Raw genomic sequence first — 115343 nt, forward strand, 5'->3', positions numbered from 1 at the left:
CTTGGGCTGCTGCTGAGTCACGTCACTTCTTGGCGGGAGCCTTGGCCGGGGCCTTGGCGGGAGCGGCGCCTTGCTGGCCGCCGGTGGGCGCACCCAGTGCCTTGGCCACGTTTTCGTCGAGCGCGCGCATCTTCGGTTCGATGGTGGCGCGCGTTTCGGTCACGAGCTTTTCGGTCAGCGCGGTCTGCATCTTGGGGTTGAGTTCCTGATACTTCTTGCTGAGCGGCGAGTTGATCCAGGCCAGCAGCTGCTTGAGTTCGTCTTCGGTGAAGTTCTGCTCCAGCAGCGGGGTCAGGGCAACGGGTGCCAGTTGCACGGCCTTGTCGCGCACGATCGGGTAGGCGTCGTCGAAGTACTTCTTGAGTTCGGCGTCGGCGGCCTTGGCAGCCGATTCGCGCTTGGCTTCGGGCACCTGCGTTTGCAGGTACTGCGAGCCGGCTTGCGCAATTGGAGAGCTCGATTGCTCGACCAGGCCGCGTGCCAACGACTCGATGCCGGGGCGCTGCACGTCGATGAACTGCTTGATGAGCGCAGCTTTGTCCTGGGCCATGGCGGCCATCGAGCTGCCAGCCAGGGCGACAGTCAGAAGTGCGAGCTTGAATTTTTTCACTGAGGGTTCTCCGTTGAAGATGTGGAAGTATCGTCTGCGCCCGGCTCGATCTCGCCGTTGGCGTCGTTCTCGACGATACGCTGTAGCCCGCTTAGTTTGGCGCCTTCGTCGAGCCCGATCAGCGTGACGCCTTGCGTTGCGCGACCTAGTTCACGAATCTCGGCAACCCGGGTGCGCACAAGCACGCCCTTGTCGGTGATGAGCATGATCTCATCGTCCGCATGCACGAGGGTGGCGGCAACGACCTTGCCGTTGCGCTCACTCTGTTGAATCGCAATCATGCCTTTGGTTCCGCGGCCATGACGCGTGTACTCGGTAATGCTTGTACGCTTTCCGTAACCATTTTCGGTGGCGGTGAGCACGCTTTGCTGCTCGTCCTCGGCCACCAGCATGGCGATGACGCCTTGCCCCGGATCGAGCGACATGCCGCGCACACCGCGCGCGTTGCGGCCCAGCGGACGCACGTCTTCTTCGTCGAAGCGCACGGCCTTGCCGCCGTCGCTGAACAGCATCACGTCGTGCTTGCCGTCGGTGAGCGCCGCGCCGATGAGGTAGTCGCCTTCATCGAGGTTCACGGCAATGATGCCGCCCTTGCGGGGGTTGTTGAATTCGTCGAGCGTGGTCTTCTTGACCGTGCCCATCGAGGTGGCCATGAACACGTACTGGTCGGCCGGGAAGTTGCGCTTCTCGCCGGTGAGCGCGAGCGCCACGTTGATCTTCTCGCCCTCTTGCAGCGGAAACATGTTGACGATGGGGCGGCCGCGCGAACCGCGGGAGCCCGCGGGCACTTCCCACACCTTGAGCCAGTACAGCCGGCCGCGGTTGGAGAAGCACAGGATGTAGTCGTGCGTATTGGCAATGAAGAGCTGGTCGATCCAGTCGTCTTCCTTGGTCACGGTGGCCTGCTTGCCGCGCCCGCCGCGCTTTTGCGCGCGGTACTCGTTCAACGGCTGGCTCTTGATGTAGCCGCTGTGCGAAAGCGTGACCACCATGTCGGTCGGAGTGATCAGGTCTTCGGTCGAGAGATCGTAGGCGCTGTGCTCGACCAGGCTGCGACGCGCGCCGAGCTTCGATTGGCCGAATTCCTGCTTGATGGTGCCAAGCTCTTCGCCAATGATGACCGAGACGCGTTCGGGCTTGGCAAGGATGTCGAGCAGGTCGTCGATCTCGGCCATGACCTCCTTGTATTCGGCAACGATCTTGTCCTGCTCGAGGCCGGTCAGGCGTTGCAGGCGCATCTGCAGGATTTCTTGCGCCTGGGTTTCCGACAGGCGATAGAGGCCGTCGGAGCCCATGCCGAATTCGCGCTCCAGGCCTTCGGGGCGGTAGTCGTCGGCATTGACCACGCCGCCGTCTGCGCGCGAACGCGTGAGCATCTCGCGCACCAGCTTGCTATCCCAGCTGCGGGTCATCAGCTCGGCCTTGGCCACCGGAGGCGTCGGCGCGTTGCGGATGATCGAGATGAATTCGTCGATGTTGGCCAGCGCCACCGCCAGGCCTTCGAGCACGTGGCCGCGTTCGCGGGCCTTGCGCAGCGTGAACACGGTGCGGCGCGTGACCACTTCGCGGCGGTGCTGCAGGAAGACCTCGATCAGGTCCTTCAGGTTGCACAGCTTGGGCTGGCCGTCGACCAGCGCCACCATGTTGATGCCGAAGGTGTCCTGCAGCTGCGTCTGCTTGTAGAGGTTGTTGAGCACCACCTCGGGCACTTCGCCGCGCTTGAGCTCGATGACAAGGCGCATGCCCGACTTGTCGGACTCGTCCTGGATGTGGCTGATGCCTTCGATCTTCTTCTCGTGCACCAGCTCGGCCATGCGCTCCTGCAGCGTCTTCTTGTTGACCTGGTAGGGGAGCTCGTCGACGATGATCGCCTGGCGTTGGCCGCGGTCGATGTCCTCGAAGTGGCACTTGGCGCGCATGACCACCTTGCCGCGGCCGGTGCGGTAGCCGTCTCTCACGCCATTGATGCCGTAGATGATGCCGGCGGTGGGGAAGTCGGGCGCCGGCACGATTTCCATCAGCTCGTCGATGGTGGCCTGCGGATTGCGCAGCATGTGCAGGCAGGCGTCCACCACCTCATTGAGATTGTGCGGCGGAATATTGGTGGCCATGCCCACCGCAATACCGCCGGAGCCATTCACCAGCAAATTAGGCAGTTTGCTCGGCAGGACCTTGGGTTCTTTTTCGGAGCCGTCGTAATTGTCTTGAAAATCGACCGTTTCCTTGTCGATATCGGCCAGCATTTCGTGCGCAATTTTGGCAAGCCGGATTTCCGTATACCGCATTGCGGCCGCGTTGTCTCCGTCGACCGAGCCGAAGTTACCTTGTCCGTCCACCAGCATATGGCGCATGGAAAAGTCCTGCGCCAGCCGCACGATGGTGTCGTAGACCGACTGGTCGCCGTGCGGGTGGTACTTACCGATCACGTCGCCCACGATGCGGGCGGACTTCTTATATGCACGGTTCCAGTCGTTGTTGAGCTCGTGCATGGCGTACAGCACGCGCCGGTGCACGGGCTTGAGGCCGTCGCGGGCGTCGGGAAGCGCTCGGCCCACGATCACGCTCATGGCGTAATCGAGATAGCTGCTGCGCATTTCCTCTTCAAGACTGATGGGCAGGGTTTCTTTGGCGAAGGAGGTCATGAGCGAGAGGCTGGCGGCAGGAAGGCGGAATTTTACGCTGTGAGGGGTGTCGTACCGCCGCAACACAAGGCCGCTATTCCGCCTCCGTCCTACGCTTCCGGGGGCGCTGCGGGCTGTTTGCCAAAGACCCTATGGCACAATCGCCTCAACGTTTTGGGTGGTGGTCACTTAAAGCGTCCTTGATTCGCAGCGCGGCTGCGGCTTTTTCCCCAAGAGGAGAACCATGAAGAAACTGAATAAAGTGGCGATGATGTTTGCAGTCGCTGCGCTCGCCACTGCCGCCGGCGCGCAGACCCGTGTCACCGCTGCGAATGGCGGTCCTACGATCGACAACTGGCAAAACGGCACCGGCGAACTGGTTTGGAAGAACGGCACGAACGAACTGTGCTGGCGTGATGCCAACTGGACGCCGGCTACCGCCGCCGCCGGTTGCGACGGTGCTCTGGTTCCGGCAGCTCCCGCTGCAGTGGCTCCCACCCCGGGCGCACCGGCTCCTACGCCTGCTCCTCAAGTCGCTGCTTCGAAGGTTACCTTCGCTGCTGACGCATTCTTCGACTTCGACAAGTCGGTTCTCAAGCCTGAAGGTCGCGCCAAGCTGACCGACCTGGTCTCGAAGATCCGTGACGTCAACCTGGAAGTGATCATTGCCGTGGGTCACACCGACTCGATCGGTTCTGACTCCTACAACCAGCGTCTGTCGGTGCGTCGCGCCGAAGCTGTCAAGGCCTTCCTGGTCTCGCGCGGCATCGAACGCAACCGCGTCTACACCGAAGGCAAGGGCGAGAAGCAGCCTGTTGCGGACAACCGCACCAAGGAAGGCCGCGCCAAGAACCGCCGCGTGGAAATCGAAGTGGTCGGCACCCGCGCCACCCGCTGATTCGATTGAATCGCTAAAAGAAAACCCCGCCTCGGCGGGGTTTTTTTATGCCTGTCGAATTCCTTCGGGCGGTCTCAACCGTCTTTCCAGTGCTCGCGGTGCAATCTCCGTTTCATAATCGGGGCATGACAGATAACGTGAATGCCGATCCGGCGGAACTTGCCAAGTTTTCCGAACTTGCTCATCGCTGGTGGGATTTGGACAGCGAATTCCGTCCGCTCCACGAAATCAATCCGCTTCGCCTGGAATGGATTGACGGTATTGCGCCGATTTCGCAGCGCAAGGTGCTCGATATTGGCTGCGGCGGAGGAATCCTCGCCGATTCGATGGCCCGAAAAGGCGCCGATGTGCTCGGCATCGACTTGGCGAGCAAGGCGCTCAAGGTTGCCAAGCTGCACGCGCTCGAGGCCGAAACCAAGGGCGTCAAATACCGCGAAGTCAGCGCCGAGGCATTGGCCGCGGAGCAACCGGGCAGTTTCGACGTCGTGACCTGCATGGAAATGCTCGAACACGTGCCGGAGCCCGCTTCGATCGTTCAGGCCTGCGCCACCTTGGTCAAACCGGGCGGTTGGGTGTTCTTTTCCACCATCAACCGCAATCTGAAGTCTTTCATGCTGGCGATCGTCGGCGCCGAATACGTCCTGGGCATGTTGCCGCGCGGCACGCACGAGTATGCAAAGCTGATCCGGCCCAGCGAGCTTGCAGCCCATTGCCGCGCCGCCGGGCTCGACTTGCGCCATACGCGGGGCATGGAGCACAACCCGTTGACGCGGCGCTACTGGCTCAGCGGCGACACCAGCGTCAACTATATGTTCGCAACGCAAAAACCGGCCTCGGCGACGGGATCCCGGGCGTGACGGGCGCAGCAGTGCAAGCCGTGCTGTTCGACCTGGACGGCACGCTGATCGACAGCGCGCCCGATCTGGGCGCTGCGGCCGACAAGATGCGTACAGACCGGGGCCTTGAGTCGTATCCGTTGGAGCGCTACCGCTACATGGCGGGCGCTGGTGCGCGGGGCATGCTCGGCGTGGCCTTCGGCATCACACCCGACGCGCCGGAATTTCCGCAGTTGAGGGAAGAGTTCTTCGTTGCCTACGAAAACCGCATGCTGCTCAACACGCATGTGTTCGACGGCGTACAGGCGCTCATCGACGCCATCCGCGCGCGCGGGCTGGCGTGGGGCGTGGTCACCAACAAATCGGCAAGATTTACCAATCCGCTGACCCGCGCGATTCCTCTTTTCGAGAGCGCGGGCGCTATCGTGAGCGGCGATACCACGCCGTTTTCCAAGCCGCACCCCGAGCCCTTGCATGAAGCGGCACGCCGGCTTGGAATCCCGTCGAATGCCTGCATCTATGTGGGAGACGACGAGCGCGACATCATCGCGGGCCGCGCCGCCGGCATGAAAACCGTGGCGGCAACCTACGGCTACATGGGGCCGCAGGCCGACGCCACGCTCTGGGAAGCGGACGCCGCAATATCTTCGCCCATGGAGCTCTTGCAGTTTCTCAACCCGGCCTAAAATACGGGTCTTGGGGCTGCACTGGTTTCGACGTGGGTTCGGAGTCGCAGCGGGGCATGTCGAGCTGAATGCGCTCGTAAAACAGATTCAAACAAACTAACTGCAAACGACGAACGTTTCGCACTCGCTGCTTAATTGCCAGTGAGCCTTGCAACAGTTGGCCGATGGGCTGGGCAAGGGGGTCTGGAGCAATCCTGACCTCCCGGCTGCAAGGATAATTACATGGGCTGGCTCCGATCCGGGTACCTTGGGTCGGGGCGAGAAAATAGGGTACTGGCGTCCGGTTTAGCGTGTGACTGCGCGACTCCGGAAGCGAGACTTAAATCAGATCACTAAACATGTAGAACTGCGCGATGAAGGCTTGCGGACGGGGGTTCAAATCCCCCAGCTCCACCATTCATCACAAAAAGCCAACCTTCGACAGGTTGGCTTTTTTTTGCCTGGGCGCAAGGCTATAGTCAGCGGGCGCTGTCACGCCGCCATCGCTGTCTGCTCCTCGCAAAGGCATCGCTGCCCGTCTCGACCCAAAAAAGGACGCCGTGCCCGATTCACTGACTTCGACTCTCACCAGCTACTACGACGAGGTGCCCTACGAGTCGCATCCGTTCCCGCAAACCGCTGTCGAGCACCTGGAAGCCCTGGCTTTCCTGTTCGGTCTCGAAGCGCCGCCGCCGGCCAAGGCGCGAGTGCTCGAACTCGGCTGCGCGGCAGGCGGCAACCTGATTCCGTTTGCGGCGCGCCATCCTGAAGCAAGTGCCCTGGGCCTCGACCTGTCGAAGGTGCAGGTGGAACAGGGCCTCACGGCCATTTCGCGCGCCGGATTGCCGAACGTGGAGCTGCGGGCATTCAATCTCGCGGAGGTCGATGCCTCGTTCGGCCAGTTCGACTACATCATCTGCCACGGTGTCTACAGCTGGGTACCCGGGCCGGTGCAGGACGCGATCCTGCGCGTGTGCTCCGAGAACCTTGCGCCCAATGGCGTGGCTTATGTCAGCTACAACGTGTACCCGGGCTGGAAGGCGAGGGAGATCGTGCGCGACGCGATGATCCTGCGCGGCGCTCCGCGCGACACGCCCGAAGAAAAGCTGTCTTATGCGCGCGGCATGCTCGAATTTCTCGAGCAGTCGGCGCGGCCGGACAGCGTTCTGAAGAAAACGCTCGAGGAGACGATGCCCATTGTGCGCGGCTCCAGCGGCTACTACCTGCTGCATGAATTTCTCGAGCCCTGCAATGCGCCGTGCTACTTCAAGGAGTTTGTGGCGCGTGCCGAGGCGAACGGCCTGAGCTACCTGGCAGACGCGGAACCTTCCACGATGTTCGTGCAGAACTACGGAGAGAAGGTACGAGAGCCGCTGCTGCGCGAATGCGGCGGCAGCCAGATTCTCATGGAGCAGTATCTCGACTTCCTGGTCAACCGCACTTTTCGCCAGACCTTGCTGGTGAAGCAGGGCCGCGCCGCCGATATCCGCTACCGGCTCGACCCGGCCCGGATTCGCAGTCTTGAATTCGCGGGCGTGTTCGCCGCCGAGGACGGCACTGCATTGACGCTCGATGCACGCGAGCAGTCTTGCAATGCGCTGCGCAACCTGAAGGTCACGCTGCGCCTTCCGGTGCACAAAGCCGCGGCCCAGGCGCTCGATTCGAACTATCCGGCCAGTCTGTCGCTCGAGGCGCTGGTTGCCTCGGTTCTCGCCGCAACGGGCGAGCCCCGTACCTCGGTCGAACCCATCGTGATGTCGATGCTCGAGGAATTGCTGATCCTCGGCGCGGTTCGGATCCGGCGTACACCGGTGCGGGCCGCAACGCAGGTGTCCGCGCTGCCGCTGGCGTTGCCGTCCGTACGCACCGCGCCGGGCCTGGCGCTGTCCGCTGGAAGCTCAGCCACGGTCTGCAACCAGTGGCATGAATCCATGGGCCTCTCCGCGCTGGAACGCTGCCTCTTGCCGCTGCTCGATGGCGCGCATTCGCACGACATGCTGGCCGACTATCTCGCGGCCGAGGTGGAGGCCGGCCGCCTGCGCTTCGTCCACAACGACAAGCCACTGACCGATCCCTCCCAGCTGAAGGAGTTCGCGCTCAAACAAGTAGAGCTCGGCTTGAGCGACCTGCGGCGCAAGGCGCTGCTCGTTGCCTGACGGCCTTGGTGCTTGCCGTTTCTCACCACAAGATTCAAGAAGGGATTTTCTCCATGCAGCAATTCCAATGGACTCCGACATTGCGCGCCGCCGTCGCGGCCGCGCTCGTGCTCACCGGCGCGGGCGCTTCGCACGCCGCATCGCAGGCGCCCGTTGCGGCCGAGCACGGCATGGTCGTGAGCGCGCAGCATCTGGCCACCAAGGTGGGTGTCGACGTGCTCAAGCGCGGCGGCAACGCCGTCGATGCGGCGGTGGCCGTGGGCTATGCGCTGGCGGTGGTGTATCCGGCGGCCGGCAACCTCGGCGGCGGCGGTTTCATGACCGTGCAACTGGCCGACGGCCGCAAGACCTTTCTCGATTTCCGCGAGAAAGCGCCCCTGGCCGCGACGCCCAACATGTACCTCGACAAGGACGGCAACGTCATCAAGGGCCTGAGCACCAACGGCCACCTGGCCGTGGGCGTGCCGGGCACCGTTTCGGGCATGGAATACGCGCGCGAGAAATACGGCACCATGAAGCGCGCCGACCTGATCGCGCCTTCGATCCAGCTGGCCGACAAGGGCTTTGCGCTGGAGCAGGGCGACATCGACATGCTGCGCACCTCCACCAACGACTTCAAGAAAGACCCGGTCTCCGGCGCCATCTTCCTGAACAAGGGCGAGCCTTTCGCGGTCGGCCAGAAGCTGGTGCAGAAAGACCTTGCCAAGACGCTGCGCGCAGTCAGCGCCAAGGGTGTCGACGGCTTCTACAAGGGCTGGGTGGGGCAGGCGATCGTCGCCTCCAGCCAGGCCGGCAAGGGCATCATCACCCAGGCCGACCTCGACCAGTACAAGACGCGCGAGCTGGCGCCGGTCGAGTGCGACTACCGCGGCTACCGTGTAGTGTCGGCGCCGCCGCCGAGCTCGGGCGGCGTGATCATCTGCGAGATGCTCAACGTCCTCGAGGGCTACCCGCTCAAGGACCTGGGCTTCCGCTCGGCCGAAGCCGTGCACTACCAGATCGAGGCCATGCGCCATGCCTATGTGGACCGCAACAGCTACCTGGGCGACCCGGACTTCGTGAAGAACCCGCTCGACCGCCTGCTTGACAAGGGCTATGCCGAGAAGATCCGCGCGGCCATCGACCCCAAGAAGGCCGGCGTTTCCAAGGACATCAAGCCCGGCGTTGCGCCGCACGAAGGCAGCAACACCACGCACTATTCCATCACCGACCAGCAGGGCAATGCGGTGTCGGTCACCTACACGCTGAACGACTGGTTCGGCGCCAAGGTCACCGCCGACAAGACCGGCGTGCTGCTGAACAACGAGATGGACGACTTCACCGCGAAGATCGGCGTGCCCAACATGTACGGGCTGGTTCAGGGTGAGGCCAATGCCATTGCCCCGGGCAAGCGTCCGCTGAGTTCGATGAGCCCGACCATCGTCTCGAAGGACGGCAAGCCGGTGTTCGTGGTCGGTACGCCGGGCGGCAGCCGCATCATCACGGCCGTGCTCCACACCATCCTGAACGTGGTCGACTACGGCATGAACGTGCAGGAAGCCGTCGATGCGCCGCGCTTCCACCAGCAATGGCTGCCTGACGTGACCAACGTCGAAACCTTTGCCATCAGCCCCGACACCCGCAAGATCCTGACCGACATGGGCCACAACCTGGGCGTTCCCCAGCCGGCCAACCACATGGCGGCGATCATCGTCGGCGCGCCGTCGCTGGGCGGCAAGCCGGTGGGAGCCAACCGCTTCTACGGCGCCAACGACCCGCGCCGCAACACCGGCCTTGCCGCCGGCTACTGAACCTGCAAACCAAAGGCGGTCGTGCCATGCCGGCGCGGCCGCTTTTTCATTTCCATGCACCTGCAAGACATTCTCTATTCCCAAGGCTTCGGCACGCGGCGCGTGTGCGCGGGGCTGATCCAGCAAGGCCACGTGACCATCGGCGGCAAGGTGGCCGACGATCCCTTCGACGATCTCGACCCTGAAGGCCTGCTTTTCACTGTTCAGGGCACCGAATGGGCGTACCACGAGAAGGCCTACCTGATGCTGCACAAGCCGGCCGGGACGGAGTGCTCGCAAAAGCCTTCCACCTACCCGAGCATCTACACGCTGCTGCCATCGCCGCTGCGTCTTCGGCCCAACAAGGGCGCGGTGCAGGGCGTGCAGGCCATCGGCAGGCTCGACCAGGACACGACCGGGCTGCTGTTGCTGACGGACGACGGCCAGTTCATCCACAAGATGGGCTCGCCCAAGCACCATGTTCCCAAGGTGTACGAGGTCACGGCCAAGCACCCGGTGGACGCTGCGCAAATCGAAAAACTGCTGGCCGGCGTGGTGCTCGACGACGATCCGAAGCCGGTGCGCGCCGCCGCCTGCGCGTCGGACAGCCCGCTGCACCTGCGGCTGACGCTCACCGAAGGGAAATACCACCAGGTCAAGCGCATGCTGGCGGCCGTGGGCAACCGGGTCGAAGGGTTGCACCGCTCGCGCATCGGGCAACTGGCGCTGCCCGAAGACCTGGCACCGGGCCAATGGCGATGGCTCACCGCCGAACAGGTCGCGGCATTGCGTGCAAAAACAACGGTATAGGCGTTGCAAACACTGCCGGTCAGCCGCCGGTCGGGTCGGGCCGTTGATAATCGAAAGCACTCTTTCGGAACTTCCCCTTGCGATTCCTTGCCCGACCGAATGGCCGCCTTGCGGCCTTCCTGTTTTCTTGCCTGACGGTCTGGGCGGCACAATCCGCCGCCGCTGCGCCCGCCGAACCCCCGCCGATCTTCGTGCTCAATTCGCTCGACGCCAGCGTCAGCGTGATCAATCCGGTCGACTGGACTGAAAAGCAGCGCATCGCCACCGGCAAGGAACCGCACCACATCTACATGACGCCCGACGAAAAGTCGGTCATCGTGGCCAATTCGGCGGGCGACTCGCTGACTTTTCTCAACCCGAGAACGGCCGAAGTGCAGCGGGTGGTCTACGGCATCATCGATCCGTACCAGCTGCAGTTCTCGCGCGACATGAAGTGGTTCGTCACGGCGGCCAACCGGCTCAATCACGTCGACGTCTACCGCTGGGACGGCAAGGACCTGAAGCTCGTCAAGCGCATTGCCACCGGCAAGACGCCCAGCCACATCTGGATCGACCACACCAGCACCGTCGCCTACGTGACCATGCAGGACAGCGACGAGCTCATCGCCGTCGACCTGGCGACGCAGACCATCCGCTGGCGCACCACCACCGGCGCCATGCCGGCTGACATCTACGGCGTGCACAACGACAAGACCCTGCTCGTGGGCCTGACCGGCAGCGACGGCGTGCAGGTGTTCGACGTGGCGGGCGCCGAGCCCAAGCTGGTCGGCAAGATCCTGACAGGCAAGGGTGCCCACGCCTTCCGTTCGGCCGGCGACGGCAAGAGCGTCTTCGTGAGCAACCGCGTGGCCAACACCATCAGCCGCATCGACCTGGCGACGCTCAAGGTCAGCGCCACCTACGCAGTTCCGGGCGGCCCCGACTGCATGGATGTGTCCGCCGACGGCAAGACGCTGTACGTCACCTCGCGCTGGGCCAAGAAGCTCAGCGTGATCGACCTGGACAGCCAGAAGGTCGTGCGCCAGGTCAATGTCGGCCGTTCGCCGCACGGCGTCTGGACCCTGGCCCATGCGAAAAGAATCTGAACGGGTTCCTTCGGCAAGCCGGCAAAGCCGATTCCGCGGTGTTCCAGGAGTTGTCTTCGCCGTCGCCTGTGCCGCCATGCCGGCTGCCTGGGCGCAGGGCGCCTCGTGCGAAAAGCCGGTCTACCTGACCTTCGACACCGGCCACATGGGCGTTGCGGCGCTCGTGGCCGACGTGCTAAAGCGCCAGAACGTACGCGTTACCTTCTTTGCCGCCGCCGAGCGCACCCAGACGGATGGCGACAGCCTCGACAGCCGCTGGGCGCCATGGTGGAAGGCGAGGGCGGCCGAAGGCCATGAATTCGCCTCGCACACCTACGACCACGCGTACTGGCGCGGCGATCTCAAGGGCGTGGCGCCGAGCTTCCGCATCAAGCCTTCGGCTGGCGCGCTCGCGGGCCGCGAGTTCACCTGGAGCGCGGCCGAGTACTGCGCCAACATCGGCAAGGCGTCTGAGCGGCTGGCTTTCATCACCGGCAAGAAGCCGCTGCCGCTGTACCGCGCGCCGGGCGGCAAGACCTCGCCCCGCCTGCTCGCCGCGGCCAAGGCCTGCGGCTTCGAGCATGTGGGCTGGTCGCCGGCCGGCTTCCTGGGCGACGAGCTGCCGAGCGAGAAGTTCAGCAACGAAAAGCTCCTGGCGCAGGCGCTGGAAACCATCCGCCCCGGCGACATCCTGCTCGCGCACCTGGGCATCTGGTCGCGCAAGGACCCGTGGGCGCCAGCCAACCTCGAGCCGCTGATCGTCGGCCTCAAGGCCAAGGGCTTCTGCTTCGAAACGTTGCGCCAGCATCCGCAATACCGCGCCTGGATCGCATCCCACCCTTGAGGCGTCGTCGTGATCGATTGGTTGACGGACTCTTTTTCCGCGCTGCAGGGCTGGTTCTTCGAGACGCTGATCCAGCCGCTGGTGTTCGCGGTCGGCCTCGGCGGCTGGACCGAAGACGCCTTCGACGCCACCGGCTGGCTGCTGGTCGGGTTCATTCAAGTCGCGGTGCTGCTCATGGTCATCGGGCCGCTGCAGCGCTGGCGCGCCGTCGAACCGGTCACCGACCGCCGCGCCATCCGCATCGACGTGCTCTACACGCTGATCCATCGCCTCGGCCTGTTCCGGCTGGCCATGTTCTTCACGCTCGAGCCGTTCTTCGACGACGCCATCGGGAGCCTGCGCATCGCGGGCTGGGGCACGTTTCACCTCGACGAAGCCTGGCCCGGCGTCACCGACGTGCCGTGGGTCGCCTTTGCGATCTATCTGGTGGTGCTCGACTTCGTGGGCTATTGGATTCATCGCGGCCAGCACCAGCTCAACTGGTGGTGGGGCCTGCATTCGCTGCACCATTCGCAGCGCCAGATGACCATGTGGAGCGACGACCGCAACCACCTGCTCGACGACATCATTCATGACACCCTCATCGTCATCGTGGCGCAGCTCATCGGCGTGGCGCCCGGCCAGTTCATTGCGTTCGTCGCGTTCACGCAGCTCAGCGAAAGCCTGCAGCACGCCAACCTGAAGCTCGGGTTCGGCGCCATCGGCGAGCGGCTGTGGATCAGCCCGCGCTTTCACCGGCTGCACCACAGCATCGGGCTGGGCCACGAGTCGCGCGGCGCTCATACGCTGGGCGGCCACAATTTCGGCGTGCTGCTGCCCTGGTGGGACATGCTTTTTCGCACGGCCAACTTCGAGAAGCGCTACGACCCGACCGGCATCCGCGACCAGGTCGAGCCCGGCGCCGATGGCCGGGTGCGCGACTACGGCAGCGGCTTCTGGGCCCAGCAGTGGCTCGGGCTGAAGCGGATGGTCGGCCGCGGCTGACCGCCCGGGCGGCGCCCAGGCGTTATCCTTCGCACCCAATGCGTCTGCTTCTCGACTCTTTCTGGCGTGCCGTTGCCTATTGCATGCTGCCGCGCGTGATCGTGCTGTCTTTGCTGCCGCTCGCCCTGATGGTGCTGCTGGCCGCGGGCTTCGGCTATTTCTACTGGGACGCGACCGTGGCATGGACGCGCGAGGCGCTCGAGGCCTGGCCCCTGCTGGCGAGCTTCTGGGGCTGGATCGGGCGGCTCTTTTCGGGCGATGTCACGGCCATGCTGGCACCGCTCGTGGTGGTGTTTGCCGCCACGCCGCTGATCGTGCTGGTTTCGCTGGTCATCGTGGCCGGTTTGATGGCGCCTCCGTTGACCGCACTGGTGGCGCACCGCCGCTTCCCCACACTCGAGCGTAAGAAGGGCGCATCGTTTTTCGGCAGCGTGGCGCGGTCGCTGGGCCTGACGGTGCTGGCGCTGGTGGCGCTCGTCGTCTCGATGCCGCTCTGGCTCATTCCGCCGCTGGTGCTCATCCTGCCGCCGCTGATCTGGGGCTGGCTCACCTACCGCGTGATGAGCTTCGATGCGCTGGCCGAACACGCAAGCCCCGAAGAGCGGGCCACGCTCCTGCGCGCGCACCGCCTGCCGCTGCTGTGCATCGGCGTGCTGTGCGGCTACCTGGGCGCCGCGCCCAGCATCGTCTGGGCATCGGGCCTGCTGTTCGCCGCTGCCTTCTTCGTGCTGGTGCCGCTCGCGATCTGGATCTATACGCTGGTATTCGCCTTCTCATCGCTCTGGTTCGGCCACTACTGCCTCGATGCCCTGGCGCAGCTGCGGGCGCAGCGGGCGGCAGCCGTGGCTTCGTCCGGCGGCGCACCGGCCACCGAAGCCGACCAGGCCGTTCTTTCTCAATGGAAATCCCCATGACCCGCGCATTCGGCCTGATCGTCGTCGGAGACGAAATTCTTTCGGGCAAACGTGCCGACAAGCACATGCCCAAGGTCATCAAACTGCTCGCCGCCCGCGGCCTGCAGCTTGGCTGGGCCGAATACGTCGGCGACGAGCCCACGCGGATCACGGCCGCGCTCAGCCGGGCCTTTGCTTCGGGCGACATCGTTTTCTCGACCGGCGGCATTGGCGCCACGCCGGACGACCACACCCGCCAATGCGCCGCTCAGGCGCTGCGGGTGCCGCTCGAATTGCACCCTGAAGCCGAGCTGCTGATTCGCGAACGCATGCAGGACACGGCGCGCGAGCAGGGCATTGCCTACGAGCCCGACCGGCCCGACAACATTCACCGCCTCAACATGGGCGTGTTTCCCAAGGGCGCGACGATCATCCGCAACCCCTACAACAAGATTCCGGGCTTCAGCGTCGATCACGTCCATTTCGTGCCCGGCTTTCCCGTCATGGCCTGGCCGATGATCGAATCGGTGCTCGACAGCCGCTACGCCGACATGTTCACCAGCGGCCAGTCGGCGGAAAAGTCGGTCATCGTTTTTGGTGCGATGGAGGCAACCCTCACACCGCTGATGCAAGCCATCGAAGCCACGCATGCCGGCGTCAAGGTGTTCAGCCTGCCGAGCGTCGACCATCCCCAATATGGCCGGCACATCGAACTCGGCGTCAAAGGCGACCCGGTGCTGCTCGATGCCGCCTATTCCCAGCTGATCGAAGGGTTGCACGCCTTTGATGCCAAGCTTGGCCCAGAATTGGTGCGCTGAAATCGAGCGCACCAAATTGGTGATTATTCGCCTTCTTTTGGGGTTTGTACCCGTCGCCGGAGCCTCTCCGCAAGGGGCGACAATGGCACAGAAACTGCATCCCCCGTCCCTGTATTCCTAACCACCATCCAACTCAGGAGAAACTGATGGCAAAGACCGTCGCCGATGTACTCAAGCTCGTCAAGGAAAACGAGGTCAAGTTCATCGACTTCCGCTTCACCGACACCCGTGGCAAAGAGCAGCACGTGACCGTGCCGGTCTCGGCATTCGATGAAGACAAATTCACCTCGGGCCACGCGTTCGACGGCTCGTCCATTGCTGGCTGGAAGGGAATCGAAGCTTCGGACATGCAGCTCATGCCCGACCCGAACACCGCCAACATCGACCCCTTCTTCGAAGAAACGACGCTGATCCTGACCTGCGACGTGATCGACCCCGCCGACGGCAAGGCCTACGAGCGCGACCCGCGTTCGCTCGCCAAGCGCGCCGAGGCGTACATGAAGGCATCCGGCCTGGGCGACACCGCCTACTTCGGTCCGGAACCCGAATTCTTCGTGTTCGACGGCGTTCGCTGGAAGAACGACATGTCGGGCTGCTTCGTCAAGATCGAGTCTGAAGAAGCCTCGTGGAACACCGACAAGGAATACGAGCACGGCAACACCGGCCATCGCCCGGCAGTCAAGGGCGGCTACTTCCCGGTTCCCCCGGTCGACAGCTTCCAGGACATGCGCTCGGAAATGTGCCTGGTGCTCGAATCGCTCGGCATCCCGGTCGAAGTGCATCACCATGAAGTGGCCAACGCCGGCCAGATGGAACTCGGCACCAAGTTCAGCACGCTGGTTCAGCGCGCCGACTGGGTCCAGCTGCAGAAGTACGTGATCCACAACGTGGCCCACGCCTACGGCAAGACCGCCACCTTCATGCCCAAGCCCATCGTCGGCGACAACGGCTCCGGCATGCACGTGCACCAGTCGGTCTGGAAGGACGGCAAGAACCTGTTCGCCGGCGACGGCTATGCAGGCCTCTCGGACTTCGCGCTGCACTACATCGGCGGCATCATCAAGCACGCCCGTGCCCTGAACGCCATCACGAACCCCGGCACCAACAGCTACAAGCGCCTGGTGCCCGGCTTCGAAGCCCCGGTGAAGCTGGCCTACTCGGCCAAGAACCGCTCGGCCTCGATCCGCATTCCGTTCGTGGCCAACCCGAAGGGCCGCCGCGTCGAAGCGCGCTTCCCCGATCCGCTGATGAACCCGTACCTCGGCTTTGCTGCACTGCTGATGGCCGGCCTCGACGGCGTGGAAAACAAGATCCATCCGGGCGAAGCCGCCAGCAAGGACCTGTACCACCTGCCGCCGGAAGAAGACGCGCTGATCCCGACCGTGTGCCACAGCCTCGACCAGGCTCTGGAATACCTCGACAAGGACCGTGCGTTCCTGACCAAGGGCGGCGTGTTCACCGACGCGTACATCGATGCGTACATCGAACTGAAGATGCAGGAAGTCACGCGCTTCCGCATGGCGACCCATCCGGTCGAGTTCGACATGTACTACTCGCTCTAAATCAGCGGGTGCAAGCCCCTCTGACGGGTAAGTAAGACAGAAAGGACGGCTTCGGCCGTCCTTTTTGCTTGGCGCGGAACATCTTGTCACCGATGGAGTCGAATTGCAGGAAAATGCGCCTTTGTCGCGGCATCCACCGATTCACATGAAGACTGCTTCCCTCATTTTCCTGGCTGGTTCATTGTTGGCCCTCGCCCTGCCGGCGTCGGCCCAGGAGCGCGTGTGGCGCTGCGGCAATGAATACACCAACAACTCGACCATTGCGCAGCAGAAAGGCTGCAAGGTCATGGAAGGCGGCAACGTCACCGTCGTGCAGGGCTCCGGCATGCCGGCCCCGGCCGCCAGGTCGTCGGGCGGCGGCGGTGGCTCTTCCGCCGCGCGTGCGCCGGCAGGCAGTCCGCGCGTGGAAGGCGTCGACCAGCGCGCCCGCGACGGCGAGGCCCGTTCGGTGCTCGAAGCCGAGCTCAAGAAGGCCGAAGCTCGCCAGGCCGAGCTTCAAAAGGAATACAACAACGGCGAGCCCGAGAAGCAGGGCAGCGAAGGCCGCAACTACCAGAAGTACCTCGACCGGGTGGCTGAAATGAAGGCCGAACTCGCGCGCAACGAGAGCGACATTGCAGGCATTCGCCGCGAACTCGGCCGCCTGCCGGCCAAGCAGCAGTAAGCATCAGGACATTCAATGGCATTTGGGAAGAAGGCGGCCGGCGCCAATCCGCGCTTTCAGTCCTTCGACCTGCTGTCCACGCTCATTGCAGTGGTCAGCACCAACGGTTCGGTGCTGTTTGCCAACGCAGCCCTGGAGGACGCGCTGGGCACTTCGCGCCGCACGCTCGAAGGCTCTCAGTTCGGGGCCTGCTTTCATGAGCCGCACGTGCTGCGCACCGCCATCGACGGCGCTCGCAGCAACGACTTTGCCACCCTGCGCTACGAAGCCTTCCTGCGCCGCGTCAATCATGAATTGATGCCGGTGCAGGTCACGCTGGCGCAGGGCGACAAGTCGGGCGAGCTCATCATCGAGATGTCGCCGCTGGAGCAGCAGGTGCGGCAGGACCGCGAAGAGCGCTTGCTCGACCAGGCGCAGGCCAACAAGGAACTCATCCGCAATCTCGCGCATGAAATCAAGAACCCGCTGGGCGGCATTCGCGGCGCGGCGCAGTTGCTGCAGATGGAAGTCGAGTCGCGCGACCTCATCGAGTACACGCAAGTCATCATCCATGAAGCCGACCGGCTGCAAACGCTGGTCGACCGCCTGCTGGCCCCGCACCGTCGCCCGCACGTGGTGGGCGACGTCAACATCCACGAGGTGTGCGAGCGCGTGCGCTCGGTCATCCTCGCGGAGTTTCCGCGCGACCTGCACATCGAGCGTGACTTCGACGTCTCGATTCCCGAGTTTCGCGGCGACCGCGAACAACTCATCCAGGCCACGCTCAACATCGTGCACAACGCGGCGCAGGCCCTTGCCGAGCGCCGTGCGGCCGGTGACGCGCAGATCACTTTCAAGACGCGCATCGCCCGCCAGGTCATATTCAACAAGCAGTGGTATCGATTGGCACTGGAATTGCATGTCATCGACAACGGACCGGGTGTGCCGGACACGATCAAGGACCGCATCTTCTATCCGCTCGTATCGGGAAGAGAAGGCGGGACAGGGCTTGGATTGACGCTCGCACAAACTTTTGTGCAACAGCATCACGGCGTGATCGAGTGCGACAGTGTCCCGGGCCGAACCGATTTCAAGATATTGATTCCGCTGCCCTAGCAGCCACGGCAACAAGGAGATGCATGAAGCCGATCTGGATAGTTGATGACGACCAATCGATCCGCTTCGTGCTGGAGAAGGCCTTGTTGCGCGAAGACCTGCCCACGCGCAGCTTCACCAACACGCGCGAGGTGCTGGCCGCCCTCGAACTTGCCGCCGACGACGAGCAGCAGGGCCCCCAGGTCCTGGTGAGCGACATCCGCATGCCCGGCGGCTCCGGGCTCGACCTGCTCGACAAGATCAAGGCCAAGCACCCCGGCCTGCCCGTCATCATCATGACGGCGTTCTCCGACCTCGACAGCGCCGTTTCGGCGTTCCAGGGTGGCGCCTTCGAATACCTGCCCAAGCCTTTCGACCTGCCGCGCGCCGTCGAGCTCATCCGCCGTGCCGTCGACGAAAGCCAGCGCGAGGAAGTGGCCGAAGAACGCATGGTGGCCGCGCCCGAAATGCTGGGCCAGGCGCCCGCCATGCAGGACGTGTTCCGCGCCATCGGCCGGCTTTCGCAGAGCAACGTCACGGTGCTCATCACCGGCGAATCGGGTTCGGGCAAGGAACTGGTCGCGCGTGCGCTGCACAAGCATTCGCCGCGCGCCAACGGCCCCTTCGTGGCCATCAACACCGCGGCCATTCCCAAGGACCTGCTCGAGAGCGAACTCTTCGGCCACGAGCGCGGCGCCTTCACCGGCGCGCAAACCATGCGCCGCGGCCGCTTCGAACAGGCCGAGGGCGGCACGCTCTTTCTCGACGAAATCGGCGACATGCCTTTCGACCTGCAGACGCGCCTGCTGCGCGTGCTGAGCGACGGACACTTCTACCGCGTGGGCGGCCACAACTCGGTCAAGGCCAACGTGCGCGTGATCGCGGCCACCCACCAGGACCTGGAGCAGCGCGTCAAGCTGGGCGGCTTCCGCGAAGACTTGTTCCACCGCCTCAACGTGATTCGCCTGCGCCTGCCCGCGCTGCGCGAACGCGGCGAAGACGTGCCCGCACTCACGCGGCACTTCCTGCAGGTGAGTGCGCGCCAGCTCGGCGTCGAGCCCAAGCGCATCTCCGACGCCGCATTGGCCAAGCTCGCCGCCTTCAGCTTCCCGGGCAACGTACGCCAGCTCGAGAACATCTGCCACTGGCTCACCGTGATGGCGCCGGCCCAGCTCATCGAAGCCAAGGACCTGCCGCCCGAAGTCATGGCCGCTGGAACCGGCGCGGAAGCGCACGCCGGTGAAGCTGCCGTTGCTGCAACCCAGACCGCCGTGCAGCCCGCACCGCTGCTGTCACCCAGCCCCGAGCGCGAATTCGCTACGCCAAGCGCCGCGCCCGAAGCCGCTGAAGGCCTGGTGGGCGCCAGCAGCTGGGAGAGCGGCCTCGAGGTCGAGGCGCAGGCGCTGCTGGCCGCCGGCCGCACCGATGTCTGGGATGTACTGTCGCGCCGCTTCGAATCGCGGCTCATCCTCACCGCGCTGGCCAACACCCGCGGCCGCCGCATCGAAGCCGCTCAGAAACTGGGCATCGGCCGCAACACCATCACCCGGAAAATCCAGGAACTGGGCATCGAGTAGCTCGGCCCTGCCGGGCCTTGGCTAACGGCTTCGCTGACCCAGGGTCAGCGAGTCGAGCTGGAAGTTTTCGCTCTTGTCCCAGAGCCAGGTGTCCACATAGGTGTGGCCGCCCAGGCGCCCGGGGCTCGGCAGGGGTGATGCCGCCTTGATCAGAGCCGCGATCTTGCCCGGCACTTCGGGTGCATGGCTCGGCACGCGGCTGAACGTCACGTTCGTGACGTTGCCATTGGCATCGAGCTCCGTCTCGACCACCACCACCGCATACACCAGCGGCGGAATCTTCCCCTTGTAGATGCGCTGCGCGTAGGTCTTGTAGATCTGCCGCGCGCCGGTCTTGCGGTAGGCCCGCACGGCCGGCGTTTGCGCCGTGATCAGGCGCACGGTCGGCACGTCGGTCTTTGCGCCTGCCACTTCATCGGGCGCGGAGGCGGCGGACTTGTCATCGCCCGTTTTGTCCGCCGGCTTCAAGGCCGAGCAGGCTACCAGGGCGAGTGCGGCTGCGACGGTTGCCAGAGTGCGAAGAGTCATTTTCATCAGGTACCTTGGTCGAGATCGAGCACCACCGGTGCATGGTCGCTTGGCTTTTCCCACTTGCGCGGCACGCGGTCGATGATGCAACCCTTAACGCGCGGCACCAGCGGTTCGCTCACAAGAATGTGGTCGATGCGCAGCCCGCGGTTCTTTTGATAGCCGAGCATCCGGTAGTCCCACCACGAATAGCTCTTCTCGGGCTGCTCGAAGAGGCGGAAGCTGTCCACCAGCCCAAGCTGCAGCAGCGCCTTGAACTGCTCGCGCTCCTCCGTCGTGTGATGGATGGTTTCCGCCAGCCCCACCGGGTCGTAGCTGTCCCGGTCTTCGGGTGTGATGTTGAAGTCGCCGAGCAGCACCAGGTTCGGATGCGCCGCCATTTCGGCCCGCAGCCATTCGCGCAGGGCGCGCAGCCAGCCCATCTTGTATTCGAACTTGTCGGTGCCCGGCGCCTGGCCGTTGACGAAGTAGCCGTTCACCACGCGCAGCGGGCCGGCCGCCGTGTCGATGGTGGCGGCGATCACCCGCGACTGGTCGTCGGTAAAGCCTCCGATGTTCTTTGCCACGTCCCGCATCGGCGCCAGGCTCAGGATGGCAACGCCGTTATAGGTTTTCTGGCCAAACACCGCGCATTCGTAGCCGGCCGACTTGAGCACCTCGAGAGGGAACTTGTCGTCGCTCATCTTGAGCTCCTGCAGGCACAGCACGTCGACGGGGTTGGCAATCAGCCAGTCGAGCACATGCTGCAGGCGGGCGGTGAGGGAGTTGACGTTCCAGGTGGCAATTTTCATCAAACGCTACGTTGTTGATTTCGGAGGGCAGCCTTGCGGCATGGCGTGGGTTTGCATTTGTACCCGACTGCATACCCTGCTTGGGGTCGCTGCGCCGTCGGTAGCGGGCTTGGCGTCGGGTGGGGCGAACTTTACCCCCGATATTTTGCGGATGGCCCGGCCCCAGCGCAGTGGGGATGGCCTGCAGACCGGCATGCATCGTCGAGGTGCATCTCGCGTCGCCGGGGTTGTCTGACAACAGTTGCGAATCCGCACATCTATGTGGCGAGATTGCGGAAAAGTTCTCAAAACTGACCCGCATTGGCCTTGTTACAGTTGTTAAGATTTAGCCATGCTTTCATTTTCTATTAACACCATTTTGGTGCGAGCAACAATTCGGACGACCGCGGTCGGGCGGTAACCCTGTATCTGCCGGCGAAAAGAATCGCCTGCAATCTCATTGAATATAAAAATCGCAAGCTGGTGGGGCAGCGGCGTTGGATGAGTGCGCCTGAAAATATTTAATTCCAAATAAGAATTGGATTGGAAAAAGTGGCGCGGATTGAATCGACCTGGGTCGGAGACAAATAAAGCGGAAGGTTTATTGAGTTTGGAGGGCGCTGGCTAAAGCGGTTGCACGTCGGTGTAGTTGCTTGTTATCGCGGCCTGATCGGGGAAGAGCTTTTTTTGTCGAGCTGAACGACTCTTGTCCAACGTGGAGGTTGGACACGCGGGAGTTCCGCTCAGGTTCGGGGGAATCATGGATCTGTTGATGTCGGATGTGCGGCTTTTCGTGAAGGCTGTGGAGGTAGGAGGGCTGACGCAGGCGGCCGACGCGCTGAGCGTGCCCAAGGCGTCTGCGTCCCGGCAGCTCAAGCGGCTGGAGGCCTTGGTCGGCCATACGCTGCTGCACCGGGGAGCGGGCCACTTCGGCCTGACGGGGAGGGGCGAGAGTTCTTTTCCACGGCCAAGGAGGTTCTGGAGGCGGTCGACCAGGCGCTGTCGCAGCTCTCCAACACCAATGAAGCCCTCACGGGCCAACTGCGGATCTCGGTTCCCGGATATGTCGGCCGCGAGTTGCTCTCGGCCCACCTGTCGGGCTTCATGGCTGCGCACCCGCAGCTAAAGCTCACCGTCGACGTAGGCTCCGACCGGGTGGACCTCTTCCGCGAAGACACCGACGTGGTCATCCGGGTGGGGCTTGAAGGCTGCGAAGACCTCGTGGCAAGGCGCATCAAGAAGCAGCCCCTTGTGCTGTGCGCCACACCTTCATACCTCGAGCGTCATCCGCAGATCCAGACGGTCGACGACCTTGCGGGGCACTACTTTTTGACCAGCGGCCCGGAGCGGCACGCCATGGAAATGGTCATTCCGGGCGTCGATCGGGAGTACATCGTCAGGGCCGCGGGCGTGTTTCGCGCCAACGATCCGGAGTTGCTGCTGAGGCTTGCCTGCTCGGCCGGCGGCATCGCGCTGGTTCCGCTGCTCTGTGCCAGGTCGGCGCTCCAGGGCGGCTCCCTGGTAACGGTGCTGCCGTCCTTCGAATTGACGCCGGAAGAGTTGAATCTGATGTATTTGCCCGCGCGGCGCAATACCCGAAAGATCAGAACCTTCGTCGATTTCATCTTCAAGGCTCTAGAGCAAGCCTGATTCGGCTTTTTTGCCACAGCTAAAGCCCTTCGCGGGCTTTGGCGGCTTTTTCACGTCCCTTCTTTTTGCGGCGCCTTCAGCCGGATTTATGCACGTCGATTGCAGGGGTGGACTTGCGCGTTCCAAAGTCCTTCCACGTGGTCGTCGGAAAAATCACAGGCGAGTTGTCGAAAGTGGAACTGCCGATCTCATATTTGACATCCGGATTTGGCATTCGCCGCAGGCAAAATACTTGTTGGTTACAAGTGCAAGCAGGCGTATTTATTTTCAATAATTAATTTCTAAAAAATGATTGCAGGCATGAATCAATTTATTAGAAATATTTCTGCGTAATTCTTGTCCTCGCCGGCGATTGCTGTCGGACTGCCGTGTGTTCGTTGAACTGGAGCAACCATGCTTATACAAAAACTGACTCAAACTCTTCTGCGCAAGGCCGCCAGGCTGCCCGCGCTGGCTGCAACCTTCGGCTGCGGCATGCTTGCCGTGGCCACTCTGGCGGCGCCAGCGTCGGCGCAGCCTGCCGCTGCCCGGTCGGCCCCCGCTGCCGACAAGACCGTCTCCGTTGCCTTGACGCAGTTCAAGGTGGTGAAGGGCGCCGACGGCAAGGAGCAACTGCTGGACGCTTCTTCGGTCAAGCCCGGCGACGTTCTCGAATACCGCGCGACCTACACCAACAACACCGGCAAGACGGTGTCCGGCCTGGTCGCCGATCTGCCCATTCCTGAGGGGCTCGAGTACCTGCCGCGCAGCGCCAAGCCCGGCGCCGCGCTGGTCAAGGCGGCCACCAAAGACGGCGTCTACGCCACCGAGCCGTTGGTGCGCAAGGCCGCGAACAACAAGGCCGAGCCCGTGCCGTACAGCGACTACCGCGCCCTGCGCTGGACGCTCGGCCAGTTGCCCGCCGGAGGCGAAGCCGCCGTAACCGCGCGCGCCAAGGTCGAAGTCGTGGTTCCGCCCGAGCCCAAGACCTCCGCCCTCGCTCCGCAGGCGCCACCCGTTGCCGTGCAGTCCGCTGCGGGCGCGGCCTCGCGCTGACCGGTCGGCGGTGGTTTTGCCTCCTGGCTTTTCGTTTTTCTGTTTCCTTGATCCCTTTGCTATTGCGCGCAACCCGGCCGCTGTCTTCCGTTCGCGGAATGCCTGAGCCGGGTTTTTTTTGTTCCTTTTTTGACAACCGAGGAGAAACCACGTGAGTCCCACCTTGCCAACCCGGCGCATCGGCTTCAGGCCGAGAGCCACATGGGCTGGCGCCGCAGTTTTGTCGCTGGGCTTCCTGTTTGGAAGCTCGAGCGCACTTGCAGCGCCGCCGCCCGCCAATACCGTCATCGGTAACCAGGCTTCGGCCACCTATTCGGATTCGTCCGGCACCACGCAGCTGGCCACCTCCAACCTGGTGCAGACCACGGTGCAGCAGGTCGGCTCGTTCACGCTGGACACGTTCAACCAGGTCACGACCACGATCGTCAACACCAAGCTCGGCGCCGCAGGCTCGGTGGTGTACGCACCGCACATCTTGACCAACACCGGTAACGGCTCGGACACCTTCACCATCACGGTGGATGCCGACAACGATGCCTTCTCGAAGGTCGAGGTCTATCCCGACGCCAACGGCGACGGCATGCCCGACAGCACCACGCCGCTGTGTACCGCCGCGCCCGCCGCAGTCTGCAGCGTGCCCGCGCAGACCGTGCCCGGCAACAACGGCACGTTCCAGTTTGTCGTGGCCTACACGATCCCCGGCACGGCCACCACGCCGACCACGCCGTTCGACACCGCCACCATCACGGCCACCCCGGGCACGCCGGCGCTGTACACGGCGCCGAACACCTCGGCAGCGGACAAGGACCAGGTCAACCTGACAACACAGGCCGCCTTCGGTGCCACCAAGTCGATTGGTGTTCCAGCAGTGGCGGCTCCTCCCGGCGGGACCTGGCCGCTCGCGAGCACCGGTGGTCCGCGCTCGTCGTCGGCTTCGTGCTCGACGACCTGGGGCGCAGGTATCGCTTCCAGCGACACCTGCAAGTACACGGTCTACACGCTCACCTTCAACAACACCGGCGGAGCGCCCGGCAAGTTCGCCCTGTCGGACACGTTGCCATCGGGCTTCACCTATGTCGCGGGTTCCGCCGTCTGGAGCAGTGCTCCGGGCGTGGCGCTCGGCGACGGTGCCGGTGGCGATCCGACCGGCATGGCCTTCCAGGTGGCGGGCAACACGCTGAACGTGGTCATCGACTCGCTCGGGCAGAACGTCACCCAGACGATCAGCTTCGTGGTGCTGGTGAACAACACGGCTGTGGTCGGTACGTCGACCACGACCAACGTGGCCCAGTACAACCCGACGGATTCGCCGAATGCCGACGTCACGGCCATCGGTACGCTGGGTTCCACCACCAACCCGGCGGCCTACACCGTCGTCGCCAGCTACGGCCTCGTCGTGGGTACCAACCCCTCGACCGCGGCAACGGCAGTCGACACGGTCGCTGGCACGCCCAACGGCACGGCGGCTGACACGACCACGCAGCCTTCGGTGGTTGCCGGCGGCAGCGTCAAGTTCCCGCAGACGGTGTTCAACACCGGCAGCGGCGTCGACAGCATCAACCTGAGCATTGCCAACGGGAGCTTCCCGGCCGGCACGACCTTCCTGCTGTTCGCAGCGGACGGCGTGACGCCGCTGCTCGACACCACAGGCGACGGCGTGCCCGACACCGGTCCGATTCCGGTCGGCGGCAGCGCCAACATCGTGGTGCAGGCCAACGTTCCGGCCAGCGCCACGGTGGGCTCGGGTCCGTTCAGCGCGGTCCTGACGGGCCGCTCGGCGAACGACCCGACCAAGCTCGACGCCACGCTCGACCAGGTCACCATCGTCGTCGGTTCGCTCGTCGACCTGACCAACAGCGCAGCCGGTACCGGCTCGGGTTCGGTGGCAGGCGGTGACTTGGGCCCAGGCCCCAGCCCACAGCCGACCACGACCAACAGCACGCCTGCGGGCACCGGCACGATCTTCACGCTGTTCGTCAAGAACAACGATGCGGGCGGCCCGGCAACGCAGACCTACACGCTGGCGGCCAGCCAGTCCACCGGCTTCCCGGGCACGCTGCCGGCGGGCTGGACGGTGAAGTTCGTGGCAGCGGGCGGTACCTGTGCCGCCGCGGCCATCACCAACGTGACCGTGGCTCGCGGTGCGCAGCAGCAGGTCGATGCCTGCGTGACGCCTCCCGCCACGCAAACGCCTGTGACGGCCCAGCCGATCTACTTCCGCGTGCAGTCGACCGCAGTGGCATCGACCGGCGTGCTCGTGTCCGACGCCAAGCAGGACGCGGTGACCGTGACCACGGCGGCAACGCTCGGCGCCACGCTCACGCCCAACAACGTCGGCCAGGTCGCTCCGGGCGGCACCGTCGTCTATGCGCACACGCTGACCAACATCGGCAACCAGAGCTGCGGCGCGTACACGCTCACGGCCACCGTGCCGGCTGCCGACGCGGCACTGGGCTGGACCACCGCGATCTACCTCGACGTCAACGGCGACGGGCAGATCGATGCGCTGGATACGCTGGTTACCGGCCCCATCGCCGGACCGCTGGCTGCGGGCACAACGCAGAAGCTGCTGGTGCGCGTGTTCGCACCGGGTGGCGCCAGCGCAGGTGCAACCGACACGACCACTGTGACTGCGACGTTCACCGATCCGGCGCCGAACTGCGGCACGCCCTCGGCTACCGACATCAGCACTGTGATCACCGGCCAGATCCGCGTCCTCAAGACGCAGGCTGCCGACGTCGCCTGCGACGGCACGGCTGACGGCGACTTCTTCGCAACGCCGCTGTCGCTGAAGCCCGGCCAATGCATCGTGTACCGGGTCGTTGCCACCAACGAAGGCACCGCGCCGATCACCAACATTGCGATCAACGACGCAGCACCTGCGTTCACGAGCCTGACGGGTGCCACGCAGCCGCCGGCGCCCACGCAATGCGTCTCGACGGGTGTGACCGGCACCGCGCTGGCCTATGCCCAGACCCCCACGGCAGTGAGCTGCGGCAGCGCGGCCAACACCGTGGCCCCGGGCGGCACGGCCACGCTGACCTTCGCAGTGCGAATCGACCAGTAACACGCGATTGAGTCGCCGGCAGGCCTCTCCAGGCCTGCCGGCTTTACGCGAGGCGCCGCCTTCACGGCTGCGCTTCGCCTTTTCCCCCTGCTGCTTTTCGGCGCGTGTGCGCACGCGCGCATGGCAGCGGCAGAGGAAAAAGACCCAGGTATTCACGGCCCCAGCAGGCGCCGACGGAAGGTTAAGCGGAGTGCAATTCTTGTCTGACTCATTGATGGGCTGCCGCTCGCAGCGATGGCGCCAAGCCGGCGCCACGCTCGCGATCGGCCTGGCGCTGTTGCTGGCGCTCCTCCTGACGCTGTTCCTGGCGTCGGCCACCGTGCATGCGGCCCCCGCGCCCGGTGGCAGCGTCATCCGCAACGTGGCCAAGGCCAGCTATGTGCCGGCCGGCTTTGCGCAGACCGAAACGTCCAGCTCCAACAGCGTGGTGGCGAACGTCCTCGCGGTCGAGGCGCTGGTGCTCACGCAGGACCAGGCCGTCAACCGGCCGCCGGCCACCGTGGTCACGCTGAACCACCTGCTCACCAACACCGGCAACGTGCCTTCGAGCTATGTGCTGGGCTTTGCCAACAACGTGGGCGGCTGCGCGGCCGACACGCTCGACCTTTCGACCCTGCGCGTCGTGCGCGACATCAACAACAACGGCGTGGCGGACCCGGGCGATCCGGTGCTGCCGCTCGGCGCGCCCGGCGCGCTGGCGCTGCGGCCCGGCGAAACGGCCTCGCTGCTCGTGCAGGGCACGGTTCCAGCCACCGGTGCCGGCGTTGCCTGCGCCGCGCTCACGGCGACCACCGCGTTGCAGAACCTGAGCGCCACCAACCGCGACACCGTGACGGTGGGCGACATGGCGGTGATCTCCATCACCAAGAGCGCGAGCTACCCGGGTGTCATCGTGCCGGGGCAGACCCGTATCGACTTTTCGGTCTCGGGCACCAACATCGGCGCGCGCGATGCGCAGCCCGCCAACGTGGCCGCGCCGACAGGCACGCCGGTGCTCGTGAACGGCGCGCCCACCAGCCTGGTGCTGGTGCGCGACCTCGTTCCCGCCGGCACGCAGTACATCGCCGGCACGCTGCAGAGCACGGCCGCGGGCGCGGTGCGGCTGTTCCGCATGCCGGGCGACCCAGCCTTCAGCTACCGCACCGCGGACGACGCCGCGGCCGTCGAAGTGGCAATCGGCGTGCCAGCGGCCGTGGCACGCAACGCCTCCATCGCCATGCAGTTCGCGGTGATCGTGCGCGCGGACCAGACCGGCGATATCCGCAACACCGCGCAGAGCTACTACAACGACGGCACCGCACCGGTGGTGTCGCCGTCCAACACCGTGCTCATCACCACCAGCCAGAGCCGCATCGGTGTGGCAAAGACCGCCTCGACGCCGCGCGCAAACCGCGGCGCCGACGGCCTGCTCGACGGAACCGCAACCGTGCGCTTCAGCGTCGACGTGCGCAACTACGGCGCCGTGTGGCTCTACGGCGTGCAGGCGACCGACCTGCTCGAAGGCAGCGGCGCCAGCCAGTTCGGCAGCTACACCAGCGCGGCCGTACCCGGCGCCAATCAATACACCGTCGTGCCCGGCTCCATTGCCATTGCGGGCAACCAGGGCAACGGCACGAGCGGCACCGTGGCCGCGGCCAACAACTCGTTCACCGGCACCGCCGCCGCACAGAACCTGCTGGCGCCGGGTGCCGTGCTGCCGGTCGGCGCGCAAGTCACCGTGCAGTTCGACGTTCGCATCAACGTCAACGGCCGCACCGGCATGCTTTTCAACAGCGTGCGTGCGCAGGGCGCACTCGCGCCCGGCGGCGCGCCGGTGGCTTTCGACGATTCGGTCGACGGCACCAGCCCCGACCCGGACGGCGACGGCAACCCGAACAACAACACCGCGCCCACGCCGGTGTCACTCCAGCTTCCGTCGCTGTCGCTCGCCAAGAGCGCGTCGCTGCCGCGGCGCGTGGCGCAGGGCGTCTACGAAATCGACTACCGGCTGCTCGTCACCAACACCGGTGTCGCCCCCGCACCCCACGTGCGCGTGATCGACAACCTGAACTGCACCTTCGACATGGACAAGCCCGAGGGGCCCGTGGCCTCTTGGGAGCTGGTGGGTGCGCCCAAGGTCCGTAGCGGCCTGCTCAATCCCGCGGGCAGCTTTACCGGCCGCGCCGCCTGCGACCGCGAGGCGCTCGCGAGCGCCGACGCTTTCCGGCTGCCGACCGAGGCGGTGCTCAGCCTTACCGACGGCAGCCGCGGCCTGGAGCCCGGGCAAAGCGAAGAAATCGGCTTCACCGTTCGCCTGACCCAGAAGCCCGGTGCAGGCGACCGCCGCGTGGCCATCAACAACAAGGCATGGGCGGCGGCGTTCGACCAGAACACCATCAACGTCACGCCCGCGATGCTGGTTGCGGCCACCGCCAACTCGGTGCAGTCGCTGTTGGCCGACCCGGCGGGCACGGTCTACAACGCCGTCACGCGGGCGCCTGTTCCCGGCGCGGTGGTCACGTTCACCCGGCAGTCGTGCAGCAGCGGTTCGGTCACGCCGATGACCGCGGCTGAAATCTACGGCGGCTCGTCGGACACCTACACCTTCAATGCCGACGGCAGCGTGTCGATGACGACCGGCGCCGACGGCAGCTACCAGTTCTACCTGCAGTCGCCGCCGGCCACGGGCCTGTGCACGTACTCGCTGCATGTGGTTCCGCCGGCCGGCAGCGGCTATGTTTATCCGTCGCAGCTGATCCCCGTGACGGCCGGCACTTTCGGCAGTTGCGGTCCGGTGGTGCCCGGTGCGCTGCCGCCCAAGGGCGCGGAGCCGACCACGCACTATTTCTCGGTGACGTCCGGCTTCAATGCTTCGAACGAAGCGTGCGACGTGGTGCACAACCACATCCCGCTCGACCCCGGCAATGTGCTCGGCCTGGTGCTGCGCAAGGAAGGCAGCAAGCGGCAGGTCGAGTTCGGTGATTTTCTGGACTACGCGCTGGCGGTGACCAACAAGACGGGTACGCCGGTGACCGGCATCTCGATCAGCGACAGCCTGCCGCCGGGCTTTGCCTACGTAAGCAACAGCGCGCGCCTGAACGGCGCGGCCACGGCCAACCCGGTCGGCGGCGCAGGCCCGAAGCTGGTGTTCAACTACCCGACGCTGACGCTCGGCGTCGACCAGATGGCCATGGTGCGCTACCGCGTGCGCGTCGGCGTGGGCGCACCCACCAACGGAGACGCCATCAACCGTGCGCGTGCCTACTCGGGCCCGATGCAGTCCAACCTCGCGAACTGGACCGTGCGCGTCACGGGCGGCGTGTTCTCGGACGAGGCCTTCATGTTCGGCAAGGTCTACATGGACTGCAAGGCCGACGGCAAGCAAGAGGGCAGCGACGAGATCGGCGTGCCCGGCGTGCGCCTGTTCATGGAAGACGGCACCAACGTCGTCACCGACGTGGAGGGCAAGTGGAGCCTCTACGGACTCAAGCCGCTCACCCACGTGCTGCGCGTGGACCAGACCACGCTGCCGCCCGGCGCCCGGCTTGAAATACTCGACAACCGCAATGCCGGCAGGCCCGAGAGCCGCTTCGTCGACCTGAAGAAGGGCGAGTTCCACAAGGCCAACTTCATCATCGGCAACTGCGACAGCCCGGCAACGCTGGCCGACGTGGTTGCGCGCCGCGCGGCTATCGCCGCCATTCCGGACACCGAGGCCGAAGCCCAGGTGCGCATGCGACTGAATCCCGAAGGGCAGATCGTTGCCGTGGGCGACTTGCGCTCGCTGCCCGCCAGCGGCCAGGCGCTCGCGAGCGGCAGCACCGGCTCGACCATGACCACCTCCGCACCGCTGATCGCGATGCCCGATGCACCGGCCAATGCCAGCAGCTTCGTCGGTGCCGCGTCGGGCAGCATGAGCGGGACGCTGGGTACCGCCGCATCGGCCGGATCGGCCTCATCGACGCCCGCCGGCAGCCTGTTCGCATCGCTCAACGGCCTGCCGACCACTGCGCAGGGTGCATCGGCCGCGGGCGGCACGGCGAGCGGCGTCGGCGCGTTCGCGAGCCGGCCGGTCAACACCTCCGCCGCCATGCTGGAGCCGCGCAGCGCACCGCTGCTGCCCGGGGCAGTGCCCAGCCCCATCGAGCTGGAGGTGCTGCTGCCGCAGATCGAAAGCAATGCGCTCGGCTTTCTCGGCCTGAAGGACGGCGACACCGTTCCCAGCCAGTCGATCAACGTGCGCGTCAAAGGCGAGGCTGGCCTGGCGCTGCGCCTCACGGTCAACGGCCAGGCCATCGACGGGCGGCGTGTCGGCAAGAAGACCCAGTTGCCTTCGAAGAGCATCGGCGCCTGGGAATACATCGGCGTGGTGCTGCAGCCCGGCACCAATCGCCTGCAGCTCGATGCGGTGGACGATTTCGGCAACGTGCGCGGCAGCGAGCAGATCGGCATCGTCGCGCCCGACAAGCTGGGCGGCATCCAGGTCGACCTGCCCGAAACCGCTTACGCCGATTTGCGCACGCCGGTGGCCGTGAAGGTTCGGCTGGTCGATGCGGCCGGCGTGCCGGTGACCGCACGCACCCAGCTCACGCTGGAAGCCGACCGTGGCCGCTGGTTCGACGAAGACCTGAACCCGGCCGAGCCGGGCACCCAGGTGTTCATGGAAGGCGGAGCCGCCGAGTTCCGGCTGCTGCCGCCGGGCGAGGCGGGCGATGCGCGGATTCGCGTGACCGCCGGCAGCTTCGTCAAGGAAGTGCGGCTCGCGCTGCTGCCCGAGATGCGCCCGATGATCGGCGTCGGCATTGTCGAAGGCGTGCTCGACTTCACCAAGCGCGGCAGCGTGCCGCTCGGCGCCATGCCGGCGGGCGCGGCCTTCGAGGCCGAGCTGACGGGGTTGACCGACGAGCGCGAGAACCGGCGCGCGGGCGCCCGCGCCGCCTTCTTCTTCAAGGGCACGGTCAAGGGCGAATACCTGCTCACGGCAGCCTTCGACTCCGACAAGGCGCGCAAGGACCGCCTGTTCCGCGACATCCGCCCGGACGAGTTCTACCCCGTGTACGGCGACTCGTCCGTCAAGGGCTTCGATGCGCAGAGCACGCAGAAGCTCTACGTGCGCATCGACAAGAACCGTTCGTTCCTGCTGTACGGCGACTTCACCACCAGCAGCAGCACCGAGGTGCGCAACCTCAGCCAGAGCAATCGCGCGCTCACTGGCCTGAAGCACGTGTACGAGACGGCCAACGTGCGCGCCACCAGCTATACGTCCCGCACCGCGCAGACGCAGCAGGTGGAGGAGTTTCGCGCCGTCGGCACCTCCGGCCCCTACTACCTGAGCGCGACCGGCGGCGAGTTCGTCGACAACAGCGAGCAGATCGAGGTGCTGGTGCGCGACCGCAACCAGCCCGACATCGTGCTGCAGCGCACGGCGGTCACGCGCTTCGTGGACTACACGGTCGAGCCGCTCACGCGCCGCGTGCTGTTCACGCGCGCCATTGCGTCGGTGGATGCCAATCTCAACCCGCAATCGATCCGCGTCACCTACGAGGTCGACAGCGGCGGGCCCAAGTTCACCGTGGCCGGCACCGACGTGCAAGTCAAGGTGGGCGAGCGCCTGCAGGTGGGCGTGGTCGCCAGCACCGACCAGAACCCGGAAAACCACCGCAAGCTGCGCGCGCTCACGGCCGTGGCCCGCATCGGCGACAACACCACGGCCGCGGCCGAACTGGTGCGCACCGAGTCCGACGAAAAGGGCAAGGGCGAGGGCGGCCGCATCGAAGTGCGCCACCAGGACGAGAAGCTCGCAGTGGTGGCGCTGGCCAGCAAGACCAGCACCGGCTTCGACAACCCGGGCGCGAGTTTCTCGGCGGGCCGCACCGAGATTTCGGGCCGTGCCGAATACAAGATCGACGACAACACCGCGGCGCGCGCCGAAGTGCTCTACAGCAAGGACGCACTGCTCCAAGGCGACCGCAAGGGTGCGAGCGCGAGCCTGCGCAAGAAGCTGGACGACAACGTTGTGGCGGAAGTCGGCCTGCGCCACGGCCAGAGCAACAGCGGCCTGGCCTCGGGGTCCGGCTTCGACTACGGCGAGATCTCCACCTACAACGGCAACCTCGGCAGCCGCGTCGGTGCCGGCAACGTCACGGCGCTGGGCGCCGCCGCCACGGCCAACAGCAGCGCCGAAAGCGAAAGCCTCACCACCGTGCGCGCGCGCCTCTCGGCACAGGTGCCGGGTGTGCCGCTGGCCCAGGTGTTCGTGGAGGGCGAGCAGGACCTGAAGGATTCCGACCGCCGCACGCTGGCCATCGGCGGCAACTACGCGATCACCGACAAGACGCGTGCCTATGCGCGCTACGAGCTCATCTCCAGCCTGTATGGCGATGCGCAGCTGGACGCCACGCAGTCCAACAACGTCGGCATCCTCGGCATCGAGAGCAACTACATGGACGGCGGGCGCATCTACAACGAGTACCGGCTCGCCGACAGCGTTGATGGCCGCAGCGCGCAGGCAGCCATGGGCGTGCGCAACACCTTCAAGCTCACCGACCGCTTCAGCCTGACCGGCGGCCTGGAGCACACCCGCCAGATGGGCGGCTACACCAACAGCGCCAACAGCGGCACCGGCTATGCGGGCGGGCTGGGCGAATCCACCGCCGTCACGGCCGGCGTCGAATACCTGACGGACAGCTACAAGCTCAGCGGCATTCTCGAAGGCCGCAAGGGCGACGACGCGAACACGCGCCTCTTCAGCGCCGGCTTCGGCTACAAGATCAGCCCCGCGTGGAGCCTGCTGGCGCGCAGCGTGGTGAGCGACAGCGAAGGGCAGGGCACGAACAGCGGCAACGAGCGCCACCTGCAGCGCCATCAGATCGGCTTGGCCTACCGCCCGGTGGACAGCGACACCTGGAATGCGCTGATGCGCTACGAGCGCCGCTCGGAACGCATCGTGGGCAACGGCAACGCCGCCGGCGCGCTGACAGGCGGCAGCGCCTTCGGCAGCGGGTTCGGCAACGCCACCCTGCCGGGCAGCACCAGTGCGGACATTCTCTCGGCGCACCTGAACTACAACCCGCAGCGCGGCAGCGTGCTGAGCGCGCGCTACGCGGGAAAGATCTCGCGCTCCGACGACGGCTTTTTGGCCAGCACCTACTGGGCGCACCTGCTGCACGCGCGCTACACCCGCGACCTCAACAAGGACTGGGACTTCGGCATCCAGGCCGGCCTGCTCTACGGCAAGGGCGGCTCGCTGCAGAAGACCGCGGGCGTGGAGCTGGGCTACCAGATGGCGAAGGACCTGTGGATTTCCGCCGGCTACAACTTCGTCGGCCTGCACGACCGCGACCTCACGGCCAACGAATACACCAGCAAGGGTGCGTACATCCGGCTGCGCTTCAAGTTCGATGAAACGGGGCTCGGCTTTCCGTCGGCCGGTGCCGCTGTTGCTCCGCCGGCATCGGCGCCTGCATCGGTGCCCGCATCTCCAGAAGAAAAAACCAGTTCAGAAAAATGAACATGCAAAGACTCAAGAACACGCTGGGCTCCATCGCGGGCACGGCACGGTGGTGGCTCCTGTGCGCGGCGTGGCTCGCGGCCGTGCCGCTTTCCGGGCATGCGCAGCAGGTGCTCAGGCCGCAGACCGGCACGCTGATCAACGGCACGGTCGTGGGCGTCAACGCCGGCGGATCATGGCGAACCTCCTGCATCACCGGTTTTCCAACTGGCCTGACGATGTGGGAGCGCTATCACGGCGCCACGGTCAACGGAACTTTTGCCAATCTCACCGGTGGCTTGCGCGCGTACGAACTGCGCTGCTCTCCGTTCACGGTGACCGAAGGAGCGGCCGCCGCGACCATCACCTGGGGCGCGGCGGCCCAGCGTGGGGTTGCAGGCCGTCCCATCGACGGCATGACGCGGCGCGGGCCGCAGGCCTGCCCGGCCGGCACGGTGATCGCGGTGCTCGGCGGCGTCGACCGCATGTTCAATGGCGGGTCGGGCAACATCTACCCGACGCAGATCACCTTCACCTGCCGGCCGGTCTCGGTGGTGGCGGGCGACTGGTTCCGCGTGGCGGCCACCGGGGGCGCGAGCTACACGCTGGGCATCACGACCAACGACGGCGGCACCGGGCCCGGCTCGGCGGTGCCTGGCCCCGTTCGCGCCCCGCGCACCGTTTGCGCATATTCGGCCACCAACACCTGCAACGGCCTGGAAGACCTTGGCGGCGGGGAGCTGATCGACGGCTTCTCCGGCGTGCGAAGCGAGTTTCCGGACGCGCGCGTGTCGCAGCGCATCAGCTTCGTCAACTACGCATGGAGCCAGGCGCTCGGCCCCAGCACGAACACGGCCACCTGGCGCCCGACCGCGGGGCGTTTGCCGTTCTATCCGCCGACCGTCGCCAACAACATCGCCCGCTACCAGGACAATTACGAGAGCTATGCATCGGCAGGCACCAGCTACAGCGGCGGTGCCGTGGCGCCCAGCGGGGTCAGCGCCTACAACTTCGTCAGGACCGGCACCTGCACCACCTCGCACACGCTCGCCACGCAGGAGGACTACACCTGCACGAACATCATCACCGGCCGGCCCGATCTGCAGGTGCGAGTCACCGTGCCGCCGGACGCCTGGACCAGCCACGGGCAGGAACGCAACGTCAGGCTCACGGCCAAGAACTTCGGCCCGGGCCGCACCACGGCCACCGACAACTCGACCGCGATGCTGGTCCTTCCCGCCGGATGGAACACCGGCACCTTGCCCGCCAACTGCGCAAAGGCCGGCTCGCCGGTGGCGGTGACCTGCCAGCTCAACCCCACGCCGCTCGCAGGTTCGAGCGGACCGGGCATGACGGACGGCGGCGAAGTCAGCTTCGACATTCCCGTGTTTCCCCAGCCGACCGTGGCGGCGGGCAGCTACCCGGTCGTCAATGGCGCCCGGGTTTGCGTCCAGGCGGCATCGCCGGGCAACCCGCACTACTGCACGGTGCCCAACGATGCGACCGTGAACAACGACGACGGCATTGCGGTGGATGAAACCGACACCATCGTCCTTGCCTATCTCACGCCGCCGCTGATGCCGCCGCGCGTCACGACCACCGTGGTATCGAACGGCGGCGTGGGTTCCTTCGCGTTCACCGGCACCAACGATGCGGCGCCTGTCAGCCCCATCGTCACGACGGTGGCCGGCCAGGGTGAATCGGGGCCTACCAGGGAACTGGCGGTCACGCGGAGCGCAACGTTCCTGCAGCAGGCCGTACCGCCCGCTGGCTTTGCGCTGCGCGCCATGTCGTGTACCGGCATGGCCCCGGGCGGCACTGCAACCTACGACCTCGCGCTGCGGCGCGTGACACTGGATGCGGCCGCCACCGACTACGGCGCCAACATCGCCTGTACCTTCACCAACACCCGCGTGGTCGTGACCGTCAGCAAGGTGACCGAGGGCGGAACGGGCAGCTTCTCCTTCACCGGCTCCAACGGCTTCGCCGCGCAGAGCATCACCACCTCCGCGGCCAACACGCCGGAGGAGGGCGATCCATCGGGCCTGACCACCGTGGGCGCCGCGACCACCATCACCGAAGGCGTGCCGCCTGTCGGCTGGCGGCTCAAGGGCATTGCCTGCACGGGCATGGGAGCGGGCGGCACGGCCACCGTCAATCTTGCGGCACGTGCCGTCACGCTGAACGCGGCGGCCACGGCAGCCGGCAGCAACATTGCGTGTACCTTCACCAACACCAAGCTGCCGACGATGACGGTCAGCAAGGTGTCCATCGGCGGCACGGACAGCTTTGCCTTCACCGGCACCAACGGCTTCACCGCCACCAACGTGACGACGGAAGACGACGGCGTTGCCATTGCCGCAGCGGAACAGGTGCTCACGGCCGCGAACACCGCCACCAGCATCACCGAAAGCGTGCCGCCGCCGCCCTATGCCTTGACCGGCATCAGCTGCACCGGCATGGGCCCGGGAGGCACCGCCACGCCGAACCTGGCCACGCGCACCATCGCGCTGAACGCCGCGGCCACCGCACCGGGCAGCGACATCAACTGCACGTTCACCAACACGGTCCAGCCGCAGCTCAAGCTGGTGAAGACCGCCGGCGCCTCGAGCTTCGCGGTAGGTGTGCCGTCGAGCTACACGCTCACGCTGAACAACATCGGCCCGGTGCCAACCTCCGCTCCGGCGACGATCAGCGACACCGTGCCCGCCACGCTGACGCTCGGCACCATGCCCGCCGGCTGCAGTGCAAGCGGGCAGGTCGTGAGCTGCACCGTGCCTGCGGGGCTCGCCGGCACCACCGGCACTGCGGCCTTCGTCATTCCGGTCACGCCCTTGCCGGGCGCCTCGCCGAGCGTGGCCAACACCGCGACGGCCACCGGCGGTGGCGACCCGTTGTGCAATGCCACGGGCAACTGCACGAGCAGCGTGACCACGCCGGTGCTGGGCGAACCCCGCATCACCCTGCGAAAGACCAAGACCAATGTCACCGGCACCCACACCTTCGGCTTCACGCTGACCGGGGTTACCAACCCGACGGACAGCATCGCGGTGACCGCGCTGGCCACGCCGCAGCCCTCCGCCACGGTGCACGTGGGCAAGCCGGGCGTCGAGGCGACCGTGCAGGAGTCGAGCGTGCCCGCGGGCTGGCCGGCCAACCCGGTGTCGGTGTCCTGCCTGGACTCCGCAGCCGCCACGAGCGGCAACCCGACCACGCAGCTGGCCATACTCAACGGCAACACCGCAACCCTGCCCGCGAGCGTGATGCGGCCCGCGGCGGCCATTACCTGTACCTTCACCAACACGGCCACTGCGCGCATCGCGGTGGACAAGACCGCTTCCGCGACCGCGGGAGCCGGCGGCAGCATCGTCTACGGCCTGAGCTTTGCCAACACCGGCCCGGTGGCCACCGGCACCACGCTGGTGGTGAGCGAACAATTGCCGCCCGGCGTGGTGGCCAATTCGGTGGTACCCGGCACCGGCGTCACCTCGGTGAGCTGCGGCACGCTGCCGAGCGCTCCCGGTGCGCTGCTCAACTGCACCATGACGCTGCCCGCGGGCGGCATTCCGGCAACCACCGGTGTGCGCGGCTTCACCCTCAACGCGACCGCGCCCATCGTTGCGACAGGTACCGTGCTGACCAACTACGCCAGCACCAACGTGAACGGCGCGGGCTTGCCGGTTACGGCAGCCGGCCCCGGTTGCGTCTCGAGCGGAACGGTGAGCTGCGACAACGCGCAGACCGCCATCGTGGTCGGCCCCGCGGCCGGCAGCCAGTCGGGTGTGCGCGTCGTCACCGACAACCAGCTGGCCAACGGCACCGCGCAGGACGTGCTCGAAGCGTTCATCCGCGACGAGTCCGGCAATCCGGTCCAGGCCGGCACGGTGGTGACCTTCGGCGCCACGCCGAACGTCGCCTTCAACGGCGGCGCTGTCGGCGCGGCCGGAAGCTGCACCACCACGGCGGCGGGCCTTTGCCAGGTGAGGGCAACCAGCACCGTGGCCGCGGTCTACAGCACCACGCAGGTCACGGTGGGCGGCGCCGTCCTGAGCGGCAACTTCAGCGTCGGCGAAGACAGCTACCTGCCGAGCCCGCAGCCCTACCGGTTCGGCAGCCGGCCGACCGTGACCATCCGCAAGACCTCGCTCGGCGGAGTTGGCACCTTCAGCTTCACCGGAAGCAACGGCCTGGTGGCACGCAACATCACAACCACCGTGGCCGGCACACCGGTCGCGACGGCGGTGCAGACGCTCACAGCGGCGAATATCGCCACCACCATCACCGAAGGCGCACCGCTGGCCGGCTATGCGCTGATCGATGCCTCGTGCACGGGCCTTGGCGCCGGCGGATCGGCCTCGCGCAACGGGCGCGTGCTCACGCTCGACGCGGCGGCCACCGCGCCCGGCAGCAACATCGTCTGTACCTTTACCAACGCATTCGACGCGAACCCGCCGCCGCCGCCCGTTGCGCCGACAGTGATGTGCTCGACCAACGCCGCGGTGTTCAACACCGGCTTCGACGGCCCCGTCGGCCCGCCGCTGACCACCGGGCGCGATCCGGTGTGGGAGTCGGGCGTTGGGACCGCCACCGGCGGGCCCGGCAGCGTTGCCACCTGGGCGCGTTCGTATATCGGGAACAAGGCGCCGGCCAGCTGGATCGCGTCTCCTTTCGGCAACGCGAACTGGATCTCGCAGTACCCGACGACGCATACAGGCAGTGTCGACGTCTACCACCGGTTCACCTTCAACATGGCGCCGTCGGTCAATCCGGCGAGCTTCGCGCTGAAGCTGGACTTCTATTCCGACAACTCGGTCGCGGGCGTCTACATCAACGGGGTGCTGCAGAGCCTGCCGGGCGTGCCGCAGGGCGGCGCCACGCCCTACACCTACGGAGGTTTCCAGGCAGGCACGGGAGCCAGCACCACGCTGGCCAACAACTGGCAGTCGGGTTCGAACACGGTGGTCGTCCACGTCAAGAGCGGCGCCCCCGCGCAGGGCTTCCTGGCCCAGGCCACCACCAGCGCGCTGTGCGCGCCCGCGACGGTCAACCTGCAGAAGAACACCCTCAACGGCGCCGGCGGTCCCTTCACCTTCAACCTGACCAACACCACGCAGGCCAGCGGCACGGTCAGCACCGTTGCCGCCGGTACGCCGGCGCAGGTGGACGGCAACACGGCCGCGGCGGGCGTGCAGACCTTCAGCGCCAGTGCGAGCAACAGGGTCATCAGCATCACCGAACCCGCGGTGCCCGGCTGGCATCTGACCGGTGCAAGCTGCACCGACGCGGGAGCACCGGTCGGCAGCCTCGGCACCGGCGCGAGCGGGCGCACCTACACCATTCCCGCGACCAGCGTGCAGTTGGGCAAGTCGCTGCAATGCGTGTTCACGAATTCCGCCTCGGCCACGGTGACCATCCGCAAGGTGTCCCTTGGCGCGACCGGAACCTTCGGCTTCAGCGGAAGCAACGGCCTCGCGGCGCAGAGCCTCACGACCACCGCACTCGGCACGCCGGTGGCCGGCGCCATCCAGACCGTGGCGGTGCCGAGCACGGTGACGACCATCACCGAAGACCCGCTGCCCACCGACTACGCGCTGACCGGCGTCAGCTGTACCGGCCTGGGCGCGGGCGGCACCGCCACGCCCGACCTACCGAACCGCAGGGTGACGCTGGATGCGGCCGCCACGGCGCCAGGCAGCAACATTGCGTGTACCTTCACCAACAACTACACGCCGCCGTATCCACGGGTGCAGATCGTCAAGACCACCATCGGCGGCAGCGGCAGCAACCTGTTCCGCTTTGCGCTCAGCGGCCTTTCGGTGGCAAGCGACAGCATCACCGTGGTGGGTGACGACAGCGTGGAGGGCGCAGCCAATATCACCGGCACGGCCGGAGTCGGCGTCACGATCAGCGAAACCTCGCCTCAGGGCTGGCCGGCCAACCCGGTGAGCGCCAGCTGTGTGGACCTGAACAGTGCCACCCCGGCCGCCACGTTCGGCACGCTGACGGGCAATCAGCTGGCCATTCCCGCGGCCCACATGGTTGCTGGGGCGGCCATCACCTGTACGTTCGTGAACGGCTATCCCAAGAACGTGACCGGCCGCGTGTTCCTCGACAACGGCACGGCGGGCGGCATTGCGAACGACGGACTCATCAATGGCGGCGAGGTTGGGCTCAGCGGCATCGGCATGCGGCTGACCGACTGCGCGGCAATCACCTTCTCGACCGCCGTTACCGACGGCACCGGCAAGTACGCGCTGGCCGTGCCTTTCACCATCGGCACGGGCGACGCGCTGTGCGTGGAAGAAACCAACACGGTGTCGCGCATCTCCACCGGCGCCTCGCTGGGCGTCGTGCAGTTGCCCTCGGGCCAGGCCGTGACCAACACGGGCACTGCCTACACCTACACCCGCGACGGCACGCCGGACCGCATCGCCTTCACCTGGAACAGCAGCGGCCACGCGGACCTGAACTTCGGCGACGTCGACCGCAACACGCTGGCCACGGACGGCGCCAAGAACGGCCTTCCGGGCAGCACGGTGAGCTTTCCGCACACCTTCACCGCGCGCACCGGCGGCGAAGTGAGCTTCGACATTTCGAACTCCGTGGACACGCCGGCGCTCAGCGGCTGGAGCGGCAAGATCTTTGCCGACACCGGCTGCACCGGTACGCTGCAGGCCGGCGCGGCGCTGCTCTACCCGCCGGCCGCGCCGGTGACAGTCGTCGCCGGGCAAAACGTGTGCATCGTGATGCAGGAGTTCATTCCCGCCAACGCGATGAGCGGCTATAGCAACACCAGCACCGTGCAGGCCAGCTTCGTCTTCACCAACGCCAGCCCGGGCCTGAACGCCACCTACACGGTGACCGACATCACCACCGTGTCGACCAGCGCGCTGGAGCTCCGGAAGGAAGTGCGGAACGTGACGCAGGGCGGCAGCTTCGGCATCAACAACCAGGCCAAGCCGGGAGAGACGCTGGAGTACCGCATCACCTACACCAATAACGGCACGACGCCGATCAGCGGCTTGACGGTCAACGACACCACGCCGCAGTACACCGCGTTTGCCGGCGCGCAGGCGGACACCACGCCCGCCACGCTCGCAAGCTGCCAGAAACACACGCCCGCCAATCCGCCCCCGGCAGCTGCCGTCGATTGCGGCGCCGCGCAAACGGAGGGGGGAACGGGCGCGCTGAGCTGGAAGTTCACGGGCCCGCTGGACCCCGGCGCCTCCGGAACCGTCCTCTTCACAGTCAAGGTGAACTGAACATGAGCAGTCCAATTTCAAACGTCGTGACCATGAACCCGGTGGATGCCCGAAGCGAATTCGCCAAGGGCTCCGTGTTGGCGGCCGAAGCAGTCAACGACAGCAGCGAGCCGGGTGCCCGCCCGACGGCGGCATGGCACCGCAGGGCCCTGCAACCGATGATGTTCGTGCGGCCCGAAGGCGCGCGTATCGCAGTGGTCGACCCCGAGCTGCGCACGCGCGAATACGCACGGCGCGCCGTCAGGAGATTCGGGCACCAGCCCACAGCCTTTGCGAGCACCGCCGAGATGGCCGGCGCAGGGGCTGCGCCCACGCTCAAGTTCGACATGGTCTTTCTGGCGCTGGCAAACGACGCCGAGTCGTCCCTGCTGCAGCTGCAGGAGGTCAAGGCGCTGGTCGGGCACCGCACGCCGGTGCTGTGCCTTGCTTCGCGCAAGCAATTGCAGTCGCTTTCGGACCTGCACTGGAACGCGACCAATGAAGTGATCGTGAGCCCGACCTCGTTCGTCGAGTTCTGCTGCGTGGCTCGCATGTTCATGCGGCGCTTCGGCGTGAGCGTGCCCGACGCCGACCCGACATGGGACTGCTATCGTTTTTCTCTCACGAGCGACGTGGTGGAGGTATCGGGCGAGAGGTCTCAACTGCGTGCGGTCGAATTCGACCTTGCGCTCGAGCTTTTCTGCCATGCGGGCCACACGCTCACGCGCGACTGGTTGTATTCGTCCGTGTGGGACAAGGGCGAAGACACGCAGTCGCGTTCTCTGGACGTCAGCATTTCCCGCCTGCGGCGCACCCTGGACCTGAAGAGCAACGGCTGGGACCTGCGGGCCGTGCAGGGCCTGGGATACCGGCTGGAGCGGCTCCATGGAAAGAACCGTGCCACTGACTCGCCCGGCGCGCGCGTGTAGAACTTGTCCTGCAAGAATCATGGAAGGCGACCGGCAAAGCGTGTTTTTCCCGCGGTGAAACTGCCGTCTCCAACAACCTGGAGAGCCCGATGCCGGACGATATGGAGATTCGCGTTCCGCAGAACGACGAGCACATCGACATCACCGACCTGAAAGAGGTCGACTACTGGACCAAGTGGTTCGGCGTCAGCGAAACGCGGCTCCGGTTGGCGGTGGCATCCGCGGGCACCTACAAGGACGACCTGCGGGTCTACCTTGGCCTTCCCTGAAGAGCAGCGGGGCCGCGGGCCGGGTTTGGGCCGCACCCCCTGATGGATGGCTGAATCCAAGGTTGCCATCTACGGCGCGATCGGCGCCAACGTGGCCATTGCCGCGACCAAGTTCGTGGTGGCCGGCATCACCGGCAGCTCGGCGATGCTGTCCGAAGGCATCCATTCCGCGGTCGATACCTTCAACGGCGTATTGCTGCTGGTGGGCATCAGGCTGAGCCAGCGGCCCGCAACACCCGAGCATCCGTTCGGCCACGGCAAGGAGCTGTACTTCTGGAGCCTGATCGTCGCGGTGCTCATCTTCGGGCTGGGCGGGGGTGTGTCGTTCTACGAGGGCATCCAGCACATCCGCAAGCCGGAGCCGATGCGCGACCCCACCTGGAACTACGTCGTGCTGGCCCTGGCCTTCGTGTTCGAAGGCACCAGCTTTCTCATTGCGTTGCGGCAATTCCGGGTCCAGGCGCGGGGTGTGCCTTTCTGGCGCGCGCTCGGGCAAAGCAAGGACCCGACCACCTATACCGTGCTGGCCGAAGATTCCGCGGCGCTCATCGGCCTGGCCGTGGCCGCGCTCGGCATCTACTTGAGCCACCGCTTCGGCATGCCCGAACTCGACGGCGCGGCCTCGGTGGTGATCGGCCTGTTGCTGGCGGGCGTGGCGGTGCTGCTGATCGGCCAGGCGCGCGGGCTGCTCATCGGCGAGGGCATCCGCCCCGAGACGGCGCGCGCCATTCGCAGCCTGGCCATGGAGCAGCCCAGCGTCAGCGACGTCGGCCATGTGCTGTCGATGTACATCGGCCCCGACGAGGTGCTGGCCATCATCGATGTGAACTTCAAGGAGGGCACGGCCACCGGAGAGGCGGCCGACGCCATCACGGCCATCGAAGGACAGGTGCGCGCGCGCTTTCCCATGATCCGGCGGCTTTTCATCGAGGCGAGCGAAGCGCCGGTGGAAACCGTCGCGCCTGCCTGAGGCGCCGGGCCGCATCGTCGGCCTTGGCTGACCTGCGCTCACGTCTTTGCCTGAGCGCTCCGGCCCTGCGCTTGCGCCACTGTCGGGCCTCACTCAGGAGATAGCCGCATGAATACGCCTACACCGCCGCCGGCCTCGCGCCCGAAGCGCTCGCCAGACGAACCCGAGATCACGCAGGAAGAGTCCGTGCCCACCGACGGCAGCGACACCGAGGGCGAGGAAATGATGAAGAAGGTCGAGAACAAGAAGCTCGAAGACCCGGGTTCGGCCGAGCACAAGACGCCCGAAAAGTCTTGAGTGGCGGGAGCTTTGTCTTCTCGCGAAAAAGGCGCCGCCCTACAGGTAAGGCTCTGCCCCTTAGCTAAAAATCATTCCTGCGGGCATCGACTTGCCCGGCCTGCGGAGTCATTTTCCCGCAGGCAGATCGCAAACAGACAACAGCGTAAAGAAGGACTGTCTGTCCATACGATGGAGGAAAAAATGAAGATCGACGCCGCGACGGGGGCCACGCAGGAACGCTTGATAAAGATCGGCGTGCCCGGCCTCGACGATGTTCTGGGAGGCGGCCTCACGGCCAATCGCCTCTACCTGGTCGAAGGCACGCCTGGCGCCGGCAAGACCACCATTGCGCTCCAGTTCCTGATCGAAGGGGCCAAGCGCGGCGAATCGGTGCTGTATGTCACCTTGTCCGAAACGGGGCATGAGCTCAGGGGTGTCGCAAATTCCCACGGATGGGACTTGAGCGGCATCGAGGTGCGCGAAATGCTCCCTTCGGAAGCCGCGCTCGAGCCCGACGAGCAATACACGATGTTCCATCCCTCGGAGGTCGAGCTCAGCGAAACCACGTTGAGGATCCTGTCGGATGTCGATGTGATCAAGCCCTCGCGGGTCGTGTTCGATTCGCTCTCCGAGTTGCGCCTGCTGGCCGGCAGTTCGCTGCGCTACAGGCGGCAGATCCTGGCGCTCAAGCAGTTCTTTGCGGGCCGGCAGTGCACCGTGCTGCTGCTCGACGACATGACCGCCATGAAGCACGACCTGCAGGTGCAGAGCATCGCCCATGCGGTGCTGCGGCTCGAGCAGATCAGCTCCGACTACGGCGCCGCGCGGCGCCGGCTGGTCGTCAGCAAGTACCGCGGCCAGCAGTTTCGCGGCGGCTATCACGACTACCGCATCGAGCGCGGCGGCCTGCGCGTGTTTCCGCGCCTGGTGGCTGCAGAACATTCGACCGCGCTCACGCAGGTGCGGATTCCGAGCGGCATCGAGTCGCTCGACGCCCTGCTGGGCGGCGGCATAGAGCGGGGAACGAGCACGCTGTTCGTCGGCGCACCGGGCACCGGCAAGTCGACCGTGGCGGTGCAGTTCGCGCTTGCCGCGGCACAGCGCGGCGAATGCGCGGCGCTCTTCGTTTTCGACGAGAGCATCAACACCTTGCGCACGCGCTGCGAAAGCATGGGAATGGACCTGGGGCCGCACATCGATGCCGGCCGCATCAAGGTAAGGCAGGTCGACCCCGCCGAGTTGTCGCCCGGCGAGTTCGTGCACCTGATCCGGCTGGCAGTGGTGGAGTCGGGTGCGGCGGTGGTAGTGATCGACAGCCTGAACGGCTATCTCAACGCCATGCCGGACGAGCGGTTTCTGATTGCGCAGCTGCACGAACTGCTCTCCTACCTGGGGCAGGCGGGCGTGGCCACGCTGCTGGTCGGCGCGCAGCACGGCCTTATCGGCATGCAGATGCAGACACCCGTGGATGCGAGCTACCTGGCCGATGCCGTGGTGCTGCTTCGCTACTTCGAGCTCGAGGGCGAAGTGCGCCAGGCGATCTCGGTGCTGAAGAAGCGCGGCGGGGCGCATGAGCGGAGCATCCGCGATTTCTCGATGACCGCCACGGGCCTGAAGATCGGCGAGCCGCTGCGTAACTTCAGGGGCATCCTGTCGGGCATTCCGGTTCCCATCGACGGCGTGCAGCCCCAATCGTGAGCGCAGCACCGGCACCCGTCGAGCAGCGCATCCTGTTGCGAACCGCGACCTCCAGGGACGCCGTCATGGCCAATGCCGTATTGGCTCGCGCCCAGATCGACACGCACTCCTGCGCGAACCTGTGCGAGCTGGTGCGGGAACTGCAGGTGGGCGCGGGCGCGGTCATGCTGGCGGAAGAGGTGCTGGCCGATCCGGCCGCGGCCGCGTTGAACGAGGTGCTGGGTTCGCAGGCGCCGTGGTCCGACGTGCCGGTGCTCATTCTTGCCCGCCAGGGCGCGGATTCGCGCGTCATTGCCGAGGCCATGGACAAGCTCGCGAACGTCACCGTCATCGAACGCCCGATGCGGGTGGCGTCGCTCATCAGCACGGTGCGCACGGCGCTGCGCGCGCGCAACCGCCAGTACCAGTTGCGCGACCTGCTCGACGGGCTGCGCGAAGCCGACCAGCGCAAGACCGAGTTCCTTGCCACGCTGGCACACGAGCTGCGCAATCCGCTCGCACCCATGAGCACGGCGCTCACCCTGCTGATGCGAAAACCGCATGAGGCCGAGGAAGCCCTGCGCTACTACGAGCTGATGGGCCGGCAGATCGACCACATGGTGCGGCTGGTGAACGACCTGATGGAGGTCTCGCGCATCACGCGCGGCAAGATCGAACTGCGCATGGAAGCAGTGGCGCTCGAATCGGTCATCAAGGACGCCATCGAACTGAGCCGCCCCTTGCTCGAAGGCTCGAGGCACGAGCTGACCACGGAGCTGTTCGCCGAACCGCTGGTGGTGCGGGGCGACGGCGTTCGCCTGACGCAGGTCTTTTCGAACCTGCTCAACAACGCCGCCAAGTACACGGCCCCGGGCGGCAAGATCAGGATTGCGCTGCGCAAGGAGGGCCGCCAGGCCGTGGTCGAGGTGTGGGACAACGGCACCGGCATCGCATCCGAAATGCTGGAGTCGATCTTCGAGATGTTCGTTCAGGTCAGCGGCACTTCCAAGGCGGCGCAAGGCGGGCTGGGCATCGGGCTCACGCTGGTGAAGAGCCTGGTCGAACTGCATGGCGGCAGCGTCGAGGCCACCAGCGCGGGCCTCGGGCGGGGCGCGATGTTCTGCGTGCGCCTGCCGCTCACGCGCATCGGGGCGGACCTGCCGAGGCCGCAGGGGACGGCCATTCAAGGCTGGCCGGCTTCCTTGCCCGGCACGGTGCTGATCGTGGACGACAACCGCGATGCGGCCGACGCACTGAGCGACCTGCTGAAGTCGCTCGGAGCCTCGACCCATGTGGCCTACAGCGGCGACGCCGCATTGCGTGCGGTGGCCGAAGGCGTGCTGCCGGGCCTTGCAATCCTGGACATCGGCATGCCGGGCATGGACGGCTGCGAACTCGCCATCAAGCTGCGTGCCAATCCCGCGCTCAGGGGCTGATCCTCGTCGCATTGACCGGCTGGGGCCAGCAGGGCGACAAGGACCGCATTGCCATGGCGGGGTTCAACCACCACCTGCTCAAGCCGCTCGATCTTGCGGCGCTTGTCTCCGCTCTGTAGCAACACCATGAACCACGACGCCACCACGCTCTCGGCGGCCGGCCCTTCGCCCATGAAGCCGTCGCTGTGGCGGCGCTGCCGGCGCTGGCTGCTGCCGCTGCTCGGGCTGGCAGTGCTGGGGCTGCTGCTTTCGCACGCGCACAAGGTCGACTGGGCGGGTGCATGGCATGCATTGCAGCGCTATCCGGCCATGCTGCTGCTTGGCGTGCTGGGCATCGCAACCGCGAGCCACGCGCTGTACGGATGCTTCGACCTCATCGGCAGGCGGCACACGCGCCACCGCGTGCCCCGCTGGCGCACCTGGGCCATCGCGGTCACGAGCTATGCCTTCAATCTGAACCTGGGGTCGCTGGTGGGCGGCATCGCGCTGCGTGCACGGCTCTATGCGCGCGCCGGGGTGGACGAAACCACCGTGGCGCAGATCGTCGGCATCAGCCTGGCAACCAACTGGCTGGGCTACGGGCTGCTGGCGGGCGGCCTGTTTGCGGCGGGTGCCATCACGCCGCCGCGCCAGGCCAACATCGGCACGGACGCACTGCGCGTGCTTGGCGTGGTGATGATCCTGCTGGCCGCCGCCTACGTGGTGGCATGTGCGTTCTCGCGCGGGCGCCAATGGCAGGTGAGGGGGCGGCGGCTGAAGCTTCCTTCGGCGCAACTCGCGCTGGTGCAGCTCACGCTTTCGACCGCCAACTGGGCGTTGATGGGCTGCGCCATGTACCTGCTGCTGGGCCGGCAGGTGCCGTATGCGACCACGCTGAGCGTGCTGCTCGCCGCTTCTATCGTCGGGGTGATCACGCCGATTCCGGCCGGGCTGGGCGTGCTGGAAGCCGTGTACCTGGCGCTGCTCTCGGGCACCGTGCGGCAGGGCGCGTTGATGGGCGCCGTGCTGGCGTACCGCGCGCTCTACTACCTGCTGCCGCTGGCCGGCGGCGTCGTGCTTTACCTTTTGCTCGAACGCTACGCGGCGAGCCATCCCCAGGACGTGGGGGAGCGAGACACCATGGCGCGCGCAAACCCGCTGAAGCGCTACAAGGAAAAGCGCAACTTCGGCGTTACGCCGGAGCCGGAGGAAGGCGGCGCATCGGCACCCGGCACGCTGCAGTTCGTGGTGCAGAAGCACTGGGCGAGCCGCCTGCACTACGACTTTCGCATCGAGCTCGATGGTGCGATGAAGAGCTGGGCAGTGCCCAAGGGACCGAGCTACGACACGCATGACAAGCGCATGGCGGTGCACGTCGAGGACCATCCGATTTCGTACAACCAGTTCGAAGGCGTGATACCGCCCAAGCAGTACGGCGCGGGCAAGGTGATCATCTGGGACAAGGGCACCTGGACGCCCATCGGCGATGCGCGCAAGGGCTACAAGGCGGGGAACCTCAAGTTCGAACTGCATGGCTACAAGCTGCGCGGCAAGTGGGCGCTGGTGCGCATGCACAGCAGCAAGGACGACAAGCAGGATGCGTGGCTGCTGATCAAGGAGCACGACGACTACGCCCGCCCGGCCGCCGAGTTCAGCGTGGTCGACCAGTTTCCCGACAGCGTGGCGGAGATGCCGATGCCTACGCCCGGCGCCGCGGCGCCCGCGGCCAATGCGGCACCCGCACGTGCAAAACGCGGCAAGGCATCGGGCGGCGGCATGCCGGCCGATGCGGTGAAGGCCGCCATGCCCGCCAAGCTTTCGCCGCTGCTTGCCACGCTGGTCGACGGCCCGCCGCCCGACCCCGACAACTGGTTCTACGAAATCAAGTTCGACGGGTATCGCCTGCTCGCACGAATCGACGCGAATAAAGACGTGCAGCTCATCACGCGCAACGGGCACCACTGGAGCAGCCGCATGCCGCAGCTGGTGCGCGCCATCAAGGGCATGAAGCTCAAGCCCGGGTGGCTCGACGGCGAGATCGTGGTGCTCAACGAATCGGGAAGCACCGACTTTCAAGCCTTGCAGAACGCCTTCGACAAGGAGAAGACCAGCAACATCGTCTACTTTCTTTTCGACCTGCCGTACTACGACGGCTTCGACCTCACGGGCGTGCCGCTCATCGAGCGCCGGGCCTTGCTGCAGTCGCTGCTTGCCAAGGCGCCGCCTGAAATCCGCTTCAGCGAAATCTTCGATGCGCCGCCCGAAGACATCGTGGCTTCGGCCTGCAAGATCGGGCTGGAGGGCGTGATCGGCAAGCGCAAGAACAGCACCTATGCGTCGCGCCGCTCACCCGACTGGATCAAGCTCAAGTGCTCGCGGCGACAGGAGTTCGTGATCGGCGGCTATACCGATCCGAAGGGCTCGCGAGTGGGCATCGGCGCATTGCTGATCGGCGTGCACGACGAGACGGGCGACCTCGTTTATTCAGGCGCGGTGGGCGCGGGCTTCAACGGCCGCACCCTCAACGAAATGCTCGAAAGGCTGAAGCCGCTCGGCACCGACAAGCGCCCGTTCAAGGACCCGACCGAGAACGACCGCCGCGCGCATTGGGTCAAGCCGGTGCTGCTGGCCGAAGTCACTTTTTCGGAATGGACGAAAGACGGCCACGTGCGGCACCCGGTGTTCCACAGCGTGCGCACCGACAAGCCCGCCAAGGCCATCATCCGCGAGAAGCCGCTTCACCAGCCGAAGGCCAAGGCGGGGAAAGAGGCCAAGCCCGTGCCGCGGATGCCGGGCCCGAGCCCTCGGCGACGATGCCGGCCAACTTCAAGGTCTCGAATGCCGATCGCGTGGTCGACCCGACCACCGGCATCACCAAGGTCGAGGTGGTGCGCTTCTACGGCCTTGTCGCGCCGCTGATGATGGAGCACCTGAAGAGCCGGCCAGTGTCTTTCGTGCGTGCGCCGCAGGGCATCAAGGGCCAGCTGTTCTTTCAGAAGCACCTCGACGAGGGCCAGATGGCCGGTGTGCGCCAGCTCGATCCGGCGCTGTGGCCCGCGCACCCCGAGCTCATCGAAGTGGCCAACCCCTTGGGGCTGTTGAGCGCGGCGCAGATGAACGTCATCGAGCTCCACACCTGGAACGCCGTGAAGACGCTCATCGGCAAGCCCGACCGCATGACCTTCGACCTCGACCCGGGCGAGGGCGTCGGCTGGCCCATGGTGCTGCAGGCGACGGAGCTGATGCGCGTGGTGCTCGACGAACTGGGCCTGCCGTCTTTCTGCAAGACCAGCGGCGGCAAGGGGCTGCATGTGGTCGTGCCGCTCAAGCGGCAGTACGACTGGGACACGGTCAAGGATTTTTCGCAGGCCATCGTGCGGCACATGGCCCGCACGGTGCCGCAGATGTTCGTTGCCAAGAGCGGGCCGAGCAATCGCGTCGGCCGCATCTTCATCGACTACCTGCGCAACGGCTTCGGTGCCACCACGGTGTGCGCATGGTCGGTGCGTGCCCGTCCGGGCATGGGGGTGTCGGTGCCGGTGGAATGGGCCGAGGTGCCAACGCTTGCAAGCGGCGCGCAGTGGACGCTCCGAAACATCCATGCCCGGCTCGACCGCGGCAACGACCCGTGGGCCGGCTATGCGAAGGCCGCGATCAGCCCGGGTGCCGCGATGAAGCGGCTCGGGTTCGAGCCCGCGAAGCTCAGAGCTCGATGAAGGCGGAGGTGGCCTTGTTCAGCGCCAGCATGCCCTTGGCAGTGATCGATTCCACCTGGGCGAGATGGCGTATGGCGCGGTCGTCCGGCGCATGGCCGGACGGCGGGATGAAAGCAGTCACCAGCTCGGCCGCACGCAGCACGCGCACCCTGTCGATATCTGCTGGCGTGTGGACGACGTATGGCAATTTCTGTTCGGCGATGACTCGAAGAAACTCCATGGACATGAGCCGTCTCCTTGTCTAGATGGCGGTACAAACATTTTGCGGAAAAAATCACGTTTGTGCCTAATCCCTGCGCCGCACACGACTTTTTGATGTGTACTGAAGTGTTCGTTTTTGCCCGAAGGTGAAACGAAGGTGCTGATTCCGGTGGCGACTGAAACCGCTTACCGCGCGGCCTGCATCGACGCCGGGCCCCGGTCGGCGGGAAGAATCTGCCAGCGCGCGGGGTCGATGCCCTCGAACGCCGTGGCATAGCGCTCGGCAGCACTGCTTTCACCGGTTACATCGCGTATCGCGATGCTGTCGATGCGGCTGGGATGGGTGCGCGCCACCTGCCCATAGATTTCAGGATCGCTCTCGCCCGAATCGCCCACCAGCATGAACCGGCGGTGCGGAAAATCGGCCAGCAGCCGCTCGATGATGCCGAGCTTGTGCGCGCGCGAATCCTGGTCGCCCGGAATCAGCGTGCGCCAGCTCGTGCTCTCGCGCAGGTGCATGCTGCCGGTGGGAAAGCCGGCATCGCGAACGAAGTCGGCCAGCGCGGGGTAAAGCTGCATCGGGCTGGCCGAGAGATAGTGGAACCGCGTGCCCGGCGTTTGCGACAGCGCGCGGTAGTAGGCCGCCATGCCGGGCGCCGCCTCGAAGCGCCGCGCAAACGTGTTCAGCAGCATCTCGCGCCGGTCGCGCACCTGCGTGCGCTTGATGGTGTCGTCGATGTCCGAAATGATCGACAGGCCCTCGGCGGGAACGATCAGCGCCTGGCCCCTGAAGCGGTGCAGCAGTTCGCCCGGGCCGGTCACGGCATGGAACTTCAGCCATTCGTCCGAAGGCGATGCCTTGGGTGCGTCGATCACGATCCGCATGTCCATGCGGCCGTTGGCGCCCGAAGGCGGCGAGCTCACGCGTGCGGGGCTGCCGTCGAAATCGATGTCGAACACCTTGCCTTCTTCCGACTCGGCATGGAACAGCGCCGTGCGCTGGTTGAAGCGCAGCCGCGCCGCGGGCGAGAGCTTGTTCAGGCTCAGGCCCAGGTAGCGCGCGAACGCGGCGTTCAGGCCCCAGCGCCGCTCGGGCTCGTACACCCAGGCGTGAATGTCGACCTCGAACCGGCCGTCGCTGGTGGGGCGCGCCGTGCCCGGCATGAAGAGCGCCTCTTCATCGGGCTCGAGCCGCTCGGCCGCGTGCAGCGCACGCATCGGCGCAAGGCCGCAAAGCAGTGCGGCGCCGGCCAGGAGGGAACGGCGCCGCATCGGCGGGACAGCAGGGCGTTGTCGGATGCCGCCGCTCATGCCTTGGGCGATCCCACGCGTTCGTAGGTCACGAAGCTGAAGTGGAGGCCTTCCTTGGCCGAGACGTGCGGCTCGCGCTTTGTCTCGCGCCACTGCGCAGGGGAGAGTTCGGGCGCGTGCGCATCGCCTTCGTAGTCGTGCGCGAGCTCGGTCACCACGGCGTACTGCGCGAGCGGTTCGGCTTCGGCATAGATCTGCGCGCCGCCGATCACCCACACGTCGGGCACCTGCGATTCTTCGCACAGCGCGAGCGCTTCCTGCAGGCTGCCCACGCGGTGCGCGCCTTCGGCTTTCCAGTCGTCCTGCCGTGTGATGACGATGTTGTGCCGACCTGGCAGGGGCTTGAAGCGCGGCGGCAGCGAATCCCAGGTCTTGCGGCCCATGACGACCGGCGCGCCGGCCGTCTGCTGCTTGAAGTGCACCATGTCTTCGGGCAGGTGCCACGGCATGGTGCCCTTGGTACCGATCACGCCGTTGGCGGCGCGGGCGAAGATGAGGTGCAAACGCGGTGTAGGCATATCGGGCGGAGCAGTGCGGTCACACAGCCACGGGCGCCTTGATCGCCTCGTGGTGCTTGTAGTCGAGCATTTCGAAGTCTTCGTACTGGTAGTCGAAGATCGAAGCCGGCTTGCGCTTGATGTGGAGCGTAGGGTACGCGTAGGGCGTGCGGCTCAGCTGCAGCGCCACCTGCTCGGCGTGGTTGCTGTAGATGTGGCAGTCGCCGCCGGTCCAGATGAAGTCGCCCACGTCGAGATCGCATTGCTGCGCCACCATGTGCGTGAGCAGCGCATAGCTCGCGATGTTGAACGGCACGCCAAGAAAAATGTCGGCGCTGCGCTGGTAGAGCTGGCAGCTCAGCTTGCCGCGCTCGCCGGGTGCCTGCGGCGGCGCCACGTAGAACTGGAAGAAGGCGTGGCAGGGCATGAGCGCCATCTTCGAGAGCTCGGCCACGTTCCACGCGCTCACGATGATGCGGCGCGAATCGGGGTTGGTCTTCAGCGTCTTGATGACTTCGGAAATCTGGTCGATGTGGCCGCCGTCGGGCGTGGGCCAACTGCGCCATTGCACGCCGTACACGGGGCCCAGGTCGCCGTCTTCGCGCGCCCACTCGTCCCAGATGGTGACGCCGCGCTCCTTGAGCCAGTTGTTGTTGCTGGAGCCGGTTAAAAACCACAGCAGTTCCTGGATGATGGACTTCAGGTGCACCTTCTTCGTGGTCACCAGCGGAAAGCCTTCGTTCAGATCGAAGCGCATCTGGTGGCCGAACACGCTCTTGGTGCCCGTGCCGGTGCGGTCGCTCTTGAACACCCCGTGGGTGTCCACGTGGCGCATGAAATCTTCGTACTGGGAGCGGACGGGGCGGGCGGTCGAGGTCATGTTGGGAATTTTACGGGGCGGCGCTAGCATCGGCAGATGACCGGCCCCGACCACTCCCACGAACACTCCCACGACCACAGCGAACTCGGCGAAATGGACCTGCGCGTGCGGGCGCTGGAAAGCGTGCTCACGCAAAAGGGCTATATCGACCCCGCCGCGCTCGACGCGCTGATCGACACCTATCAAACCCGCATCGGGCCGCGCAACGGGGCCAGGGTGGTGGCGCGGGCCTGGGTCGACCAGACCTTCCACGACTGGCTGATGGCTGATGCCACGGCCGCGATTGCCTCGCTCGGCTACACCGGCCGCCAGGGCGAGCACATGGTGGCGGTACAGAACACCGACGAGCAGCACCACATGGTCGTTTGCACCCTGTGCAGCTGCTACCCCTGGCCGGTGCTCGGCCTGCCGCCCACCTGGTACAAGAGCGCGCCATACCGCTCGCGCGCCGTGAAGGACCCGCGCGGCGTGCTGGCCGACTTCGGCACGGTGCTGCCCGAGACGACGCGCATCCGCGTCTGGGATTCGACCGCCGAGGTGCGCTATCTCGTGATTCCGCAGAGGCCCGCCGGCACCGAAGGATGGAGCGAAGACGAACTCGCCGCTCTCGTCTCGCGCGATTCGATGATCGGCACGCGCCTTGCCGATGCGCCAACTGCAGCGAGGAGTGCCGCATGAGCTACGTGACGCAGGCCGACCTGGGCGGCCAGCCGGGCTTCGGGCCGGTCACGCCCGAGCGCGAGGGCGAACTCTTCCACGCAGGTTGGGAACCGCGCGCGCTGGCGCTCACGCTTGCCATGGGCGCAACCGGCTCCTGGAACATCGATGCGAGCCGCGCCATGCGCGAGACGCTGCCGAACTACCGCGACCTGAGCTACTACCAGATATGGCTTGGGGCGCTCGAGCAGCTGATGCTGCAGCGAGGGCAGGTTTTCCCCGACGAGATCGCGACCGGCGAGATGCGCCATCCGGCCGCACCGGTCGCCCGCGTGCTGCAGGCCCAGAACGTGCCCGCGGTGCTCGCCAAGGGTTCGCCTACCGAGCGCGCCGCGCCAGGCCCTTCGCGCTTTGCCGTCGGGCAGGCCGTGCGCATGCACGTCGGCAAGGTCGACCATCACACGCGGCTGCCGGGCTATGTGCAGGGCAAGCGCGGCACCATCGAACATGTTCACGGCGCGCATGTGTTCGCCGATGCGAATGCGCAGGGTCTTGGTGAACAGCCGCAGTGGCTGTACACGGTCGTCTTCGAGGAAGCCGAGCTCTGGGGGATGCGGCGCCGCGCCAGAACCTCTCGGTGTCGGTCGACGCGTGGGAAAGCTACCTGGAGGCCATCGCATGAAGTTGGACATGAAGATCGACATGCCACCGCTCGCGCTCGCTCCCGGCATGCCGCGCGATGCCGATGGCCCGGTGTTCCGCGAGCCGTGGGAAGCGCAGGCCTTTGCGATGACGCTCGCGCTGCACGAGCGTGGCCTGTTCAGCTGGGTGGAGTGGGCCGAAGCGCTTGCGGCGCAGATCACCGCTGCGCAAGCCGCGGGAGACCCTGATGCTGGTGACACCTATTACCGACATTGGCTCGCCGCGCTCGAAGGCCTGGTGGCCCGCAAGGGTGCGAGCTCGGGCGACGAACTCGCGCGCTACCGCCAAGCCTGGGACCACGCGGCCGACCGCACGCCGCATGGCCAGCCGATCGAGCTGCGCGGCGAAGACTTTCCACGTTGAGGGTTTTGTCTTGCTCCTTCCCCCGTTGGGGAAGGTTGGGATGGGGGCTGCCCTTCGCATTCGTCGCAGCGCGGGTTGAAGGCCGCGTGCCCCCACCCCGGCCCTCCCCGGGAGGGAGGGAGAAATATCCGCAGGCCGCCTAAACGCGGATCACGCGGCCCGGGTTCAGGATGTTCTTGGGGTCGAGCCCGCGCTTGATGGCGCGCATCATCTCCAGCGCCACGGGCGACTTGTGCTTCTCGAGCTTGTCGACCTTGAGCGAGCCCACGCCATGCTCGGCAGAGAACGAGCCGCCGAACTTTTCGACGGCGTCGTACACCAGCGTGTTGATGCGCTCTTCCTCGTTCTTCAGGAAAGCCTTGGTGTCGATGTTCTCGGGCGCCTGCACGTTGTAGTGCAGGTTGCCGTCGCCCAGGTGGCCGAAGTTCACCAGCCGCACTCCCGCAATCTCGCGCGCCAGCAGCGCATCGGTCTCGGCCACGAAGGCCGGAATACTCGACACGGGAATCGAGATGTCGTGCTTGATGTTCAAGCCCTCTTCGGCCTGCGCGAGCGGAATGCTCTCGCGGATGTGCCAGAGCTGGTGTGCCTGCGCAAGGTTCTCGGCCACCACTGCATCGGTCACGCAGCCGTCTTCGAAAGCCGTTTCGAGCAGCGCCTCGAAGCGCGCGCGCGCATGGTCTTCGGATTCGCTGTCGGAGTTCTCCAGCAGCACGCAGTACGGCACGGCTTCGTCGCCGATGAACGGTACGCGCAGTTGCGGCATGTGCTTGTCGACCAGGCTCAATGCAAACTTGCCCATCACTTCGAAGCCCGTGAGGCCCGATCCCAGGTGCTTGTGCGCAAGGCCCAGCAGCGTGACCGCATGGTCCAGTGATGGCACCGCGGCCCAGGCCGTGAGCTGCGCCGCGGGCAGGGGGTAGAGCTTCATCGTCGCTGCGGTGATGATGCCGAGCGTGCCTTCGCTGCCGATCATCAGGTCGCGCAGGTCGTAGCCGGTGTTGTCCTTGCGCAAGCCGCTGGTGCCTTCCCAGATTTCGCCTTGCGGCGTAACCACTTCGAGGCCCAGGCACAGATCGCGCGTGTTGCCGTAGCGAACCACCTGCGTGCCGCCGGCATTGGTTGCAAGGTTGCCGCCGATGGTGCAGCTGCCTTCGGCCGCAAGGCTCAGCGGGAACAGGAAGCCCTGCTTCTCCGCCGTTTCCTGCAGCGTCTGCAGGATGCACCCGGCTTCCACCGTCATCGTGAGATTGGCCGCGTCAACGGTGCGAATCGCGTTGAGCCGCTGCAGGCTCAGCACCACCTGGGTGCCGCTGTCGTCGGGAATGGAGCCCACTGCCAGCCCGGTGTTGCCGCCCTGCGGCACGATGGCCGTGCCGGCCGCGGCGCAGGCCTTGACCACGTCGGCCACCTGCTGCGTGTTGGCGGGCCGCACCACGGCCAGCGATTTGCCGCGCGCGCGCTTGCGCCAGTCTTGCTCGTAGGCGGCCAAGTCGCCCTCGTTCAGCACGTGCTGCGCACCGACGATGGCGCGCAGCTGGTCGATGAGGGGAGCGGAAGAAGTCGTTGACGTCATTGGGCGGAAGCCTCCAGTTGGCGGGCAGCCTTGGCATTGCGAAGGCGCAGCCGCACATGCCAGGCGCAGGCGGCAAAGAGCATGAGGCACAGCAGCACCTCGACCAGCGCGAGCACTTGCCCCACGCCGTTGGTGTCGCTCCACGCGCGCACCACGCCCTCGGTGAAATAAAGCCAGATCATCAGGCTGACCCAGCGGTAGGTGTACATGCGGTTCTTGTAGAGCCCCGCAAGCGGAATGACAAGCGGCAGCACCTTCAGCGCCAGCAGAGAACCGCCTAGCCGCAGCGGCGCCAGCCACAGCTCCCAGGCCAGCCCCAGCACGATCAGGCCGACGACGCTGCCCACGGCAAGCCAGCGGGTGGCGCGGACGGAAGAAGAGGCCTGCGGCGTGATGGTTTGCATGGAGTGAACACCGCGGAACTGGCGACACGGAGTGTGCGAAGACGAGGAGAGGGATCGGGTTCTTATGATACCGGCCATGAATCGTCGTCAGCTGTGGAGGGATCTTTCGCGTTTTCCGTGGGGCAACACCGCGGCGGTGCTGGGCGAGCGTTTTCGCGAAGACCGCCTGGGGTTGACTGCCAGCAGCCTCACCTTCACCACCACCATTGCGATGGTGCCGTTCTTCACCGTGGCGCTTGCGCTCTTCACGGTGTTTCCGATGTTCGCCAAGCTGCAGGGGCGGCTGCAGCGCTGGTTCATCGAAAGCCTGATTCCGGACAACATTGCGCGCCAGGTGCTGGGCTACCTGAACCAGTTCTCCAGCAAGGCCGGCGGCTTGGGGATTGCGGGCCTGGTGGTGCTGCTGATCACCGCCATTGCTCTGATTCTCACCATTGACAAGACGCTCAACAACATCTGGCGGGTGCGCTCGCCGCGGCCTCTTGCCCAGCGCGTGCTCATCTACTGGGCCGCCATCACGCTCGGCCCGCTCATCCTTGCGGTGAGCCTGTCGACCACTTCTTATGTGTTTGCCGCGTCGCGCGACGTGGTGGGCGGAAGCATCCTGAAGCTGTTCTTCGACACCTTCGAATTCGTGCTGCTGGCGGCGGGCATGGCGTCGCTCTACCACTACGTGCCCAACACCAATGTGCGCTGGTCGCATGCGTGGGCCGGCGGCATCTTCGTGGCCGCGGCCATCGAGATTGCCAAGCGCGTGCTGGGCTACTACCTGAGCCTGGTGCCGACCTATTCGGTGCTCTACGGCGCCTTTGCCACGGTGCCGATCCTGCTGGTGTGGATCTACGTGGCATGGGTGATCGTGCTGCTGGGCGCGGTCATTGCCGCGTATCTGCCGAGCCTGCTGACCGGCGTGGCACGCCGCGGCGGCCGGGCAGGGTGGCCGCTGCAGCTGGCCATGGAGGTGCTGCAGCACCTGGCGCGTGCGCGCGCCACGCCGGCCAAGGGCATGGGCGCGACCGAGCTCGTCACGCGCATGCGGGTGGACACGCTGCAGCTGGTGCCGGTGCTCGAAACCCTGGTGGTGCTCGACTGGATTGCGCCGCTCGCCGAAGAAACGCCGAACGAAGACCCGCGCTACGTGCTGCTGGCCGATCCGTCCACGCCGATCGAACCGCTGCTCAGGGAGCTGCTGATGCCGCGCGCCGAGCCACTCGAAGACCTGTGGCAAAAGGGGCCGCTGCGATCGCTGCGTCTGGGCGACGTGCTCCTTATTTAGTAGCGGTCAGATCTTGACCCTGCCCAGCCAGATGTCGCGGTACATCGCCCAGTCGCCCATGAACGAATAGAGCGGGCGCTTGAACGAGGCGGGCCGGTTCTTCTCGAAGCCGAAATGCCCGATCCAGGCAAAGCCATAGCCCGCCACCAGCCCAGCCAGCAGCCAGAGCGGATCGAGCGTGACCACCAGGGCCACCAGGCACACCAGTGAAATGGTCGAGCCCACGAAGTGCAGGCGCCGGCAGGTGCGGTTGGCGTGCTCGGTCAGGTAGAACGGGTAGAACTCCGCAAAGCTCTTGAAACGTCGCGGATCGACAGCAGATTCCGGGGCAGTCGTGGTGTTCATCGTGCGAGTCTCCTGGGCGCCAAAGGCGCTTTGTTCATAATAGCCACGACCTTCCGGCCGCACCACTGCGGCTTTGTATTCACACTTTCACAGCATCAGCTTTGAGCGCTCTTCCCGCCGCCGCCCCCGAATCCGCCGAGCCGGCCGGCGCCGCGCCATGGGTCGTGTGCCTGTGCGCTGAATGGTGCGGCACCTGCCGCGACTACCGTCCGCTGCTGGAGCAGGTGGCGCGGGCGCATCCGCAATTCCGCTTTGCGTGGGTCGACATCGAAGACCACGCCGAGATTGCCGATGCGTTCGACGTGGAAACCTTTCCGACGTTGCTGATCGCCGGTGCCGAGGGCACCCGCTTCCTGGGCCCGCTGCTGCCGCACGCCGAAACGCTCTCGCGCATGCTCGGCGCGCTGCAGGCGCCGCAGCCTTCCAGCCTGGATGTCGACCTGCTGCTGGCCGTGCTCGAGAAGCGGCCGGCTGAATTCGCGGTCTGACCTTACCCCGGCGCGCCGGAACGCGCGCGCCCCAGCTTGCGCCGGCCCGCGCCGGCAATGGCATTCACCATGTGCCGCACGAATTCTTGCGCCAGCGGTGTGAGCGTTCGGCCTTCGAGCGCCAGTACCTGCAATTGACGCTGCTGCAGCGGCGCCTCGGCAAACGGGCGCGCCACCACCTCGCCCGCGTCGATGAGGTGCGTCACTGTCAGGTGCCCGGAGAGCATCACGTCCGGTGTGCGCAATAGCGGCAGCAGCACCGAAGAAAAGTTGCTGATGAAGATCGCGCGGTACTGCAGGCCCTGCAGGCTGCACGCCTGGTCGAACAGCTGCCGTGCGGTGACGCCCTTGTCGCCCACGGCCAGCGGGTAGCGCACGGCATCTGCAACCGACACCACGCGCTGCCGCGCCAGCGGATGGTCCGGGCGCAGCACCGCGAACACGGGTGCGTTGGCCGAGTGCTCGATCTTCAATCCGGGCTCCGGCGCCACGACGTACTTCAAAGCGATGTCGGCCTCTCCGCGGGCAAGCAGCGCGCTCACACCATCGGGCGAGCCCACATGCAGTTCGAGTTGCGTGCCCGGGTGCGCCGACTCGAAGCTGCGCATGAGCTGCGGCATGAAGTGCGCTGCGAACCCTTCGGTACAAGCGGTGCGAATGCGGTGCGCGCTGCGGCCGCCGAGGTCGCGCACCTGTTCGAAGACCTGTTCGATGTCGAGTTGCGCATTGCGCAAATGCGCCGCGAGCCGCTCACCCGCTGCGGTGAGTGCCATGCCCCTGGCGTGGCGCTCGAACAGGGGCGTGCCCAGGCTGTCCTCGAGCTTGGCGATCTGGCGGCTGACCGCCGACGAGGCCACGAACAGCCGCGCCGCGGCCTGGCTCACGGAGCCGCTGCGCGCCACTTCCAGGAAATGGCGCATCGGAATGCTGAGAAGCGGTGGTGTCATGAGGGATCGAAGCCTTGCCTTGAAGGCAATGGTAGCTTGCCAAAACGATGCTGGAAGCATCGCTCTCCAGGCCTTGTACTTGCTGCACCCCACGGACACAGGAAAACTCTTCATGCAACGTACCGAAAGCCTTGCCGCGGCCGCCGCCTATTTCGACGACGGCAGCTTCTTTGCCGATCTGCAGCGGCGCATCGCCTTTCGCACCGAAAGCGACACCGGCGCTGCCACGCCCGCGCTCGGTGCCTACCTGCGGGAGGAACTGGTGCCGCCGCTGATTGCGCTGGGCTTCGAGTGCGAGATCGTCGAGAACCCGGTGCCCGGCGGCGGGCCGTTCCTGATTGCGCGGCGCATCGAAGACCCCGCATTGCCCACCGTGCTGAGCTACGGCCACGGCGACGTGGTGAGCGGGCAGGACGCGCATTGGGACGAAGGCCTCGGGCCCTGGGCGCTCACCGTGCGCGGCGACCGCTGGTACGGGCGCGGCACGGCCGACAACAAGGGCCAGCACACCATTGCGCTCGGCGGGCTGGCCGCCGCGCTGCGTGCGCGGGGCGGGCGCCTGGGCTACAACGTCACCTGGCTTATCGAAACAGGCGAAGAGGCCGCGTCACCGGGCCTGCATGCGGTGTGCGAGCAGCAGCGCGACAAACTGCGCGCCGACCTGTTCATTGCCAGCGACGGGCCGCGCGTGAGCGCCGAGCGGCCCACGCTTTTTCTTGGCTCGCGCGGCGCCGTCAATTTCAGCCTGCGGCTGCGTGCACGGGCGCGGGGTTACCACTCGGGCAACTGGGGCGGCGTGCTCGCCAACCCGGCCACGGTGCTGAGCCACGCGGTAGCCTCGCTGGTGGATGCGCGCGGTCGCATCCTGGTCGATGTCCTGCGCCCGCCGGAAATTCCGCAGGGCGTGCGCCAGGCGCTGGCCAATATTGGCATCGGAGGCGGTGCTGACGACCCCACGCTGGACGAAGGCTGGGGCGAGCCCGGTCTAAGCCCCGCGGAGCGGCTCGTAGCGTGGAACACCATCGAGGTGCTCGCACTCGGCGCCGGATCGCCCCAGCGGCCGGTGAACGCGATCCCCTCCGAGGCGGTCGCGCATTGCCAATTGCGTTTCGTGGTCGGAACGCCGTGGCGAGACTTGGCGAACATCGTGCGCGCACATCTCGACACGCACGGCTTCGGCAACGTCGACGTGCAGGTCACGCTCGAGGGCGCGGCCACGCGGCTCGACGTGGAGAACCCCTGGGTCGACTGGGCCCGGCGCTCCATCGAGCAAAGCAGCGGCCAGCGCATCGACCTGCTGCCCAACCTCGCGGGCTCGTTGCCCAACGACGTCTTTGCCGACCTCCTGGGCTTGCCCACGCTGTGGGTGCCGCATTCCTATCCGGCTTGTGCGCAGCATGCGCCCAACGAACACCTGCTGGCGCCACTCGCGCGGGAGGGCCTGCAGATCATGGCGGGCCTGTATTGGGACCTGGGCGAACCGGGGCTCGCGCCGTGGGCGGCCGAGAAAAAACAGCACGCCGCCTCCTGATTTTTCTTCTTGGACGAACGATGAAAACTGCTCTCTCCCATACCCTTCGAAGCCTGCTGGCCTGTGCTTCGGCCTTCATCGCCCTGCATGCGCCCGCGCTCGCGCAGGACGCCTGGCCCGACAGGCCCGTGAAGCTGGTCGTACCTTTTCCACCGGGTGGCGGCACCGACATCGTCGCGCGGGCGATGGGGCAGGGCTTGTCGGAGCGGCTCGGCCAGCCCGTGGTCATCGACAACAAGCCCGGCGCCTCCACCATCATCGGCACCGATGCGGTCGCCAAGGCCGCGCCGGACGGGTACACGCTGCTGCTCTCGGGCTCCACCAGCTACAGCGTGAACCCCGCGCTTCGCGCCAAGCTGCCCTACGATCCGGCGCGCGATCTCGCGCCCATTGCCATCGTCGCGCGCACGCCGCTGGTGCTGGTGGTGGGGGCCGGAACGCCATGGCGCTCGCTGCCCGAGCTCATTGCCGCCGCCAAGGCCAAGCCGAAGAGCATTCGCTACGCAACCTTCGGCGCCGGCTCGGGGCCGCACCTGGCGGGCGAACTTCTCGCGTTGGCCGCGGGCATTCAGCTGCAGGACATTCCGTACAAGGGCAGCAGCCAAGGCTCGATGGCGGTGATCGGCGGCGAGATCGAGATCGGCATCGACACCGTGGCCGCCGTGGCGCCGCATGTGCGCTCGGGCAAGCTGCGTGCGCTGGGCAACGTGGGCGCGACGCGCTCCAGCATGCTGCCCGAGGTGCGCACCCTGGCCGAACAGGGGCTGCCAGACGCGACCTTCGACGCCTGGTACGGCTTTGCCGCGCCGGCCCGCACGCCGGCACCGGTGCTCGACAAGCTGGCGCGGGCGGTCACCGCAACCATGAGCAGCCCGGCCTTGCAGGCGCAGCTTCGCACGCAAGGCATGGAGCCGGTGGCAATCGGCGCGGCGGCGTTCCGCAGCCAGATGGAGGGCGAGATCTCGCGCTATCGCGCGCTGGCCCATCGCGCAGGCATTGCGCCCGAATAACGTTGGCTCAGGCGGGCGTGCCGACGAAGTCGCGCAGCGCAAACAGCACTTCGTCGGGCGCCTCGCTCATCAGCGAGTGTCCCGCATGCACCGTGACGACCTTGCCCTGCTTCGCCTTGGAGGCGAGTGCCTTGGTGGCGCGCGGCGGCGTCATCTGGTCGGCATCGCCAAGCAGGAAGAGCACGGGGCATTGCACGGCTTCGATGGCTTGTTCGCCGTTGGCGTAGTCGTTGCAGGCCTTGAACCCGATGTGGAACACGTTGGCGCTGCGGTTGCTCGCGAGCACGCGGCGCATCAGCGCGCGCGAGCTGCCGTAGAGCCACGTGCCGGGGCCGAGCGAGGAGGGCGGCGGCGCAAGCAGCGAATGCGAGAAGTTGTTCACCATGGTGATGGCACGCTGCGGATCGTTGAGGGCGCCGTCGAGCAGTGCGGGCGACACGGTCATCGGGTAAGCGGTGCCCACCAGCGCAAGATGCGTAACGCGCTCGGGCGCGCGTGAGGCGGCCTCCAGCGCAATGAGCGAGCCGAAGCTGTGGCCTACCAGCGCAGCCTTTTGCACGCCGGCGGCGTCGAGCAGCGCAATGACGAACTGCGCGGCCTCTTCCACGCTGGCGGGTGGCGGCCCCTCGCTCTTGCAATGGCCGGGCAGGTCGAGCGCGAGCACGTTCCAGCCGTGGTTGGCGAACCAGCGGCTTTGCAGGATCCACACGCTGTGGTCGTTGAGCACGCCGTGGATGAACACCACGGTGGGCTTGTTTGCATCGAAGGCTTTGCCGCCTGTGTAGCAATAAGTGGTGTGGCTGTTGACGGTGTAGTTCATGTCGGTTGCTTTACCGTTGCGTTTGGAGTTGTGCGCGGCCTTGTTCAGGGCGCGTGCAAAGGCCACCGGGTACTCCCCTCCGCGAATGTCCCCCGCCTTCGGCTCCTCCTTTATTTCGCTGCGCGGAGCACCCGATGCCCTGTGCACTGGGGCACGCTGTTGGTGTGCGGCCGATCAACGACCACTGCTCATAACGCGCACGTCGATGTGGTGCCTTGCGCAGCGAAATAAAGGAGGAGGCCGCAGGCCGGGGGACATTCGCGGAGCAAGGTACCCCGTCGGCGGGTGCGCGCCCCGAATGAACGAACCCAAGAGCACCGAACACGAACACAAAGCATCCTCAACCCCCTGCCTTTTCCGCAGCCTTCAGCGCCCGCTTCAGGTCGTCGATCAGGTCCGCCGGATCTTCAAGACCGATCGAAAGCCGGATCGTCCCCTGCGAAATGCCCGCACCCGCCAGCGCCTCATCGGTCATGCGGAAGTGCGTGGTGCTGGCCGGGTGGATCACCAGGCTGCGGCAATCGCCCACATTCGCCAGGTGGCTGAAGAGCTTGAGCGCCTCGATGAATGCCTTGCCCTGCGCGCGGCTGCCCTTGATGTCGAAGCTGAACACCGCGCCCGCACCGCGTGCGCCGTGGCGCAACAGCTTTTGCGCCAGCGCGTGGCTCGGGTGCGATTCGATCAGCGGATGGCCCACGCGCGACACGAAGGGGTGGCTTGCGAGAAATTCGACCACCTTTTGCGTGTTGTCGATGTGGCGCTCCATGCGCAGCGGCAGGGTTTCGATGCCCTGCAAGATCAGCCAGGCGGTGTGCGGGCTCATGGAGGCGCCGAAGTCGCGCAGGCCTTCGCGCCGCGCGCGCAGCAGGAATGCACCGACCGTGCTCTCCTCGCTGAAGACCATGTTGTGAAAGCCGTCGTAGGCCTGGGTCAGCTCCGCAAATTTGCCCGACTTTTCCCAGTCGAAACTGCCGCCGTCGACCACCACGCCGCCAATCACGGTGCCATGGCCCGAGAGGAACTTGGTAGCCGAGTGGTAGACAAGGTCGGCGCCCCAGTCGAAGGGCTTGATGAGGTAGGGCGAGGTGAGCGTGGAGTCGACCAGCAGCGGCACACCGGCTTCGTGGGCAATGTCGCTCACCGCCGGAATGTCGAGCACGTCGAGCCCGGGGTTGCCCACGGTTTCGCCGAAGAAGAGCTTGGTTTCGGGGCGCACCGCGGCGCGCCAGCTGTCCAGGTCGCCGGGTTTCACGAAGGTGGTTTCGATGCCGAAGCGCCGCATCGTGTAGTGCAGCAGGTTCTGCGAGCCACCATAGAGCGCGGTGCTGGCCACGATGTGCGAGCCCGCGCCCATGAGCGTGGCGATCGAGAGGTGCAGCGCAGCCTGCCCGCTGGCGGTGGCAATGGCGCCGATGCCGCCTTCGAGCGCCGAAACGCGCTGCTCGAGCACCGCATTGGTCGGGTTGCTGATGCGCGAGTACACATGGCCCGCGCGCTCCAGGTTGAAGAGCGCGGCCGCATGGTCGCTCGACTCGAAGACAAAAGAAGTGGTGAGATGGATCGGCACCGCCCGCGCGCCGGTGGCGGGGTCGGGTGCGGCGCCGGCGTGCAGCGCCAAAGTATCGAATCCGGGGTCGGAATAGCCGGGCATGAGCACCTTTCTGGGTTCGTTCGCAATGCCCCGTTACGTCTGCTAATCATGCGCGCGCATCATGGGCGTGGGAGTCGGCGCCGATTGTGGGCTATATTCAATTCGGCACCGCCGCCGAGAACGATTTCCGAGAGGAGCACACGATGAAAGTCAGCGACATCCTTCGCGTCAAGGGCAACACGCTCTTCACCATCACGCCTGACGACCTGCTGGCCGAAGCGGTCAAGACCATGGCGGAAAAGGACATCGGCTCCCTGGTGGTCATGGAACACGGCGACCTGGTCGGCATGCTCACCTTCAGGGAAGTGATCGTGGCCCTGGTCGACAACGGTGGCCAGGTGGGCGGCACGCTCGTGCGCAAGGCCATGGATGACGCGCCCGTCACGTGCACCCTCGAAACCGAGCTCGACGAAATCCGCCGCATCATGCTGGAGCGCCACGCGCGCTACATGCCCGTGATGGACAAGCGCATGCTGATGGGCGTGATCAGCTTCTACGACGTGGCCAAGGCCGTGGTGGACAGCCAGAATTTCGAAAACAAGATGCTCAAGGCCTACATCCGCGACTGGCCTGAAGAGCAGTAGCCACGGCGGCGACAGCCACGCGGCCCGGCTGGCTTATTCCTTGATATTGGCCGTCTGCACGATCTTCTGATTGCGGGCGTACTCGGCCTGCACAAACTGCCCGAACTGCTCCGGCGTGCCGCTGCCGGGCAGGGCGCCTTGCTCGTTGAGCTTGGCACGCACCTGTTCCTCGGCCAGCACTGCGTTCAGCTCCTGGTTGAGGCGCGCCACCACGGCGGGCGGGGTCTTGGCGGGCGCGAAGATGCCGGTCCAGCTCACCATGTCGTAGCCCTTGAGACCGGGCATCTCGTTGAAGGTGGGCACGTTGGGCAGGGCCGCCAAGCGCTGGCCGCTGGTAATGCCCAGCGCCTTCAGACGGTTGCCGTTCACATGCGGAATGGCGCTGGTGCTGACCAGCATCGCCAGGTCGACCTGGTTGCCGATCACGTCGGTGGCAATCTGCGCGCCGCCGCGGTAGGGCACGTGGGTCACGAAGATGCCGCTGCGCTGCTTCAAGAGTTCCATGGCCAGCTGCAGCACCGTGCCCACGCCCGAGGTGGCGTAGTTGTAGCCGCCGGGCTTGGCCTTGGCGAGCTTCACGAAGTCGGCATAGGTCTGCGCCTCCAGGCCGGGGCGTGCCACCAGCACCATCGGCGCGGTGTTGAGCATGCCCACCGGCGCAAGATCCTTGAGCGGATCGAACTTGAAGGCCGAGGGGTTGACCAGCCGGCCGATGGCAATGGCGCTGTTGGGCCCGACCACCAGCGTATAGCCGTCGGGCGCCGCATTCACGGCCTTGGCCACGCCGATGGCGCCGCCCGCTCCACTGACGTTGTCGATGACGACCGACTGCTTCAGCCGCTCGGCCAGCCGGGTGGCAACGAGGCGGGCGTTGACGTCCACGCTGCCGCCCGCCGTGTAGGGAACGATCAGCGTGATCGGCTTGGCGGCGGGCCAGGCGGCCTGTGCGAGTGCCGCGGCGGGCAGCATCGAGCAAAGGGCGGCGGCAAGAAGAGTGCGGCGGGGCATGCTGAAGGGTTGGGTCATGGCTTGGCTCATTGCGGGTGGGCGGATTGCGGTTCTTGTGCGAGGCGGGCGCGCAGCGCGTCGAATTCCTGGCTCCATTGCGTGCGCCATGCGCGGCGCTGGGTGTCGTCGATCCATGCGCCGTCGAGCCCGTTGTGCATGAAGCCGCGCAGGTCGTCCAGGCCGAAGCCGAGGTCGCGCACCATCATCAGCCAGGCCTCGGTGGGCGTGACTTTGTGCAGCGTCGGGTCGTCGGTGTTGGGATGGATGCGCAGGCCCAGGCCGGGCATGCGGCGGATGGGATGGTCGAGAGCCCAGCGCTCCGGCGGCAGGGTGCGCAGGTAATAGGAATTGGTGGGCACCACGGTAAAGATCACGCCGCGCTCGGCGCACTCGCGTGCGAAGTCAGGTTGATCGACCACCGTGTAGCCGTGGTCGATGCGGTCGACATGCAGCGTGTCGAGCGCGGTGCGCACGTTGGTCCAGGGCATGCCGAACTCACCCGCGTGCGCCGTGGCCTTGAGCCCCGCGCGCCGCGCTTCGGCATACGCCTCCGCGAAAAGCTCGGGCGGCCGGTCGATCTCGCGGTAGTCGATGCCGATGCCGATCACCTCGTCGCAGCGGTACGCCTTGACCCACTCCACCATCTCGACGGCGGCCTCCGGGCTGGCCTCGCGGTCGATGGCGGCGATGAGGCGGCCCGTGATGCCGAACTCCTGCTGCGCGTCCTGGATGGCGCGCACGATCGCGCACTGCGCCATCGGATACGGAATGCCGGAGCCGTGCACGGTGCCTGTCGGGTTCCAGAAGAACTCGGCGTAGCGCACGTTGTGGGCCGCGGCGTCCTCCAGGTATTCGAGTGTCAGCTGGTACAGGTCGCCGGGGCTGCGCACCAGCTGCGCGTCGAGTGCTCGCAGCACACGCAGCACGCCGACGGGCTTTTCTCCGCGCGTATAGAAGCCTTCGATTTCATCGGCCGCCAGCGGCGAACCGGCGCGATGGTTCAGTTGCTTGAAGGTCTCGTGGCGCACCGTGCCGAACAGGTGGCAATGCAGCTCCACCTTGGGCATCGCATGCAGCATGGATTCCAGCGTGAGGGGCGGCAGATCGAGGCGGGTCATGCCGGGCAGTCTAGGGAGCGGCGCCTCATAAGCAAAATTTTGAATTTCTATAATTTGATTCATTGAATCAATCGCCTACCCAACTCCATGGCCTCTTCGCCGCTTCGGGCGCTCACGCTGCGCCAGCTTCAGTTCTTCTCGGTACTGGTGGAAGAAGGGCACTTCGCCGCGCGGCGCGCCGGTTGGCCATTACGCAGCCCGCGCTGAGCAATGCCATCAAGCAGATGGAAAAACTGCTCGGCGCCGAGCTGCTGACCCGTTCCACCCACCGGCTGGAGCTCACGTCGGTGGGCGCCGAGGTGCTGGCGCGCACCGACTTTTTGGTCAATGCGTTCGATGTGGCGCTGCGCGATATCGAGAGCACGGTGCAGCGCGGGCGGGCTTTCGTGCGCGTGGGGGTGATTCCTTCGGCGAGCGGGCGCGTCACGGCCGCGGCGAGTGAATTTCTCGAAACCGGACGGCGCGAGGTCGAAATTGCCTGGCGAGACGCACCGTCGACGGTCTTGCTGGCCGAACTCCGCAGCGGCCAGCTCGACATGACGGTTGCCGCCATCACGGAGCCACCAGGCGGCCTGACCTGCGTCGACCTGTTCCGCGACCCGCTGGTGCTGGTGGTGCGGCGCGACCACGCATTGGCCGCGGCCGATGACGCGAGCTGGGAGGCCATCGGCAAGGAACGGGTGGTGCTGTTCGAGAGCGGCAGCATGCCGGCGCTCGGCAACCCTGCCCGCGCGCAGTTCGAGCAGGGGCCCGAGCCCTACCGCGTCAGCTATTCCGAAACGCTGTATGCGCTGGTGCGAAGCGGCCAGGCGCTGGGGCTGATGCCGCGGCTCTACACCTCGTCGCTGCGCGATCCTGAACTGGTGGTGGTCCCGTTGTCGAAGCCGCGCATCGAGCGGCGGGTGGTGCTGGCCTACCTGCCGGGGCCGATGCGCAACGTGGCGGCGCAAGAGCTGATTGCGTTTCTGCGCGAGCGGCTCCCCCAGGCCGGCGAAGCCGCGGTACGGCGCGTGGCTGGGAAGGGGGTCGAAGCCGGCGCTGAACGCTGATTGATCTAGTGCAGCTCAGCCGCAGCGTGAATGGTTTCGCGCACGCGCGGATAGATCTGCGCATTCCACTTGCTGCCGCTGAAAACGCCATAGTGCCCCACGCCGGCCTGCAGGTGGTGCGCCTTCAGGTAGGGCCGGATGCCGGTGCACAGGTCTTGCGCCGCCACCGTCTGGCCGACCGCGCAGATGTCGTCGCGCTCGCCTTCCACGGTGAGCAGCGCGGTGCGGCGGATGGCGGCCGGGTTCACCGTGCGGTCGCCCACGGTGAGTACGCCGCGCGGCAGGTCGTAAGTCTGGAACACGCGTTCCACCGTCTCCAGGTAGAACTCGGCCGGCAGGTCGTTCACCGCCAGGTATTCCTCGTAGAAGGCGGCAATGGTGCGCGCCTTCTCGATCTCGCCCTCGACAAGATGCTTGGCCATGTCTTCGAACTGCTTCTTGTGGCGCTCGGGGTTCATGCTCATGAAGGCCGAAAGCTGCAGGAAGCCCGGGTACACGCGCCGCATCATGCCGGCATGCGGCCACGGCACGTGGCTGATGAGGTTGCGGCGGAACCACTCGATGGGCTTGCTGGTGGCGAGCTTGTTCACGCCGGTGGGGTTGATGCGGCAATCGACAGGGCCGGCCATGAGCGTCAGGCTGCGCGGCGTGGCGGGGTTGTCGTCTTCGGCCATGAGCGCGGTGGCGGCCAGCGCGGCCACGCAGGGCTGGCAGACCGCGACCATGTGCACGCCCGGGCCGACGGCCTCGAGAAACTGGATGAGCTGCAGCGTGTAGTCGTCCAGGCTGAAGCCGCCATGCCACAGCGGCACGTCGCGCGCGTTGTGCCAGTCGGTCAGGTACACGTCGTGGTCGCGCAGCAGGGTGCGCACGGTTTCGCGCAGCAGTGTCGCGAAGTGGCCCGACAGTGGTGCAACCAGCAGCACGGGCGGGTGCACGGCCTTTGAGTCCTTGCGGAAGTGCAGCAGCGTGCCGAAGGGCGAGACCAGTGTTCTCTCTTCGTGCACGCCGGTTTCCACGCCGTCCACCACCACGCTGTGAATGGCGTAGTCGGGCCGCGAATGGGTGAGCCGCATGCGCGAAAACACTTCGAACTGCGCGGCCATGCGCCGCACCATGGTGCGCTCGGTGCCGTCCTTCCAAAGTGCCTGGCCGAGGTACTGGGCTGCGAGCCGGGAGGGCGAGAGCAGGTCGGCTTGGTTCTGGTAGGCCCGGTACAACATATAAGTAGTACAGGCAAGTTGCGGGCCAAGCGGTGGCACAGGCCTTGCACGGCCATGGGAGCCAACCCGGCAGCAAGGCAGACCCGCCAAGGAGACCCACGATGGCCAAACCCGTTCTCACCATCAGCAGCAAGAACTACGGCGCCTGGGCGCTGCGCGGCTGGCTGATGTGCAGGCTGGCCGGGCTGGACTTCAGCGAAAAGATCATCCCGCCCGACGATCCGGCCATGAAGGCCGAGATGCTGCTGCTTTCGTCGTCGATGCTGGTGCCCTCGCTGCAGCACGGCAGCGTGAAGGTGTGGGACACGCTGGCCATCGGCGAATACCTGAACGAGATCAAGCCCAAGGCCGGGCTGCTGCCGGCCGACATCCAGGCCCGCGCCCATTGCCGCGCGATCTGCGGCGAAATGCATTCCGGCTTTGCTTCGATGCGCGGCGCCTTGCCGATGAACATCAAGGCGCGCTTTCCGGGCTTCAAGATCTGGTCGCGTGCGCAAGCCGATATCGACCGCATCGTCGCCATCTGGCGCGAGTGCCTGAAGACCTATGGCGGCCCCTTCCTGTTCGGCAAGCAGCCCGGCATGGCCGACGCCATGTACGCGCCGGTGGTCACGCGCTTTCTGAGTTACGACGTGCCGCTGGACTCCGTTTGCGCCTCTTATTGCAAGCGCGTGATGGACTTGCCCGCCATGCAGGAGTGGGTGACAGCCGCGAAGCAGGAACCCGAGGAAATCGACGAGTTGGACGCGGAGTTCTGAGCAGAGCCGGCCGCCTAGTGCCGGAACATCCGCAAGTCGAGCGTGCTTTCTTCGCCGAGCCACATGGCATGCGCCGTGTGGTCGGCCAGGTCGTCGCCCGTGACGCCGTGCACAAAAATGTCGAGGCCATTGCGGTTGGCTTCCAGCCACTCGATCACCTGGTCGAACTCGGCCGCGTCGAATGCCAGTTGGCAGCTCCAGTGCGGATGCGGCCCGACCAGCCGCTCGTGCACCCGGCCGACCACCACCATCAGCTCGCGGCCCGCGCGCTCGCACAGCTGCCTTGCCTGTGCGACCGTGTCGGGGCCGAAGTAGACGTGGGCGTGGTATTGCGGATAGAGGTTTTCAGGGCGGCGCGGCATAGCGGCTCATTGTGGCCCTAACCTGAAGCGCCCGCTGTAGCGGAATACGTCGCCGAACCAGCGGTGGCGCAGCACCATCTTCATGGTGAAGCCGTCGGCATCGGCCGGATCGGGCCGCTCCTCGACGTAGGCCGTGCCCAGCAGCAGGCCCAGCGGCAGCGGCAAGCGCAACTTGCCAAGGCGCCAGATGTAGCCTTTGTCGCGAAACACCAGCGCGCCTTCTTCCGCGCTCACGGCCAGGCGCATGCCGATGCCGAAGCGCACGTATTCGATCACCTCGTTGCCGCGCTCTGCCACATGGGCCATGTGCGAACGAAAGTGGAACGGCGCGCGGCCTTCGAAGCGGAAGACACGGTCCCAATACAAGAGGGCGTCGTCCGGCCGACAGCGGTAGTGCACATCGATCGGCACGCCGGTGCCGGTGTAGGGAACGAGTGCGCCGAACAGGCGGCCGAAGGGCAAGAGCAGCCTTGCCCAGGGTGCGTGGTGCACTTCGTCCATGGTGCCGCGCACGCACACGTGGGCATTCGAAAACGGCGCCATGGTGTAGTGGCGGCGGATCACGCCGCCCAGCCGCTCCCAGGCGGGGCCGAGCACTTGCTGGAAGACGGGCCGGCTGTCGTTCATGCGGCCGCCGCGGCTGCTTCGCTGCGCACCTTGTAGAAGCGCAGGATGTGCTCGGAAAAATCGCCGAGGAGAAAGTGCGCCACGCGGTCGGCGTACCAGTTGAAGCGCGTGCTTACGCGCCACGAAACGTCGATGCGAAGCTCCGTGCCGCCCTCGCGCGGGGTGAGGGTGTAGGCCGAGTCGCGCAGGTCGAAATAGTGGCCGCCGATGAGCACGTGGTCGTCCAGCGCACCGGCCGGAAAAGAATCGGGAGAAAAACGATAGCGCCATTCCACGCGCTTCAGCGGCTGCCAGTCGGTAACGACCTCGTCGAAGTGCACGTTCTTCTGCCATTGCACCTTGCGCACGCGGCCTTCGGGCGTTTGCTCGGTGACGGCCGCCACCGGCATGGGCACGCCGATGCGGTAGGCCCACGCATCGCCGACTTCGGTGGGGCGAATGTCGCGCACATCGTTGAGCTCATGCCACACGCGTTCCGCGGGTGCGGCGATGAAGACCGTGCGCGACGTTTTCGAGATCAGCTCCGGGTTGGGCAACTGCGGCTCGATGGCGCCGAGCAGCAGCGGCAGCACCGCAAAGCTGTAGAGCGCCGGCTTGGGCCAGTTGGTAACGCGGCAGACCAGCCCCATGGCCAGCCCGCCAAGGCTGCCCATGAAGGCGAACATCGGCACGATCACGATGGCGCAGATCATTCCCTCGATGTAGACCAGCAGCGTTCCGACCACGAACAGCGCGGTGGCGACCCAGGGCGCCCAGATGTAGTAGCCCCAGCCGCGCCGCTCGATTCGCTCGGCCATATAGACCGTGACGGCACCGCACACCGCGGGCGCAAGGTAAATGAAGGAGCCCAGCATGGCCGAGAAGCGCTGGCCCGGCAATCCGCTGAAGGCGATGCGCAGCACGAAGGCGGCCGCGGCGCCCACCAGCAGTGGCCAGAACCATGCGAAGGGCATGCGGCGTATTGGCGGCTCCTGCATTTCTGCGGCGCTGGTCGCGGTGGGCGGCAACTCGCGCGGTGTGGCTTCTTCGGGTTCGGTGCTCATGAAGGTTTCTTCTCCTCGTTGTGTTTGCTGTCTTGTTGTTTCGGTGGCGCTTGTTGTCAGCCGCTGCGCCTGGCGGTCACCATGCAGTAGTCGAAGTCGCGCCAGAAAACGCCCAGCACCAGGGCGCAGTAGCTCGCGACGATGTGCTTGCGGCGCCAGGGGCTGAGCTTGCCGCGCGCCTTCCAGAGTTCGGCCAGCGCAAAGCGCGTGGCCAGCGCCGGAATGTGCAGCGCGCTGGGCGCGACGCGCCAGCGCAGCGACTGCACTTTGACGTCTTCGAACCCGTTGTCGCGCAGCGCGGCCACAAAGTCTTCCTTCACGGCCAGCGTGGGCACGGCCCAGCTGTCGGCCCACAGGCGATGGAGCCAGCCGGCTATTCGGCCGGGCTGGCGCCGCAGCAGAAAGCCGTCGACCACCGCCAGCCGAGCGCCGGGCTTCAGCAGGCGTGCCGCCTCGCGCACGAAATCGGCCTTGGCCGTGCCGCTGGCGTAACAGGCGCTCTCCACCGCCCATGCGCCGTCGGCTTGCGCCGCCGGCAGGCCGGTGCGCGTGTAGTCAGCCTCGATGTGCGCCATGCGATCGGCCACGCCGGCCCGGGCGTCGAGCCGGGCGGCGATGCTGTTCTGCACCGCCACGTTCGTGACGGTGACGGCATACAGCGACGGGTCTTCGCTCACCAGCGTGCGCGCGGTGGCGCCGGCGCCGCAGCCCAGGTCGATCACGCAGCGGCGGGGTTGCGCGGCTTCCTGCTTCGAATCTGGAGCATCGGGCTCGTCGAGCTTCAGTGCGCGGCCGACCGCGCGGTTCATCTCAACGAGCATGCCTTCGCGCCGCAGCGGATTGAGCCCGAGCCGCCAGAAGCCGAAGTGCATGTTGTAGCTGGGGCTCCATGCGCGGTAGTCGTCGGCCACCTCGGTGAAGTAGTCCTGCGTGTCCGCGCGTGTGATGGCCGGGTTGGACAGCGGAGCTTCAGGCGTCTGCGCCGCACGGAAATCGGGCTGGAAAACATTGGGCACAAAAAGCTCCTTTTTTTTCTTTTCAGATTCGGCAATTGCCGCCGGCACATGTGGCCGACGAGCGGGCGGCCTTTCCGGCCAGCAGGGTGACCAGCCAGCGCGGCAGCCGGTAGCGGTTGCGCGCAAGCACCGCATAGGCGCGGTCGGCCAGCGGCGCGACGAGCGGCAGGTCGAGCAGGAAGCTGCCGCTCGGCAGCCCGACGGCATCGCGGCAGGCCCGAATGGCGGGGACGCCCTCGAACACCTGCCCGGTGGCGTCTACCGCGTGAATCGCCGTCATCAGCGCCTCGCGCGGCGCCGGCCCTTCGCTGAAGCCCGGCGGCGAGCAATCGACCAGTTGCAGACGCCCGGCGGCATCGCGCGCCTTCATGCCGTTCATCTCGGCCGCGCAGAGGGCGCAGGTGGCGTCGTAGTAGACGGTGAGGGGGTAGGTGACAGCAGGGTGCATGGTTTTGTTTCGTTATTTCTGTCAAAACAGAAATGATTGGGCAAAAAAGAGAAGCTCAGATCATCGGCAGGCTGGCGTGATGGGCATCCGGGTCATCGTCGTTTTTCTTCGGTGCCGTGGGCGCCGCCGGAGCTGCATCGCCGCGAACGAACTTCTGCACGCTGGCGCCCAGCGTCAGCACCTTGTCGAGCGTGCCGGGCGAGAGCCGCAGCATTTCGTCGGCCCACGTGGCGAGCTTGCTCATCAGGTCCATGGTGGAGCGAATGCGGTCTTGCGCATCGGCAGGCTCCTTCTGGAAGTCGGGGCTCGAGACGATTTCGCGCAGCACGCGGATGGTGGGATCGAACTCGCGTTCCTTGCGCTCGCGCACCACGGTGCGAAACAGCTCCCACACGTCGACGCTGGTTTCGAAGTAATCGCGGCGGTCGCCGAGGATGTGCGTGACCCGCACCAGGTTCCAGGCCTGCAGTTCCTTCAGGCTGTTGCTCACGTTGGAGCGGGCCACGCCCAAGGTGTCGGAGAGCTCTTCGGCATGCATCGGCTTGCCGTGCGCAAACAGCAGCGCATGAATTTGCGAAACCGTGCGGTTGACACCCCACATGGAGCCCATCTCGCCCCAGTGGAGGACGAACTTGCGTTGGATGTCGGTGAGTTCCATGCCTCGAAGTCTAGGATTTTAGAAATTTCCGTCAATAGAGAAATGCAAATTCATTTGCACATGCCGCTGGTTTGGAATACTGTATGTATAAACAGTAGTTAAAAGAAAGGTGCGCCACATGCCAGCTGCCCACATTCCCATCCACATCATCAAAGGCCGGGGCGCGGCCACGCACTTGGCACATCGCTTTTCGCGTGATGAGCGCAATGCGTTCGACGACGGCTGGGGCACGCTCGAAGAGGGCGCGGCCGAAGCCGAAGGCCTGCTGCCGCTGGCGACAGAGGTGCGCTTCGAAGACGTGAAGTCGGTGCTCAACCAGAACGAATCGCCCGACGTCTCGTTCGATCGTTCGCTCAACCCGTATCGGGGCTGCGAGCACGGCTGCATCTATTGCTTTGCACGGCCCACCCACAGTTACCTCAACCTCTCGCCGGGGCTCGACTTCGAAACCAAGCTCATTGCCAAGCGAAACATCGTCGAGGTGCTGCGTGCTGAACTCGGCCGAAAAAGCTACAAGCCGAGCCATGTCGCCATCGGCACCGCCACCGATTGCTATCAGCCCATCGAGCGCGAACTGCGGCTCACCCGTTCGATCATCGAGCTGCTGCAAGAAACACGGCACCCCTTTGCGCTGGTCACCAAGTCGAGCGCGGTGGAGCGCGACCTCGATCTGATCGCGCCCATGGCCGCCCAGCACCTGGCCGCGGTATACGTGACCGTCACCACGCTCGACGGCGAGCTGGCCCGCAAGCTCGAGCCGCGTGCCGCCGCGCCGCATCGGCGGCTGCGCACCATTCGCACCCTGGCCGAGGCGGGCGTGCCGGTGGGGGTGAGCGTGGCGCCGCAGATTCCGTTCGTCAACGAAGACATGGAGCAGGTGCTCGAAGCGGCCTGGGAGGCCGGTGCGCGCAGCGCCTTCTACACGGTGATACGGCTGCCGTGGGAGGTGGCGCCGCTCTTCAAGGAGTGGCTGGCGTTGCACTACCCGCAGCGGGCGGACCGCATCATGGCACGCATCCACGAAATGCGCGGCGGCAAGGACTACGACGCCGACTTTGCCACGCGCATGAAGGGCACCGGCCTCTGGGCCGACCTGATCCGCCAGCGCTTCGAGAAGGCGGCAAACCGCATCGGCTTCAACCGCGAACGCATTCCGCTCGACCTGGGCGCCTTTCGGCCGCCGGGTGCGGCGGGGCAGGGCCGTCTTTTCTGAGGGCTGGTCCCGTGCGGCCTGCAGCCGGGCATCGCATCAAATCCGCTTCAAAATAAGCGGTAGATTCAACCCACCGGCGGCATCGGCCGTCCGGCCTTGGCTGCAAAGGTACGCATGAACGGGACATGGATAGTGGTGATGGGAGTTTCAGGCTGCGGCAAATCGAGCCTGGGGGCGGCGCTTGCGACCGCCTTTGCGCTGCCGCTGATCGAAGGGGACGACCACCACCCTGCGTCGAACGTCGAAAAAATGCGCCATGGCATCCCCTTGACCGATGCCGACCGCGCCGGCTGGCTTGCCACGCTGGGCCGTGCGCTTGCCGACAAGCCGCAGGGCGCGGTGCTGACTTGCTCTGCGCTCAAGCGCGCCTACCGCGAGCAGCTGCGTGCGGCCGTGCCGGACCTGCGGTTCGTGTTCATGGCCATCGAACGCGACGAGGCCGAGCGGCGCGTGGCCGCGCGTGCGGGTGCGGGCGAGCACATGTTCCCGGCCAGCCTCGTGGCCAACCAGTTCGCCACGCTCGAATCGCCGGTGGGCGAGGCCGGCGTCGTCGCTGTCGACGCGACCGCACCGCTGACGGAACTGGTGGCGCAGGTGAAGCGCGAAATCCCTGAAGCTGCGCAGGGGTAGGGCGCAAGCCCCTCTGCGCGGCGCGCCCGCGTTAGATCACTTCAGGCCAGTTGGTATGGAAGAACTCGCCCGCGGGCTTGTCGACCCGCTCATACGTGTGCGCGCCAAAAAAGTCGCGCTGTGCCTGCAGCAGGTTTGCCGATAGGCGCTCGGTGCGATAGCTGTCGTAATAGGCGAGCGACGCGCTGAACGCCGGCACCGGAATGCCGTTGCTCACCGCCAGCGCCACCACGTCGCGCCAGTTCTGCTGCGTGCGGTTGAGCAGGTCCTTGAAGAACGGGTCGAGCATCAGGTTGCCCAAACCAGGATCGGTGCGGTAGGCGTCGGTGATGCGATTCAGGAAGCGCGCGCGAATGATGCAGCCGCCGCGCCAGATTGCCGCGATGCGGCCGAGGTCGAGCTTCCACTCCTTCTTTTCGCCCATCGTCTTGATGAGGTCGAAGCCTTGGGTGTAGCTGATGACCTTCGAGGCATAGAGCGCGTCGTGCACCTTGGCAACGAGCGCCTTCTTCTCGAGCGAGAGCGCGGCCTTCGGCCCCTGCAGCAGCTTGCTTGCGGCCACGCGCTGCTTCTTTTGCGAAGACAGCACGCGTGCTTCAACGGCCGCGTTGATGGTGCTGATGACCACCGCGTTCTCGGCCGCGTTGATGAGCGTCCATTGGCCCGTGCCCTTCTGGCCCGCCTTGTCGAGAATCACGTCGACGATCGGCTTGCCCGTTTCCGGGTCTTTCTGTTCGAGTGCCTTGGCGGTGATCTGGATCAGGTAGCTCTGCAGCTCGCCGTCGTTCCATTCGTTGAAGACCGCCGCCATCTCGTCGGTGGTGAAGCCGGCGGCCTTGAACAGGCTGTAGGCCTCGCAGATCAGCTGCATGTCGCCGTACTCGATGCCGTTGTGCACCATCTTCACGTAGTGGCCCGCGCCGCCCGGGCCGATGTGAATCACGCAAGGCTCGCCGTCGACCTTGGCTGCAATGCTCTCGAAGATCGGCTTCATCACCTCCCACGTGGAAAGCGGCCCGCCCGGCATGATCGAGGGGCCCTTGCGCGCGCCTTCCTCGCCGCCCGACACGCCCGCACCGATGAAGCGCAGGCCCTTGGCCGAGAGGTACGCATCGCGGCGTTCGGTATCGGTGTAGAGGCTGTTGCCGCCGTCGATGACGATGTCGTCCTTGTCGAGCAGCGGAATCAGCTGCTCGATGACCTGGTCGACCGGCGCGCCCGCCTTCACCATGATCTGGATCTTGCGCGGCTTGGCAAGGCTCTGAACGAACTCCTCCAGCGTCTTCGCGCCGACCAGCTTCTTGCCCGGATTTGCGGCCACGAAGGCCTCGGTGGTGGCTTCGGTGCGGTTGTACACGCTGACCTGGAAGCCGCGGCTTTCCACGTTCAGCACCAGGTTCTGGCCCATCACGGCCAGGCCGATCAAACCGAAATCGCTTTTGTTGCTCATGGCCCTTCTTTCCTGTGCGATAGATGTGACCGGCATTGTGCCGGGGGTGCCGCGGAGCTGCTGCTGGAGCGCGCCTATGGCCGAGCGCGTTGCAGGGGCGGCAGCTCAGCCGCCGAAGAGCGCATCGAACACGCGGATCGAGGCATACGCATCGTTGGCCGCGTAGCGGATCTGCGCTTCGGTCAGCTGCTTGTTGGCCCAGTTCGACGTGGTCGCCTTGCGCGACTTGACGAAGCGCCGGTTGAACACGAGTGCAACGGCCGTCTTCACGCCCACCGACTTGCGATAGCCGCGGCGGCGAAACTCGGTGTCGATGTCGAACACCGCCTTCGGTTCGATATTGAGGCGGTTGCGTATGAGCGTGAGATCGCTCGAAAGCCCGAAGCCGACCTTCCTGAGTTCGGTCGAGGCCAGCAGCGCCGCGACGACCGGGTTGCATTCGGTGCGGTGCAGCTGGAACAGCCAGGCCTTCTCGCGGGTGGAAAACTGCACCACGTGCGGGCCGCCCGACACTTCGTTCTTGGCGAAGGTGGGCTTCGATTCGGTGTCGAAGCCTGCAACGCCCGCGGCCAGCAACGCGGCAGCGGCGTGCTCGGCGTCTTGCAGCGTTGTGACGACGACGATCTCCTGGAGGCCGAGGCCTTCGAAGGCTTCCAGCAGGGCGATCTGCTCGCGTTCGGGAAGGGGCGGCAACGCGATGGTGTCGCCGCTCACGAGGAGGCTGCTTTCTTTTTCTTCACTGGGGCTTTCTTTGCTGGTGTTTTCTTGGCGGCCGACTTGCCGGCGGTGATTTTTTTCTGCTTTGGCGGCTGGCCCGACCGCAAGGCCGCTTCGTAGGCCCGGCGGCCCCAGAGCGCGGCTTCGAGCCGGTCCTCGAAGAGATCGGCAGGGGCTTGCCGGTACGACATCGGCATGGTCTTGCCGTTGCGCTCGTAGGTGAACGGCGGCAGATTCAGTTTGTCGAAATGTTCGGCGCTGTCGGCATCGGACTTCAGGTAGAGCGTGTCCTTGGCAATTAGCGCGATCATCCGCCCTTCGTGCCACACGCCGTGCCCGCCGAACATGCGGCGCGTCTGGATGCGGCCGAGGCGCTCGAAGATCTCGTGCAGGCTTTCTACAAACTCACTCATGGCGCTGGCGCCGTGGCACTCGCCTTTGGGGCGGCTCCGCAGCTCATGCGGTGATCTCGATGCGGTTGCCGTCCGGGTCGAGGACCACGCTTTCGTAGTAGCCGTCGCCGGTGCGGCGCGGTCCATCGAGCAGCGGGTAGCCGTCGGCCTTCAGGCGCTGCGTGAGCTCGTCCACCGCCGCATCGGAACCCACGCTGATGGCCAGGTGCGTCCAGCCCATGCGCTGCGCGCCGGGTTCGGCGGGTAGGGGCGAGAGGGTACTGGTGGTCATGGCCTCGATGCGGGCGCCGTCGCCCAGGCTCAGGAAGCACGATGCAAAACCCTTGGCCGGGTTGACATAGCCCGCACCGGCCGTGGCGCCGAAGTAGTCGACGTAGAAGCGCTTGCAGCGTTCGAGATCGGTGGTCCAGAGAGCGATGTGATCGATGCGCATGGAAAGACAAGACGAAGGAAGAGGGCACTCAGCCGGTACGTCGCGGCTGTCGTGTCGTGCCCTGCGGAAACCAATGGTAGGCGACCCGTTCGCGTCCGCTGGTGGGGTGCCGGTCGACTGCGCCGCGCACGAGGCCGTAGCGCTCATAGAAGCGCTGCGCCGCGGTGTTGTTGATGGCGACATGAAGCTTCCAGCCGTGCGGCATACGCACGCTGGCTTCGTCGAGCAGCGCCTGCCCGAGGCCCTGGTTGCGCAGATGCGGTTCGACGAACAGCTGCGCCACGTATTCGCGCCGGGCAAGCAGCACCATGAAGGCGAGCACCTGGCCTTCGCGCTCGGCCAGCACCACGTCGGCCGGGGGTACGAATTCTGTTTGCACGCGCCGCAGCCAGTGCGTGATCGGCTCGATCACGGTCGCCCTGCGGTTGGCCGCTATCCAGGCCCGGCGCCAGATGCCGGCCAGCACCAGGCTCTCTTCGGGGGCGCCGTCGCGAGAGCGCAATTGGAACGCGGGAATCTGTGCTGCGGACATGCGACTCATGATACGGCGCCCGTGTGCCGCGGTCGATACGAGTGGCCGATCAGCCACGCAAGGTTTGGGCGTGGTGGGCGAGGTGATCCGCCATGAAGGTCTGGATGAAGTAGTAGCCGTGGTCGTAGCCCTCGTGGCGGCGCAGCGTGAGCGGCTGTCCCGCGGCAAAGCAAGCGGCCTCGAAGGCTTCCGGGTACAACTGCTCGGCAAGGAATTTGTCGGCCAGGCCCTGGTCGATCAATATGCCTTGCGGATACGGCGCGGCGGTCTGCGATTTCATGAGCGCGCTGGCGTCATGCGCAAGCCATTGCGCGCGGTCGCCGCCGGGCTCTCCCAGGTAGCCGCTGAACGCCTTTTCGCCCCACGGGCATTGCGTGGGCGCACAAATGGGCGCAAACGCCGAGAGCGACTTGAACCGCCCCGGGTGACGCATTGCCAGCGTGAGCGCGCCGTGGCCGCCCATCGAATGGCCGAAGATGCCAAGGCGCTGGTCGTCGACCGCGAAGTGCTTTGCCACGAAGGGCAGCAGCTCATGCACGATCCAGCTTTCCATGCGCCAGTGGGCCGACCACGGGGCCTCGGTCGCGTCGAGGTAGAAGCCCGCGCCAATGCCGAAGTCCCAGTTGGCGGTGGCGCCCGGCAGGCCTTCCACGGTGCTTCCGCGCGGGCTGGTGTCGGGAGCGATCAGCGCCAGGCCCAGGCTGGCCGCCATGCGCTGCGCGCCAGCCTTCACTGCAAAGGTTTCTTCGTTGCAGGTGAGCCCTGCAAGGTAGAGCAGGGCGGGCACGCGCTCGTGGGCGGCTTGCGGCGGCAGGTAGACCGAGAAGCGCATCGGCAAGCCGATTTCGTGCGAGGCATGCTCGTGAAAGCTCTGCACGCCACCGAAGACGTGGTGCTCGGAAAGGGTCTTGAAGATGTCGGTCATCGGAAGTTGTTGTTGGGCTGCAGTGCGGGCACCAGTTCGAGCACGGCGTCTGCAAAGATGCGAGGCGCCTCTTGCGGCATGTTGTGGCCCACGCCGGGCACCAGCCTGTGCGAGCGTGGTCCGCTGAAGCGGTGCGCGTGGGCAGAGGCTTCGGCGGGCGGACGCACACCATCGTCCAGGCCGTCGAAGGTGATGGTGGGCACCGATATCGCAGGCTGCGCGGCCAGGCGGCGCTCGATGTCGGCGTAGGCCGGGTCGCCCGCCACCAGCCCGAAGCGGTGGCGGTATGAATGAATCACCACGTCGACGAAATCCGGATGGTCGAAGGCCGCCGCGCTGCGCTCGAAGGTGGCGTCGTCGAACTTCCACGTCGGCGACCAGAGCTGCCACAGCAGGCGGGTGAGCGCCTTGCGGTCCTTCGCCAGCCCGGCCCGGCCGCGCTCGCTGTGAAAGTAGTACTGGTACCAGAGGCTGTGTTCGTTCGCGGGCGTGTCGGGCTCCATCGCCTTGGCGATGTCCTGGATGTTGTAGCTGTTGAATGAGACCAACCCCGCGCAGCGCTCGGGCCAGAGTGCCGCCACCACGCACGCTGCGCGGCCGCCCCAGTCGTAGCCGGCAAGCACCGCGCGCTGGATGCGGAGTGCGTCGAGCAGCGCGAGCAGGTCGGCGCCGAGCGCGGCCTGCTCGCCGGAGCGCGGCGTGGCATCGCTCAGGAAGCGCGTGGCGCCGTAGCCGCGCAGGTAAGGCACGATGACGCGGCAGCCCTTGTCGGCGAGCATCGGCGCCACTTCGGCGTAAGTGTGAATGTCGTACGGAAAGCCGTGCATCAGCAGCACGGGCGGGCCGTCGGCGGGCCCGGCTTCGTAATAGGCGATTTCGAGAACGCCCGCTTCGATCTTGCGCAAGGGCTCCATGCGGTTCATGGCGGGCGTTCTCCTCCAGAGGCTAGTAAAGCACCACGCCGCGGATCGACTCGCCGCGCTTCATCAGGTCGAAGCCCTTGTTGATGTCTTCGAGCGGCATGGTGTGGGTGATCAGGTCGTCGATGTTGATCTTGCCTTCCATGTACCAGTCGACGATCTTCGGCACATCGGTACGACCGCGCGCGCCGCCGAAGGCCGAGCCTTCCCACTTGCGGCCGGTGACCAGCTGGAACGGGCGCGTGCTGATTTCCGCACCCGCTTCGGCCACGCCGATGATGATGCTGCGGCCCCAGCCCTTGTGCGTGCACTCCAGCGCCTGGCGCATCACCTTGGTGTTGCCGATGCACTCGAAGCTGTAGTCGGCGCCGCCGTCGGTCAGCTGCACGATGGCATCGACCACGTTCTCGGTGTCTTTCGGGTTGATGAAATGCGTCATGCCGAACTTGCGCGCCATGGCTTCGCGCTCGGGGTTCAGGTCGACGCCGATGATCTTGTCGGCGCCCACCATCTTCGCGCCCTGGATCACGTTCAGGCCAATGCCGCCGAGGCCGAACACCACCACGTTGGCGCCGGCTTCCACCTTGGCCGTGAAGATCACCGCGCCAATGCCGGTGGTTACGCCGCAGCCGATGTAGCAGACCTTGTCGAACGGTGCGTCTTCGCGGATCTTGGCCAACGAGATTTCAGGCGCGACCGTGTAGTTGCTGAAGGTCGACGTGCCCATGTAGTGGAAGATCGGCTTGCCGTCCAGGCTGAAGCGCGAGGTGGCATCGGGCATCAGCCCCTTGCCTTGCGTGCCGCGGATCAACTGGCAGAGGTTGGTCTTGCGAGACAGGCAGAACTTGCACTGGCGGCACTCGGGCGTGTACAGCGGAATGACGTGGTCGCCCTTTTTCAGCGTGGTGACGCCGGGGCCCACGTCGACCACGATGCCTGCGCCTTCATGGCCGAGGATGGCCGGAAAGATGCCTTCCGGGTCGGCGCCGGAGAGCGTGTAGTAGTCGGTGTGGCAGATGCCGGTGGCCTTGATCTCGACCAGCACCTCGCCGAATTTCGGGCCCTCGAGGTCGACGGTTTCGATGGTGAGGGGGTCTCCGGATTTCCAGGCGACGGCAGCTTTTGTTTTCATGGGGCTTGAGGGCAAAAAGGAGAAGAGGGACAAGGATACCCAGACCGGCGCTCAGGCCGGGCCGGCAGCAAAGATACCCGACATTCCGATGAAGCCGGGCAGATGGCGAAAGTCCCACACCCAGCTTCGCAGCGCGGGGTATTCGTCCAGGGGAATGCCGCCTTCGCCGGCCAGCGCCACATAGGGAAAGCAGGCCAGGTCGGCCACCGTGGCGTGTTGCCCGACCAGCCATTGCCGGCCTTCGCAGGCGCGCTCGGCCAGGTGGTCGTCCAGTAAACGAAAGGCCGCATGCGCGCCGCGCCGGCAAGCTTCGATGTCGAGATTTTCATAGCCGAACGCATCGTGCAGCCGAGCCGCCGATGCGGTGCGGGTGATTTCGTCGGCGGTGGTGAACCACATCGCGATCTGGCCCTGCAGCTGCGGGTCGTCCGGGTACCAGCGGCGCTGTGCGTCGTACGTGCTCGCGAGATAGACGAGGATGGCTTGCGCGTCGCGCAGCACAAAGCCGTTGTCGTCGATCACCGGAATCTGCCCCAGCGGATTGACCTGCGCGAGAAACGCAGCCGACTTGTGCTCGCGGCCGGGGTGAAAGTCGACCGGCACGCTCTGGTAGTCGAGGCCCAGCCAGGCCAGCATCTGCCGCACCTTGAAGCAGTTGCCGGAAAGGGCGTAGTCGTAGAGCTTGATCATGCGGCTTGCCTCACGCCAAAGCGCATGCCGCGCTCGCGCAGCCAGCGCCGGTAGGTGACGGAGGTCGTGTCGCCGCGCGTCGGCGTTTCGGCGCGGCCTTCGAGCGGCATGCGCTTGAAGGCGTGGTTCTCGAGAATCGGCTTGTCCTGCCCGAAGATCGTCTGCTGGAAAGCGATGAGTTCGGCGTCTGTCGAGGTGTCGTCGTAGCAGGCGAGCAGCGTGTGGGCGATCACGTGCTCGTCATCGAGCGGCTGCAAGAACAGCGCGATGGCATCGAGCTCACCGGCGCGGTGGCTCGACTTGTAGAGCATGGCCGTGAGCGGTTGCATGACGCGGTATTTGTAGGTCACCTCGGCGCCGCTGTCGTGGGCGGCCGAGGCGCGGGGTTGCCAGAAGCGGCAATCGGTGGCCCAGATTTCCTGGGTGGCCGGGTCGACCTGCACCTGGTACTTTGCCACTTCGGTGTGCGGCACCTTGCCCAGGAAGCCGGCATGCACGAAGGGGAAGTGCGCCATGTCCAGAAAGTTCTCGATCACGCGCAGCCCCGATACGGCCACGCCGATGCTGCCGCAGTCGACCATGCGGCGCCCGGGTTCGCCATATTCGGGAAAGTCGAACAGGGGCCGCGTCGGCTTGCTGCTTGGGCAGACCCAGAGGTAGCCGTAGCGCGACTGGATGGCCAGCGTTCGCGTACCGAGCCGGCACTGCGGTGCACCGGCCGCGTCGCTCCACACGTGCAGTGTTTCGCCGAGCAGGCGAGTCGTGCGGGGCTGCGCATCGGGGCTGCCGGCGAGCGTCGTCGAAGGGCCGACGACCAGCCAGTCGTCGAGCATGTTGGGGTCGTCTGTGATGAAGGGCATGGTTCTCTTCAGGCTGCCGCTTGCGGCCGGCGACTTTCTTCTTCTTCGATCTCGCTGCGCAGGCTGCGTGCGGCGATGTGCAGTGTCTTCATTGCGGCGGTGCCGGGCGCGGCATCTGTCCAGAGGTGAATGAAGGCCAGCCGAGGTTGCGCATCGAGCACCAGGGCCAGTGTGCCGTGCTGGCCGAGCGGCCCGCGCCATGCCGCCGTTGCGGTGTCGCTCGCAAAGCCGCGCCGGGCGAGTGCGTCGCGCACGCTTGCCGCATCGGCGCGCACGGCGAGCGTACGGCAGAACGACCAGCCGACGGGCACGATGTCGTCTTGCGGCGGGGCTTGCGCCGCCTCGCCAGCGAGGTTCACCCATAGCATGCCCGCTGCATCCACGGCTCTGAACACCTTCGCGCACAGGTTGCTTGGCGGCGGCATATCGGGATGCGCGGGGATGCGCGTGCACTGGCCGCTTCCGGCGGCGTATTGCCAGCCGTGGTACGCGCAGGAGAGGCGGTTTTTCACCACCTGGCCAAGCGTGAAGCGCACGCTGCGGTGGGGGCAGCGGTTCTCCCACGCCTGCGGTGCACCGTCGGCCGAACGCCAGAGCGCCAGCTCCTGCCCGAGCGCAAAGCCCGCGACGATGTTGGCGCCGGGGCGCACATCGGCCGAACGGGCCATCGGATGCCAGGCTGAAATGCTGTCTGCGCTCATCATGATGCGCGCTACCTTAGCGCAAGTCCCAGGCGGGGCGCACACTCATAATGGAGGCATCGCCAGACGCCACTCATCATGAAGAAAATACTCGTCCTCAACGGCCCCAACCTCAACCTGCTTGGCTCACGCGAGCCCGAGCAATACGGACGCGACACTCTGGCCGATGTCGAGCGCCTGTGCAAGGACACGGGCGCCTCGCACGGCGTGGAAATCGAGTGCCGCCAGTCCAACCACGAGGGCGTGCTGATCGACTGGATCCATGAGGCCGGCCGCGAAGTGGCCGCGGGCAACATGCTGGGCGTGGTAATGAACCCGGGCGCCTACACGCACACATCGATTGCGCTGCACGACGCCATCAAGGGTGCGAGCGTGCCGCTGATCGAACTGCACATCTCGAATGTGCACGCGCGCGAGGAGTTTCGCCACCGCTCGTACATTTCGCCGGCGGCGCGCGGCATCATCGTCGGCCTGGGCGTGAAAGGCTACGCACTGGCCATCGCGGCCCTGGTGCCCTGAGCCGCTCGGGCAGTTCCGATCAGTCGGTCTGCCTTGGAGCCGCGGCCTTCCAGCTGCGGCTGATGTGGCCCTGGGAGTCGACGCTTTCCAGGTGAACGTCGAAGCCCCACAGCCGGGCGACGTGCTTCAGCACTTCTTCGGCATCGTCGTGCAGCGGCAGGTTGTTGCGCTGGGTGTGGCGCAGCGTCAGGGCGCGGTCGCCGCGCATGTTGACGTTCCACACCTGGATGTCGGGCTCCCTGCTGCTGATGTCGTACTGGCGTGACAGCGATTCGCGCAGCGCGTGATAGCCGCTGTCGTCGTGAATGGCGGACACCTCGAGCTCGGGCTCGCTCTGGTGGTCGCGAATCGCGAACAGCCTGAAATCACGCATCGTCTTCGGACTAAGGAACTGGCCGATGAAGCTCTCGTCCTTGAAGTTGCGCATTGCATAGTCGAGCGTCTTGACCCAGTCGGTACCCGCAAAGTCGGGGAACCAGCGCTTGTCTTCGTCGTTGGGCTTTTCGCAGATGCGGCGCAGCTCGGTGAACATGGCAAAACCCAGCGCGTAGGGGTTGATGCCGCTGTAGGCGCGATGCCCCACCGGCGGCTGAAAGATCACGCCCGTGTGAGAACTCAGCCATTCCATCATGAAGCCGTCAGCGAGCTGGCCGCGGTCGTACATGGTGTTGAGCAGGGTGTAGTGCCAGAAGGTCGCCCAGCCTTCGTTCATGACCTGCGTTTGGCGCTGCGGATAGAAATACTGCGCTATCTTGCGCACGATGCGCACCACCTCGCGCTGCCAAGGCTCGAGCAGCGCGGCGTTCTTCTCTATGAAGTAGAGCAGGTTCTCCTGCGGCTCCGAAGGAAAGCGGCGGGACGAGTCGGATTCGGTGGCGTGTTCGCTCTTGCGCGGCAGGGTGCGCCACAGGTCGTTCACCTGCTGCTGCATGTAGCGCTCGCGCTCGGCGCGCTGCGTGCCTTCTTGCGCCAGCGACCGCTTCTGCGGGCGGCGATAGCGATCGACGCCGTAGTTCATCAGCGCGTGGCAGGAGTCGAGCAGCTGCTCCACCGCGTCGAGGCCATGGCGCTCTTCGCATTCGGCAATGTAGTGCCGTGCGTACACGAGGTAGTCGATGATCGACGACGCATCGGTCCACATCCGGAACAGGTAGTTGCCCTTGAAGAAGCTGTTGTGGCCGTAGGCCGCATGCGCAATCACCAGGGCCTGCATGGCCATGGTGTTTTCTTCCATCAGGTAGGCAATGCAGGGATCGGAGTTGATGACGATCTCATAGGCCAGCCCCATGTGGCCGCGGCGGTAGTTCTTTTCGGTGGCGATGAACTGTTTGCCGTAAGACCAGTGGCGGTAAATCATGGGCATGCCGACGCTGGCGTAGGCATCCATCATCTGCTCGGCGGTGATCACCTCGAGCTGGTTGGGGTACACGTCCAGCCCGAAGCCCTTGGCCGTCTTCGCTATCTCCGTGTGATAGGTCTCGATGAGGTCGAAGGTCCAGTCCGACGGACTGGGCAGGCGCTCCAGGCGGCCGGTGGAGTTCGTGCGCTCGAGGGAAGGGTGGTCGGAAGTCATGCAGGCACCCCTTCCTTCTTGAAGAGGTCACGGAACACGGGGTAGATGTCGCTTGCGTCCGATACCTTGCGCATCGCGAAGTTGGGCTGCAGGCCCTCCAGCTGCGCGTATTCCTGCCACAGGTTCTGCTCGGTTTCGGCCACCTGCACATAGGCGTAGTAGCGCACCACCGGAAGGATGTTTTCGACCAGCAGCTCGCGGCAGCGCCCGCTGTCCTGGTGCCAGTTGTCGCCGTCGCTTGCCTGCGCGCCGTACACGTTCCATTCGCCGCTCGGGTAGCGGGCCTTGATGATCTCGTCCATCAATACCAGCGCGCTCGACACCACGGTGCCGCCGGTTTCGGTGGCATGGAAGAATTCTTCTTCGTTCACCTCCTGCGCCTGCGTGTGGTGGCGCAGGAACACGAGGTCGATGCGTTCATAGTGCCGCGTAAGAAACAGATAGAGCAGCATGAAGAAGCGCTTGGCCATATCCTTGCGGGCCTCGTCCATGGAGCCCGAAACGTCCATCAGGCAGAACATCACCGCCTTGGCGCTGGGCACCGGGGTCTTCACGCGGTTGCGGTAGCGCAGGTCGATCGGGTCGATGTAGGGCACATGCCGCGCGGTTCTGCGCAGCTCTTCAATGTGCTCTTCAGTCTCGCGGATTTCTTTCTGGATGAAAGGCTGCTCCGCCTGCGGATGCTGCTTCAGGTGCAGCAGGTGCGCCTCCAGGCGCCGCAGTTCCTTGCGCGGCTCGCCGCCGAGCGCAATGCGCCGCGCGAGGGCTCCGCGCATCGAGCGCACCACGTGCAGGTTGTTGGGCGTGCCATCGTTCGTGAAGCCTGCGCGGTGGCTCTTCCATTCGGGCACTTCGGCAATCTGCGTGCGAATGAGGTGCGGCAACGCCAGGTCGTCGAAGAACACGCGCATGAACTCCTCGCGCGTGAGGCGGAACACGAAGTCGTCCTCGCCTTCGCCGCCGTCTCCGGCCTCGCCGCTTCCCGAACCGCCGCCGGCCTGCCCCTCGGGCCGCGCAATGCGGTCGCCCTTCAGGTATTCCTGGTTGCCCGGGTGCACGTATTCGCGGTCGCCGCCGCGCGCATGGCCGAACACCGGTTCGGACACATCGTGGCGCGGCAGGGTGACATCTTCGCCTTGCTCCAGTTCGCGGATGTTGCGCCCGCTGACCGCGCGCCGCACGGCTTCCTGGATCTGGCCTTTGTAGCGCCGGAGGAAGCGCTCCCGGTTGCCGATGGATTTGTTCTTGCCCGAGAGCCGGCGGTCGATGATCTGCTGCAGGATGGCCACGATGATGTCAAAGCTCCTTGCAAAAAGGGGGCGAGGCCCCGGCCTCGCCGCTATGGACTATCGCTATGAACTCTTGCGTACCCGCAGGTACCACTCGCAGAGCAGGCGAACCTGCTTGGCCGTATAGCCCTTTTCGACCATGCGGGTCACGAAGTCTTCGTGCTTCTTCTGTTCGTCGGCACTGCTCTTCGTGTTGAAGCTGATCACCGGCAGGAGTTCCTCGGTGTTGGAGAACATCTTCTTCTCGATGACGGCGCGCAGCTTTTCGTAACTCGTCCATGCGGGGTTGCGCCCGGCGTTGCCGGCCCGCGCACGCAGCACGAAGTTGACGATCTCGTTGCGGAAGTCCTTCGGATTGCCGATGCCCGCGGGCCGCTCGATCTTCTCGAGTTCGGCGTTGAGCGCGGCCCGGTCGAACACCTCGCCGGTGTCCACGTCGCGGAACTCCTGGTCCTGGATCCAGTAGTCGGCATAGGTGACGTAGCGGTCGAAGATGTTCTGGCCGTATTCGCTGTAGCTCTCCAGGTAGGCCGTCTGGATTTCCTTGCCGATGAACTCGGCATAGCGCGGCGCCAGCAGCTCCTTGATGTAGCTGATGTACTTCTGTTCTGTTTCCGGCGGAAACTGCTCACGTTCGATCTGCTGCTCGAGCACATACATCAGGTGCACCGGGTTGGCGGCCACCTCTGAACTGTCGAAGTTGAACACCTTGGAGATGATCTTGAACGCAAAGCGGGTCGATACGCCGCTCATGCCTTCATCAACCCCGGCGTAGTCGCGGTATTCCTGGATCGACTTGGCCTTGGGATCGGTGTCCTTGAGGTTTTCGCCGTCGTACACCTGCATCTTGCTGTAGATGCTGGAGTTCTCGGGCTCCTTCAGCCGCGTGAGCACCGAGAGCTGGGCCATCATGCGCAGCGTGCCGGGAGCGCAGGGCGCCTTTGCCAAGGATGAGTTGCGCACCAGCTTTTCGTAGATCTTGATTTCTTCCGAGGCGCGCAGGCAGTAGGGAATCTTGACGATGTAGATCCGGTCGAGAAAAGCCTCGTTGTTCTTGTTGTTGCGGAAGGCCTTCCATTCGCTCTCGTTGCTGTGCGCCAGCACGATGCCGTCGAACGGAATGGCGCCGAAGCCTTCGGTGCCCTTGAAGTTGCCTTCCTGCGTGGCGGTAAGCAGCGGGTGCAGCACCTTGATGGGCGCCTTGAACATTTCCACGAATTCGAGCAGGCCCTGGTTGGCCAGGCACAGGCCGCCCGAGTAGGCGTAGGCGTCAGGGTCGTCCTGGGCGTAGGTTTCGAGCTTGCGGATGTCGATCTTGCCGACCAGCGAGGAGATGTCCTGGTTGTTCTCGTCGCCCGGCTCGGTCTTGGCAACGGCAATCTGGCGCAGCACGGAAGGGTAGCGCTTGACCACCTTGAACTGGCGGATGTCGCCGCCGTACTCTTCGAGGCGCTTGACGGCCCACGGCGAGAGGATGCGGTTCAGGTAGCGGCGCGGAATGCCGTATTCCTTTTCAAGGATCTCGCCGTCTTCCACCGCGTCGAAAAGACCGAGCGGCGTTTCGTTGACCGGCGAACCCTGAATGGCATAGAACGGCACATGCTCCATGAGCTGCTTCAGGCGCTCGGCAATCGAGCTCTTGCCGCCGCCGACGGGGCCCAGCAGGTAGAGGATCTGCTTCTTTTCCTCGAGGCCCTGGGCGGCATGCCTGAAGTACGACACCACCTGCTCGATGGCGTCCTCCATGCCGTAGAACTCCTTGAACGCGGGGTAGATCTTGATGACCTTGTTCGCGAAGATCCGCGAAAGCCTGGGATCGTTGCGCGTGTCGACCAGCTCGGGTTCGCCGATTGCCTTGAGCATCCGCTCGGACGCAGTGGCATACGCTGTGGGATCGCGTTTGCAAATATCCAGGTAGTCCTGCAGCGAGAGGACTTCCTCGCGGGTGCGCTCGTAGCGGGCGGCAAAGTTGCTGATCACATCCATGGTCACGCCTCCATCAAGTCTGCGGGTTTTATTAACCCGAAGCCTGCAGCCGCAATGCGTCGCAACTTTTTAAAGGTGTGCCCGCCCCATGGCTGCAAGCCGTGGAAAACTCCCTTAATCACATCTGCACAAACAGCATAAAGCAAAGAGTGCACCCGGAATATTGTTTGTTAAATCAGAACCACAGTGCCGAGTAAAGTTCCCAAGAAAAACCCGCACCATTTCTCAATTCCAGCTAAATTCCAAGGTTCGGCAAACGGACTCGGTGCTATCCCGATGCCCAGTGAAAATACCTATGGCAATCGGTCTATGCACTCATTGCTTCTTTTCCGGGGAAAGCACCTCCTATTGAGCCCCCCACGGCCCAAAAACGGTTACACCACAATAACGCGCCATGTGCTGTTTGGGTTTATTGCTCAAACCAAAAATATATAAAAGCAATCTGCGCGCCATCTTTTGATGGGCAAGTCGCGCATGTCCGCGTGGGAACGCGCGCCAATCGCTGGTCGGCGTGGTTCTGGCGGGAGCCTTCATGGTGCGCGGCACCGAACAAGGTCGGCAGGCACCGTTCGCGTGCATGAATGAAGACAGGGGCCGCATGGGCCCCTGTTCTTGCTACTTCAGCTTCTTCAGCTGAAGAATTCCTTGGCCTTGTCGAGCCAGCCCTTGTCGGTGGGGCTGTGCTTGTCGCCGCCCTTCTTGAGCGACTCATCAAGCTCCTTCAGCAGCTTGCGCTGGTGCTCGGTGAGCTTGACCGGCGTTTCGACGCGCACGTGGCAATACAGGTCGCCCGGGTAGCTCGACCGCACGCCCTTGATGCCCTTGCCACGCAGGCGGAACTGCTTGCCGCTTTGCGTGCCGTCGGGAATGTCGATGGCGGCCGGGCCCTTGAGCGTGGGCACGCTGATCTCACCGCCCAGCGCGGCCGTCGTCATGCTGACGGGCACCACGCAGTGCAGGTCGTCGCCGTCGCGTTCGAAGAGCTCGTGCTTCTTGAGGCGGATCTCGATGTACAGGTCGCCTGGCGGCCCGCCATTGGTGCCCGGCTCGCCGTTGCCGGTGCTGCGGATGCGCATGCCGTCGTCGATGCCCGCGGGGATCTTGACCTCGAGCGTCTTGTTGTTCTTGATCTTGCCCTGGCCGTGGCACACCGTGCAGGGCTCGGGAATGATCTTGCCGCTGCCATGGCAGGTGGGGCAGGTCTGCTGCACGCTGAAGAAGCCCTGGCGCATTTGCACGGCGCCGGCGCCGTGGCAGGTGGTGCAGGTGATGGGCTTGGTGCCGGGCTTGGCGCCCGAGCCGTGGCAGGTGCCGCAGTCATCCCAGCTCGGAATGCGGATCTGGGCTTCCTTGCCCTCGGCGGCTTCTTCGAGCGTGACCTCCATGGCGTAGCTGAGGTCGCTGCCGCGGAACACCTGGCGCCCGCCGCTGGTGCGGCCGCGGCCGCCGCCGAACACGTCGCCGAAGATGTCGCCGAACGCTTCCGCGAACCCGCCGAAGCCCTCTGCACCGGGGCCGCCGCGCATGTTGGGGTCGACGCCGGCGTGGCCGTACTGGTCGTAGGCCGCGCGCTTCTGGCTGTCCGACAGCATTTCGTAGGCTTCCTTCACCTCCTTGAACTTCGCCTCGGCGTCCTTGCTGGTGTCGCCGTGGTTGCGGTCAGGGTGGTGCTTCATCGCGAGCTTGCGATAAGCCTTCTTGATTTCTTCCTCGCTCGCATTCTTGGGAACGCCGAGGGTTTCGTAATAGTCGCGTTTTGTGGCCATGGCTGGTTCGGTCGGGGCGGGCGTGAAGCCGTAACTTGAAGCGAGAAAGGCTGGAACACCCGCTCAGGTATTCCAGCCTTGTTCGAAAGACTGAGGATCAGTCCTTCTTGACTTCCTTGACTTCGGCGTCGACCACGTTGTCATCGGCCGGTGCGCTCGCAGCTTCCGGGCCAGCGGCAGCACCCGGGCCGCCGGCGGCGCCTGCCGCGGCCTGCGCCTCGGCATACATCTTTTCGCCGAGCTTCTGGCTTGCGCTCATCAGCGTGTTGGTCTTTTCCTCGATCGAGGCCTTGTCCTCGCCCTTCAGGGCTTCTTCGAGGTCCTTGATCGCGGCTTCGATCTTTTCCTTCTCGCCGGCGTCCAGGCTCGCGCCGTGTTCGCCCAGCGACTTCTTCACGCTGTGCACCATGGCTTCGCCCTGGTTGCGCGCCTGCACGATTTCGAGCTTCTTCTTGTCGTCGGCTGCGTTCAGCTCGGCGTCCTTCACCATCTTCTGGATCTCGTCTTCAGAGAGGCCCGAGTTCGCCTTGATGGTGATCTTGTTTTCCTTGCCGGTGCCCTTGTCCTTGGCGCCCACGTGCAGGATACCGTTGGCGTCGATGTCGAAGCTCACTTCGATCTGCGGCGTGCCGCGCGCTGCCGGCGGAATGCCCTCGAGGTTGAACTCGCCGAGCAGCTTGTTGCCCGCGGCAATGTCGCGCTCGCCCTGGAACACCTTGATGGTCACGGCCGGCTGGTTGTCTTCGGCCGTGGAGAAGGTCTGCGCGAACTTCGTCGGGATCGTGGTGTTCTTCGTGATCATCTTGGTCATCACGCCGCCCATGGTCTCGATGCCCAGCGACAGCGGGGTCACGTCGAGCAGCAGCACGTCCTTGCGGTCACCCGAGAGCACCTGGCCCTGGATGGCGGCGCCGACGGCCACGGCTTCATCGGGGTTCACGTCCTTGCGCGGCTCCTTGCCGAAGAAGGCCTTCACCTTTTCCTGCACCTTGGGCATGCGGGTCATGCCGCCGACCAGGATCACGTCGTTGATGTCCGACACGCTGATGCCGGCGTCCTTGATGGCCAGGCGGCAGGGCGCAATGGTGCGCTCGACCAGCTCGTCGACCAGGCTCTCGAGCTTGGCGCGCGTGAGCTTGATGTTCAGGTGCTTCGGGCCCGAGGCATCGGCCGTGATGTAGGGCAGGTTGATGTCGGTCTGCGCGCTGTTCGACAGTTCGATCTTGGCCTTTTCGGCCGCTTCCTTCAGGCGCTGCAGGGCCAGCACGTCCTTGCTCAGGTCGACGCCTTGCTCTTTCTTGAACTCGGCAATGATGTAGTCGATGATGCGCTGGTCGAAGTCTTCGCCGCCCAGGAAGGTGTCGCCGTTGGTCGACAGCACTTCGAACTGCTTCTCGCCGTCCACGTCGGCAATTTCGATGATCGACACGTCGAAGGTACCGCCGCCGAGGTCATACACGGCAATCTTGCGGTCGCCCTTGTCCTGCTTGTCCAGGCCGAAGGCCAGGGCCGCGGCGGTGGGCTCGTTGATGATGCGCTTGACGTCCAGGCCCGCGATGCGGCCGGCGTCCTTGGTGGCCTGGCGCTGTGCGTCGTTGAAGTAGGCCGGCACCGTGATCACGGCTTCGGTCACCGCTTCGCCGAGGTAGTCTTCGGCGGTCTTCTTCATCTTGCGCAGAATGTCGGCGCTCACCTGCTGGGGTGCGATCTTCTTGCCGCGCACTTCCACCCATGCGTCGCCGTTGTCGGCCTTGGCAATGGTGTAGGGCATCAGGTCGATGTCCTTCTGGACTTCTTTTTCTTCGAACTTGCGGCCGATCAGGCGCTTGATTGCGTAGAGCGTGTTCTTGGGGTTCGTCACCGCCTGGCGCTTGGCCGAGGCACCGACCAGCACTTCGCCGTCTTCCTGGTAAGCCACGATCGACGGTGTGGTGCGCGCACCTTCCGAGTTCTCGATCACACGCGTGGTGTTGCCTTCCATGATCGACACGCACGAGTTGGTGGTGCCGAGGTCGATGCCGATGATCTTTGCCATGTTCTTACTCCTGAAAGCCTGAAAAATATGTTGTTATGAACTTGTGGATAACCCGGCGCGATTCAAGGTATGAAGCGGGGATTTCCTGTGGGAATCGTGTGTATCGTAGAGCGGATTACTTGGGCGCGCTGACCGTGACCAGCGCCGGGCGCAGCACGCGCTCGTTGATGGTGTAGCCCTTCTGCAGCACGCTCACCACGGTGTTGGGCTCCTGCTCGGGCGCGGGCACCACCGAGATGGCCTGGTGCTGGTGCGGGTCGAACTTGGTGCCGGGGGCCGGAGCCACCTCGATCACCTTGTTGCGCTCGAGCGCGCTCTTCAGTTGGCGCAGCGTGGCTTCGGCACCTTCGCGGATCTGTTCGGGCGTGGCGTCCTTGATGGCCAGGCCGGCTTCGAGGCTGTCCGTCACGGGGAGCAGGCTCTCCGCAAAGGCCTCGACCGCAAACTTGCGCGCCTTGGTGATCTCGTCGTCGGCGCGGCGGCGGGCGTTCTGCACGTCGGCCTGCGCGCGCAGGTACTGATCGGCCAGTTCGGCATTCTTGGCCTGCAGTGCGGCGAGCTCGCCCTGAGCCGCGACCAGGGCGTCTTGCGCCTCGGCTTCGTTGGCAGCCTGTGCGGCCTCCAGTTCTTCGGGGCTTGGCTCGCCTTGCAGCATTTGAGAATTCTGTGCGGATTGTTGCGGGTCAGACATTTTTCAAAGAACCGGCGTGTGCCGGGAAACAAACGATAGCCAGCCACTTGGGGCTGGTCAGGGGCATTTCAAGCGAAAAAATGCGGCCTGTAGGGCCGCGGAGGCATGAAAAAGGCCCGGAACCGGGCCTTCGTGCCAAGGGCTGGCTGCGATCAATGGGCGTCGAGCAGCTCGACGTCGAACTTCAGCGTGGCGTTCGGAGGAATCACGCCGCCGGCGCCGCGTGCGCCATAGCCCAGCGATGCGGGAATGATCAGCGTGCGCTTGCCGCCGATCTTCATGCCGGCCACGCCTTCGTCCCAGCCCTTGATGACCTGGCCGGCGCCCAGCGAGAACGCGAAGGGGTCGTTTCGGTCGCGGCTCGAATCGAACTTGGCGCCTTGCACGCCGTCGTTGTAGAGCCAGCCGGTGTAGTGCACGTGCACGTGTTGGCCGGCCTTGGCTTCGGCGCCGTCGCCCACGGTGGTGTCTTCGTATTGCAGGCCGGAGGGAGTGGTAGGCATGTGAACGCTCCTTGCGTCAATTTGGATGATGAATGGATGGACCAGCGAAGGCCAGAAGTTTACCGATGCCCCGCGGCGGCCCTGCCGGCCTGCTCAATTGGCAGGGTCGGCGGGCGGGGTAGATGATGAGGGCGGGGCGGACGGTGCCGGCGCCGAAGACTCCGCCGAGCCGGAAGCAGCGGATGCCGCAGGCACGGCAGGGGCCGGCGATGAAGCAGGCGCGGCAGGCGCCGGTGCTGCGGCCTTCTTGACCTGCCCCAGCTGCCACTTGCCCGCAAAGGCCTGCAGGTCGGACAGCCGCTTGAGCAGGTCTTGTCCGCTCACCGTGAGGCTGTAGCCGTCGCCGCCATGGCTGACGAGACCGGCCTCGCGCAATTCCTTGATGCGCGTATTGAGCGTGTTGGGAGTGATGCCGCCGACGCTGTCCTGCAGCAGCCTGAAGGTTTGCGCATGCCCGTCGCGCAGCGCCCAGAGCACGCGCAGTGCATAGCGTGCTTCGAGCAGTGCGAGCAGCTGGCTGATGGCTGCGTTTTCCTTGGTACTCATCGACATCATCTCCTCGGGGCTGGGCGGGCCATCGGTCCTGGCGGCAGGGCCGGTGCCTCGCGTTCTTGTTGGCTTGCTATGGCCGCTCGTTGGTCGGCGACTATAGCGCAAGGATCACGATGCTACTAGTTTTATAGCTACGGGTGCATGCTGCATGCGGGCCCTGAGACAAAGCCTCACAAATTGACAAAATCGGCCATGGCTTCACCCAGGCGAACGGCACGGGTCGGCGACCAATCGGGGTTGAACACCAGCGCAGGCGCCGGGAACAGCATGACCACGGTGGAGCCGAGCAAGAAGCGGCCCATCTCGTCACCTTTCTTGAGCACGATCTCCTGGTCGGCGTAGTTCCATTCGCGCAGCTCGCCGCCGCGCGGCGGATTGACCACGCCGTGCCACACGGTGGCCATGCTGCCGACGATGGTGGCACCCACCAGCACCAGCACGAAGGGGCCGCGCCCGGTTTCGAAAACGCACACCACACGCTCGTTGCGTGCAAACAGCCCGGGCACGCCGCGCGCCGTGGCGGGGTTGACCGAGAACAGGTCGCCGGGCACGTAGATCATGCGCAGCAGCCGGCCGTCGCATGGCATGTGAATGCGGTGGTAGTCCCTGGGGCTCAGGTAAAGCGTGGCAAAGCTGCCGTGCGCGAAGCGGGCGGCCAGCGTCGAGTCGCCGCCGACCAATGCGGTGGTCGTGTAGTTGTGGCCCTTGGCCTGGAAGATCTGGTCGCCCTCGATGGCGCCGAACTGGCTGATCGCGCCGTCCACCGGGCACACCAGATCGGCGTCGGCCAGCGGCCGCACGCCCGGCTTGAGCGCGCGCGTGAAAAACTGGTTGAAGCTCTTGTAGTGGTTGATGTCCGACTCGAGCGCTTCGCCCATGTCGACACCGTACTTGGCCACGAAGCGCCGGATGATCCACGTGGTGACGGCGCCGCGTTCCTTGCCTGCGACCCAGCCGGCAAAATTTGTCAGTGCCTGCTTGGGAAACAGGTATTGGTGCAGTACGGCTGAGCGGTCGGACACGTGTGAATGGCCGGGCAGGCCTGGAATGCAAATCGGAGGGGCATTCTATAAAGGCCCCCGGCGTCCGGACGTAGGAAGCTTCCCTTGTATCGCGCACCCGGGCAACCGGGCGCGCAAGCGGGCAGGGGCTCGCCGGCCCCGCGGCGAAATCAATCCGCCTTGATGCCCGCCGCCTTGATCACCTGGGCCCACTTCTCGACTTCGGATTTCTGGAAGGCCGCGATCTTTGCCGTGCTCAGGTCCGCGGGCTCCATGCCGAAGCCCTTGAGCTTCTCCTGCATTTCGGGCGTTGCAAGAATCTTGCGGATCTCGGTGTGCAGCCGGTCGACGATGGGCGCCGGCGTGCCCGCGGGCACGAAGATCGCCTGCCACGACAGCACCTCGAAATCCTGCAGGCCCGCGATGCCGGACTCGGCCACGGTCGGTACGTCGGGCATCGAAGCCAGGCGCTTGGCCGAGGTCACGGCAATGGCGCGCAGCTTGCCGCTCTGCACGTGCGGGCCCGCCACCACGCTGGTGTCGAACATCATGTCGACCTGGCCGCCGATCACGTCCTGGATGGCCGGACCGCTGCCCTTGTACGGAATGTGCGTGAACTTGACGCCGGACTTGAACGCCAGCAGTTCGAGCGACAGGTGCTGCGACGTGCCCGTGCCGGCCGACGCCGACGAAAGCCCGCCCGACTTGGTCTTGCTGGCTTCCAGCACGTCCTTCAACGTCTTGTAGGGGCTCGCCTGGTTCACCACCAGCACCAGCGGGTTGGTGCCGATGAGCGTAACGGGCGCAAACGACTTCTGCGGGTCGTAGCCGAGCTTCGGATACAGGCTGATGTTGATGGCGTGCGAGCTGATCGTGCCGCCCACCATCGTGAAGCCGTCGGGTGCCGCGCGCGCGCCGATTTCCGAGCCCACGCTGCCGCCGGCGCCGCCCTTGTTGTCGATGATCACGCTGGTGCCCAGCACCGTGCCGAGCTTCTGCCCGATCAGGCGCGCCAGCACGTCGGTGGTGCCGCCCGCGGGAAACGGCACGAGATAGGTAATGGCCTTGCCCGTGGGCCAGTTGCCGGTGCCCTGCGCAAAGGCGGGCAGGCCCACGGCAATCGAAGAGGCGAGGGCGGTGCGGATGAGTGTGCGGCGTTGCATGGCGAGGTCTCCTTTGATGATGTTGCAGGTCGTCGTCACGGCGTGTCGACGATTTCGATCCAGTTCGGGTTCTTGCCCACGCTGATGCGCGAGGGCTTGCCCAGTGCGCCCGTGGCCGGGTCGATGGCGTACAGCGCAACGCTGTGCGACTCCTGCCCGGCGGCAATCAGGTAGCGGCCGCTCGAATCGATGGCGAAGCCGCGCGGCGTTTTCTCGGTCGGTGTCTGGCCGAGCGGTTTCAGCTGTCCGGTGGACGCATCCACCCGGAAGGCCGAGAGCGTGCTCGACGTGCGTTCCGATGCATACAGATAGCGCCCGTCAGGCGTCAGGTGCAGATCGGCCGCCCAGGGCTTGCCGGTGAATCCGGCCGGCAGCGTGGTGGTGCTCTGCTCCAGCTTGAGCGTGCCGCGTGCGGCGTCCCAGGCGTACACGTGCAGGCTTGCGTCGAGTTCGTTCAGCAGGTAGACGCGGCGCTGTGCCTTGTCCCAGACGAAGTGGCGCGGGCCCGACTTCGCGGTGGACATGGTCAGCGGCGGATCGTTGGCCGAGAGCAGGCCCTTGTCCGCATCGAAGCGCCAGGTCGACACGTTGTCGCCGCCCAGGCTGGTGGCAAGCACGAAGCGGTTGCTCGCGTCCGCGTGGATCGCGTGCGCGTTCGGCCCCGTTTGCACCAGCTGCTGGATTGCGCCCGCGGCGCCATCCTTGCCAATGGCGTTGACCGAGATCTTGCCGCCCTGGTAAGAGGCCGCGAAGAGCCATTTGCCGCTTGCATCGAGATCGATGTTGGCCATGCTGTCGGCCAGGGGCGCTTCGCCGATTTTCTGCAGCTTGCCGGTGGCCGGGTCGATCGACATGCTGACCACGCGGAACGGCTGCGAGCGCAGCGCTGCATGCAGCACGCGCTTGTCGGGGCTCACCGCCATCGGCATCACGGTGCCGCCGACATTCAGCGCCTGCACCGGCTTGAGCACGCCGAGCGAGCGGTCCAGCTCGAGCACCGAAACCTCCTGGCTGTCGGCATTGGACACATAGACCCAGGTGCCCGCCGAGGCGTGCCCCGCGGCAGCCAGCGACAGCAGTGCAACCGCGCCGCGAAGCGCGCGAATGATGGGCGTGCGGTTCATGGCTTGATATTGAGTTTGGCGATCAGCGCCTTGAAGTACGCGTTGTCCTTGGCCAGCGTTTCCTTGAACACCGCGCCGTCGGTGTAGACATAGCCGAGGTTCTGCTTGTCCATCACTTCATGCATGAGCGGCTCGGCGGCCGTCTTGGCCGTGATCTCGCGCAGCTTTGCCATCACTTCAGGCGGCGTGTTCTTGGGTGCGCCAAGCCCGCGCCACGTGCCGATCGACAGGTCGATGCCGCGCTCCTTGGCGGTGGGCACCTTGTCGAAACCCTTCACGCGCTTGTCGGCCATGACCATCAGCACCTTGAGCTTGCCGGACTGCACATGGGTCGTCACCTCGGCCGGGCTCACCGCCACTGCCTCGATGTGCCCGCCCAAGAGGGCCAGCACCGCGGGCGCCGCGCCCTGGAACGGAATGTGGCCGAACTTGGTGCCGGTCTTGTCTTCGAGCGCCGCCGCGGCCAGGTGCCAGATCGAGCCGTTGCCCGAGTTGCCGACGCGAACGCTTTCGGGCGACTTCTTCGCCGCGGCCAGGAATTCCTCGATGGTGTTCCAAGGTGCGTCGGCCTTGACGGTGATCGCGGCCGGGTCGGCGTTGAGCTGCGCAATCGGCTGGAAGTCGTCGTAGTTGAACTTGGCCAGGCCCAGGTGCGGCAGCGTGAGCAGCTCCACCGTCAGCACCGCGAGCTTGTAGCCGTCGGGCCGGGAGTTGATCACCTCGGTCCAGCCGATGGCGCCGCCGGCGCCGGGGCGGTTGACGATCACGATGCTCTGCGAGGTGTGCTTGCGGCTCGCTTCGGAGAACGCGCGCGCCAGGCCGTCCGTGCCGCCGCCCGGCTGGTAGGGCACCAGCAGCTCGATGGCGTGGTTCGGAAAGTTGCTGCTGTTGCTCTGGGCCGTGGCCAGTGCCGCGTAGCCGAGCGAGAGGCTTGCCGTCGCCGAAAGGGCGGCCAGGCCGCGCAGGAATCTGCTTCTTCTCATTGGTTTGTTGTCTCCGTTATTGATCTTGATTCCGCAAGCCTCAGGAAAAAGGCTGAAATTCGTCTGGCCGTCAGGGCATGTATTGCCCGCCGTTCACCTCGATCACCTGGCCCGTCACATAGCCCGAAAGCTGCTCGGAGGCCAGGTAGAGGAAAGCACCCACGCATTCGTCAGGCGTGCCGATGCGTCCCATCGGAATGCCGGCGCGGAACGACTCGAGCATGGCGGGCGTGGAGAAGCGGTCCTGGAACGGTGTCTGGATGACGCCGGGCGCCACCGCGTTCACGCGGATCTTGTCGCCCACGAGCTCCCGTGCGAGACCGTGCGTGGCCGTGCTCACAAAGCCCTTCGAGCCCGCATACAGGTAGGCGCCGGGGCCGCCGCCGGTGCGTGCCGCCACCGAAGTCACGTTGATGATGTTGCCGCCACCGTGGGTGCGCATGAGCGGCACCACCTCGCGCGCAAACGCAAGCATCGAGCGTGCGTTGATGTGCATCACTTCGTCGAACAGCGCATCGTCGAACTCCGCAATGGGCACGCGCTTCACAAGGCTGCCCGCGTTGTTCACCAGCACGTCGATGCGGCCGAAGCGCGTGGCCGTCTGCTTCACGCATTCGCGGATGGCGGCGGTGTCGAGCACGTCGCCCTGCAGCGCGAAGGCGTCGCCGCCGGCCTTGCGGATGGTCTCGACGACCTGGTTGGCGGCGTCGGCCGAGCTGTTGTAGTGCACCGCCACGCGCATGCCGCGCGCCGCGAATGCAACGGCCACGGCCGCGCCGATGCCGGTGCTCGCGCCGGTGATGAGCGCTGTCTTGCCTTTGAGGTCTTCCATGGTTGTTCCTTTCGAGGTCGTCGAATGAAGTCAGGTCACGGGTGCGGGGTTGAACAGCACCAGCGCGTTGTGCAGCTTCCACTGTTCGGCCCAGGTTTTCTTCCTGCCGCTGGCCACGTCGAGCATCAGCCGGAACATCTCCCAGCCCACGTCCTCGATGGTGGCGTCGCCGTCGGCAATGCGGCCTGCGTTCACGTCCATCAGGTCGTGCCAGCGGCGCGCAAGATCGCTGCGCGTGGCCACCTTGATCACCGGCACTTCGGCCAGGCCGTACGGCGTGCCGCGGCCCGTGGTGAACACGTGCAGGTTCATGCCGGCGGCCAGCTGCAGCGTGCCGCAGATGAAGTCGCTGGCGGGTGTTGCGGCGTAGAGCAGGCCTTTCTGCCTTGCCTTCTCGCCCGGGGAGACCACGCCCGAGATCGGCGCGCTGCCGCTCTTCACGATCGAGCCCATGGCCTTTTCGACGATGTTCGAGAGCCCGCCCTTCTTGTTGCCGGGCGTGGTGTTGGCGCTGCGGTCGACGCGGCCTCGGTCCAGGTAGGCGTCGTACCAGGCCATCTCACGGATCATGGCTTCGGCCACTTCGGGCGTGATTGCGCGCGAGGTGAGCTGGTCGATGCCGTCGCGCACCTCCGTCACTTCCGAGAACATCACGGTGGCGCCGGCGCGCACCAGCAGGTCGGTGCAAAAGCCCACGGCCGGGTTGGCCGTGACGCCCGAAAACGCATCGCTGCCGCCGCACTGCACGCCCACCACCAGCTCGCTGGCTGGCACAGTTTCGCGCCTGCGGGCGTTCAGCCGCTCCAGGTGTTCTTCGGCCTGCCGCATGATCGAATCGATCATCGACATGAATCCCACGTGGGCGTCGTCCTGCAGGCACACCACGTCGAGCTTGGCATTGGCCGTCTCACCGATGTCGGCCACGTTGCGCTCATCCACCAGCGCAATGCTGCCGGGCGGCAGCAGCCGCTCGGGCTGCAGCTTTTCGCAGCCCAGGCTGATGACCATCACCTCGCCGCCGAAATTCGGGTTGAGGCTGATGTTGCGCAGCGTGCGGATCGGGATGACCGCATCGGGCGCATCGATGGCCACGCCGCAGCCGTAGCCGTGCGACAAACCCACCACGTCGTCGACGTTGGGGTACTTCGGCAACAGCTCGGCCTTGATGCGCTGCACCGCGAAGTCGACCACGCCCGCCACGCACTGCACGGTCTGCGTAATGGCGAGGATGTTGCGCGTGCCCACCGATCCGTCCAGGTTGCGGTAGCCCTCGAAGGTGTAGCCCTCGAGCGGCGGTTGCGCAGGCGGCTTGACGGTGGCGATGGGCAGGCCCTCGAGCTCGCGCGCGGCGGGCATCCTGAGCAGCCGCTCGTGCACCCAGCTGCCGCGCGGAATGGCCTTCAGCGCGTAGCCGATCGGCACGTTGTAGCGCACGACAGCGTCGCCTTCGGCCAGATCGGTCAGCGAGACCTTGTGGCCCTGCGGCACGTTGTCGACCAGCACCAGGCCGTCGGCGAACGTGGCGCCGGCCTTCAGCCCGCCGTCGTTGGCAACAATGGCGACGTTGTCCGCCGCGTGCATGTGGATGCGGTGCGGCGGGCGCGCCGCCGCGGGAGAGGGGAGGGGTGAGTCGGCCATCGGGAAACGAGCGTTGCGTTGCGGGTCTTTGCTGTTACTTCACCGCGTTGACGAGGTCAGGCAGCCACATCGAGAACGCCGGCACGTAGGTCACGAGCATCAGGCAGATCAAAAGGGCACCATAGAACGGCCAGATCGACCGCATCACCTGCCCGACCGATACCCCTCCGATCGCGCAGCCTATGAACTGCGTGGTGCCCACCGGCGGCGTGTTCAGGCCGAGCGCGCAGTTGATCAGCATGACAATGCCGAACTGCACCGGGCTCATGCCGAACTGCATGGCAATGGGCAGGAAGATCGGCGTGCAGATCAGGATCGTGGCCGCCATGTCGAGGAAGGTGCCCAGCACGAACAGCAGCACGTTGATCATCAGGAAGATGACCCACGGATCGCTCGAGACGCTGGTCATGAGCTCGCCGGTCTTCTGCGGCACTTCGTACAGCGCCATGAAATAGCCGAACGCGGAAGAAATGCCGATCAGCAGCAGCACCACGCCGGTCGTCTTGCATGCCTTGGCGCAGGCCTTGAGAAAGTCCTTGCGGCTGAGCGAGCGGTAGACAAGCACCGTGACGCCCAGCGCCCACAGCACGGCCGTTGCGGCCGATTCGGTGGCGGTGAACACGCCCGACAGAATGCCCACCAGGATGATCACCACGATCATCAAACCGGGCAGCGCGCCGATGAACGCCGCCAGCACTTCGCCCCAGCCGGGGAAGGCGCCGCGGATCGGATAGCCACGGCGGATTGCCACGTAGTAGGCGGCGGCCAGGTTGCACACCGTGAGCAGCAGCGCCGGAATGAGGCCCGCCAGAATCAGGCTCAGCACGCTGACCGACGCAATGCCGGTGGTCGCGAGCGTGAAGATGATCAGGTTGTGCGACGTGGGCATCAGCGCACCCACCAGGGCCGCGTGCGTCGTCACGTTGACGGCGTAGTCGGCGTCGTAGCCTTCCTTCTTCATGAGCGGAATCATCACCGAGCCCATGGCCGACACGTCGGCCACCGGCGAGCCGGCAACGCCGCCGAACAGCGTGCAGCCGATCACGTTGCTCATGCCCAGGCCGCCGCGCACGTGGCCCACCAGGCTGTTGGCAAAACGGACGATGCGCTGCGCAATGCCGCCGTAGAGCATCAGCTCACCGGCAAACACGAAGAACGGAATCGCCAGGAAAGAGAAGATCTGCATGCCGCCGACCATCTTCTGGAACACCACGGCAACGGGCAGGCCCGCATAAAGCACCGTTGCGACAGAAGCCAGGCCGATCGAGAACGCGACCGGTACGCCCAGCACCAGCAGCACCAGGAAAACGAGAGAGAGGACAGTCAGTTCCACGCGGGCACCACTTCTTCATCGCGCAGCAGGGCGACGATATGTTCAATCGAAAAAAGCACGATCAGGAGGCCCGCGATCACGAGTGCCAGATAGTCCAGACCCACCGGAATGCCCATCATGGGCTTGATGTCGGTCCACTTGAGCTTGGTCCAGATCCAGCCGCTCCAGGTCATGATTCCGCCGAAGAGCGCGACCAGCGCATGAATCAGTATTTCGATCTTCAGGCGAAGCGATTCGGGCAGCAGCACCACCAGCGAATCGAGCCCGATGTGGCCGGCATCCCGCACACCGACGGCAACGCCGAGCGCGGTGACATACAGCACGAGTTGAAGCGCGAGCCCTTCGGCCCACGTGGGCGTGTCGTTGAACACATAGCGGCCGACCACCTGGTACTGAACGCACACGATGATGGTGATGAGCATCGCAACGGCGAGCATCAGGCTGGCCTTCGACAGGAACGCGCAGAAGCGCGAATAGGCGTGGCTTGACGGAGGGCGTCCGTTCGGATTGACCAGGTCTTCGAGCTCGACCGGCACTCCGGTCGCCATCGTGTCTACCGCGGGAACGGTAAGTGTCATGGGAATTTCCCTGAATATGGGTGGGGCCCTCCCCGCAGAACGGGAAGGGCCGGGGCGCGCTACTTGTTGTCTTGCACGGCCTTGACCAGGCGCTGCAGGTCAGGCGTAGAGATGAACTTCGTGTAGACCGGCGTCATGGCCGAGCGGAACGAGGCCTTGTCCACGTCGGCAACGATCTGGGCGCCGCCCTTGGTCACGACTTCGAGCGACTTGGCTTCCTGCTCGTCCCACTTCTTGCGCTGGAACGCGACCGATTCCTTCGCCGTGGCGCGGAACAGGTCCTGGTCGGCCTTGGGAAGCTTGTCGTAGATGGCCTTGGACATCACGAGCATTTCAGGTGCCATGGAGTGTTCGGTGCGCGAATAGAACTTCACTGCTTCGTAGTGCTTGAAACCGTCGTACGAAGGAATGTTGTTTTCAGCAGCGTCGATGAGGCCGGTCTTGAGCGCGGTGAACACCTCGCCAGCGGGCATTGGCGTGGCGTTGGCGCCCATGGCGCTCACCAGTGCAACCCACAGGTCGGACTGCTGCACGCGGATCTTCAGGCCCTTGGCGTCGGCCAGCGTCTTCACCGGCTTCTTGGCGTAGATGGAGCGCGCGCCGCTGTCGTAGAAGGCCAGGCCGACCAGGCCTTCGTGCTCGCAGCCCTTCAGGATTTCTTCGCCGATGGGGCCGTCGAGCGACTTGCGCATGTGGGCGATCGAGTCGAACAGGAAGGGCATCGTCGGCACCAGCGTCTTGGGGCAGATCGAATTCAGCGCGCTGATGTTCACGCGGTTCATCTCGAGCGCGCCGATCTTGACCTGGTCGAGCGTTTCCTTCTCGCTGCCCAGTGCGCTCTTGTTGAACACCTTGATCTTGTATTTGCCGTTGCTGCGCTTGTCGAGCAGTTCGCTCATGTGCTTGACGGCGGCGACGGTGGGGTAGTCGTCGCTGTTGTGCACGTCGGCCGAGCGGAACTCGACAGCGCTTGCCGTCATCGCGCAGGCGCTGGCGGCCAGTGCAATCAGGTGGCGGGTGTATTTCATTTGTCTTCCTCTTCGGGTTGGTGGTTAAAAAGCAATCAGAAACGGCATTCGGGTTCCGGCAGACCCTTGATGCCCGGGCGCAGCGCAAAAACGCCGCCCGCCAGCGGTTGATCGGACAGGTTGCCGCCCGGGCGGATCGATGTCACGAAGAGCGTGTCGAGTTGCGGGCCGCCAAAGGCGCACATGGCGGGCTTCTTGACCGGCACTTCGAGCGAACGGTCGAGCTTTCCCTCGGGCGTGAAGCGGTGCACCAAGCCTGCGTCGTTGCCGCAGATCCAGTAGCAGCCGTCGGCGTCGACCGCGGCGCCGTCGGGGCGGCCCGGCAGCGGCTTCATGTCGACGAACACGCGGCGGCCATGCGGCGTGCCGGTGTCAGTGTCGTAGTCGAAGGCCCAGATGGTTTGAACCAGCGGATGCGAGTCCGAGAGGTACATGGTTTTGCCGTCGGGGCTGAAGGCCAGGCCGTTCGGAACGATCATCTGTTCGAACTGCGGGCGCAACGCGGCACCCGCGTTCACGTCGGCCTGGTAGCGGTAGACGCGGCCGACCTCGTGGGCCGCCGCCATGTCCATTTGCATGGTGCCGGCCCAGAAGCGGCCCTGGCGGTCGCAGCGCCCGTCGTTGAAGCGCATGCCGTGCTCGGCATGCGCCGCGCTGGCAATGGGGCTCGCAGCCAGCGAGCCCTCTGGGCGCGTTGCGATTGCGAACAACCCGCTTTCCATGCCGGCAATCCATTCGCCCGGGTGGCCCGCGCGCGGCGCGATGCAGGCGAGCATTTCGTCGCCGGTCCAGCGGCTGTGTTCACCCGTCGGGGCGTGCCAGCGGTGCAGGTGCCTGGCCGGAATGTCGACCCAATAGAGCGCCTGTTCGTCCGCGCGCCAGACCGGGCTTTCGCCGGTCGCGCACTGCACATCGAGAACCAGTTCGGCTTTCATGCCGGCAGTCATTGGGTGTCGCCGAACGGGCCTTGCGCCGTGAAAGCGCCGCCTTGGTAGATGGCGTTCGGGTCGGTCGGCGCCACGGGCGGCTGGGCCTCGACCTTGTCGCGGAACACTTCGGAGGTGTCCTGCGGCACGAAGCCCAGGTGCGCCGCCGCGCTGTTGTCCCACCAGACATCGCGGTTGGCCGACATGCCGTAGACCACCGTGTGCTTGACTTCGCGCGTGAAGAGCGATTTTTCGATCAGCGTGGTGAGGTCGCGGTAGCTGAGCCAGGTGCTCATCATCCGGCGGTTGAGCGGCTCGGGGAAAGACGAGCCGATGCGGATGCTCACGGTTTCGATGCCGTAGCGGTCGAAGTAGAACTGCGCCACGTCTTCGCCGAAGGACTTGGAAAGACCGTAGTAGCCGTCGGGCCGGCGTGCGGCGCCGGCGTCGATCCGCTCGTTCTGCTTGTAGAAGCCGATCACGTGGTTCGAGCTCGCGAACACCACGCGCTTCACGCCGTGGCGGCGGGCGGCTTCATAGATATGGAACACGCCCTTGATGTTGGCTTCGAGAATCTCTTCGAACGGACGCTCGACCGACACGCCGCCAAGGTGCACGATGGCGTCGCAGCCTTCGACCAGCGCATGCACCGCGGCTTTGTCGGAAAGGTCGCAAGGCACCACTTCTTCATGCGCGCCCTCGGAAGGCGCGACGGCGGCAATGTCGGAAAGGCGCAGGATCTCGGCATAGGGGCGCAGGCGTTCGCGCAATACCTTGCCCAGGCCGCCGGCCGCGCCGGTAAGCAGAATCCGGTGGAGCTTGTTGTTTGAAACTTGTGAGGACGTCGACATGTTTATGGGCGCTTGAAATGGGTGGGTTCCTGTCGGCCGTGAATCCAGGCGGCCTCAGTGGCGGCAAACTTCATCCGGATATCGAGTCAATCCAAATAACCGGCCGATGGATAGAGCGGCACTTGCGAAGGACTGGAGTGATAAGTTATCTGTTGTCGTACAACTAATAGGGGATTATTATCTTGACCATGGTCCAAACGGCTACGGGTAATCCCTCAATTTCGGATGCCGCGACGGAAGTCGCCGGCGGCGGCTCCTTCGTGGGGCGTGCGCGCCCGCGCGGCCTGGCCCATGGGCTGGTCGAAGACCTGGGCGAAAAAATTCGCAATCAGTCGCTGCGCCCGGGCGACAAGCTGCCCACCGAATCGGCCATCATGAAGTCGTTCGGCGTGAGCCGCACCGTGGTGCGCGAAGCGCTGTCGAAGCTGCAGGCCGCCGGCCTGGTGGAAACGCATCACGGCGTCGGCACCTTCGTGCTGCAGCCACGCGCGGCGGGCATGTTCCGGCTCGATTCGACCGACATTGCCAACTCGGTGGACGTGCTGGCGGTGCTCGAGCTTCGCATCAGCCTCGAGACCGAATCCGCAGGGCTCGCCGCCTCGCGCCGTACGGAGGAGCACCTGCTCGCCATGCGCCAGGCGCTCGACGATTTCGAGCGCAACGTGGCGGTGGCGGGGGACACGGTGGCGCCGGACTTCCGCTTTCACCTGCAGATCGCCCAGGCCACCGGCAATCCGTATTTCGCGGACATCATGAGCCACCTTGGCACCACGATCATTCCGCGCACGCGCATCACTGCAATCCGCAACTACGACCGGCGCGGCGAATACCTGAGCCGCGTGAACCGCGAGCATGAAGAGATCTACGCCGCCATTGCGCGCCGCGATCCCGAGTCGGCCCGCGCGGCCATGCGCATCCACCTGACCAACAGCCGAGAGCGGCTGCGCGTGGCGCAGGAAGCGGCACAGCAAACGGCCGCCACCACGCCGCCGACGGCTTCCTGAACGAAATTTCCAGCAATACGCTGGACAATCGTTGTTTGTAGTTGTACGATGACTGACAACACAAACCAGCTGGAGACTTGAATGAGTTTGAAAAGACGCGATCTGATGCTCGGCGCCCTCGGTGGCGGTGTACTTGCAGCCAGCGGCGCTGCACATGCGGCCGACAACTGGCCATCGAAGCCGGTGCGTATTGTGGTGCCTTACCCGCCGGGCGGTTCGTCCGACATCATTGCCCGCTCCATCAGCCAGCCGCTGTCGGAAGCACTCGGCCAGCCGGTCATCGTCGAGAACAAGCCGGGCGCCAACGGCAACCTCGGCGCCGATTACGTCGCCAAGTCCAAGCCCGATGGCTACACGCTGCTGCTGTGCGACGTGGGCGCGCTGGCCATCAGCCCCTCTGTCTATACGAAGCTGCCGTTCGATCCTTCGAAGGACCTGCGCGGCGTGACCATGCTGGCCTACTCGCCGCACTTGCTCGTGGTGCACCCGTCGGTGCAGGCCAACAGCCTGAAAGAGCTGATTGCGCTGTCGAAAAAGTCGGACATCAATTTTGCCGTGACCGCCACGGGCAGCGCGCCGCACCTTGCCGGCGTGGCGCTAGAGCGTGCCAGCGGCGCGCGCTGGCAATACGTGCCCTACAAGGGCGGCGTGCAGGCGGTGCAAGACACCGTGGCCGGCCAGACGCAGATCCTGATGAACGGCATGCTGGCGACGTTGCCGCACGTGCAAAGCGGCAAGCTCAAGGTGCTCGGCGTTTCCAAGTCGACGCGCATGCCGCTCATCGGCGAAGTGCCGACGATTGCGGAGCAGGGCGTGTCCGGCTTCGAGTCCGGCACGTGGCAGGGCGTGCGGGTTGCCAAGGGCACCCCGGACGCCATCGTGCAGCGCCTCAACAAAGAGCTGATCACCGTCATCCGCTCGGCCGACATCCGCTCGCGCCTTGCAGGGCAGGGCGCAGAGGTCGTGACCATGGCGCCGGCCGAGGAAGAGCAGTTCTTCGGCAAGGAGCGCGTGCGCTGGGCCAAGGTCGTCGCCGACGCCGGAATCAAACTGGACTGATCGGCTCTACCGATCCATTTTTTAACTCACTCTCATTGGTGTCTCGATGAACCCTCAAGAACTCAAATCCATCATGGGCTCCGGCCTGCTCTCGTTTCCGTTGACCGACTTCGACGCGAACGGGGACTTCAACAAGAGCAGCTACGAGAAGCGCCTCGAGTGGCTTGCTCCCTACGGCGCAAGCGCGCTGTTCGCGGCCGGCGGCACGGGTGAGTTCTTCTCGCTGACGGGCGACGAGTACCCCGGCATCATCAAGACCGCGGTCGACACCTGCCGCGGCGTGGTGCCGATCATCGCGGGCGCCGGCGGCCCCACGCGCTTTGCCATCCAGTGCGCGCAAGAAGCCGAGAAGGCCGGCGCCCACGGCATTTTGCTGCTCCCGCACTACCTGACCGAAGCCGGCCAGGAAGGCCTGGCCGCGCACGTCGAGGCCGTGTGCAAGAGCGTGAAGTTCGGCGTGATCGTCTACAACCGCGCCACCAGCCGACTCAAGCCCGAAACGCTGGCCGGCCTGGCCGAGCGCAACCCGAACCTCGTGGGCTTCAAGGACGGCATCGGCGACATCGAAGCCATGGTTGCCATCTACCAGAAGATGGGCGACCGCTTTGCCTACCTGGGCGGCCTGCCCACGGCCGAGGTGTATGCCGCGGCCTACAAGGCCATGGGCACGCCGGTGTATTCGTCGGCTGTCTTCAACTTCATTCCGAAGACCGCGGTGCAGTTCTACGAAGCCGTGCGCGACGACGACATGGCCACCCAGCATCGCCTGCTGAAGGACTTCTTCATGCCCTACCTCGAGCTGCGCAACCGCACGCCGGGCTACGCGGTGAGCATCGTCAAGGCCGGCGCCAAGATCGTCGGCCACGACGCAGGCCCGGTACGCGCGCCACTCACCGACCTGAAGCCCGCCGAGATGGAGCAGCTGAAGGCGCTCATCGACGCACTCGGCCCGCAGTAAGCAGAACGAACAGCCGAATCAATCAACAACAACAACGGAGACAACGACACATGTTCATCAAGAAGCTTTTTCTGGTCGCTGCATCGGCCATGCTGTTCACGGGCTGCGCGATGATGCCCGCGGGCGGCGGCGCATCGGCGGAGCCGGCGGTGGCCGCGGCCGCCGAGCGGCTGCGCGTGGCAATGATCGACCCGACCCCGGCCGCCCTTGGCACGCTGGTGGCCGACGACCTGAGCTACGGCCATTCGGGCGGCAGGGTCGACACCAAGGACAGCTTCATCGGCGACCTGGTCGCCGGCAAGTCGGACTTCGTCAGCATCACCATCACCGAGCAGACCATCAAGGTGGTCGGTGGCGACACGGCCATCATGCGCCATACGCTTGCGGCCGATACACTGGATTCGGGCAAGCCCGGCAAGGTGGCGCTGAAGATCCTCGGCATCTGGAAGAAGCAGGGCAACGACTGGAAGTTGCTGGCCCGCCAAGCCGTGCGCATCTAGCACCCGCCATCCACCAGGTTTCGCGCAAATGACAAATCCAGCTTCCATCTCTTCCGTTTCCGGCGCGCCTGTGGTCACCGGCATGCGCGTGGTGCCCGTCGCGGGCCACGACAGCATGCTGATGAACCTGAGCGGTGCGCACGGCCCGTTCTTTACGCGCAACCTGCTGATCCTGACCGACAGCGCCGGCAACACCGGCGTTGGCGAAGTGCCCGGCGGCGAGAAAATCCGCCAGACGCTCGAAGACGCGCGCGGCCTCATCGTGGGCCAGCCCATCGGCAAGTACAACGCCGTGCTCAACAGCATGCGCAGCGCCTTCGCCAACCGCGACAGCGCGGGCCGCGGGCAGCAGACCTTCGACCTGCGCGTGACCATTCATGCGGTCACCGCCGCCGAAGCGGCACTGCTCGACCTGCTGGGCCAGCACCTCGGAGTGCCGGTGGCCGCACTGCTCGGCGAAGGCCAGCAGCGCGACGCCGTGCAGATGCTCGGCTACCTGTTCTACGTGGGCGACCGCAAGAAGACCGACCTGCCGTACGAGAGCGACCCCGGCGCCGACAACGACTGGTTCCGCCTGCGCCACGAAGAAGCGATGACCCCCGAAGCCATCGTGCGCCTGGCCGAAGCCACGCATGCGCGCTACGGCTTTACCGACTTCAAGCTCAAGGGCGGCGTGCTGCGCGGCGAAGAAGAGGTGGAGGCCATTCGTGCGCTGCACGAGCGCTTTCCGCAAGCGCGCGTCACGCTCGACCCCAACGGCGGCTGGCTGCTGCAAGATGCCATTCGCCTCTGCCGCGACTTGCACGGCGTCATGGCCTATGCCGAAGACCCGTGCGGTGCCGAGGGCGTGTTTTCCGGTCGCGAAGTCATGGCCGAGTTCCGCCGCGCCACGGGCCTGCCGACCGCCACCAACATGGTGGCGACCGACTGGCGCGAAATGGTGCACAGCCTCTCGCTGCAGTCGGTGGACATCCCCTTGGCCGACCCGCATTTCTGGACGCTGCAGGGCTCCGTGCGCGTCGCGCAGCTGTGCCAGGCCTGGGGCCTGACCTGGGGCTCGCATTCGAACAACCACTTCGATGTGTCGCTTGCCATGTTCACGCATGTGGCGGCGGCCGCGCCGGGCAAGGTCACGGCCATCGACACGCACTGGATCTGGCAGGACGGCCAGCACCTGACCAAGGCGCCGCTGCAGATCGAGGGCGGCTTCGTGAAGGTGCCGACCCGCGGCGGGCTTGGCATCGAGCTCGACATGGACGAGGTCGAGAAGGCGCACCAGCTCTACCTGAAGCACGGGCTGGGGGCGCGCAACGATGCGCAAGCCATGCAATACCTGATCCCCGGGTGGACTTTCGACAATAAAAAACCATGTCTGGTCCGCTGAAGGTTTAGTCTCCCGTTTCCATTTCCGCAGCCGGACACCCAGTGCCCGGCTTCTTTCTTTTCATCGAGCAGCAAGGAAAACACATGCAAAACTTCGACAACCTGATCGGCGGCGAATGGCGCGCGGGCAGCAGCTACAGCCCGAACGTGAACCCCAGCAACCTGGCCGACGTGCTGGGCCAGTACACCCAGGGCGATGCCTCGCACGTGGAAGCCGCCGTGGCCGCCGCCACCGCCGCCTTCCCCGCCTGGGCCACCGGCAGCGTGCAGGCACGCTCCGACGCGCTGGACAAGATCGGCACCGAAATCCTCGCGCGCAAGGAAGAGCTCGGCACGCTGCTCGCCCGTGAAGAAGGCAAGACCAAGGCCGAAGGCATCGGCGAAGCCACCCGTGCCGGCCAGATCTTCAAGTTCTTCGCCGGCGAATGCCTGCGCCTGTCGGGCGAGCTCGTGCCCTCGGTGCGCCCCAACATCGGCGTCGAAATCACGCGCGAGCCCGTCGGCGTCGTCGGCCTCATCACCCCCTGGAACTTCCCCATCGCCATTCCGGCCTGGAAGATCGCCCCGGCGCTTGCCTTCGGCAACTGCGTGGTGCTGAAGCCCGCCGACCTCGTGCCCGGCAGCGCCTGGGCCCTGTCCGAAATCATCAGCCGCTCGGGCATTCCCGCGGGCGTGTTCAACCTGGTAATGGGCCGCGGCAGCGTCATCGGCAACGCGCTGGTCAACCACCCGGGCATCCATGCCATCAGCTTCACCGGCTCGGTGGGCGTGGGCCGCAACATCGCCATCCAGTGCGTGACCAACCACAAGAAGGTGCAGCTGGAGATGGGCGGCAAGAACCCGCAGGTCATCCTGGACGACGCCGACCTGACCCAGGCCGTGGAGCTGAGCGTGCAAAGCGCCTTCTATTCCACCGGCCAGCGTTGCACGGCCTCCAGCCGCCTGATCGTCACCGAAGGCATCTACCCCAAGTTCATCGAGGCGATGAAGGCCCGCATGGCCAAGATCAAGGTGGGCGACGCACTGGCCCAGGGCACCGACATCGGCCCCGTCTCGTCCAAGTCGCAGCTCGACCAGGACATGGAATACGTGGCCATCGGCAAGGGCGAGGGCGCCACCCTGGCTGCGGGCGGCGAGCTCCTGAAGCTGGAGACCGACGGCTACTACATGTCGCCCACGCTGTTCAGCGAAACGGCTGCCGCCATGCGCATCAACAAGGAAGAAATCTTCGGCCCGGTGGCGAGCGTGATTCGCGTGAAGAACTACGAAGAAGCGCTGGCCACGGCCAACGACACGGAGTTCGGCCTCTCTGCGGGCATTGCAACCACGAGCCTGAAGTACGCCACGCACTTCAAGCGCCACAGCCAGGCCGGCATGGTGATGGTGAACCTGCCCACGGCGGGCGTGGACTACCACGTGCCGTTCGGCGGCCGCAAGGGTTCGAGCTACGGCCCGCGCGAGCAGGGCAAGTACGCGCAGGAGTTCTTCACCACCGTGAAGACGGCCTACACGCTGGCTTGATGTTCCCCCGGCCACCCGCCTTCAAAGCGGGTGGCCGCTGCGCGCCATCGAGCGCCGCAGCCCCAGTGCAAGCAGCACGCCCATCGCGCCCGCCAGGGCGACGATGACGGCCGCCGCCGGCCAGCCCATTGAGTCCACCGCACCGCCCACGATCACGGGGCCGATCATCTGGCCGAGATTGCTGCCCAGCATGAGCAAGCCCATCGACATCGGTATCAGCCGCGCGCTCGGTGACACGATGGGAGAGGTGCCGATCAGCGTTGCAGGGAGCAGGCCGCCCGCGCCCGAAAAAGCCAGGCACAGCAAGAACGCCGGCAACGCACCGAGCACCGGCAGGAAGATGCCGATGGCCGAGAGGCCCATCGACGCGCTGGCCACGGCCGCCAGCAGCCAGCGCGCCACGCCGCGTTTCAGCAGCACGCCGGCTGCAAGATTGCCCGCCACGTTGACGCAGCAGGCCACCGCGCTCAGCGCCCCTGCCGCGGCCATGCCCACGCCCATGCGCTCGATCAGCAGCAC

102 protein-coding genes, 1 other RNA gene and 1 pseudogene (2 of these 104 running past the window's edge) are annotated in these 115343 nt (G+C 65.6%); 49 read left to right on the forward strand and 55 right to left on the reverse strand.

The genetic code is table 11. The features are described from left to right. The 3 genes in view from serC to gyrA are tightly spaced (at most 1 nt apart) and all read right to left on the reverse strand, a layout consistent with a single transcriptional unit that may run on beyond the window. Window positions 1–21, reverse strand: partial view of a 3-phosphoserine/phosphohydroxythreonine transaminase gene (gene serC, locus M0765_RS17615; RefSeq protein WP_258505054.1) — the 5' end (the start) only. The gene continues 1113 nt to the left of window position 1, outside the view; only the first 21 of its 1134 coding nucleotides appear in the window; the start codon lies at window positions 19–21; the stop codon falls past the left edge of the window. Between the two features lies 1 nt (window position 22). Beyond that, window positions 23–610, reverse strand: a complete 588-nt coding sequence (locus tag M0765_RS17620; RefSeq protein ID WP_258505055.1) for a DUF2059 domain-containing protein — start codon at window positions 608–610, stop codon at window positions 23–25. Beyond that, the gene (gene gyrA / locus M0765_RS17625; protein WP_126747492.1) at window positions 607–3252 is read right to left on the reverse strand and encodes a DNA gyrase subunit A; all 2646 of its coding nucleotides are present in this window, start codon (window positions 3250–3252) and stop codon (window positions 607–609) included. Before gyrA ends, M0765_RS17620 begins: the two co-directional genes overlap by 4 nt. A 223-nt stretch (window positions 3253–3475) precedes the next feature. On the opposite strand from gyrA, the gene ompA reads away from it, so the two are divergent. The 16 genes from ompA to ntrC all read left to right on the forward strand — a co-directional run bounded on the left by ompA (window position 3476) and on the right by ntrC (window position 19845). Further along, window positions 3476–4129 (forward strand): outer membrane protein OmpA, encoded by a 654-nt coding sequence (gene ompA, locus M0765_RS17630; protein WP_126747491.1) that lies wholly within the window; start codon window positions 3476–3478, stop codon window positions 4127–4129. A 125-nt stretch (window positions 4130–4254) separates the two neighbouring features. Continuing rightward, window positions 4255–4986 (forward strand): bifunctional 2-polyprenyl-6-hydroxyphenol methylase/3-demethylubiquinol 3-O-methyltransferase UbiG, encoded by a 732-nt coding sequence (gene ubiG, locus M0765_RS17635; RefSeq protein ID WP_258505060.1) that lies wholly within the window; start codon window positions 4255–4257, stop codon window positions 4984–4986. Then, window positions 4983–5651: an HAD-IA family hydrolase gene (locus tag M0765_RS17640; RefSeq protein WP_258505061.1), complete on the forward strand. Its 669-nt coding sequence runs from the start codon at window positions 4983–4985 to the stop codon at window positions 5649–5651. Before ubiG ends, M0765_RS17640 begins: the two co-directional genes overlap by 4 nt. A 12-nt stretch (window positions 5652–5663) precedes the next feature. Then, window positions 5664–6047, forward strand: a transfer-messenger RNA (tmRNA) gene (gene ssrA, locus M0765_RS17645). Between the two features lie 143 nt (window positions 6048–6190). Then, window positions 6191–7786 carry a methyltransferase regulatory domain-containing protein gene (locus tag M0765_RS17650; protein ID WP_258505062.1) on the forward strand — a complete coding sequence of 532 codons (1596 nt, stop codon included), beginning with the start codon at window positions 6191–6193 and terminating at the stop codon, window positions 7784–7786. 53 nt (window positions 7787–7839) lie between these two features. Next, window positions 7840–9576 carry a gamma-glutamyltransferase gene (ggt, locus tag M0765_RS17655; protein ID WP_258505064.1) on the forward strand — a complete coding sequence of 579 codons (1737 nt, stop codon included), beginning with the start codon at window positions 7840–7842 and terminating at the stop codon, window positions 9574–9576. A gap of 54 nt (window positions 9577–9630) precedes the next feature. Then, window positions 9631–10365 (forward strand): pseudouridine synthase, encoded by a 735-nt coding sequence (locus M0765_RS17660; protein WP_258505065.1) that lies wholly within the window; start codon window positions 9631–9633, stop codon window positions 10363–10365. A 77-nt stretch (window positions 10366–10442) separates the two neighbouring features. Next, window positions 10443–11450, forward strand: a complete 1008-nt coding sequence (locus M0765_RS17665; RefSeq protein WP_258505067.1) for a YncE family protein — start codon at window positions 10443–10445, stop codon at window positions 11448–11450. A 76-nt stretch (window positions 11451–11526) separates the two neighbouring features. Next, window positions 11527–12273 (forward strand): polysaccharide deacetylase family protein, encoded by a 747-nt coding sequence (locus M0765_RS17670; RefSeq protein WP_258505068.1) that lies wholly within the window; start codon window positions 11527–11529, stop codon window positions 12271–12273. A 9-nt stretch (window positions 12274–12282) separates the two neighbouring features. Then, a complete protein-coding gene (locus M0765_RS17675) occupies window positions 12283–13257 on the forward strand; it encodes a sterol desaturase family protein (protein WP_258505070.1) in 975 nt (324 codons plus the stop codon). Between the two features lie 38 nt (window positions 13258–13295). Then, window positions 13296–14171 (forward strand): EI24 domain-containing protein, encoded by an 876-nt coding sequence (locus M0765_RS17680; RefSeq protein WP_258505072.1) that lies wholly within the window; start codon window positions 13296–13298, stop codon window positions 14169–14171. Continuing rightward, window positions 14168–14968, forward strand: coding sequence for a competence/damage-inducible protein A (locus tag M0765_RS17685; RefSeq protein ID WP_258505074.1), 801 nt, complete (start codon window positions 14168–14170; stop codon window positions 14966–14968). Before M0765_RS17680 ends, M0765_RS17685 begins: the two co-directional genes overlap by 4 nt. Window positions 14969–15114: 146 nt before the next feature. Next, window positions 15115–16530 (forward strand): type I glutamate--ammonia ligase, encoded by a 1416-nt coding sequence (glnA, locus tag M0765_RS17690; protein WP_126747480.1) that lies wholly within the window; start codon window positions 15115–15117, stop codon window positions 16528–16530. Window positions 16531–16675: 145 nt separating this feature from the next. After that, window positions 16676–17194, forward strand: a complete 519-nt coding sequence (locus M0765_RS17695; RefSeq protein WP_126747479.1) for a hypothetical protein — start codon at window positions 16676–16678, stop codon at window positions 17192–17194. Window positions 17195–17209: 15 nt separating this feature from the next. After that, window positions 17210–18289 carry a nitrogen regulation protein NR(II) gene (glnL, locus tag M0765_RS17700; RefSeq protein WP_126747478.1) on the forward strand — a complete coding sequence of 360 codons (1080 nt, stop codon included), beginning with the start codon at window positions 17210–17212 and terminating at the stop codon, window positions 18287–18289. A gap of 23 nt (window positions 18290–18312) precedes the next feature. Then, window positions 18313–19845, forward strand: a complete 1533-nt coding sequence (ntrC, locus tag M0765_RS17705; RefSeq protein ID WP_258505077.1) for a nitrogen regulation protein NR(I) — start codon at window positions 18313–18315, stop codon at window positions 19843–19845. Window positions 19846–19866: 21 nt separating this feature from the next. Here the strand turns inward: ntrC and M0765_RS17710 are convergent, their stop codons facing one another. After that, complete coding sequence (locus M0765_RS17710; RefSeq protein ID WP_258505079.1) at window positions 19867–20373, reverse strand: hypothetical protein; 507 nt, start codon at window positions 20371–20373, stop codon at window positions 19867–19869. Between the two features lie 5 nt (window positions 20374–20378). After that, window positions 20379–21164, reverse strand: a complete 786-nt coding sequence (gene xth, locus M0765_RS17715; protein ID WP_258505080.1) for an exodeoxyribonuclease III — start codon at window positions 21162–21164, stop codon at window positions 20379–20381. A 751-nt stretch (window positions 21165–21915) separates the two neighbouring features. Between xth and M0765_RS17720 the strand changes: the two genes are divergently transcribed. The 14 genes from M0765_RS17720 (at window position 21916) to ligD (M0765_RS29250) (ending at window position 50859) form a co-directional block, all read left to right on the forward strand. Then, entirely contained in the window at window positions 21916–22269 is a 354-nt protein-coding gene (locus tag M0765_RS17720; protein WP_258508322.1) for a helix-turn-helix domain-containing protein, read from the forward strand. Then, window positions 22191–22793, forward strand: a complete 603-nt coding sequence (locus tag M0765_RS17725; RefSeq protein ID WP_258508323.1) for a substrate binding domain-containing protein — start codon at window positions 22191–22193, stop codon at window positions 22791–22793. Before M0765_RS17720 ends, M0765_RS17725 begins: the two co-directional genes overlap by 79 nt. 393 nt (window positions 22794–23186) lie before the next feature. Continuing rightward, window positions 23187–23828: a hypothetical protein gene (locus M0765_RS17730; RefSeq protein ID WP_258505081.1), complete on the forward strand. Its 642-nt coding sequence runs from the start codon at window positions 23187–23189 to the stop codon at window positions 23826–23828. A gap of 151 nt (window positions 23829–23979) precedes the next feature. Continuing rightward, a complete protein-coding gene (locus M0765_RS17735; RefSeq protein ID WP_258505082.1) occupies window positions 23980–26895 on the forward strand; it encodes a beta strand repeat-containing protein in 2916 nt (971 codons plus the stop codon). 199 nt (window positions 26896–27094) lie between these two features. Further along, window positions 27095–34384: a DUF11 domain-containing protein gene (locus tag M0765_RS17740; protein ID WP_258505084.1), complete on the forward strand. Its 7290-nt coding sequence runs from the start codon at window positions 27095–27097 to the stop codon at window positions 34382–34384. 2 nt (window positions 34385–34386) lie between these two features. After that, window positions 34387–41625, forward strand: a complete 7239-nt coding sequence (locus tag M0765_RS17745) for a prealbumin-like fold domain-containing protein (protein ID WP_258505085.1) — start codon at window positions 34387–34389, stop codon at window positions 41623–41625. A 2-nt stretch (window positions 41626–41627) separates the two neighbouring features. Beyond that, window positions 41628–42533 carry a response regulator transcription factor gene (locus tag M0765_RS17750; RefSeq protein ID WP_258505086.1) on the forward strand — a complete coding sequence of 302 codons (906 nt, stop codon included), beginning with the start codon at window positions 41628–41630 and terminating at the stop codon, window positions 42531–42533. An 89-nt stretch (window positions 42534–42622) separates the two neighbouring features. Beyond that, window positions 42623–42802: a DUF3606 domain-containing protein gene (locus M0765_RS17755; RefSeq protein ID WP_126747474.1), complete on the forward strand. Its 180-nt coding sequence runs from the start codon at window positions 42623–42625 to the stop codon at window positions 42800–42802. Between the two features lie 46 nt (window positions 42803–42848). Further along, a complete protein-coding gene (locus tag M0765_RS17760; RefSeq protein ID WP_258505089.1) occupies window positions 42849–43772 on the forward strand; it encodes a cation diffusion facilitator family transporter in 924 nt (307 codons plus the stop codon). Window positions 43773–43880: 108 nt separating this feature from the next. After that, a complete protein-coding gene (locus M0765_RS17765; RefSeq protein ID WP_157613021.1) occupies window positions 43881–44069 on the forward strand; it encodes a hypothetical protein in 189 nt (62 codons plus the stop codon). A gap of 183 nt (window positions 44070–44252) precedes the next feature. Next, a complete protein-coding gene (locus M0765_RS17770) occupies window positions 44253–45749 on the forward strand; it encodes an ATPase domain-containing protein (protein ID WP_258505092.1) in 1497 nt (498 codons plus the stop codon). Next, window positions 45746–47164, forward strand: coding sequence for a hybrid sensor histidine kinase/response regulator (locus tag M0765_RS29240; RefSeq protein WP_258505093.1), 1419 nt, complete (start codon window positions 45746–45748; stop codon window positions 47162–47164). Before M0765_RS17770 ends, M0765_RS29240 begins: the two co-directional genes overlap by 4 nt. Window positions 47165–47290: 126 nt before the next feature. Beyond that, window positions 47291–50062 (forward strand): non-homologous end-joining DNA ligase, encoded by a 2772-nt coding sequence (gene ligD, locus M0765_RS29245; protein WP_342456018.1) that lies wholly within the window; start codon window positions 47291–47293, stop codon window positions 50060–50062. Continuing rightward, entirely contained in the window at window positions 49957–50859 is a 903-nt protein-coding gene (ligD, locus tag M0765_RS29250; RefSeq protein ID WP_342456019.1) for a non-homologous end-joining DNA ligase, read from the forward strand. The genes ligD (M0765_RS29245) and ligD (M0765_RS29250) overlap by 106 nt, the downstream gene beginning before the upstream one ends. On the opposite strand, the gene M0765_RS17790 is transcribed toward ligD (M0765_RS29250), so the two are convergent. The 4 genes from M0765_RS17790 to M0765_RS17805 form a co-directional block, all read right to left on the reverse strand. Beyond that, window positions 50846–51085, reverse strand: a complete 240-nt coding sequence (locus M0765_RS17790; RefSeq protein WP_258505094.1) for a hypothetical protein — start codon at window positions 51083–51085, stop codon at window positions 50846–50848. The two genes, ligD (M0765_RS29250) and M0765_RS17790, sit on opposite strands and share 14 nt — an antisense overlap. Window positions 51086–51246: 161 nt before the next feature. Then, window positions 51247–52332 carry a phosphatidate phosphatase App1 family protein gene (locus M0765_RS17795; protein ID WP_258505096.1) on the reverse strand — a complete coding sequence of 362 codons (1086 nt, stop codon included), beginning with the start codon at window positions 52330–52332 and terminating at the stop codon, window positions 51247–51249. Window positions 52333–52367: 35 nt separating this feature from the next. Continuing rightward, a complete protein-coding gene (locus tag M0765_RS17800; protein ID WP_258505098.1) occupies window positions 52368–52889 on the reverse strand; it encodes a dihydrofolate reductase in 522 nt (173 codons plus the stop codon). Between the two features lie 19 nt (window positions 52890–52908). Next, the gene (locus M0765_RS17805) at window positions 52909–53748 is read right to left on the reverse strand and encodes a thymidylate synthase (RefSeq protein WP_258505100.1); all 840 of its coding nucleotides are present in this window, start codon (window positions 53746–53748) and stop codon (window positions 52909–52911) included. Between the two features lie 36 nt (window positions 53749–53784). Here M0765_RS17805 and nthA point away from each other — a divergent pair, with 36 nt between their 5' ends. The 3 genes and pseudogenes from nthA (at window position 53785) to M0765_RS17820 (ending at window position 55470) form a co-directional block, all read left to right on the forward strand. Then, window positions 53785–54426 carry a nitrile hydratase subunit alpha gene (gene nthA, locus M0765_RS17810; protein WP_258505101.1) on the forward strand — a complete coding sequence of 214 codons (642 nt, stop codon included), beginning with the start codon at window positions 53785–53787 and terminating at the stop codon, window positions 54424–54426. Next, window positions 54423–54971: pseudogene (gene nthB, locus M0765_RS17815) on the forward strand (nitrile hydratase subunit beta); the annotation flags it as partial. The gene nthA and the pseudogene nthB, both read left to right, overlap by 4 nt. Window positions 54972–55095: 124 nt before the next feature. After that, entirely contained in the window at window positions 55096–55470 is a 375-nt protein-coding gene (locus tag M0765_RS17820; protein WP_258505102.1) for a nitrile hydratase accessory protein, read from the forward strand. 139 nt (window positions 55471–55609) lie between these two features. Here M0765_RS17820 and M0765_RS17825 read toward each other — a convergent pair whose 3' ends face one another. Further along, the gene (locus M0765_RS17825; RefSeq protein WP_258505104.1) at window positions 55610–57046 is read right to left on the reverse strand and encodes an FAD-binding oxidoreductase; all 1437 of its coding nucleotides are present in this window, start codon (window positions 57044–57046) and stop codon (window positions 55610–55612) included. Further along, entirely contained in the window at window positions 57043–57450 is a 408-nt protein-coding gene (locus M0765_RS17830) for a DUF2069 domain-containing protein (RefSeq protein WP_258505106.1), read from the reverse strand. Before M0765_RS17830 ends, M0765_RS17825 begins: the two co-directional genes overlap by 4 nt. A 64-nt stretch (window positions 57451–57514) precedes the next feature. Between M0765_RS17830 and M0765_RS17835 the strand changes: the two genes are divergently transcribed. Then, on the forward strand, window positions 57515–58726 hold the full coding sequence (locus tag M0765_RS17835; protein WP_258505108.1) for a YihY family inner membrane protein: 1212 nt from the start codon (window positions 57515–57517) through the stop codon (window positions 58724–58726). 6 nt (window positions 58727–58732) lie between these two features. On the opposite strand, the gene M0765_RS17840 is transcribed toward M0765_RS17835, so the two are convergent. Next, on the reverse strand, window positions 58733–59071 hold the full coding sequence (locus M0765_RS17840; protein WP_126747457.1) for an Mpo1-like protein: 339 nt from the start codon (window positions 59069–59071) through the stop codon (window positions 58733–58735). Window positions 59072–59172: 101 nt separating this feature from the next. Here M0765_RS17840 and M0765_RS17845 point away from each other — a divergent pair, with 101 nt between their 5' ends. Beyond that, complete coding sequence (locus tag M0765_RS17845; RefSeq protein WP_157613034.1) at window positions 59173–59559, forward strand: thioredoxin family protein; 387 nt, start codon at window positions 59173–59175, stop codon at window positions 59557–59559. A gap of 2 nt (window positions 59560–59561) precedes the next feature. Here M0765_RS17845 and M0765_RS17850 read toward each other — a convergent pair whose 3' ends face one another. Then, window positions 59562–60506 (reverse strand): LysR family transcriptional regulator, encoded by a 945-nt coding sequence (locus tag M0765_RS17850; protein ID WP_258505112.1) that lies wholly within the window; start codon window positions 60504–60506, stop codon window positions 59562–59564. 112 nt (window positions 60507–60618) lie between these two features. Between M0765_RS17850 and M0765_RS17855 the strand changes: the two genes are divergently transcribed. Together M0765_RS17855 and M0765_RS17860 are read left to right on the forward strand one after the other, a co-directional pair. Next, window positions 60619–62037 (forward strand): M20 family metallopeptidase, encoded by a 1419-nt coding sequence (locus M0765_RS17855; protein ID WP_258505114.1) that lies wholly within the window; start codon window positions 60619–60621, stop codon window positions 62035–62037. A 20-nt stretch (window positions 62038–62057) separates the two neighbouring features. Next, window positions 62058–63047 (forward strand): Bug family tripartite tricarboxylate transporter substrate binding protein, encoded by a 990-nt coding sequence (locus M0765_RS17860; protein ID WP_258505115.1) that lies wholly within the window; start codon window positions 62058–62060, stop codon window positions 63045–63047. A gap of 7 nt (window positions 63048–63054) precedes the next feature. Here M0765_RS17860 and M0765_RS17865 read toward each other — a convergent pair whose 3' ends face one another. Both M0765_RS17865 and M0765_RS17870 read right to left on the reverse strand, forming a co-directional pair. Then, the gene (locus M0765_RS17865; protein WP_258505116.1) at window positions 63055–63867 is read right to left on the reverse strand and encodes an alpha/beta fold hydrolase; all 813 of its coding nucleotides are present in this window, start codon (window positions 63865–63867) and stop codon (window positions 63055–63057) included. Window positions 63868–64207: 340 nt separating this feature from the next. Next, entirely contained in the window at window positions 64208–65518 is a 1311-nt protein-coding gene (locus M0765_RS17870) for an O-acetylhomoserine aminocarboxypropyltransferase (RefSeq protein ID WP_258505118.1), read from the reverse strand. 143 nt (window positions 65519–65661) lie between these two features. On the opposite strand from M0765_RS17870, the gene M0765_RS17875 reads away from it, so the two are divergent. Further along, window positions 65662–66102: a CBS domain-containing protein gene (locus tag M0765_RS17875; protein ID WP_126747450.1), complete on the forward strand. Its 441-nt coding sequence runs from the start codon at window positions 65662–65664 to the stop codon at window positions 66100–66102. Between the two features lie 33 nt (window positions 66103–66135). Here M0765_RS17875 and M0765_RS17880 read toward each other — a convergent pair whose 3' ends face one another. Next, the gene (locus tag M0765_RS17880) at window positions 66136–67128 is read right to left on the reverse strand and encodes a Bug family tripartite tricarboxylate transporter substrate binding protein (protein ID WP_258505120.1); all 993 of its coding nucleotides are present in this window, start codon (window positions 67126–67128) and stop codon (window positions 66136–66138) included. 8 nt (window positions 67129–67136) lie between these two features. Further along, a complete protein-coding gene (add, locus tag M0765_RS17885; protein WP_258505121.1) occupies window positions 67137–68228 on the reverse strand; it encodes an adenosine deaminase in 1092 nt (363 codons plus the stop codon). 182 nt (window positions 68229–68410) lie between these two features. Between add and M0765_RS17890 the strand changes: the two genes are divergently transcribed. Next, the gene (locus tag M0765_RS17890; RefSeq protein ID WP_258505123.1) at window positions 68411–69277 is read left to right on the forward strand and encodes a LysR family transcriptional regulator; all 867 of its coding nucleotides are present in this window, start codon (window positions 68411–68413) and stop codon (window positions 69275–69277) included. 5 nt (window positions 69278–69282) lie between these two features. Here M0765_RS17890 and M0765_RS17895 read toward each other — a convergent pair whose 3' ends face one another. Next, the gene (locus M0765_RS17895) at window positions 69283–70500 is read right to left on the reverse strand and encodes a polyhydroxyalkanoate depolymerase (protein ID WP_258505125.1); all 1218 of its coding nucleotides are present in this window, start codon (window positions 70498–70500) and stop codon (window positions 69283–69285) included. A 101-nt stretch (window positions 70501–70601) separates the two neighbouring features. Here M0765_RS17895 and M0765_RS17900 point away from each other — a divergent pair, with 101 nt between their 5' ends. Beyond that, window positions 70602–71258 carry a glutathione S-transferase gene (locus M0765_RS17900; RefSeq protein ID WP_258505127.1) on the forward strand — a complete coding sequence of 219 codons (657 nt, stop codon included), beginning with the start codon at window positions 70602–70604 and terminating at the stop codon, window positions 71256–71258. Window positions 71259–71272: 14 nt separating this feature from the next. Here the strand turns inward: M0765_RS17900 and M0765_RS17905 are convergent, their stop codons facing one another. From M0765_RS17905 to M0765_RS17930, 6 genes are read right to left on the reverse strand one after another with little or no spacing between them, the layout of a single operon-like run. Beyond that, a complete protein-coding gene (locus tag M0765_RS17905) occupies window positions 71273–71620 on the reverse strand; it encodes a DOPA 4,5-dioxygenase family protein (protein ID WP_258505128.1) in 348 nt (115 codons plus the stop codon). A 6-nt stretch (window positions 71621–71626) separates the two neighbouring features. Then, window positions 71627–72247 (reverse strand): DUF4166 domain-containing protein, encoded by a 621-nt coding sequence (locus M0765_RS17910; protein ID WP_258505129.1) that lies wholly within the window; start codon window positions 72245–72247, stop codon window positions 71627–71629. Next, a complete protein-coding gene (locus M0765_RS17915) occupies window positions 72244–73290 on the reverse strand; it encodes an SRPBCC domain-containing protein (RefSeq protein ID WP_258505130.1) in 1047 nt (348 codons plus the stop codon). The genes M0765_RS17910 and M0765_RS17915 overlap by 4 nt, the downstream gene beginning before the upstream one ends. Window positions 73291–73346: 56 nt before the next feature. Next, entirely contained in the window at window positions 73347–74306 is a 960-nt protein-coding gene (locus tag M0765_RS17920) for an SAM-dependent methyltransferase (RefSeq protein ID WP_258505132.1), read from the reverse strand. Window positions 74307–74328: 22 nt separating this feature from the next. After that, window positions 74329–74754 carry a thiol-disulfide oxidoreductase DCC family protein gene (locus M0765_RS17925; protein ID WP_258505134.1) on the reverse strand — a complete coding sequence of 142 codons (426 nt, stop codon included), beginning with the start codon at window positions 74752–74754 and terminating at the stop codon, window positions 74329–74331. Between the two features lie 55 nt (window positions 74755–74809). Beyond that, window positions 74810–75412 carry a GbsR/MarR family transcriptional regulator gene (locus M0765_RS17930; protein WP_258505135.1) on the reverse strand — a complete coding sequence of 201 codons (603 nt, stop codon included), beginning with the start codon at window positions 75410–75412 and terminating at the stop codon, window positions 74810–74812. A gap of 118 nt (window positions 75413–75530) precedes the next feature. On the opposite strand from M0765_RS17930, the gene M0765_RS17935 reads away from it, so the two are divergent. Together M0765_RS17935 and M0765_RS17940 are read left to right on the forward strand one after the other, a co-directional pair. Further along, window positions 75531–76625 (forward strand): PA0069 family radical SAM protein, encoded by a 1095-nt coding sequence (locus tag M0765_RS17935; protein ID WP_258505137.1) that lies wholly within the window; start codon window positions 75531–75533, stop codon window positions 76623–76625. Window positions 76626–76763: 138 nt separating this feature from the next. Next, window positions 76764–77255, forward strand: coding sequence for a gluconokinase (locus tag M0765_RS17940; protein WP_258505139.1), 492 nt, complete (start codon window positions 76764–76766; stop codon window positions 77253–77255). A 31-nt stretch (window positions 77256–77286) separates the two neighbouring features. On the opposite strand, the gene gnd is transcribed toward M0765_RS17940, so the two are convergent. The 11 genes from gnd to M0765_RS17995 form a co-directional block, all read right to left on the reverse strand. Beyond that, window positions 77287–78705: a decarboxylating NADP(+)-dependent phosphogluconate dehydrogenase gene (gene gnd, locus M0765_RS17945; RefSeq protein WP_258505141.1), complete on the reverse strand. Its 1419-nt coding sequence runs from the start codon at window positions 78703–78705 to the stop codon at window positions 77287–77289. 105 nt (window positions 78706–78810) lie between these two features. Further along, entirely contained in the window at window positions 78811–79419 is a 609-nt protein-coding gene (locus M0765_RS17950; RefSeq protein ID WP_258505143.1) for a 3'-5' exonuclease, read from the reverse strand. Then, a complete protein-coding gene (locus tag M0765_RS17955; protein WP_258505145.1) occupies window positions 79416–79961 on the reverse strand; it encodes a TfoX/Sxy family protein in 546 nt (181 codons plus the stop codon). Before M0765_RS17955 ends, M0765_RS17950 begins: the two co-directional genes overlap by 4 nt. Beyond that, the gene (locus M0765_RS17960) at window positions 79879–80268 is read right to left on the reverse strand and encodes a VOC family protein (RefSeq protein ID WP_258505147.1); all 390 of its coding nucleotides are present in this window, start codon (window positions 80266–80268) and stop codon (window positions 79879–79881) included. The genes M0765_RS17955 and M0765_RS17960 overlap by 83 nt, the downstream gene beginning before the upstream one ends. A 28-nt stretch (window positions 80269–80296) precedes the next feature. After that, a complete protein-coding gene (locus M0765_RS17965; RefSeq protein ID WP_258505149.1) occupies window positions 80297–80800 on the reverse strand; it encodes a GNAT family N-acetyltransferase in 504 nt (167 codons plus the stop codon). A 49-nt stretch (window positions 80801–80849) separates the two neighbouring features. After that, complete coding sequence (fghA, locus tag M0765_RS17970; protein ID WP_258505150.1) at window positions 80850–81725, reverse strand: S-formylglutathione hydrolase; 876 nt, start codon at window positions 81723–81725, stop codon at window positions 80850–80852. Continuing rightward, complete coding sequence (locus M0765_RS17975; protein WP_258505152.1) at window positions 81722–82648, reverse strand: alpha/beta fold hydrolase; 927 nt, start codon at window positions 82646–82648, stop codon at window positions 81722–81724. The genes fghA and M0765_RS17975 overlap by 4 nt, the downstream gene beginning before the upstream one ends. 22 nt (window positions 82649–82670) lie before the next feature. Further along, window positions 82671–83777 (reverse strand): S-(hydroxymethyl)glutathione dehydrogenase/class III alcohol dehydrogenase, encoded by a 1107-nt coding sequence (locus M0765_RS17980; RefSeq protein ID WP_055799863.1) that lies wholly within the window; start codon window positions 83775–83777, stop codon window positions 82671–82673. Between the two features lie 51 nt (window positions 83778–83828). Continuing rightward, window positions 83829–84467 (reverse strand): glutathione S-transferase family protein, encoded by a 639-nt coding sequence (locus M0765_RS17985; RefSeq protein WP_258505154.1) that lies wholly within the window; start codon window positions 84465–84467, stop codon window positions 83829–83831. Beyond that, a complete protein-coding gene (locus tag M0765_RS17990; protein ID WP_258505155.1) occupies window positions 84464–85327 on the reverse strand; it encodes an aromatic ring-hydroxylating oxygenase subunit alpha in 864 nt (287 codons plus the stop codon). The genes M0765_RS17985 and M0765_RS17990 overlap by 4 nt, the downstream gene beginning before the upstream one ends. Window positions 85328–85335: 8 nt before the next feature. Then, window positions 85336–86031, reverse strand: coding sequence for a Rieske (2Fe-2S) protein (locus M0765_RS17995; RefSeq protein ID WP_258505156.1), 696 nt, complete (start codon window positions 86029–86031; stop codon window positions 85336–85338). 75 nt (window positions 86032–86106) lie between these two features. On the opposite strand from M0765_RS17995, the gene aroQ reads away from it, so the two are divergent. Then, a complete protein-coding gene (aroQ, locus tag M0765_RS18000) occupies window positions 86107–86547 on the forward strand; it encodes a type II 3-dehydroquinate dehydratase (RefSeq protein WP_258505158.1) in 441 nt (146 codons plus the stop codon). A gap of 19 nt (window positions 86548–86566) precedes the next feature. Here aroQ and M0765_RS18005 read toward each other — a convergent pair whose 3' ends face one another. The 19 genes from M0765_RS18005 to M0765_RS18095 all read right to left on the reverse strand — a co-directional run bounded on the left by M0765_RS18005 (window position 86567) and on the right by M0765_RS18095 (window position 108399). Continuing rightward, window positions 86567–88120, reverse strand: coding sequence for a SpoVR family protein (locus M0765_RS18005; RefSeq protein ID WP_258505159.1), 1554 nt, complete (start codon window positions 88118–88120; stop codon window positions 86567–86569). Next, complete coding sequence (locus M0765_RS18010) at window positions 88117–89409, reverse strand: YeaH/YhbH family protein (RefSeq protein WP_258505161.1); 1293 nt, start codon at window positions 89407–89409, stop codon at window positions 88117–88119. The genes M0765_RS18005 and M0765_RS18010 overlap by 4 nt, the downstream gene beginning before the upstream one ends. A 63-nt stretch (window positions 89410–89472) precedes the next feature. Further along, window positions 89473–91395, reverse strand: a complete 1923-nt coding sequence (locus M0765_RS18015) for a PrkA family serine protein kinase (RefSeq protein ID WP_126747425.1) — start codon at window positions 91393–91395, stop codon at window positions 89473–89475. A gap of 629 nt (window positions 91396–92024) precedes the next feature. Continuing rightward, complete coding sequence (gene dnaJ, locus M0765_RS18020) at window positions 92025–93161, reverse strand: molecular chaperone DnaJ (RefSeq protein WP_258505162.1); 1137 nt, start codon at window positions 93159–93161, stop codon at window positions 92025–92027. A gap of 97 nt (window positions 93162–93258) precedes the next feature. Then, window positions 93259–95196, reverse strand: coding sequence for a molecular chaperone DnaK (gene dnaK / locus M0765_RS18025; RefSeq protein ID WP_258505163.1), 1938 nt, complete (start codon window positions 95194–95196; stop codon window positions 93259–93261). Between the two features lie 115 nt (window positions 95197–95311). After that, on the reverse strand, window positions 95312–95887 hold the full coding sequence (gene grpE / locus M0765_RS18030) for a nucleotide exchange factor GrpE (protein WP_258505164.1): 576 nt from the start codon (window positions 95885–95887) through the stop codon (window positions 95312–95314). 152 nt (window positions 95888–96039) lie between these two features. Continuing rightward, window positions 96040–96390 (reverse strand): FKBP-type peptidyl-prolyl cis-trans isomerase, encoded by a 351-nt coding sequence (locus tag M0765_RS18035; RefSeq protein WP_012746856.1) that lies wholly within the window; start codon window positions 96388–96390, stop codon window positions 96040–96042. 93 nt (window positions 96391–96483) lie between these two features. Further along, window positions 96484–96936, reverse strand: a complete 453-nt coding sequence (locus M0765_RS18040; RefSeq protein WP_258505165.1) for a winged helix-turn-helix transcriptional regulator — start codon at window positions 96934–96936, stop codon at window positions 96484–96486. A gap of 176 nt (window positions 96937–97112) precedes the next feature. After that, window positions 97113–97964: an archaetidylserine decarboxylase gene (gene asd / locus M0765_RS18045; RefSeq protein ID WP_258505166.1), complete on the reverse strand. Its 852-nt coding sequence runs from the start codon at window positions 97962–97964 to the stop codon at window positions 97113–97115. 149 nt (window positions 97965–98113) lie between these two features. Then, window positions 98114–99106: a Bug family tripartite tricarboxylate transporter substrate binding protein gene (locus M0765_RS18050; protein WP_258505168.1), complete on the reverse strand. Its 993-nt coding sequence runs from the start codon at window positions 99104–99106 to the stop codon at window positions 98114–98116. 35 nt (window positions 99107–99141) lie between these two features. Then, window positions 99142–100230 carry a lactonase family protein gene (locus M0765_RS18055; protein ID WP_258505171.1) on the reverse strand — a complete coding sequence of 363 codons (1089 nt, stop codon included), beginning with the start codon at window positions 100228–100230 and terminating at the stop codon, window positions 99142–99144. Continuing rightward, entirely contained in the window at window positions 100227–101213 is a 987-nt protein-coding gene (locus M0765_RS18060) for a Bug family tripartite tricarboxylate transporter substrate binding protein (protein WP_258505172.1), read from the reverse strand. The genes M0765_RS18055 and M0765_RS18060 overlap by 4 nt, the downstream gene beginning before the upstream one ends. A 70-nt stretch (window positions 101214–101283) precedes the next feature. After that, window positions 101284–102045, reverse strand: coding sequence for an SDR family NAD(P)-dependent oxidoreductase (locus M0765_RS18065; RefSeq protein ID WP_258505173.1), 762 nt, complete (start codon window positions 102043–102045; stop codon window positions 101284–101286). 30 nt (window positions 102046–102075) lie between these two features. Continuing rightward, on the reverse strand, window positions 102076–103683 hold the full coding sequence (gene garD / locus M0765_RS18070) for a galactarate dehydratase (protein ID WP_258505174.1): 1608 nt from the start codon (window positions 103681–103683) through the stop codon (window positions 102076–102078). 34 nt (window positions 103684–103717) lie between these two features. Further along, the gene (locus M0765_RS18075) at window positions 103718–105016 is read right to left on the reverse strand and encodes a TRAP transporter large permease (protein WP_126747414.1); all 1299 of its coding nucleotides are present in this window, start codon (window positions 105014–105016) and stop codon (window positions 103718–103720) included. After that, complete coding sequence (locus M0765_RS18080; RefSeq protein WP_258508333.1) at window positions 105007–105453, reverse strand: TRAP transporter small permease; 447 nt, start codon at window positions 105451–105453, stop codon at window positions 105007–105009. The genes M0765_RS18075 and M0765_RS18080 overlap by 10 nt, the downstream gene beginning before the upstream one ends. Window positions 105454–105653: 200 nt before the next feature. Next, window positions 105654–106622: a TRAP transporter substrate-binding protein gene (locus M0765_RS18085; RefSeq protein ID WP_258505176.1), complete on the reverse strand. Its 969-nt coding sequence runs from the start codon at window positions 106620–106622 to the stop codon at window positions 105654–105656. A gap of 35 nt (window positions 106623–106657) precedes the next feature. Further along, window positions 106658–107557 (reverse strand): SMP-30/gluconolactonase/LRE family protein, encoded by a 900-nt coding sequence (locus M0765_RS18090; RefSeq protein WP_258505177.1) that lies wholly within the window; start codon window positions 107555–107557, stop codon window positions 106658–106660. 8 nt (window positions 107558–107565) lie between these two features. Further along, entirely contained in the window at window positions 107566–108399 is an 834-nt protein-coding gene (locus M0765_RS18095; RefSeq protein WP_258505178.1) for an NAD-dependent epimerase/dehydratase family protein, read from the reverse strand. Between the two features lie 188 nt (window positions 108400–108587). Between M0765_RS18095 and M0765_RS18100 the strand changes: the two genes are divergently transcribed. From M0765_RS18100 to M0765_RS18125, 6 genes are all read left to right on the forward strand, one after another. Next, window positions 108588–109403 carry a FadR/GntR family transcriptional regulator gene (locus M0765_RS18100; protein ID WP_258505179.1) on the forward strand — a complete coding sequence of 272 codons (816 nt, stop codon included), beginning with the start codon at window positions 108588–108590 and terminating at the stop codon, window positions 109401–109403. A gap of 81 nt (window positions 109404–109484) precedes the next feature. Next, complete coding sequence (locus M0765_RS18105) at window positions 109485–110462, forward strand: Bug family tripartite tricarboxylate transporter substrate binding protein (protein WP_258505180.1); 978 nt, start codon at window positions 109485–109487, stop codon at window positions 110460–110462. 46 nt (window positions 110463–110508) lie between these two features. Next, a complete protein-coding gene (kdgD, locus tag M0765_RS18110) occupies window positions 110509–111420 on the forward strand; it encodes a 5-dehydro-4-deoxyglucarate dehydratase (RefSeq protein WP_258505181.1) in 912 nt (303 codons plus the stop codon). Between the two features lie 50 nt (window positions 111421–111470). Next, window positions 111471–111920: a nuclear transport factor 2 family protein gene (locus M0765_RS18115; RefSeq protein WP_258505182.1), complete on the forward strand. Its 450-nt coding sequence runs from the start codon at window positions 111471–111473 to the stop codon at window positions 111918–111920. A 28-nt stretch (window positions 111921–111948) separates the two neighbouring features. Next, entirely contained in the window at window positions 111949–113304 is a 1356-nt protein-coding gene (gene gudD / locus M0765_RS18120; protein ID WP_258505184.1) for a glucarate dehydratase, read from the forward strand. An 83-nt stretch (window positions 113305–113387) separates the two neighbouring features. After that, on the forward strand, window positions 113388–114824 hold the full coding sequence (locus M0765_RS18125; protein ID WP_258505186.1) for an aldehyde dehydrogenase family protein: 1437 nt from the start codon (window positions 113388–113390) through the stop codon (window positions 114822–114824). 21 nt (window positions 114825–114845) lie between these two features. Here M0765_RS18125 and M0765_RS18130 read toward each other — a convergent pair whose 3' ends face one another. After that, window positions 114846–115343, reverse strand: partial view of an MFS transporter gene (locus tag M0765_RS18130; RefSeq protein WP_258505188.1) — the 3' portion only. Its footprint extends 744 nt past the window's final position; the window shows 498 of its 1242 coding nt (coding positions 745–1242); its start codon lies off the right edge, out of view; it ends in the stop codon at window positions 114846–114848.

The organism is Variovorax sp. S12S4 (assembly GCF_023195515.1).
Lineage (GTDB): Bacteria > Pseudomonadota > Gammaproteobacteria > Burkholderiales > Burkholderiaceae_C > Variovorax.

Coding starts and splice junctions, on each gene's coding strand:
- gyrA (WP_126747492.1), bottom strand. CDS start 3,252: ATGACCTCCTTCGCCAAAGAAACCCTGCCCATCAGTCTTGAAGAGGAA.
- ompA (WP_126747491.1), top strand. CDS start 3,476: ATGAAGAAACTGAATAAAGTGGCGATGATGTTTGCAGTCGCTGCGCTC.
- ubiG (WP_258505060.1), top strand. CDS start 4,255: ATGACAGATAACGTGAATGCCGATCCGGCGGAACTTGCCAAGTTTTCC.
- ggt (WP_258505064.1), top strand. CDS start 7,840: ATGCAGCAATTCCAATGGACTCCGACATTGCGCGCCGCCGTCGCGGCC.
- M0765_RS17660 (WP_258505065.1), top strand. CDS start 9,631: ATGCACCTGCAAGACATTCTCTATTCCCAAGGCTTCGGCACGCGGCGC.
- M0765_RS17670 (WP_258505068.1), top strand. CDS start 11,527: ATGCCGGCTGCCTGGGCGCAGGGCGCCTCGTGCGAAAAGCCGGTCTAC.
- M0765_RS17680 (WP_258505072.1), top strand. CDS start 13,296: ATGCGTCTGCTTCTCGACTCTTTCTGGCGTGCCGTTGCCTATTGCATG.
- M0765_RS17685 (WP_258505074.1), top strand. CDS start 14,168: ATGACCCGCGCATTCGGCCTGATCGTCGTCGGAGACGAAATTCTTTCG.
- glnA (WP_126747480.1), top strand. CDS start 15,115: ATGGCAAAGACCGTCGCCGATGTACTCAAGCTCGTCAAGGAAAACGAG.
- M0765_RS17695 (WP_126747479.1), top strand. CDS start 16,676: ATGAAGACTGCTTCCCTCATTTTCCTGGCTGGTTCATTGTTGGCCCTC.
- glnL (WP_126747478.1), top strand. CDS start 17,210: ATGGCATTTGGGAAGAAGGCGGCCGGCGCCAATCCGCGCTTTCAGTCC.
- ntrC (WP_258505077.1), top strand. CDS start 18,313: ATGAAGCCGATCTGGATAGTTGATGACGACCAATCGATCCGCTTCGTG.
- M0765_RS17710 (WP_258505079.1), bottom strand. CDS start 20,373: ATGACTCTTCGCACTCTGGCAACCGTCGCAGCCGCACTCGCCCTGGTA.
- xth (WP_258505080.1), bottom strand. CDS start 21,164: ATGAAAATTGCCACCTGGAACGTCAACTCCCTCACCGCCCGCCTGCAG.
- M0765_RS17720 (WP_258508322.1), top strand. CDS start 21,916: ATGTCGGATGTGCGGCTTTTCGTGAAGGCTGTGGAGGTAGGAGGGCTG.
- M0765_RS17730 (WP_258505081.1), top strand. CDS start 23,187: ATGCTTATACAAAAACTGACTCAAACTCTTCTGCGCAAGGCCGCCAGG.
- M0765_RS17745 (WP_258505085.1), top strand. CDS start 34,387: ATGCAAAGACTCAAGAACACGCTGGGCTCCATCGCGGGCACGGCACGG.
- M0765_RS17750 (WP_258505086.1), top strand. CDS start 41,628: ATGAGCAGTCCAATTTCAAACGTCGTGACCATGAACCCGGTGGATGCC.
- M0765_RS17755 (WP_126747474.1), top strand. CDS start 42,623: ATGCCGGACGATATGGAGATTCGCGTTCCGCAGAACGACGAGCACATC.
- M0765_RS17760 (WP_258505089.1), top strand. CDS start 42,849: ATGGCTGAATCCAAGGTTGCCATCTACGGCGCGATCGGCGCCAACGTG.
- M0765_RS17765 (WP_157613021.1), top strand. CDS start 43,881: ATGAATACGCCTACACCGCCGCCGGCCTCGCGCCCGAAGCGCTCGCCA.
- M0765_RS17770 (WP_258505092.1), top strand. CDS start 44,253: ATGAAGATCGACGCCGCGACGGGGGCCACGCAGGAACGCTTGATAAAG.
- ligD (WP_342456018.1), top strand. CDS start 47,291: ATGAACCACGACGCCACCACGCTCTCGGCGGCCGGCCCTTCGCCCATG.
- ligD (WP_342456019.1), top strand. CDS start 49,957: ATGCCGGCCAACTTCAAGGTCTCGAATGCCGATCGCGTGGTCGACCCG.
- M0765_RS17790 (WP_258505094.1), bottom strand. CDS start 51,085: ATGTCCATGGAGTTTCTTCGAGTCATCGCCGAACAGAAATTGCCATAC.
- M0765_RS17795 (WP_258505096.1), bottom strand. CDS start 52,332: ATGCGGCGCCGTTCCCTCCTGGCCGGCGCCGCACTGCTTTGCGGCCTT.
- M0765_RS17800 (WP_258505098.1), bottom strand. CDS start 52,889: ATGCCTACACCGCGTTTGCACCTCATCTTCGCCCGCGCCGCCAACGGC.
- M0765_RS17805 (WP_258505100.1), bottom strand. CDS start 53,748: ATGACCTCGACCGCCCGCCCCGTCCGCTCCCAGTACGAAGATTTCATG.
- nthA (WP_258505101.1), top strand. CDS start 53,785: ATGACCGGCCCCGACCACTCCCACGAACACTCCCACGACCACAGCGAA.
- M0765_RS17820 (WP_258505102.1), top strand. CDS start 55,096: ATGAAGATCGACATGCCACCGCTCGCGCTCGCTCCCGGCATGCCGCGC.
- M0765_RS17825 (WP_258505104.1), bottom strand. CDS start 57,046: ATGACGTCAACGACTTCTTCCGCTCCCCTCATCGACCAGCTGCGCGCC.
- M0765_RS17830 (WP_258505106.1), bottom strand. CDS start 57,450: ATGCAAACCATCACGCCGCAGGCCTCTTCTTCCGTCCGCGCCACCCGC.
- M0765_RS17835 (WP_258505108.1), top strand. CDS start 57,515: ATGATACCGGCCATGAATCGTCGTCAGCTGTGGAGGGATCTTTCGCGT.
- M0765_RS17840 (WP_126747457.1), bottom strand. CDS start 59,071: ATGAACACCACGACTGCCCCGGAATCTGCTGTCGATCCGCGACGTTTC.
- M0765_RS17850 (WP_258505112.1), bottom strand. CDS start 60,506: ATGACACCACCGCTTCTCAGCATTCCGATGCGCCATTTCCTGGAAGTG.
- M0765_RS17855 (WP_258505114.1), top strand. CDS start 60,619: ATGCAACGTACCGAAAGCCTTGCCGCGGCCGCCGCCTATTTCGACGAC.
- M0765_RS17860 (WP_258505115.1), top strand. CDS start 62,058: ATGAAAACTGCTCTCTCCCATACCCTTCGAAGCCTGCTGGCCTGTGCT.
- M0765_RS17865 (WP_258505116.1), bottom strand. CDS start 63,867: ATGAACTACACCGTCAACAGCCACACCACTTATTGCTACACAGGCGGC.
- M0765_RS17870 (WP_258505118.1), bottom strand. CDS start 65,518: ATGCCCGGCTATTCCGACCCCGGATTCGATACTTTGGCGCTGCACGCC.
- M0765_RS17875 (WP_126747450.1), top strand. CDS start 65,662: ATGAAAGTCAGCGACATCCTTCGCGTCAAGGGCAACACGCTCTTCACC.
- M0765_RS17880 (WP_258505120.1), bottom strand. CDS start 67,128: ATGACCCAACCCTTCAGCATGCCCCGCCGCACTCTTCTTGCCGCCGCC.
- add (WP_258505121.1), bottom strand. CDS start 68,228: ATGACCCGCCTCGATCTGCCGCCCCTCACGCTGGAATCCATGCTGCAT.
- M0765_RS17895 (WP_258505125.1), bottom strand. CDS start 70,500: ATGTTGTACCGGGCCTACCAGAACCAAGCCGACCTGCTCTCGCCCTCC.
- M0765_RS17900 (WP_258505127.1), top strand. CDS start 70,602: ATGGCCAAACCCGTTCTCACCATCAGCAGCAAGAACTACGGCGCCTGG.
- M0765_RS17905 (WP_258505128.1), bottom strand. CDS start 71,620: ATGCCGCGCCGCCCTGAAAACCTCTATCCGCAATACCACGCCCACGTC.
- M0765_RS17910 (WP_258505129.1), bottom strand. CDS start 72,247: ATGAACGACAGCCGGCCCGTCTTCCAGCAAGTGCTCGGCCCCGCCTGG.
- M0765_RS17915 (WP_258505130.1), bottom strand. CDS start 73,290: ATGAGCACCGAACCCGAAGAAGCCACACCGCGCGAGTTGCCGCCCACC.
- M0765_RS17925 (WP_258505134.1), bottom strand. CDS start 74,754: ATGCACCCTGCTGTCACCTACCCCCTCACCGTCTACTACGACGCCACC.
- M0765_RS17930 (WP_258505135.1), bottom strand. CDS start 75,412: ATGGAACTCACCGACATCCAACGCAAGTTCGTCCTCCACTGGGGCGAG.
- M0765_RS17935 (WP_258505137.1), top strand. CDS start 75,531: ATGCCAGCTGCCCACATTCCCATCCACATCATCAAAGGCCGGGGCGCG.
- M0765_RS17940 (WP_258505139.1), top strand. CDS start 76,764: ATGGGAGTTTCAGGCTGCGGCAAATCGAGCCTGGGGGCGGCGCTTGCG.
- gnd (WP_258505141.1), bottom strand. CDS start 78,705: ATGAGCAACAAAAGCGATTTCGGTTTGATCGGCCTGGCCGTGATGGGC.
- M0765_RS17955 (WP_258505145.1), bottom strand. CDS start 79,961: ATGGACCGCGCCGCACCGGCGACGGCTACTACGAAAGCGTGGTCCTCG.
- M0765_RS17960 (WP_258505147.1), bottom strand. CDS start 80,268: ATGCGCATCGATCACATCGCTCTCTGGACCACCGATCTCGAACGCTGC.
- M0765_RS17965 (WP_258505149.1), bottom strand. CDS start 80,800: ATGTCCGCAGCACAGATTCCCGCGTTCCAATTGCGCTCTCGCGACGGC.
- fghA (WP_258505150.1), bottom strand. CDS start 81,725: ATGACCGACATCTTCAAGACCCTTTCCGAGCACCACGTCTTCGGTGGC.
- M0765_RS17975 (WP_258505152.1), bottom strand. CDS start 82,648: ATGAACCGCATGGAGCCCTTGCGCAAGATCGAAGCGGGCGTTCTCGAA.
- M0765_RS17980 (WP_055799863.1), bottom strand. CDS start 83,777: ATGAAAACAAAAGCTGCCGTCGCCTGGAAATCCGGAGACCCCCTCACC.
- M0765_RS17985 (WP_258505154.1), bottom strand. CDS start 84,467: ATGATCAAGCTCTACGACTACGCCCTTTCCGGCAACTGCTTCAAGGTG.
- M0765_RS17990 (WP_258505155.1), bottom strand. CDS start 85,327: ATGCCCTTCATCACAGACGACCCCAACATGCTCGACGACTGGCTGGTC.
- M0765_RS17995 (WP_258505156.1), bottom strand. CDS start 86,031: ATGATGAGCGCAGACAGCATTTCAGCCTGGCATCCGATGGCCCGTTCG.
- aroQ (WP_258505158.1), top strand. CDS start 86,107: ATGAAGAAAATACTCGTCCTCAACGGCCCCAACCTCAACCTGCTTGGC.
- M0765_RS18005 (WP_258505159.1), bottom strand. CDS start 88,120: ATGACTTCCGACCACCCTTCCCTCGAGCGCACGAACTCCACCGGCCGC.
- M0765_RS18015 (WP_126747425.1), bottom strand. CDS start 91,395: ATGGATGTGATCAGCAACTTTGCCGCCCGCTACGAGCGCACCCGCGAG.
- dnaJ (WP_258505162.1), bottom strand. CDS start 93,161: ATGGCCACAAAACGCGACTATTACGAAACCCTCGGCGTTCCCAAGAAT.
- dnaK (WP_258505163.1), bottom strand. CDS start 95,196: ATGGCAAAGATCATCGGCATCGACCTCGGCACCACCAACTCGTGCGTG.
- grpE (WP_258505164.1), bottom strand. CDS start 95,887: ATGTCTGACCCGCAACAATCCGCACAGAATTCTCAAATGCTGCAAGGC.
- M0765_RS18035 (WP_012746856.1), bottom strand. CDS start 96,390: ATGCCTACCACTCCCTCCGGCCTGCAATACGAAGACACCACCGTGGGC.
- M0765_RS18040 (WP_258505165.1), bottom strand. CDS start 96,936: ATGAGTACCAAGGAAAACGCAGCCATCAGCCAGCTGCTCGCACTGCTC.
- M0765_RS18050 (WP_258505168.1), bottom strand. CDS start 99,106: ATGCAACGCCGCACACTCATCCGCACCGCCCTCGCCTCTTCGATTGCC.
- M0765_RS18055 (WP_258505171.1), bottom strand. CDS start 100,230: ATGAACCGCACGCCCATCATTCGCGCGCTTCGCGGCGCGGTTGCACTG.
- M0765_RS18060 (WP_258505172.1), bottom strand. CDS start 101,213: ATGAGAAGAAGCAGATTCCTGCGCGGCCTGGCCGCCCTTTCGGCGACG.
- M0765_RS18065 (WP_258505173.1), bottom strand. CDS start 102,045: ATGGAAGACCTCAAAGGCAAGACAGCGCTCATCACCGGCGCGAGCACC.
- garD (WP_258505174.1), bottom strand. CDS start 103,683: ATGGCCGACTCACCCCTCCCCTCTCCCGCGGCGGCGCGCCCGCCGCAC.
- M0765_RS18080 (WP_258508333.1), bottom strand. CDS start 105,453: ATGCTCGCCGTTGCGATGCTCATCACCATCATCGTGTGCGTTCAGTAC.
- M0765_RS18085 (WP_258505176.1), bottom strand. CDS start 106,622: ATGAAATACACCCGCCACCTGATTGCACTGGCCGCCAGCGCCTGCGCG.
- M0765_RS18090 (WP_258505177.1), bottom strand. CDS start 107,557: ATGAAAGCCGAACTGGTTCTCGATGTGCAGTGCGCGACCGGCGAAAGC.
- M0765_RS18095 (WP_258505178.1), bottom strand. CDS start 108,399: ATGTCGACGTCCTCACAAGTTTCAAACAACAAGCTCCACCGGATTCTG.
- M0765_RS18100 (WP_258505179.1), top strand. CDS start 108,588: ATGGTCCAAACGGCTACGGGTAATCCCTCAATTTCGGATGCCGCGACG.
- M0765_RS18105 (WP_258505180.1), top strand. CDS start 109,485: ATGAGTTTGAAAAGACGCGATCTGATGCTCGGCGCCCTCGGTGGCGGT.
- kdgD (WP_258505181.1), top strand. CDS start 110,509: ATGAACCCTCAAGAACTCAAATCCATCATGGGCTCCGGCCTGCTCTCG.
- M0765_RS18115 (WP_258505182.1), top strand. CDS start 111,471: ATGTTCATCAAGAAGCTTTTTCTGGTCGCTGCATCGGCCATGCTGTTC.
- gudD (WP_258505184.1), top strand. CDS start 111,949: ATGACAAATCCAGCTTCCATCTCTTCCGTTTCCGGCGCGCCTGTGGTC.
- M0765_RS18125 (WP_258505186.1), top strand. CDS start 113,388: ATGCAAAACTTCGACAACCTGATCGGCGGCGAATGGCGCGCGGGCAGC.